Annotated in this window: 118 protein-coding genes, 3 tRNA genes and 1 pseudogene (1 of these 122 running past the window's edge); 61 read left to right on the top strand and 61 right to left on the bottom strand. The window is 33.9% G+C overall.

What is annotated here, in order from left to right; all coding sequences use genetic code 11:
* From A9G47_RS06900 to A9G47_RS06795, 19 genes and pseudogenes are all read left to right on the top strand, one after another.
* Positions 1-374: the 3' end of a glycoside hydrolase family 19 protein gene (locus tag A9G47_RS06900; RefSeq protein WP_218057445.1), read on the top strand. The gene continues 556 nt to the left of window position 1, outside the view; only the last 374 of its 930 coding nucleotides appear in the window; its start codon lies beyond the left edge, outside the window; its stop codon occupies positions 372-374.
* Between the two features lie 4 nt (positions 375-378).
* The gene (locus A9G47_RS06895; RefSeq protein ID WP_065566378.1) at positions 379-912 is read left to right on the top strand and encodes a hypothetical protein; all 534 of its coding nucleotides are present in this window, start codon (positions 379-381) and stop codon (positions 910-912) included.
* A gap of 20 nt (positions 913-932) precedes the next feature.
* On the top strand, positions 933-1124 hold the full coding sequence (locus tag A9G47_RS06890) for a hypothetical protein (RefSeq protein WP_065566379.1): 192 nt from the start codon (positions 933-935) through the stop codon (positions 1122-1124).
* 52 nt (positions 1125-1176) lie between these two features.
* Positions 1177-2258, top strand: a pseudogene (locus tag A9G47_RS13600) (IS3 family transposase).
* 261 nt (positions 2259-2519) lie between these two features.
* On the top strand, positions 2520-3581 hold the full coding sequence (locus A9G47_RS06865) for a hypothetical protein (protein WP_065642510.1): 1062 nt from the start codon (positions 2520-2522) through the stop codon (positions 3579-3581).
* Between the two features lie 547 nt (positions 3582-4128).
* Positions 4129-4731: a hypothetical protein gene (locus A9G47_RS06860; RefSeq protein WP_065580741.1), complete on the top strand. Its 603-nt coding sequence runs from the start codon at positions 4129-4131 to the stop codon at positions 4729-4731.
* 26 nt (positions 4732-4757) lie between these two features.
* Positions 4758-5729, top strand: a complete 972-nt coding sequence (locus tag A9G47_RS06855) for a hypothetical protein (protein ID WP_065642509.1) — start codon at positions 4758-4760, stop codon at positions 5727-5729.
* A 146-nt stretch (positions 5730-5875) separates the two neighbouring features.
* Positions 5876-8179, top strand: coding sequence for a peptidoglycan recognition protein family protein (locus A9G47_RS06850; RefSeq protein ID WP_065642508.1), 2304 nt, complete (start codon positions 5876-5878; stop codon positions 8177-8179).
* 9 nt (positions 8180-8188) lie between these two features.
* Positions 8189-8731: a hypothetical protein gene (locus A9G47_RS06845; protein WP_065642507.1), complete on the top strand. Its 543-nt coding sequence runs from the start codon at positions 8189-8191 to the stop codon at positions 8729-8731.
* A gap of 69 nt (positions 8732-8800) precedes the next feature.
* Entirely contained in the window at positions 8801-9397 is a 597-nt protein-coding gene (locus tag A9G47_RS06840) for a hypothetical protein (protein WP_065642506.1), read from the top strand.
* Between the two features lie 277 nt (positions 9398-9674).
* Positions 9675-10736, top strand: a complete 1062-nt coding sequence (locus tag A9G47_RS06835) for a hypothetical protein (protein WP_065642505.1) — start codon at positions 9675-9677, stop codon at positions 10734-10736.
* Positions 10737-10884: 148 nt separating this feature from the next.
* Positions 10885-11463 (top strand): hypothetical protein, encoded by a 579-nt coding sequence (locus A9G47_RS06830; protein ID WP_065642504.1) that lies wholly within the window; start codon positions 10885-10887, stop codon positions 11461-11463.
* 562 nt (positions 11464-12025) lie between these two features.
* Complete coding sequence (locus A9G47_RS06825) at positions 12026-12976, top strand: hypothetical protein (RefSeq protein WP_065642503.1); 951 nt, start codon at positions 12026-12028, stop codon at positions 12974-12976.
* A gap of 150 nt (positions 12977-13126) precedes the next feature.
* Positions 13127-14221, top strand: coding sequence for a hypothetical protein (locus tag A9G47_RS06820; RefSeq protein ID WP_065580747.1), 1095 nt, complete (start codon positions 13127-13129; stop codon positions 14219-14221).
* A gap of 24 nt (positions 14222-14245) precedes the next feature.
* The gene (locus A9G47_RS06815) at positions 14246-16498 is read left to right on the top strand and encodes a peptidoglycan-binding domain-containing protein (protein WP_065642502.1); all 2253 of its coding nucleotides are present in this window, start codon (positions 14246-14248) and stop codon (positions 16496-16498) included.
* 30 nt (positions 16499-16528) lie between these two features.
* Positions 16529-17539, top strand: a complete 1011-nt coding sequence (locus A9G47_RS06810; RefSeq protein ID WP_065567509.1) for a hypothetical protein — start codon at positions 16529-16531, stop codon at positions 17537-17539.
* 203 nt (positions 17540-17742) lie between these two features.
* Complete coding sequence (locus A9G47_RS06805; RefSeq protein ID WP_081303574.1) at positions 17743-18291, top strand: hypothetical protein; 549 nt, start codon at positions 17743-17745, stop codon at positions 18289-18291.
* Between the two features lie 54 nt (positions 18292-18345).
* The gene (locus tag A9G47_RS06800) at positions 18346-18567 is read left to right on the top strand and encodes a hypothetical protein (protein ID WP_065642501.1); all 222 of its coding nucleotides are present in this window, start codon (positions 18346-18348) and stop codon (positions 18565-18567) included.
* Positions 18568-18628: 61 nt separating this feature from the next.
* A complete protein-coding gene (locus tag A9G47_RS06795; RefSeq protein WP_065642500.1) occupies positions 18629-19426 on the top strand; it encodes a hypothetical protein in 798 nt (265 codons plus the stop codon).
* Between the two features lie 64 nt (positions 19427-19490).
* On the opposite strand, the gene A9G47_RS06790 is transcribed toward A9G47_RS06795, so the two are convergent.
* The 12 genes from A9G47_RS06790 to flgB all read right to left on the bottom strand — a co-directional run bounded on the left by A9G47_RS06790 (position 19491) and on the right by flgB (position 27899).
* Entirely contained in the window at positions 19491-19868 is a 378-nt protein-coding gene (locus A9G47_RS06790; RefSeq protein WP_065579863.1) for a hypothetical protein, read from the bottom strand.
* Positions 19869-20128: 260 nt separating this feature from the next.
* The gene (locus A9G47_RS06785) at positions 20129-20347 is read right to left on the bottom strand and encodes a hypothetical protein (protein ID WP_065642499.1); all 219 of its coding nucleotides are present in this window, start codon (positions 20345-20347) and stop codon (positions 20129-20131) included.
* Between the two features lie 95 nt (positions 20348-20442).
* Positions 20443-20598, bottom strand: coding sequence for a hypothetical protein (locus tag A9G47_RS14235; protein WP_176700670.1), 156 nt, complete (start codon positions 20596-20598; stop codon positions 20443-20445).
* 39 nt (positions 20599-20637) lie between these two features.
* A complete protein-coding gene (gene flgJ / locus A9G47_RS06780) occupies positions 20638-21687 on the bottom strand; it encodes a flagellar assembly peptidoglycan hydrolase FlgJ (RefSeq protein WP_065642498.1) in 1050 nt (349 codons plus the stop codon).
* Positions 21688-21714: 27 nt separating this feature from the next.
* The gene (locus A9G47_RS06775; protein ID WP_065568284.1) at positions 21715-22824 is read right to left on the bottom strand and encodes a flagellar basal body P-ring protein FlgI; all 1110 of its coding nucleotides are present in this window, start codon (positions 22822-22824) and stop codon (positions 21715-21717) included.
* 11 nt (positions 22825-22835) lie between these two features.
* Positions 22836-23513, bottom strand: a complete 678-nt coding sequence (locus tag A9G47_RS06770) for a flagellar basal body L-ring protein FlgH (protein WP_065568283.1) — start codon at positions 23511-23513, stop codon at positions 22836-22838.
* A 22-nt stretch (positions 23514-23535) separates the two neighbouring features.
* Positions 23536-24318, bottom strand: coding sequence for a flagellar basal-body rod protein FlgG (flgG, locus tag A9G47_RS06765; RefSeq protein ID WP_065568282.1), 783 nt, complete (start codon positions 24316-24318; stop codon positions 23536-23538).
* A 29-nt stretch (positions 24319-24347) separates the two neighbouring features.
* Positions 24348-25103, bottom strand: coding sequence for a flagellar basal body rod protein FlgF (locus A9G47_RS06760; RefSeq protein WP_065568281.1), 756 nt, complete (start codon positions 25101-25103; stop codon positions 24348-24350).
* Between the two features lie 14 nt (positions 25104-25117).
* A complete protein-coding gene (gene flgE, locus A9G47_RS06755) occupies positions 25118-26329 on the bottom strand; it encodes a flagellar hook protein FlgE (protein WP_065568280.1) in 1212 nt (403 codons plus the stop codon).
* 16 nt (positions 26330-26345) lie between these two features.
* Entirely contained in the window at positions 26346-27065 is a 720-nt protein-coding gene (locus A9G47_RS06750) for a flagellar hook assembly protein FlgD (RefSeq protein ID WP_065579859.1), read from the bottom strand.
* A gap of 13 nt (positions 27066-27078) precedes the next feature.
* Positions 27079-27483: a flagellar basal body rod protein FlgC gene (gene flgC / locus A9G47_RS06745; RefSeq protein ID WP_065579858.1), complete on the bottom strand. Its 405-nt coding sequence runs from the start codon at positions 27481-27483 to the stop codon at positions 27079-27081.
* 5 nt (positions 27484-27488) lie between these two features.
* Positions 27489-27899 carry a flagellar basal body rod protein FlgB gene (gene flgB / locus A9G47_RS06740; protein ID WP_065568277.1) on the bottom strand — a complete coding sequence of 137 codons (411 nt, stop codon included), beginning with the start codon at positions 27897-27899 and terminating at the stop codon, positions 27489-27491.
* Between the two features lie 152 nt (positions 27900-28051).
* On the opposite strand from flgB, the gene flgA reads away from it, so the two are divergent.
* From flgA to flhA, 5 genes are all read left to right on the top strand, one after another.
* Entirely contained in the window at positions 28052-28711 is a 660-nt protein-coding gene (gene flgA, locus A9G47_RS06735; protein ID WP_065642497.1) for a flagellar basal body P-ring formation chaperone FlgA, read from the top strand.
* 78 nt (positions 28712-28789) lie between these two features.
* The gene (flgM, locus tag A9G47_RS06730; RefSeq protein WP_065568275.1) at positions 28790-29083 is read left to right on the top strand and encodes a flagellar biosynthesis anti-sigma factor FlgM; all 294 of its coding nucleotides are present in this window, start codon (positions 28790-28792) and stop codon (positions 29081-29083) included.
* A gap of 30 nt (positions 29084-29113) precedes the next feature.
* The gene (locus A9G47_RS06725) at positions 29114-29548 is read left to right on the top strand and encodes a flagella synthesis protein FlgN (RefSeq protein WP_065568274.1); all 435 of its coding nucleotides are present in this window, start codon (positions 29114-29116) and stop codon (positions 29546-29548) included.
* A 141-nt stretch (positions 29549-29689) separates the two neighbouring features.
* On the top strand, positions 29690-30820 hold the full coding sequence (gene flhB, locus A9G47_RS06720) for a flagellar biosynthesis protein FlhB (RefSeq protein WP_065642496.1): 1131 nt from the start codon (positions 29690-29692) through the stop codon (positions 30818-30820).
* 17 nt (positions 30821-30837) lie between these two features.
* A complete protein-coding gene (gene flhA, locus A9G47_RS06715) occupies positions 30838-32925 on the top strand; it encodes a flagellar biosynthesis protein FlhA (protein WP_065642495.1) in 2088 nt (695 codons plus the stop codon).
* A 281-nt stretch (positions 32926-33206) separates the two neighbouring features.
* Here the strand turns inward: flhA and cas6f are convergent, their stop codons facing one another.
* The 9 genes from cas6f to carA all read right to left on the bottom strand — a co-directional run bounded on the left by cas6f (position 33207) and on the right by carA (position 46863).
* Positions 33207-33776 (bottom strand): type I-F CRISPR-associated endoribonuclease Cas6/Csy4, encoded by a 570-nt coding sequence (gene cas6f / locus A9G47_RS06710; protein WP_065642494.1) that lies wholly within the window; start codon positions 33774-33776, stop codon positions 33207-33209.
* 5 nt (positions 33777-33781) lie between these two features.
* Positions 33782-34816, bottom strand: coding sequence for a type I-F CRISPR-associated protein Csy3 (gene csy3 / locus A9G47_RS06705; protein WP_065642493.1), 1035 nt, complete (start codon positions 34814-34816; stop codon positions 33782-33784).
* 35 nt (positions 34817-34851) lie between these two features.
* The gene (gene csy2, locus A9G47_RS06700) at positions 34852-35775 is read right to left on the bottom strand and encodes a type I-F CRISPR-associated protein Csy2 (protein WP_065642492.1); all 924 of its coding nucleotides are present in this window, start codon (positions 35773-35775) and stop codon (positions 34852-34854) included.
* A complete protein-coding gene (gene csy1, locus A9G47_RS06695) occupies positions 35775-37154 on the bottom strand; it encodes a type I-F CRISPR-associated protein Csy1 (RefSeq protein ID WP_065579850.1) in 1380 nt (459 codons plus the stop codon). Before csy1 ends, csy2 begins: the two co-directional genes overlap by 1 nt.
* A gap of 68 nt (positions 37155-37222) precedes the next feature.
* The gene (locus A9G47_RS06690) at positions 37223-37543 is read right to left on the bottom strand and encodes a hypothetical protein (protein ID WP_065579849.1); all 321 of its coding nucleotides are present in this window, start codon (positions 37541-37543) and stop codon (positions 37223-37225) included.
* A gap of 385 nt (positions 37544-37928) precedes the next feature.
* On the bottom strand, positions 37929-41240 hold the full coding sequence (cas3f, locus tag A9G47_RS06685; RefSeq protein ID WP_065642491.1) for a type I-F CRISPR-associated helicase Cas3f: 3312 nt from the start codon (positions 41238-41240) through the stop codon (positions 37929-37931).
* The gene (gene cas1f, locus A9G47_RS06680) at positions 41237-42190 is read right to left on the bottom strand and encodes a type I-F CRISPR-associated endonuclease Cas1f (RefSeq protein ID WP_065642490.1); all 954 of its coding nucleotides are present in this window, start codon (positions 42188-42190) and stop codon (positions 41237-41239) included. The genes cas3f and cas1f overlap by 4 nt, the downstream gene beginning before the upstream one ends.
* Before the next feature lie 294 nt (positions 42191-42484).
* A complete protein-coding gene (gene carB, locus A9G47_RS06675; protein ID WP_065642489.1) occupies positions 42485-45700 on the bottom strand; it encodes a carbamoyl-phosphate synthase large subunit in 3216 nt (1071 codons plus the stop codon).
* A gap of 2 nt (positions 45701-45702) precedes the next feature.
* Entirely contained in the window at positions 45703-46863 is a 1161-nt protein-coding gene (gene carA, locus A9G47_RS06670) for a glutamine-hydrolyzing carbamoyl-phosphate synthase small subunit (protein ID WP_065642488.1), read from the bottom strand.
* Between the two features lie 268 nt (positions 46864-47131).
* Here carA and argF point away from each other — a divergent pair, with 268 nt between their 5' ends.
* Together argF and A9G47_RS06660 are read left to right on the top strand one after the other, a co-directional pair.
* Positions 47132-48142 carry an ornithine carbamoyltransferase gene (argF, locus tag A9G47_RS06665; RefSeq protein ID WP_065642487.1) on the top strand — a complete coding sequence of 337 codons (1011 nt, stop codon included), beginning with the start codon at positions 47132-47134 and terminating at the stop codon, positions 48140-48142.
* A 96-nt stretch (positions 48143-48238) separates the two neighbouring features.
* Complete coding sequence (locus A9G47_RS06660) at positions 48239-48736, top strand: phosphatidylglycerophosphatase A family protein (protein WP_065642486.1); 498 nt, start codon at positions 48239-48241, stop codon at positions 48734-48736.
* A gap of 493 nt (positions 48737-49229) precedes the next feature.
* On the opposite strand, the gene nadK is transcribed toward A9G47_RS06660, so the two are convergent.
* Positions 49230-50108, bottom strand: a complete 879-nt coding sequence (gene nadK / locus A9G47_RS06655) for an NAD(+) kinase (protein ID WP_065579843.1) — start codon at positions 50106-50108, stop codon at positions 49230-49232.
* A 156-nt stretch (positions 50109-50264) separates the two neighbouring features.
* Between nadK and grpE the strand changes: the two genes are divergently transcribed.
* The gene (gene grpE, locus A9G47_RS06650) at positions 50265-50849 is read left to right on the top strand and encodes a nucleotide exchange factor GrpE (protein ID WP_065642485.1); all 585 of its coding nucleotides are present in this window, start codon (positions 50265-50267) and stop codon (positions 50847-50849) included.
* A 42-nt stretch (positions 50850-50891) separates the two neighbouring features.
* Here grpE and def read toward each other — a convergent pair whose 3' ends face one another.
* Positions 50892-51404, bottom strand: coding sequence for a peptide deformylase (def, locus tag A9G47_RS06645; protein ID WP_065568264.1), 513 nt, complete (start codon positions 51402-51404; stop codon positions 50892-50894).
* 161 nt (positions 51405-51565) lie between these two features.
* Between def and dprA the strand changes: the two genes are divergently transcribed.
* Positions 51566-52669: a DNA-processing protein DprA gene (gene dprA / locus A9G47_RS06640; protein ID WP_218057443.1), complete on the top strand. Its 1104-nt coding sequence runs from the start codon at positions 51566-51568 to the stop codon at positions 52667-52669.
* A gap of 88 nt (positions 52670-52757) precedes the next feature.
* On the opposite strand, the gene rraA is transcribed toward dprA, so the two are convergent.
* The 4 genes from rraA to A9G47_RS06620 all read right to left on the bottom strand — a co-directional run bounded on the left by rraA (position 52758) and on the right by A9G47_RS06620 (position 56807).
* Positions 52758-53249: a ribonuclease E activity regulator RraA gene (gene rraA / locus A9G47_RS06635; RefSeq protein ID WP_065568263.1), complete on the bottom strand. Its 492-nt coding sequence runs from the start codon at positions 53247-53249 to the stop codon at positions 52758-52760.
* Positions 53250-53545: 296 nt separating this feature from the next.
* Positions 53546-54700, bottom strand: coding sequence for an ABC transporter permease (locus A9G47_RS06630; protein ID WP_065568262.1), 1155 nt, complete (start codon positions 54698-54700; stop codon positions 53546-53548).
* Between the two features lie 14 nt (positions 54701-54714).
* Positions 54715-55854: an ABC transporter permease gene (locus A9G47_RS06625; protein WP_065642484.1), complete on the bottom strand. Its 1140-nt coding sequence runs from the start codon at positions 55852-55854 to the stop codon at positions 54715-54717.
* Positions 55836-56807: an HlyD family secretion protein gene (locus A9G47_RS06620; RefSeq protein ID WP_065568260.1), complete on the bottom strand. Its 972-nt coding sequence runs from the start codon at positions 56805-56807 to the stop codon at positions 55836-55838. Before A9G47_RS06620 ends, A9G47_RS06625 begins: the two co-directional genes overlap by 19 nt.
* Positions 56808-57158: 351 nt before the next feature.
* Between A9G47_RS06620 and A9G47_RS06615 the strand changes: the two genes are divergently transcribed.
* Both A9G47_RS06615 and A9G47_RS06610 read left to right on the top strand, forming a co-directional pair.
* Positions 57159-58448, top strand: a complete 1290-nt coding sequence (locus tag A9G47_RS06615; protein WP_065568259.1) for an NAD(P)/FAD-dependent oxidoreductase — start codon at positions 57159-57161, stop codon at positions 58446-58448.
* A gap of 95 nt (positions 58449-58543) precedes the next feature.
* Entirely contained in the window at positions 58544-59146 is a 603-nt protein-coding gene (locus A9G47_RS06610; protein ID WP_065568258.1) for a YiiX family permuted papain-like enzyme, read from the top strand.
* Between the two features lies 1 nt (position 59147).
* On the opposite strand, the gene rnhB is transcribed toward A9G47_RS06610, so the two are convergent.
* From rnhB to fabZ, 4 genes are read right to left on the bottom strand one after another with little or no spacing between them, the layout of a single operon-like run.
* Positions 59148-59738, bottom strand: a complete 591-nt coding sequence (rnhB, locus tag A9G47_RS06605) for a ribonuclease HII (RefSeq protein ID WP_065568257.1) — start codon at positions 59736-59738, stop codon at positions 59148-59150.
* Positions 59739-60887 carry a lipid-A-disaccharide synthase gene (gene lpxB / locus A9G47_RS06600; RefSeq protein ID WP_065568256.1) on the bottom strand — a complete coding sequence of 383 codons (1149 nt, stop codon included), beginning with the start codon at positions 60885-60887 and terminating at the stop codon, positions 59739-59741. It abuts the gene before it with no gap.
* Positions 60887-61666, bottom strand: coding sequence for an acyl-ACP--UDP-N-acetylglucosamine O-acyltransferase (gene lpxA, locus A9G47_RS06595; protein WP_065642483.1), 780 nt, complete (start codon positions 61664-61666; stop codon positions 60887-60889). The genes lpxB and lpxA overlap by 1 nt, the downstream gene beginning before the upstream one ends.
* A 43-nt stretch (positions 61667-61709) precedes the next feature.
* On the bottom strand, positions 61710-62156 hold the full coding sequence (fabZ, locus tag A9G47_RS06590) for a 3-hydroxyacyl-ACP dehydratase FabZ (protein WP_065568254.1): 447 nt from the start codon (positions 62154-62156) through the stop codon (positions 61710-61712).
* 231 nt (positions 62157-62387) lie between these two features.
* On the opposite strand from fabZ, the gene fkpA reads away from it, so the two are divergent.
* Genes fkpA through tusC form a run of 3 tightly spaced genes read left to right on the top strand, consistent with a single transcriptional unit; the run spans position 62388 to position 63936 of the window.
* The gene (fkpA, locus tag A9G47_RS06585) at positions 62388-63197 is read left to right on the top strand and encodes an FKBP-type peptidyl-prolyl cis-trans isomerase (protein ID WP_065579837.1); all 810 of its coding nucleotides are present in this window, start codon (positions 62388-62390) and stop codon (positions 63195-63197) included.
* A gap of 4 nt (positions 63198-63201) precedes the next feature.
* A complete protein-coding gene (gene tusD, locus A9G47_RS06580; RefSeq protein ID WP_065568252.1) occupies positions 63202-63567 on the top strand; it encodes a sulfurtransferase complex subunit TusD in 366 nt (121 codons plus the stop codon).
* 15 nt (positions 63568-63582) lie between these two features.
* Positions 63583-63936: a sulfurtransferase complex subunit TusC gene (gene tusC, locus A9G47_RS06575; protein ID WP_065642482.1), complete on the top strand. Its 354-nt coding sequence runs from the start codon at positions 63583-63585 to the stop codon at positions 63934-63936.
* Between the two features lie 208 nt (positions 63937-64144).
* Here the strand turns inward: tusC and nagE are convergent, their stop codons facing one another.
* Complete coding sequence (gene nagE, locus A9G47_RS06570; protein WP_065642481.1) at positions 64145-65638, bottom strand: N-acetylglucosamine-specific PTS transporter subunit IIBC; 1494 nt, start codon at positions 65636-65638, stop codon at positions 64145-64147.
* 248 nt (positions 65639-65886) lie between these two features.
* On the opposite strand from nagE, the gene nagB reads away from it, so the two are divergent.
* Genes nagB through A9G47_RS06555 form a run of 3 tightly spaced genes read left to right on the top strand, consistent with a single transcriptional unit; the run spans position 65887 to position 69113 of the window.
* Entirely contained in the window at positions 65887-66693 is an 807-nt protein-coding gene (gene nagB / locus A9G47_RS06565) for a glucosamine-6-phosphate deaminase (RefSeq protein WP_065568249.1), read from the top strand.
* Between the two features lie 11 nt (positions 66694-66704).
* Positions 66705-67847, top strand: coding sequence for an N-acetylglucosamine-6-phosphate deacetylase (nagA, locus tag A9G47_RS06560; RefSeq protein ID WP_065642480.1), 1143 nt, complete (start codon positions 66705-66707; stop codon positions 67845-67847).
* Positions 67848-67883: 36 nt separating this feature from the next.
* Positions 67884-69113, top strand: a complete 1230-nt coding sequence (locus A9G47_RS06555) for an ROK family protein (RefSeq protein WP_065642479.1) — start codon at positions 67884-67886, stop codon at positions 69111-69113.
* Between the two features lie 69 nt (positions 69114-69182).
* Here the strand turns inward: A9G47_RS06555 and asd are convergent, their stop codons facing one another.
* The 3 genes from asd to A9G47_RS06540 all read right to left on the bottom strand — a co-directional run bounded on the left by asd (position 69183) and on the right by A9G47_RS06540 (position 70759).
* Positions 69183-70286, bottom strand: a complete 1104-nt coding sequence (gene asd, locus A9G47_RS06550) for an aspartate-semialdehyde dehydrogenase (RefSeq protein ID WP_065642478.1) — start codon at positions 70284-70286, stop codon at positions 69183-69185.
* 309 nt (positions 70287-70595) lie between these two features.
* Positions 70596-70672 (bottom strand) — tRNA-Pro (locus A9G47_RS06545).
* 11 nt (positions 70673-70683) lie between these two features.
* Positions 70684-70759 (bottom strand) — tRNA-His (locus A9G47_RS06540).
* A 518-nt stretch (positions 70760-71277) separates the two neighbouring features.
* On the opposite strand from A9G47_RS06540, the gene A9G47_RS06535 reads away from it, so the two are divergent.
* Complete coding sequence (locus A9G47_RS06535; protein WP_065568294.1) at positions 71278-71958, top strand: response regulator transcription factor; 681 nt, start codon at positions 71278-71280, stop codon at positions 71956-71958.
* 17 nt (positions 71959-71975) lie between these two features.
* Positions 71976-73274, top strand: a complete 1299-nt coding sequence (locus A9G47_RS06530) for an ATP-binding protein (RefSeq protein WP_065579832.1) — start codon at positions 71976-71978, stop codon at positions 73272-73274.
* A 3-nt stretch (positions 73275-73277) separates the two neighbouring features.
* Here A9G47_RS06530 and A9G47_RS06525 read toward each other — a convergent pair whose 3' ends face one another.
* A complete protein-coding gene (locus tag A9G47_RS06525) occupies positions 73278-73949 on the bottom strand; it encodes a M15 family metallopeptidase (protein ID WP_176700669.1) in 672 nt (223 codons plus the stop codon).
* A 254-nt stretch (positions 73950-74203) separates the two neighbouring features.
* On the opposite strand from A9G47_RS06525, the gene A9G47_RS06520 reads away from it, so the two are divergent.
* From A9G47_RS06520 to A9G47_RS06510, 3 genes are all read left to right on the top strand, one after another.
* Entirely contained in the window at positions 74204-75322 is a 1119-nt protein-coding gene (locus A9G47_RS06520) for a bifunctional tRNA (adenosine(37)-C2)-methyltransferase TrmG/ribosomal RNA large subunit methyltransferase RlmN (protein ID WP_442903050.1), read from the top strand.
* Positions 75323-75351: 29 nt separating this feature from the next.
* Positions 75352-75960, top strand: a complete 609-nt coding sequence (locus tag A9G47_RS06515; RefSeq protein ID WP_065568243.1) for a hypothetical protein — start codon at positions 75352-75354, stop codon at positions 75958-75960.
* A 67-nt stretch (positions 75961-76027) separates the two neighbouring features.
* Positions 76028-76603 carry a manganese efflux pump MntP gene (locus A9G47_RS06510; protein ID WP_065568242.1) on the top strand — a complete coding sequence of 192 codons (576 nt, stop codon included), beginning with the start codon at positions 76028-76030 and terminating at the stop codon, positions 76601-76603.
* Between the two features lie 171 nt (positions 76604-76774).
* Here A9G47_RS06510 and A9G47_RS06505 read toward each other — a convergent pair whose 3' ends face one another.
* The 5 genes from A9G47_RS06505 to A9G47_RS06485 form a co-directional block, all read right to left on the bottom strand.
* A complete protein-coding gene (locus tag A9G47_RS06505; RefSeq protein WP_065642477.1) occupies positions 76775-78904 on the bottom strand; it encodes an AAA family ATPase in 2130 nt (709 codons plus the stop codon).
* A 14-nt stretch (positions 78905-78918) separates the two neighbouring features.
* A complete protein-coding gene (locus A9G47_RS06500) occupies positions 78919-80550 on the bottom strand; it encodes a hypothetical protein (RefSeq protein ID WP_065642476.1) in 1632 nt (543 codons plus the stop codon).
* Between the two features lie 374 nt (positions 80551-80924).
* Positions 80925-82571, bottom strand: coding sequence for a chaperonin GroEL (groL, locus tag A9G47_RS06495; RefSeq protein WP_065568239.1), 1647 nt, complete (start codon positions 82569-82571; stop codon positions 80925-80927).
* Positions 82572-82617: 46 nt separating this feature from the next.
* A complete protein-coding gene (locus A9G47_RS06490; RefSeq protein ID WP_034915350.1) occupies positions 82618-82911 on the bottom strand; it encodes a co-chaperone GroES in 294 nt (97 codons plus the stop codon).
* Positions 82912-83058: 147 nt separating this feature from the next.
* A complete protein-coding gene (locus tag A9G47_RS06485) occupies positions 83059-83493 on the bottom strand; it encodes an FxsA family protein (RefSeq protein WP_065568238.1) in 435 nt (144 codons plus the stop codon).
* Positions 83494-83651: 158 nt separating this feature from the next.
* On the opposite strand from A9G47_RS06485, the gene A9G47_RS06480 reads away from it, so the two are divergent.
* Positions 83652-83727: transfer RNA gene (locus tag A9G47_RS06480), tRNA-Phe, on the top strand.
* A 435-nt stretch (positions 83728-84162) separates the two neighbouring features.
* Here the strand turns inward: A9G47_RS06480 and A9G47_RS06475 are convergent.
* Positions 84163-85035 carry a hypothetical protein gene (locus A9G47_RS06475; RefSeq protein ID WP_141674829.1) on the bottom strand — a complete coding sequence of 291 codons (873 nt, stop codon included), beginning with the start codon at positions 85033-85035 and terminating at the stop codon, positions 84163-84165.
* Between the two features lie 522 nt (positions 85036-85557).
* Between A9G47_RS06475 and A9G47_RS06470 the strand changes: the two genes are divergently transcribed.
* The 14 genes from A9G47_RS06470 to A9G47_RS06405 all read left to right on the top strand — a co-directional run bounded on the left by A9G47_RS06470 (position 85558) and on the right by A9G47_RS06405 (position 95914).
* Positions 85558-86157 carry an inovirus-type Gp2 protein gene (locus A9G47_RS06470; protein WP_065642474.1) on the top strand — a complete coding sequence of 200 codons (600 nt, stop codon included), beginning with the start codon at positions 85558-85560 and terminating at the stop codon, positions 86155-86157.
* A 125-nt stretch (positions 86158-86282) separates the two neighbouring features.
* On the top strand, positions 86283-86744 hold the full coding sequence (locus tag A9G47_RS06465) for a hypothetical protein (RefSeq protein WP_065642473.1): 462 nt from the start codon (positions 86283-86285) through the stop codon (positions 86742-86744).
* A 124-nt stretch (positions 86745-86868) separates the two neighbouring features.
* On the top strand, positions 86869-87252 hold the full coding sequence (locus A9G47_RS06460; RefSeq protein WP_065642472.1) for a hypothetical protein: 384 nt from the start codon (positions 86869-86871) through the stop codon (positions 87250-87252).
* Between the two features lie 251 nt (positions 87253-87503).
* Complete coding sequence (locus A9G47_RS06455) at positions 87504-88094, top strand: EcsC family protein (protein ID WP_065642471.1); 591 nt, start codon at positions 87504-87506, stop codon at positions 88092-88094.
* Complete coding sequence (radC, locus tag A9G47_RS06450; RefSeq protein ID WP_218057442.1) at positions 88030-88662, top strand: RadC family protein; 633 nt, start codon at positions 88030-88032, stop codon at positions 88660-88662. Before A9G47_RS06455 ends, radC begins: the two co-directional genes overlap by 65 nt.
* 163 nt (positions 88663-88825) lie before the next feature.
* Positions 88826-90010: a hypothetical protein gene (locus A9G47_RS06445; protein WP_065642470.1), complete on the top strand. Its 1185-nt coding sequence runs from the start codon at positions 88826-88828 to the stop codon at positions 90008-90010.
* Between the two features lie 183 nt (positions 90011-90193).
* Entirely contained in the window at positions 90194-90493 is a 300-nt protein-coding gene (locus A9G47_RS06440; protein ID WP_065642469.1) for a hypothetical protein, read from the top strand.
* Between the two features lie 57 nt (positions 90494-90550).
* Positions 90551-91177, top strand: a complete 627-nt coding sequence (locus tag A9G47_RS06435; protein ID WP_065642468.1) for a hypothetical protein — start codon at positions 90551-90553, stop codon at positions 91175-91177.
* A 51-nt stretch (positions 91178-91228) separates the two neighbouring features.
* Entirely contained in the window at positions 91229-91765 is a 537-nt protein-coding gene (locus tag A9G47_RS06430; RefSeq protein WP_065642467.1) for a hypothetical protein, read from the top strand.
* A gap of 40 nt (positions 91766-91805) precedes the next feature.
* A complete protein-coding gene (locus A9G47_RS06425; protein ID WP_065568229.1) occupies positions 91806-92132 on the top strand; it encodes a hypothetical protein in 327 nt (108 codons plus the stop codon).
* Positions 92133-92148: 16 nt separating this feature from the next.
* The gene (locus A9G47_RS06420) at positions 92149-93540 is read left to right on the top strand and encodes a hypothetical protein (RefSeq protein ID WP_141674828.1); all 1392 of its coding nucleotides are present in this window, start codon (positions 92149-92151) and stop codon (positions 93538-93540) included.
* A gap of 110 nt (positions 93541-93650) precedes the next feature.
* Positions 93651-93860 (top strand): helix-turn-helix transcriptional regulator, encoded by a 210-nt coding sequence (locus A9G47_RS06415; protein WP_065568227.1) that lies wholly within the window; start codon positions 93651-93653, stop codon positions 93858-93860.
* 84 nt (positions 93861-93944) lie between these two features.
* On the top strand, positions 93945-95192 hold the full coding sequence (locus A9G47_RS06410; RefSeq protein ID WP_065642465.1) for a tyrosine-type recombinase/integrase: 1248 nt from the start codon (positions 93945-93947) through the stop codon (positions 95190-95192).
* 65 nt (positions 95193-95257) lie between these two features.
* Entirely contained in the window at positions 95258-95914 is a 657-nt protein-coding gene (locus A9G47_RS06405; protein WP_081303571.1) for an antirestriction protein ArdA, read from the top strand.
* Positions 95915-96382: 468 nt separating this feature from the next.
* Here the strand turns inward: A9G47_RS06405 and A9G47_RS06400 are convergent, their stop codons facing one another.
* Positions 96383-97987, bottom strand: coding sequence for a DNA cytosine methyltransferase (locus tag A9G47_RS06400; RefSeq protein ID WP_065642464.1), 1605 nt, complete (start codon positions 97985-97987; stop codon positions 96383-96385).
* A 273-nt stretch (positions 97988-98260) separates the two neighbouring features.
* Between A9G47_RS06400 and A9G47_RS06395 the strand changes: the two genes are divergently transcribed.
* Positions 98261-99718 (top strand): MvaI/BcnI family restriction endonuclease, encoded by a 1458-nt coding sequence (locus A9G47_RS06395; RefSeq protein WP_065642463.1) that lies wholly within the window; start codon positions 98261-98263, stop codon positions 99716-99718.
* Positions 99719-99919: 201 nt separating this feature from the next.
* On the opposite strand, the gene A9G47_RS06390 is transcribed toward A9G47_RS06395, so the two are convergent.
* Both A9G47_RS06390 and A9G47_RS06385 read right to left on the bottom strand, forming a co-directional pair.
* Complete coding sequence (locus A9G47_RS06390; protein WP_065642462.1) at positions 99920-101830, bottom strand: ATP-binding protein; 1911 nt, start codon at positions 101828-101830, stop codon at positions 99920-99922.
* A complete protein-coding gene (locus A9G47_RS06385) occupies positions 101827-102954 on the bottom strand; it encodes an SIR2 family protein (protein WP_065642461.1) in 1128 nt (375 codons plus the stop codon). Before A9G47_RS06385 ends, A9G47_RS06390 begins: the two co-directional genes overlap by 4 nt.
* A gap of 360 nt (positions 102955-103314) precedes the next feature.
* Between A9G47_RS06385 and A9G47_RS06380 the strand changes: the two genes are divergently transcribed.
* Complete coding sequence (locus tag A9G47_RS06380; protein WP_065642460.1) at positions 103315-103590, top strand: type II toxin-antitoxin system TacA family antitoxin; 276 nt, start codon at positions 103315-103317, stop codon at positions 103588-103590.
* Entirely contained in the window at positions 103587-104057 is a 471-nt protein-coding gene (locus tag A9G47_RS06375) for a GNAT family N-acetyltransferase (RefSeq protein WP_442903241.1), read from the top strand. The genes A9G47_RS06380 and A9G47_RS06375 overlap by 4 nt, the downstream gene beginning before the upstream one ends.
* A 618-nt stretch (positions 104058-104675) precedes the next feature.
* On the opposite strand, the gene A9G47_RS14980 is transcribed toward A9G47_RS06375, so the two are convergent.
* From A9G47_RS14980 to A9G47_RS14965, 12 genes are all read right to left on the bottom strand, one after another.
* On the bottom strand, positions 104676-104852 hold the full coding sequence (locus tag A9G47_RS14980) for a hypothetical protein (protein ID WP_442903240.1): 177 nt from the start codon (positions 104850-104852) through the stop codon (positions 104676-104678).
* Positions 104853-104875: 23 nt separating this feature from the next.
* A complete protein-coding gene (locus A9G47_RS06370) occupies positions 104876-105145 on the bottom strand; it encodes a hypothetical protein (RefSeq protein ID WP_065642458.1) in 270 nt (89 codons plus the stop codon).
* Between the two features lie 380 nt (positions 105146-105525).
* Positions 105526-105672, bottom strand: coding sequence for a hypothetical protein (locus A9G47_RS06365; protein ID WP_081303570.1), 147 nt, complete (start codon positions 105670-105672; stop codon positions 105526-105528).
* A 589-nt stretch (positions 105673-106261) separates the two neighbouring features.
* The gene (locus A9G47_RS06355) at positions 106262-106891 is read right to left on the bottom strand and encodes a hypothetical protein (protein ID WP_065642457.1); all 630 of its coding nucleotides are present in this window, start codon (positions 106889-106891) and stop codon (positions 106262-106264) included.
* 226 nt (positions 106892-107117) lie between these two features.
* Positions 107118-107300 (bottom strand): hemagglutinin repeat-containing protein, encoded by a 183-nt coding sequence (locus A9G47_RS14975; protein ID WP_081303568.1) that lies wholly within the window; start codon positions 107298-107300, stop codon positions 107118-107120.
* 126 nt (positions 107301-107426) lie between these two features.
* Positions 107427-107771 carry a hypothetical protein gene (locus A9G47_RS06350; protein WP_065587963.1) on the bottom strand — a complete coding sequence of 115 codons (345 nt, stop codon included), beginning with the start codon at positions 107769-107771 and terminating at the stop codon, positions 107427-107429.
* A 3-nt stretch (positions 107772-107774) separates the two neighbouring features.
* A complete protein-coding gene (locus A9G47_RS14970; protein ID WP_442903239.1) occupies positions 107775-108041 on the bottom strand; it encodes a hypothetical protein in 267 nt (88 codons plus the stop codon).
* Positions 108042-108049: 8 nt separating this feature from the next.
* The gene (locus A9G47_RS06340) at positions 108050-108475 is read right to left on the bottom strand and encodes a hypothetical protein (protein WP_065642455.1); all 426 of its coding nucleotides are present in this window, start codon (positions 108473-108475) and stop codon (positions 108050-108052) included.
* A gap of 180 nt (positions 108476-108655) precedes the next feature.
* Positions 108656-109204 (bottom strand): VENN motif pre-toxin domain-containing protein, encoded by a 549-nt coding sequence (locus A9G47_RS06335; protein WP_065642454.1) that lies wholly within the window; start codon positions 109202-109204, stop codon positions 108656-108658.
* Positions 109197-109493 (bottom strand): hypothetical protein, encoded by a 297-nt coding sequence (locus tag A9G47_RS06330; protein WP_065587966.1) that lies wholly within the window; start codon positions 109491-109493, stop codon positions 109197-109199. The genes A9G47_RS06335 and A9G47_RS06330 overlap by 8 nt, the downstream gene beginning before the upstream one ends.
* A 63-nt stretch (positions 109494-109556) precedes the next feature.
* On the bottom strand, positions 109557-109862 hold the full coding sequence (locus A9G47_RS06325; RefSeq protein WP_176700668.1) for a contact-dependent growth inhibition system immunity protein: 306 nt from the start codon (positions 109860-109862) through the stop codon (positions 109557-109559).
* Positions 109859-110098 carry an RNase A-like domain-containing protein gene (locus tag A9G47_RS14965; protein ID WP_442903238.1) on the bottom strand — a complete coding sequence of 80 codons (240 nt, stop codon included), beginning with the start codon at positions 110096-110098 and terminating at the stop codon, positions 109859-109861. The genes A9G47_RS06325 and A9G47_RS14965 overlap by 4 nt, the downstream gene beginning before the upstream one ends.
* Positions 110099-110306: 208 nt before the next feature.
* Here A9G47_RS14965 and A9G47_RS14960 point away from each other — a divergent pair, with 208 nt between their 5' ends.
* Positions 110307-110429 carry a hypothetical protein gene (locus A9G47_RS14960; protein ID WP_081296727.1) on the top strand — a complete coding sequence of 41 codons (123 nt, stop codon included), beginning with the start codon at positions 110307-110309 and terminating at the stop codon, positions 110427-110429.
* A 60-nt stretch (positions 110430-110489) separates the two neighbouring features.
* A complete protein-coding gene (locus A9G47_RS06315) occupies positions 110490-111254 on the top strand; it encodes an IS3 family transposase (RefSeq protein WP_442903237.1) in 765 nt (254 codons plus the stop codon).
* Positions 111255-111636: 382 nt separating this feature from the next.
* Here the strand turns inward: A9G47_RS06315 and A9G47_RS06310 are convergent, their stop codons facing one another.
* From A9G47_RS06310 to A9G47_RS13590, 4 genes are all read right to left on the bottom strand, one after another.
* The gene (locus tag A9G47_RS06310; protein WP_065642452.1) at positions 111637-112020 is read right to left on the bottom strand and encodes a DUF596 domain-containing protein; all 384 of its coding nucleotides are present in this window, start codon (positions 112018-112020) and stop codon (positions 111637-111639) included.
* Between the two features lie 8 nt (positions 112021-112028).
* Positions 112029-113699 (bottom strand): VENN motif pre-toxin domain-containing protein, encoded by a 1671-nt coding sequence (locus A9G47_RS06305; protein ID WP_065642451.1) that lies wholly within the window; start codon positions 113697-113699, stop codon positions 112029-112031.
* A 489-nt stretch (positions 113700-114188) separates the two neighbouring features.
* A complete protein-coding gene (locus A9G47_RS06300; RefSeq protein WP_065642450.1) occupies positions 114189-114434 on the bottom strand; it encodes a hypothetical protein in 246 nt (81 codons plus the stop codon).
* A 3-nt stretch (positions 114435-114437) separates the two neighbouring features.
* A partial coding sequence (locus A9G47_RS13590) for a VENN motif pre-toxin domain-containing protein (protein ID WP_081303565.1) occupies positions 114438-115343 on the bottom strand: 906 nt, incomplete at its 5' end.

Below are 115343 nucleotides of genomic sequence, written 5' to 3'. Positions count from 1 at the left end.
GTGATGAATCATCAGGGGATGGTTATCGTTATAGAGGTAGAGGAATGATTCAATTAACAGGTAAAGATGCCTATAATAATTTTACAAATGTTCATAACAAAAATAATCCCGATGATATTCAAGATTTTGTTGCTAATCCTGATTTATTAATAAGTTCAACACAATATGGAATTGAATCAGCCTTTGTATTTTGGTTTACTAAAACAGGTAGGCCCAATCGCGATATAAATCATTTTGTTAAATTAAAAGACCTTGCTAAATCAGGAACAGTGCAAGAAGTAACTCAGCTCGTTAATGGTGGTCAAAATGGATATAATGATAGGAAACAAAGATTTAATCGGCTTGCTAGATTACTTGGTTTAGATGAGGAGTAAAAAGATGTTAAAAAAAATAGGTGTGTTATGGCTTGTTTTTGGGTTAATTTTTTCATCTTTAGCCTTTAGTGAAGAAGGTGCTACTATTATACATGGGCCGTTTAATATATCTTGGTATAAAAATGGAGAATTATTTTTTACTAGAAAAGATAATGGTTCTGTTGATTTTGTTTTGAAATATCTAGATGATTTTAAATTAGAAAAATTTCAAATAATAGACAACTATGAAATAGAAGGCGGAGAGCCACAAGTCGAGTCAGTATTTTTTGATAAGGTGCTAAAAGATAAAACTGTTTTTGTTATTATTTCATGGGAAATAAATAGTCGTGGAGTTGGTACATATGGAAAATTGTATCAAGTATATGCATATAACAAATCAAATAATAAAGAGAATAAATTTGTCAAAAATATGACTCTTTATCATGATAGAGAGTTAACTGGAATGGAAGGTATGTCTGATTCAACTATATCTTCTTTCAAATATAAAACCGCAACAGAAGTAAAAAAATATATTAATAAAACTTACAATAAAAAATAGTAATAAGGAATCAGATTTTTATGAAAAAAATAACACTATTAATAGCCATGGTGACAACCAGTGTTATTTGTTATGCTCAAGAGCCTTGTTTAAATAAAACATCTGTAGACGAGGCTTGGTTTCGTATTAATTCTAAATCTTATCAGTTTACAAATTACCTTTGTGATGATGAAAGTGCTGAAAAAGGGACCTGTAACTACCCCCTAAAATAGTACAGCAAAAAAGTAGAAAATTCTCTATGATAAAAGAAAAGGGGATTTAATGATGAAAAAAATGACTGAACATCAAATCGTAGCTATTTTAAAAGAAACTGAAGCGGGTATTCCCGTTAAAGAGCTGTGCCGTAAATATTGCATGGGTAATTCAACTTTTTATAAATGGCGGGAAAAATATGGCGGTATGGAAATTTCAGACATCAAACGTCTAAAAGAACTCGAAGCGGAAAACCGCAAGCTTAAGCAGATGTTTGCCGAACTGAGCTTAAAATCCCAGCTTCAGGAAGAAATCATAAAAAAGCTTTAGTGCCAACTGAGGCACGTAAAACGTGGGCACAGCAACTACAACAAAATCATTCAGTTACTATTGCTATGAGCTGTGCCATTGTTGGCTTAAGCCGTTGTGCTTACTATTATCAAGCTAAGTTACAGGATGATTCGGTGATTGTTTCGGTGTTGAATGCTATCACAGACCGGCATTTACGCTGAGGCTTTCCTAAATGTTTTAATCGTATCAGAAAGCTCGGCTATCAATGGAATCATAAACGGATATATCGGGTGTATTGTGAATTAAAGCTTAATCTCAGGGTAAAGCGTAAAAAACGCATTCCTCCACGATGCCCGGAAAGGTTATTAGTCCCCAATAAACAAGGTGAATGTTGGTCAATGGATTTTATGAGTGACAGTAGTCGTAATCAACGTCGCTTTAGGACATTCAATGTCATCGATGACTTTAATCGTGAGGCGTTAGGTATTGATATTGCAGTAAGCTTACCAGCAGGAAGGATTACCCGTTACTTAGATAAACTGGCCGAATATCATGGGTATCCATTAAAAATACGGGTCGATAATGGGCCAGAATTTACAGGAAAAACCTTTATAAACTGGGCTAAATCACATGATATAACCATTGATTATATCCAGCCCGGTAGCCCTTATCAAAATGGCTATATTGAACGATTTAATCGTACCTATCGTACTGAAGTACTCGATTTATATCTTTTTAACAACTTAGCGCAAGCAAGGAGAATAACTGAAGAATGGTTAACGGTTTATAACACCGAAAGACCGCATGAGGCATTAAATAACATGACACCGATTGAGTATAAAACACTAAAACAAGCAGCATGATTTTCTACGTGAGTTGTGTACTAAGTTTGGGGTATTTACAATCAGATTGGAAAAAAGATAAAGCATTTGTTAATGCTTTAGCTAAATTTCATTTTCGAACTTTTCGAATAGGAGAAGAAATTTATAACTTATTTAGTGGAATATCAGGAGTAGTAGATGGTGATAAGTTACATAATAGTCATTTGATACAGAAAAATTTGATTTTAATGCTATTAAAGTAATTGAATAATTAGAAATTTTAAATTAGCAGGATAACATGAAATGAAAAAAAATTGTTTAACTTTGATTTTATTTTTTATGTTTTCTATAGGAAATGTACATTCAAATGAATCTCCGGATATTTGGGATTTTTATAAAGTTTCAAAAAATTCTGTTTCAGGGGGAGGATCTGATTCTGAAAGAGAAAGTTTAATAGAAAGATATTCGAAAATTAAACTCATATTAATTGATGGACAAGTTATAGTTGATACAATTTGTTTTATTCCATATGAGACAACAACAAAGATGACTTCCCCTTTATCTTATTGGAAAACTCCAGAAAAAGTAAAGGAGTATAAAAAAATTTTTTCAGCGGAAAAAATCCCTTTAAGATATCAATTTGAAGCAATAAAACTTCCTAATAATGACAAAGATGATTTATGCTTGGAAGAAGGTTTGACTGATTTAATAAGGATCGACAATTATTTTGTTTTTTTGACCAAGTCAGATTACTTGATAACATTTTCGAAGCATATAGAAAAAAATAACGGATCACCTGTAACCTATAGAGGATTTAATTATAAGATACCGAATCGTGAATTTAGTTGGTTTGGTCATCCAATGTTGACTAATAAAAAAATTGTAGATGATATGAATAAGAAGTGTGATTTCCCTGATGATGGATCTTATTATAATTCATACTTTTATAATGAGTGTGATTTGAACGAATTAGGTTTTTATTTTAGTGAAATTAGTGAAACTTTATTTGACAAAAAGAAAGTGATATATCAAAAAGGAGAATATCAATACAATTTAACTAAAAAACAGCACGAAGAGTTTGATTTCGAAATATATTTAAATATTGAAAAAGGTAATAAATTAATTGATAGATTATCCATTTATAAACAGAGAATTTTAGAATCGGCAGCTTTTGAACAGGATTACTATATTGATAAAAATTTTAAGAATATTTGGTTACTAAATTATGTTGGTAGTGACTCAACGCATGATATTGAAAAATGGAGGCATTATAAAATAGATAATAGTGGGCATTTTAAGCTATTGGAATCGATTTCGTGTAAAAAACGTGATAGACAAGGAATCGTAAAATGTCATAATAATTAAGAATAGCATTGGTCAGGATTTAGTAGCGTAGAAGAAAAAGCCTCGATAGGTGAATTATCTAAAAGGTTATGAACAAAAATATAAATACATCTATCTATAAAAATAAGAAATTTGAAATAATAGAATCAGAATATTGCATTGATATAGAAACAAACAAGCTTATGACTGAACAACATAAGGTAAGTTATTATTTTATTGATGATAAAGGTAATATTAACTTTGAATAATGAATGTGACTAAATATAAATTAGAATAATAAGGTGCTTTCTTCATCACTTTTACTAGCCTATATTGATGCTCAATATTTTACATAACTCTGTGTGGACATACCAATCGCTAATTGCTAGTTTCAAAGTTTCTCATATAGGTATTTTTTTATTTGTGTAAGCTAAAAGCAGAATACATAAAAATTTCGTATTTCATGTGTTTAAGGCGGCCTCAAATAATGACTAATTTGACTATTATATTGTAAAAAATTATAAACTATCTAAATTTGAAAAAGTATTAGCTATATATCAAAAGAAGAAAAAATCAAGGAAATTAAATAATGAAATTTTTAAATAGTTTTATAATTATCTTCCTATTAATGTTCTCCAATATAAATGCTGTATTTTCTGTAAATGAAAAAAATGATTTACATTATTATCAGAAAATAAAATTGCCTTATTCTTCTAAGGAATTAGAAAAATACTATTATTGGAGTGATTTCGGTATAAAGCTATCCCCTAATATGCCTTTTCCATTAAGATTCTCTAATAAAGAATTTTCATTTAAGCCTAAACTATTTGAATATTTAGCTAAAAGTGCATTCTATTTTCCACATATTTATTTTTATTATGAAGGTATTTTATATAAGGGAATTATTTATATGGCTATTGGCGAGAATGATGCTAATGTTTTTACTTTTCAGTTGAATAGTTTTGATGCTCAAAATAATCTAATTGATGCCATAGTGCTTTATAAAATACAAAATGGCGAAATATCTTACTGGAATGATTTTGTTATAAAAACAAATGGAAAGATCTTGATAAAACAACATCAACAACAAAACCTTTTTGAATTCGATGAAGATCCTAAAAAAAATGATATTCAGACTAAGGAAATTAAATACCAAATGAGCCGTTCTGGTTTTTTCAATAAAATTAAATAATATCATTAATTATAAAGGGTTAAGTGATGAAGTTTTCATTATATTTTTCGTTGATTTTACTGGCATTTAGTTCATATGTGTACAGCAAGCAATTTGATGTTGCTGATGGTTACAAAGGTGTGCCCATTATTGAATCTATAGGTATGGGACAATTGGAAAAAGATTGTCAAAAAATACATGATTTTTGGCAACTTACTAATAATGAAAGAGAAAAAAATAGGGAAAGTTGCCCAATAAACCAAATTGCTCCTTATTTTAATAATTTATATGAGGTTGTTAATAAGAATATTGATATATACGATAACGGTGAGCTGAAGCTAATTATTAATAAAAAAGAGTTTAATAGAACAATTAATGATAATAGTTATCCAGTTAATGCACTGAATTTATCACTTACTTATCAAGGGAATATTAAAGATACAATTACATTAGCAAATATTTATTATGACGTCATCAGTTATTATTGGTTAAGTAATCAATATTATTATATTAATCCTAATGGAAATATTTATATCTTATTAGTAAAAGACTTTGGTAGCTATATTCAGCCAGTATTTTGGAAACATTATCAAATTGATAAAGAAAATTTGCAATTTAAGCTTAAAGAATTTTTATTTGATGATGGTTATAAATATCGTATTATTTATCCAGATCAATTTGAAGTGCCCGATAAATCTGAACCATCAAATTTTGAAACGGATAAACTTAGAACTTGTTATCAAGATGAATATAATACGACTTGCAATATAGAATCTTACAACTATTATCATGACCTTTTAGTTAAAAAATTAGCATTACTTCAAGCAAAAGAAAACGAGCCCAAAGATTCTATTGAGGTAATAGATAAGCAAATTAATAAAGCTTGTTTAATGATACCGCCACCAGTTTACCATAATGAAGCGACCACCTTTACCCATAAAATTACCCGTTGTTTAACAGAACAAATAAAACAACAAATAGAAAAAATAGATAACAAGCTAAACCAGATAGAAAATTAACTGGAGAAATGAAGTTTATTTTAAAACTTATGCACTTTGTTTTGGGGCTTGCCTTGTACTGTAAATATTCCAAATTTAGTAAACAATTCAATTAGAAAACAAAAGGGCTAAGAATAAAGGATGAAAGTAAAAAAAATATTATTTCCATGCTACCAGAAGGTACTCAAATTAAAATATCAGGTACCAAAGCGCCAAAAAATTATGTTGAATTAGTTGAAGTGATTCGAGATGGAAGCCCCACTATTCCTTTGCCAGCTGGGAAAAAATACGTTTATTTTGATTGTCTTGAAAATGTAGTTAGAGGTAAAAAATATAATGAAGTTGTGGTATTAGACGAGCCTTTTCCAATTGAAGCCGGTGATTTAGTTGGACATATTGGTCATAATCAAGATAAGGCGATTGATAAAAAAAAAGATAAAGAGGGGAATTATATTGATATAGAAACCCTACCGCTTGCACAAGGTATGAAAGGGAGCGAATTTCAACCAAATTTACATGTTGAATGTTTTACCTGTGAAGACTTACCCAAGTACATTGCGCAAACGCAAGCAGAGGCGAGTAAAATAGCTGATGAAGCAAAAACATTATTAGCTATATCCAAAGGCGCCAAAATACTGACGCGCCCAAGTCTAGCCGACACCACCGTTGGTACACCACTTAAAGGCAGCAAAATAAAGGTGCTTAGTAAAGAAACCAACATAAACTGGCTACAAATAGAAATTAAAACCTCTGCAACTGACACAAAAACATTATGGATTGAAAATACTAAGGAGAGAGCCAAAAAAGCAAACGCGAATAATGAAATCGAATTAGCCTCAGACACCGAGGCATGGAGTAAACACCCCTTACAAGCTAGCCAATTAACGAGCAGCAATTATAATATTGGCACACCACTCCTACTTGATATGAGTGATAATAACGTAAAAACACACCAGCATCGAGCGGTGGATGAGCAAGATACCTTATGGATATACATAGAAAAAGCCCTTGACGATAAAAATATCACTATCTCTCCCGGTTGGCTATCAACCGAAAGCGAAGGCGTGAAGAAAGTGAGTTGCTGGGATTGGTTTGATTTTAAACAAATTAAAGAAAATGCCAGTCTGAAAGACATTTATCTGAGTGCTAAAAAAACCTTAAGCAGAAATAAGGATAATGCATCACTTGAACAATACACGCCAACAATAAAAGAAACATTAACAATATTAGACAAGCAATACAATTCTAGCGATCAGAAATATGCGAAGATAGATATTAATAGCTTTAACGGGATAATTAATAAACCAATATTAGCCTCATCACTGGGTCGCCTGTTAATCCATTATGAGAGTGAATGGTATGGCAAACTGGATTCGGAGGGCAAATTGCCAAAATGGGAAGCGTTAAATAGTGAAATGACAGAAAATGTCAGCAATGTATTGGATTATTTAACGGAAGGCGACGAAGCAAAACTGGATGCTTATATCAACACGTTAGAAACTAGTAAACAACAGTTAGAAAAAAAAGGGTTTGAAGAGCTAAAAAGAAAAATTGACCGATTTCCAAAAGACTACAAAAGCAATCCAAAGCAGAAATTGAACGCAGAACAAATCGAAATTTATAAAAAGGTACAAAAGTTAGAAGACAAAGTCATGGCTTGGGACAAAACCAAAGAGAAAATCAAGAAAATGTTATGGTGGGATGATGTTGCTAAAGGCTTAGCTAAGTTGAATCAACCCCAAGACACGCCTCCAGAAAATGGCGAGACAACCAATACCACAACCACCCCAACAGACTCAGCTCCACCAGCCACGCTGAATGCTGATGGGAAGGCGTGGTTTATTCATCCGGTAGCAATGATGGATTATTTTAAAGTTGAAAAAAATAAAGGCGTTTGTCCTATAACACCTGACTATAGAAGTCATTTTGTTTTACATTGTACTGATGGAAATATGTCAGAAGAGACTATCAAGGCAATAAATAATGTTAACAATCCAGATAAAAAAATAAGGAGTAAAGCTCATAAATATATTATGAGAAATGGGGATGTAATTGAAATATGGCCTTTTACCGAAAAAAATGTATGGGCTACAAAAGCTGAATCTAGAAATAATTTAAAAGGAAGAATGTTCCATGTCGAAATCAATTATAAAAGTCCAGATGTACCTACAGATTACCAATATCAAGCTCTTGCTGATTTATATATTGAAGCTTCCGATATTGAAGGATGTTGGCCAATTATCGTACCTCATATAGAAGTTGATAGAGGCATTCCAAATGGTCATGGTGATCCTACAGATTTTGATTATAATAAATTTTATTCTATCTTAAGAAGTAGAAATGTACCGATAGATGATATTCCTCATTTCGAACATGAACGGTACTGGGGATATAGCAAATCAAAAATTCCATTTGCAAATGATAAATATTCATGGCCTCCAATTTTATCTGGAAATCCGCATAAAAAATAAGGTTATTATATGAAAAAATTAATTTTATTATTTTTGCTATTACCTAACTTGTTATTAGCTCAAGAGGTATATACTAATTCATCCTATCAAGAATTTTTATCTTTAGGAAGCATGGAAAATGGTAAGCAGAATTTCTTAAATCTTAAAAATGGAATGATAGATTGGATAAATTTATCAGAGTTACAGAAAATGGAACAAACAGATATGTTATCGCCACATAATTTTTGGGATAAAGTTAACAAAAACTCTATAGGTTTTTATGCTAATGGTTATGAACCATTTTGGAATGCTAAAATAAGTAAGAATAAATTGCAATTCATATCTCTAAAAGAAAAAAATATAAATATTGCCATAGATATAAAAAATTCTTCTTTAACAAGAAATTTTTTGGTTATTTTTCATTCTAAAGATGGTGTATATGGCTTAATTCGCAGTCTTCCCAAAGGAACTTTTTGTGAAGCAAATCTTGATGAGATAACTTCAATATATGAAATTTTTATTGATTATAAAGGTGAAATATTTGAAGGTTGTGCATATTTAGATAAATTATAAATTGTTTTTAATAGTAAAAAACCACGGCAGTTTTGATTTTAACTTAATTATAAATGTACAGGATTAAAAATGATTAGATTTAAATTTTTCCCTATATGCATTTTATTGATTTCGTTATTTTCTTTCGCAGAAGATAAAAATAAAGATCCCAATAATATTCTTTATGAATTTAAGGGATATTCAAAAAAAACATCGTCCTATCATTCTTTAAAAGACTTTTTTGCTGATAATAATCAAGTTTATGATAAAAAAAACCCACTAAACGCACTTTTTGACCCTAATACGCCTTTATTAAGTATGGTTGAGCATAGAAAACCTTACACAGGTAAAGCTATATTATTTAAAAAGCTTCCACTTGATAGCAATCTAAATGTGTTTCTTTTTGCTTATTGGGATCATAATGATCAAGATTCATATTATAACCTTCCAACCCTTGAGTTACAGATTTTTGATAAGAGTAATCAACTGATTAGCAAAATGATTGTTGTGGATGGTGCACAAGCAGAATGCTCAATCAATAAAAAAACACGTATTTATAAAAATAAGAAATTTGAAATAATAGAATCAGAATATTGCATTGGTATAGAAACAAACAAGCTTATGACTGAACAACATAAGGTAAGTTATTATTTTATTGATGATAAAGGTAATATTAACTTTGAATAATGAATGTGACTAAATATAAATTAGAATAATAAGGTGCTTTCTTCATTACTTTTACTAGCCTATATTGATGCTCAAGATTTTACATAACTCTGTGTCAATTTAATTGACACAGAGAGCACTTTATCAAAACGATTAGTAAAAAATATCATTAACTTTGACAATGCTAAATGTCAATTTTGGATTGGCATAATAGTCATTTGCATACAGAAAAATTTGATTTTAATGCAATTAAAGCAATTGAATAATTCGAAATTTTAAATTAGCAGGATAATGTGAAATGAAAAAAAATTGTTTAACTTTGATTTTATTTTTTATGTTTTCTATAGGATATGTACATTCAAATGAATCTCCGGATATTTGGGATTTTTATAAAGTTTCAAAAAATTCTGTTTCTGGAGGAGGATCCGATTCTGAAAGAGAAAGTTTAATAGAAAGATATTCGAAAATTAAACTCATATTAATTGATGGAGAAGTTATAGTCGATACAATTTGTTTTATTGCGTATGAGACGACAACAGATATTGCTTCCCCTTTATCTTATTGGAAAACCACAGAAAAAGTAGAGGAGTATAAAAAAATTTTTTCAGAGGAAAAAATCCCTTTAGGATATCAATTTGAAGCAATAAAATTTCCTAATAATGACAAAGATGATTTATGCTTAAAAGAAGGTTTGACTGATTTAATAAGGATCGACAATTATTTTGTTTTTTTGACCAAGTCAGGTTACTTGATAACATTTTCGAAGCGTATAGAAAAAAATAACGGATCACCTGTAACCTATAGAGGATTTAATTATAAGATACCAAATCGTGAATTTAGTTGGTTTGGTCATCCAATGTTGACTAATAAAAAAATTGTAGATGATATGAATAAGAAGTGTGATTTCCCTGATGATGGATCTTATTATAATTCATACTTTTATAATGAGTGTGATTTGCACGAATTAGCTTCTTATTTTAGTAAAGTTAGTGAAACTTTATTTGACAAAAAGAAAGTGATATATCAAAAAGGAGAATATCAATACAATTTAACTAAAAAACCGCACAAAGAGTTTGGTTTCGAAATGTATTTAAATATTGAAAAAGATAATAAATTAATTGATAGATTATCCATTTATAGCTGGAGAATTTTAGACTCGGCTGCTTTTATACAGTATTACTATATTGATGAAGATTTTAAGAATATTTGGTTACTAAATTATGTTGGTAGTGAAGAAACGCATGATATTGAAAAATGGAGGCATTATAAAATAGATAACAGTGGGCATTTCAAGCTATTGGAATCGATTTCGTGTGAAAATCGTGATAAACAAGGAATCGTAAAATGTCACAATGATTAAGAATAAAATAGGTCAGGATTTAGAAGTTTACACGCCTGATATGAAAGTGCCACACCAGAGACAAAAAGAACTCTGCATGATTCTCATTTACATTCAGGTTTTGATGACAGCTCTATAAAGGAAATAAAATAACATAACATAACATAACATGAAAAAACTAGTTACTATTGAAATTCTACTATTGATTACAATATTTGTTACATACAATATTAAAACTGTATATGCAGTAGGGGGAATAGACAAAAATTCTTTATCATATAATAATTTTTACGGGGAAAAATTGGTATCAAACAAAGAATTTATATTATCTATAAATAAAACTTGTAAAGAAGATGCCTCGGGGCCATGTACAATTTCAAAAATAAAAAAAAATTATTATCTCCAGTTTAGTAGTCTAAATAACCATGAAATAGCAATTTCTAAACTAAAAAATAATATTGAATTAAAATTGAAAAAAGGAAAAACTAACAATCCATATTCTATGGAGATAGAGTTAATATCTTATAAAAATAATGAAAGAGTAGATTCTATAGTATGTTATGAATATATGAACGATCCCAATAACAGTTTAGCTACAGAAAAATTATACTATTTGAATGATTATAATTTATGGACACTATTTTTCACTTATGATTTAGAATCAACAACAGCTGACAATTGGAGTAAATATAAAATTAATCCTCAATCTGGCAAATTTGAATTAGTAGATAAAGTACTACAACACTAATTCCCTCTAGATAGTGGATAGGCTACATTAATTATTACCCGTTTTATAAGGACATTGTTATGATAAACAAAAAAAGAAAAAACCAACAATGATAAATCATATTTCGAAAAGAGAAATTCGATATTTTTATTTAAGTTCGACAGTTTTAAAAAAAGAAGAGTTAAATCTGGAGAATTAGTTGCATATACTGGTGATATGGGTAACGCTAAAGGGCTTTGTAGCCCTCATTTACATTTTGAAATTGCAATGAATAAACAGGTAACCGCTCTAAAGAATATGATACGCAAACCAATAGATTAGGCTACAAAATTAATCCAGTGGTCCTCGCAAAACAAATGGGCAAATAGCAACCTTTTTAGCACTGAGCCAATAGGTTTAAAAAAGGATAATTCAATAATAGATAGAAATCATACATATAGTTGGATTCATATGGATGTTAGATCATTTGAAAAACAATATTTATTAGATGAATATTTTTGTACTGATGCCACAACTTTAAATAAAGAAAAACTAATTACAGTTATTAATAAATAGCTTAAATAGCCTACTATAGAGGTTAATAATGTTAAAAATAATAAATAGATTTGCCATTGTGTGTTTATGTTGCCTTATCACATTGATAGCAAATGCTGAATTAGAAAATAATGTAAAGGAATTGATAAAAGAAGACACGACAGAATGGCAGTTAGTCAATATTAATTATTTCCCTAATTCCTTATCTGATTCTGAAAGTGTTTATCAATTATCCGAATTATTTAATGGATTATTGATTACAAGCAACCAGTATCAATTAATATTTAATGAGAAATACTCTATTGGTATAAAACCAATAAATGATAATTTAATACCAAACTTTAGGAGTTTATTACAAAAAGAATTAAAACGTTTAAATTTAACTGACCATCAACAAGAAAATCAATATTTCATTTCTGAAACATTGTCCGAGCAATATAATTTAAATCAATCATTAGTGTTTAATTCTGATTACCTTTTCTTATTTATTAATAATGAAATTATTTTAACGTTTAAAAATAAACGAAAAATGCGCCAAGAGCTGGCGAATATTTATAATAATTTAAATACTGCGGTTCTTCCATTAGTTGATCGCTATTGGCCTCCTGAAGAAAATGATAGTTTTTTACCGATACCTGATGAATTTAATTTTTTTTTAAAAGGCATAGTTCAGGATGATTATCTTCATGCAATAAAATTGAAAAAATATAAAAAAATAAATTTAATACTATTATTTTCATATTCCATTTCTGGTGCACCTCAATTATCGTTAATTAGCCTTTCTGAGGATTTTGATTTCATTGATCGTATGGAACTGGGTGAAAATGTTGAATTAGAGGATGGTGGTATTTGGAACAAGTATCTTATTGATGAAAATTTTCGTATAACTATTAAAAAAATTGAATCCCCGTATGATGGATATAAAAAAACAACAATTTTCTTAAATCAAACAAACTATATTATTAATGAAAATGGAATTTTTGTTAAATTAAAAAGATAAGCTATTTAGGCTTAGCTATTTAATAAAATACAAAAGCTTATTGAGTGTAATTTAATCAATAACTAATTGGTTATAATAAATAAAATACATATTAATTAATAACCACAAAAGCAATTTTTCTAAAGAAAATAAAAAAATGGGGATATCAAAATGGCAAGATTAAAAAAATATGACAGGTTAAAGAAATTTATTTTCTTTATTTTTATTTTTTATAATTATTCTTATTGTTATGCCAACAAAAATTCTTTTAAACAAATAAGTGAACACTTTCCATCCCTTAAACTACCGCATAATTCTCGGATTACAGGAAACTTTATTAAAGACAATAATTATAAACATTTTTATTATAATTTTTTTAATGAAAATGAATATTATCCCCATAATATTTCTCCAAGTTTTGTTAATTATTTACAATTATCTAATAATAATTTATATGCTCAACATCACGATTATATAACTAACATTTCAGGTATAAAACTTCCAACCATTCATCACAATATCAATCCAATTTTAATTGAAGGACTACAAGGAAATGGAGAAATGATAACTTATCTTTACCTATTTTCTGATAATTTTGATGTGCTTGATAAGATTATTTTGAAAAATCCTAATGGATTAACAAGAAAAAACTCTGAAATAGACGATCTTGCCCAAGGGTTTATTTATTATAGTATTGATAAAAATTACCAAATTGAACGTCAACAACGCTTTACTGATGAAACAATTGAAATACAACATTATAAAATAACTAAAGATGGGCAGTTTAAAGAAATGCCTGTAATATCTAATTGCTATAAAGAATTTGCTACTAAAGATAATAATATACATTCTAAAAAAAGTCTTTTACTAACCAGTAAACAAGGAAATAATTATTTACGTTTTGCTCATGGGTTAGATTACGATCAGTTTGAAAGTATAATATTAACTTTAAATTCTAATGAGAAAAAACTTTGTATTAATTATCAACAAGCTTTTTCTGTCACCTTTGGCAAGGCTAATTCAAAACGATTTTTTGATAATAATGAATTATATCAACAGCATGTAGAAAATTTTAAAAGTTATGATATTGATATTAGTAATGAATTAGAATACATTACCATCCATGGCTTTGAAAAAACACCATTATCAAAGTTTTTATTAAATGGTAATCAGGCAATTTATATGAAAAATATATTATTTTTTGTTAGTGAAAATCATTTTACTGCTTACAGACAACCAACAGATGAACAATTAACTTATCATTAATGACAAAAGTACTAGCTAGTCATCATGAAACTCATCTTAACGGACAAGCTTCCGGAAAGTGAAAAGACAATCATTTTAGTTGAAAAAGAGGCCCAATTAATCCAGCCTCCGGCAGATAGCTATTTAAACAGTGGCATAGGGATTCATTTTATAGATAGCAGTAACTATTACTATGTTAAAATCAAACCGGAATATACTTTTAGTATACCATTGATATATTTTGACGCTTCACGACAGTCTTCATTCAATACGCCGTTAGGCGGTGGGATTAATGGGATTAACGGTAAAACGCAAAACACCATACCGCAAAAACAATGGTACCGTTTAGCGCAAACAGATAAAGCGCGGTTGATTGATATTAACCGCTTTCTTTATCCTGAACTAACCTTAAATGACATCCCCACTGAAGTTGAGCTAGTGAGTAGTGGCGCGCCACAGATAACGCTACCGGGTGTCTACTCTGAGCCGACCGATGATAATAAAGGTTGCTTTACAATTCGTTTTATTGTTGAGGATAAGCATTACTGGATAGACGCTAATGAAGTCTCCCACCTAGGCCGGCAATCTGGGCAATTAAGTCAAAAACTCGCTTATTGGAAAAAATTTCCATTATCGTTAGATAATTTACCCAAAGCAACCGAAAGCAACACTGTCTACTTTCCACGCACAATATTACTTGACACATCGGGGGATGAGAGTTTAATGGCGGTCGATGATGCTAACCCTGATTCGGTATGGCGTTATATTCAGGCATTGAATCGACAAGGGGTACTGATACAAGGTTGGGTAAACATTACAGCAGGCGCACAAGCGCATATCAAATTGGTTTCTCCATGGTACTGGCCGGAATTTAAAACAGTAGAAGAGAAGGCGACGGTAGGTGAATTATCCAATAAGATTAGTAAGAATAAAGCGGCGAAATTGGATTTAGAAGATTACACGCCAGCGATGCAGGAATTACATCAAATCTTAACGGGAACTTTGCGTTATTCCAATCAGCGAAAAAAAACACACTTACCTTCTTTTACGGATAACTATTTAAAGGAAGGTCTACGCCGAAGTTGGGCCGCAGAGCGGATAGGGCATTTACTGGTCAAATATGAAAGTGAATGGTATGCCGATGAAGCATTAAGTAAATGGAATGAGATAGATGAGCTGTTTGAAGAAGAAAAGCAACAAAAAAAAGAGTCTATTGAAGCGATATTAGATAAAATCGGCATAATCGAGCCCTATCATCGAGACTTTGCCATGAAAAAAGTGGACGAAGCCCTTGAGCATGTCAAATCAAACTGGCAACTTGAAAAAGAGCAACGCATTAAACCGTCACTGTGGTGGAAAGAAGTGGCACAGGCACAAGCTCAAAACCCAACCGCAAACACTGATGCCAATACCCCTAAACTGTCCAATCTATCCGCAGACGGCAAGGCGTGGTTTATTCATCCGGTGGCGATGATAGATTATTTCCCTAAAAGCGAGATTCTTTTTCAGAAAGGGGATAAGCATGAGATTATTCGGGAAATTAATATCCGCCTTGCAGGTTTTGGTGGCAATGTACCAACCGATGAATTTACTGAAAGAACAGAAAAGATGATAAAACAGTTTCAACGTGATTATATGCAAGTTGAGGAAACTGGCGTTGTGGATATACAAGTTATACAAGCAATTGATAGATTTCAAGAAGAATATACGATTAATAATACGATTTGGTTACAACTGAAATGTAGGTGTTCTCCTAAACAATGTAGTGGATTTGGTAATGGTTCAGGAAAAAATACCTCACCAGAACAATTTAATAAATATGAATATCCAGGGTTACATAGATCATTATTATTTGGATTTTGTGCGCTAAACTTTTATTTAAGTAGACAAAATGTTTATAAGTTTAGAGAAATTTCATCGGGATATAGATGTTCTTTGCATAAGGAAGGAGGAACTACTTCTAATCACAGAGGAAAAGCTTTAGATATTCAGTTTAATAAAGGTAATTGGGAAATCAGACATCGATTTTACATTAATATTGAACCCTTAATGTATATTCGTGATAACTTCTTTGCAACTTACCTTAATGCGCAAAACAAATGGGCAAATAGCAACCTTTTTAGCACTGAGCCAATAGGTTTAAAAAAGGATAATTCAATAATAGATAGAAATCATACATATAGTTGGATTCATATGGATGTTAGATCATTTGAAAAACAATATTTATTAGATGAATATTTTTGTACTGATGCCGCAACTTTAAATAAAGAAAAACTAATTACCCTTATTAATAAATAAGAAAAATAGAATAAATTAGAGGAGGAAATAATGCTAACAATACTAAATCGTTTTTTCGTTTTATTTTTTTGTTGTTTTATCACGTTAGCAGTAAGTGCGAATGAAACAAAAAATGATCCCAATTCATTAACAAAGCAGGATATTACAGAGTGGCAATTAGTTGATATTACTTATCTACCCGATATCCCACTTGATGATTTAACGTTATATACACGACTTAACGAAATAAAAAATATATCGGTAAAAAGTTCAGACAGTAAATTAATATTAGATGAAAATCATATAATTAATGTACATCAAGTTACCGACAATTTATCACCGCGTTCCCACGAATTGTTACAAAAAGTATTGGAACATTTAAAGTTAACGGGTAATCAACAAGAAAATCAATATTTTGATTTTGTAACATTACCTAAGCAATATAATTTAAATCCCTCATTAGTGCTTATTTCCGATTACCTTTTTTTATTTACGAATGATGATATGGTTTTGGCGTTTAAATTAAAGCAAAAAATGCGTCAAACGCTAGCAACTATTTATGAAAAATTAAATATTATAGATGTTCCATTGAATAATTATTATTGGGGTGATGAAGTTAATAGTAACAATGATATTTTTTTACCAATAACGGATACAGTTGATCCTTTTGTTGCTGGAAAGTTTAACGATGATTGTTTTGATGAATTTAATTATTTTTTTAAAGGAATGATTGATGATGGTTGTTTTAGGGCATTGAAACTAAAATCTTATAAAAAAATAAAATTATTATTGCTGTCCTCCGTTGCTATTAATTCAGCACGACAGTTATCATTAATTAGCCTTTCGGATGATTTTAATCTGATTGATAGACTAGAAATAGGTGAATTTTATGAGTTGGAGGATGGAGGTATTTTGAGTAAATATTTTATCGATAAAAATTATCGCATAACAATCAAACATTTTAACTCGCCATATGATTACAAGAAAAGACCAACCACTTTAGTCAGTAAAATTCACTATGTCATTAATAAACAAGGAAAATTTGTTAAGGTAAAAAGATAGTTTTTAATTGCAAAATAGGCAAAATTAATTCAAGTACGTAAAAAAACATTTTCACCTATAAGGTTAGGGGGAATGTTTCTAATCCTGAGAATAATGAGGATTTCTTTACAATTCGTTTATGCTTCAAAATAAGCCGTACTGGGTAGAAAGCCATTGGCTTCATTATTGCAAAAAATAACTAATAAATAATTTTAGGATATATTATGATAAATAACTATATAATTTATTTAGTGTTCGGTGTAATTCCTTTTTTTGCTTATGCACAAGAACACCCTATTCAACATCATGTAAACACAATTATCCAACAAAATAATAAAAATGCCTGTTTTGAAAAAAGTACAGATACTTTACCATTAAATAAAGCACATAAAAATACACAATATAATTTAACTAATAATGAAAATTGCAAGATTAAAGATTTGGCATCATGGAATTGCGAAATAGATTTTCGTTATATACCTCTACCATCAAAAAATGACATTAATATGATTTTGGTACCACAGGATTGTGGTGATTTTCCTTACAGACTTTATTTATTGACAATAAAAGATCATCAAATACGATCAGATTTATACGTTGAAGGTGAATGGTACGAACCAGGAAATAATGAAAATCTAATTGAAAAAACACATTTTACTATTTCAAAGGATTTTATCATTACCGTTACAACAGAATATGATAATAATTTAACAATTAAGCATTATTATTTAAATCAAGATGGATATCTTAAAGAAAAAACCAACAATAATTAAATTACTTTTTATTTTTATCATTCCTGAATTTAATTACATCATCAGTTACAGCTGATGAAAAAAGTAGAAACCATTATCGGTAGCGTGATACGCGAAAAGGGAAAAAACACAAAAGTTGTGGATTTATTGCTCAAAGGCAGTAAATTTCGTTTAGGTAAACAAGAAAATTACACGCTAGCGATGCGGGCATTACACCAAATATTAACGGGCACACTGATTTATTCAACCCAACGAAAAAAGGCCTACCGCCACCTACTTTTACAGAAAGGGATTTAAAGAAGGCTTACTCAGAAGCTGGGCAGCGGACACATAGGGCATTTACTGGAGGAGTGGAAAAATGAAAAAATTCTTATTTGGATGTATTTTACTGTTTTTAGTTCCATATTTTACTTATGCATCAAATAATAATCATTATTATTTGTTAATAAAAGATAAAATAAATGTAGAAAATAAAGAAAAGAAATGGCTAGCCAGTATTTTAAATAATTTTATTGTTGGTAATGAACAAAAAATTAAAGTGTTAGGTTGTAATTTTAAGAGAGTCAAAGGGGATAAAGAAACTATCTATAATCAGTTGACTAAACTTAATATCTTTGAGGATTATAATGAAGATTTAAAAAAATATGATCTATCTTTGAATAAGTTTAATGGATTATATTTTATTGAGCCTTCTAATCTATCAGAAAGGTGCATGGGCTTTAATTATGAGATTATCATACTACTTAATAATAATGAATTAATGATTCCTTATAATAAACATTTAGTTTTTTATAAGCAATTAGCTATTACAGATGAAAACAAAATAAATAATTTTAAACGTAATGAAAATTGTCTTGAAACAAAATATTTTGAGATGGAGTCAACTAAAGTTTGTTTCTATAAAAATATGACAATATTAGATGTATATGAAGCAATGAGTATTAATCCTACTTATGAGTTTAGGAAAAAAATCAAACAGGGAGAAGATTTTTCGGATATTTACGAAGATGATTATATGAGAGTTGAAGTTGAATATAAATGGAAAGGGAAAAATAAGCTAGAGATTGTACAATATTTTGATGGTGGAGAGACTTATTACACATTTGTTAATCAAGAAAAGAGAACAAAATTAATAACCAAATTTTCGCCAGATTAAGAAATGATACAAAATGGTAGCTTGTATATTAATTCTATCGTGGTGATTTATAATAAACAGGCTACTATTTATCTAAAATATCAACAGAAAATCTATCAATATTGCACTTAATAAAGTCGCCACTTAGATAAGAAAAATCATAAAATAGATCATCTTGAAAAACTAAATTTGATAATATTAATTTATTTTCAAATAAGTATCCGTTGATATGATGAGTAAACGTGTCTTGTTGTTGTTTAATGATAAAGCATTTATCTTTAGATAATTCTGGTTTTATTTTATTAATAAAACACAAGCCAAGCTCTAATAAGTAAATATTACCCGTGTTAAGCGCCCAAGGAGAAGAGTTAATAAAACAACAGAGTTGATACTGTCCAAAAGCGAAAGTAGCCTGCTCCTCAATATAGGGATCAAAGGCAATTAACTTTGCATAATATTTCATTATTCCTCTCCTAATTGTTATACACGAACTAAGATAACTACGTTTACCAATGAGACTAGAACATAAAGCCATTTATCCTACTAATTTTAGCATCTCTTGTGAATATTATCATTTTGGCTGTGCTGCCTAACATTCAATATCATCGATGACTTCATCGTGAGATGTTAAACATTGGTATTGCTCTTAATTTACCAGAGGGAAGAGATTTAAAAATCCACCTTAAAAACTTTAATAAAATCAATAGGTTTTCTGAACCATTTTTATTGTTTTACTTTAGACTTAATCAACAATTGCTTGTGTTTAAAATCAATGCTTATACTATTTTTACTAATAAAATCAAAACATAGCAATTTATCAGGCTTAAATTCAGTGGAAAAGAAATCTAATATAACAACTTCAATATTATCATGAACAACATTATTTACTTTAGAGGTAGCACTATTGAAAATCATTTTATAATTTTTGATAACATCAGACATATCTATAACCAAACCCTTATCATTAAAAATGACCTTAGCATCTGCTTGTTATCTAATTTAGCAACAACGTTTCCCCTTCAATGTTTACTGGTACTTTAACGCATCAAAAAGGGGAAAGATATTATTACGGCAATCCTTTCTGTCGCAATATCACCACCTAAACGGCATCCCATATCAAACCGCTGTTTAACTATATCTGCCCAGCTATCAACAGTTTGAATTTCAACTTGAATGAATGGGTAACGTGGCAAAAAACTGCGGTGCCCAGTATTGGGCGCTTAATCCTATTATCAATTAAATGCAACTTGCTTAAAGCCGGATATGGCCGTTGGCTGGCTATTTTTTGCAATTTTTTCAATACGACTAATGATTTGGATAAGTTTGTCGCTATAGTTAGGATCAGTTGCATAATGTGCTGCTTGCAATTCTTTAGCTGCCGTTCTGGCATCAGGAGCTTTAACTACTGCGCGGTAGCGAGGGTTTTTGGTTAATAAATTAAGGTAATCGGTGATTGCATGTTGTTTGCTATTATAGACTCTAAATTCATCTTGAATTTTTATCATATGGTTATCAATGAATTCTTGCGTTGTTAAACGCGTTGAACGCCCTTGCCATGATGGAGTTGCCTTTATACCAAAATAATTATAGCTTGATTGGTTATGTTCTGTCTTGATTTGTTTTTGCCCCCAGCCTGTTTCTAATGCAGCTTGTGCAATAATGATTTCATAAGGAATTCCCGATTGTTTAGCTGCCTGCTTGGCTGGCTCAAGCCATTCTTTGACAAATTGGGTAACATGATTTTCATTTGTATTATCACGTGTTGTTTTTGATACTTTTTCGTTATGCTGACTTTCAAGCATGTTGTTAGCACTACGATATAACATTTGCCCTAATGCTTGAGGCGATATGTTAGATGGAGCCTGACTAAATAAAGATTGGGCTAATTGAAGATGTTGTGCTGTATTGTTTGTATTAGATTGTAATTGATTATTAGATTGTAAGTTAGTATTAGAGTGCAAATTAGCATTAATTGATGATCTATTAGTTAACTGCTTAGTAAGCATATCAGCTAAACCCAACCCTTTACCGGCAGCTTGTTGCGCAATTTGCTGATCAAACATTGCAGTAAATAGTTGTGAAGCAGATTGACTAAATAAACCGCTTTCAGGCACCGCTTTGCGCATACTTTGCATCATCATATTAATAAATAAGGACTCAAATTGCTGAGCAACTTGCTTGATACCTTGAGCAGAACCATTAGCAACATTGCGTTTTAGTTGGTTTAGCCCTGAAAAGTCATAAGCAAAGCGATTAAAAGGTTGTCCAATTTTATTATTCATAATGTCATTTCTTTTATAAATCGTTTTTTAAATAGTTTCCAATGAAGCATGCAAACAGCCCGCCGTCTTTAAGGCTTCAAGTATCGACATTAACTCAGTAGGATTAGCGCCTAATAAATTTAGCGAATTAATCACTCGGTTTAAATCAGTGCCCGATGCGATGTTATGTAATGCGCCACCTTCTTGCTCAACACTGACTTGATTATCAGGCGTAACCACTGTTGCACCACCCGCTAATGGCGTATTGGGTTGGCTGACTTTTAATTTACTATTTACAACAACAGATAAATTGCCATGTGCTACGGCACAATTATCCAATTTAACCTTTTGATTCATAACTACAACACCTGTTCTTGTGTTGATGACCACTTTTGCTGAAATAGGGGTTGTGCCAATTTCAAGATCTTGTATTCGAGAAAGTAACTGCACTCGAGTTGTATTTTCTTTTGGCATCTGTAGTGCTATTGTTGTACCATCTAGTGCAACCGCCGTGTTTTTTTGTAACTTGTTAATGACATCAGCAATTTTTAAGGCACGGGTAAAATCAAATTGATTAAGGTGCAAGTGGATAACATTTCGTTCATCTAAACGGGTTGCTAGTTCTCGTTCAATGGTTGCCCCATTAGGTATGGTTGCACCGGCCGTTTGATTAACACTGACACTACTTCCTTTACTACTTGCGCCCATTCCTCCCACAAAAAGATTGCCTTGTGCAATAGCATAGACTTGATTATCAGCCCCCTTTAATGGCGTCATGATCAATGTGCCACCACGTAAGCTTTTTGCATTACCAAGCGAAGATACCACCACATCGATTTGTTGCCCAACGCGTGAATAAGAAGGCAATTTTGCAGTAACCATAACTGCAGCAACATTTTTTAATTGCATATTGCTGCCTGTTGGCACAGTAATCCCTAATTGGGATAGCATATTAGTGATACTTTGGATAGTAAAAGGTGTTTGTGATGTTTGATCGCCTGTGCCATCAAGCCCAACAACAATCCCATAACCAACTAAGGCGTTTTCTCTTACCCCTTCAATGGTGACCAAATCACGTATACGCTCAGCATGACCATTCGGTATAACCAATATCATCATCAAGGTAAAGCAGAAAAAAGGACGCAATTTTTTTATCATAATGAGACTCATTAAAATGGTGAAAGATTTAAGAATAATCGCTGTAACCAGCCCATTGTTTGCGCTTCATCAATGTAACCATTACCCACATATTCAATGCGTGCATCAGCAACTTGCGTTGAAATTACCGTATTATTGCCGCTGATGGTTCTTGGATTAACAACACCAGAAAAGCGTATGAATTCAGTGCCTTGATTAATTGCAATCTGTTTTTCACCAATCACTTTCAAGTTACCATTGATCATGACATCTTGAACGGTGACCGTGATTGTGCCACTAAAAGTATTTTTAGCATTAGCGCCACCAGATCCCTTAAAGTCATTGTCACCAGACATTTCGGTATTGGCTTTACCACGACCCACTAGCCCATCAAGAAATGTCGGTATGGTTTTTACCCCTAAATTCACTGAGCCATTTCGTCCAGCATTAACAGATGAGCTTTTGCTAGCGCTCACGTTTTCTTGTAAAACAATAGTTAACACATCGCCAATATTGCGCGGGCGACGATCTTCAAATATCGGCTGATAACCAAAGCTACTGGGCTGGCTAGCTTGATAAATTGAACCATTATTGTTCACAGTTTCTGGCATTTGTGGAACAATGCTCGTTTTACCCTCAACTAAGGCTTGTTTAGGTAATTGAGCACAGCTAAACAAAAAAAATGCAATTAAAATATAAAAATATCTCATTACGCTTATTATATTGTTAAATTTATAACTGATTTAAACGTTGCAACATTTGGTCTGATGTTGAAATCGCTTTACTGTTAATTTCGTAAGCGCGTTGAACTTGGATCATATTCACCAATTCTTCAGCAACATTGACATTAGATGTTTCGGTATAACCTTGATATAACAGACCTGCGCCGTTTAATCCTGGCGTATTTTCAGTGGGTGCACCTGAACTTTCCGTTTCTAAATAAAGGTTTTCGCCCATGCTTTCAAGCCCAGCATCATTAATAAACGTATGTAATGTTAATTGACCAACTTGCACTTGTGTTGACTGATTAGCTAACGTCACATTAACCACACCATCACGTGCAACCGTCATTTTGATTGCATTGGATGGAATACTAATAGTTGGCTGAATTTCATATCCCGCAGCGGTTACCAATTGACCATTTTGGTTGACTTGAAATGCGCCGTTGCGTGTATAAGCTTGCGTTCCATCAGGTAATAGCACCTGAAAAAAACCTTGTCCGTTAATTGCAATATCACTGCTGTTATCCGTTGCTTCTAAATTACCTTGGCTATGAACCCGCTCTGTTGCAACAGGACGAACACCTGTACCTATTTGCAAACCTGATGGTAGTGTTGTTTGTTCTGAAGACTGCGCACCGGGTTGACGAACAGTTTGGTATAATAAATCTTCAAATACAGCACGTTGCCGTTTAAAACCACTGGTACTCACATTAGCAAGATTATTGGAAATAATATCCATATTCATTTGTTGTGCGGTTAAGCCTGTTTTGGCAATCCACAATGATTTAATCATAGTTTTTCCTACTTAAATTATTAATAAAGCTAAGTTAGCGATAAAATTTGGTTCGCTTTTTGTGCATTTTCATCCGCAGTAGTGATTTCTTTCATCTGCATTTCAAATTGGCGAGCGTGGCTAATTAAATCAACCATCGCAGTAACAGGATTAACATTACTTCCTTCTAATACACCAGACATCAGCTTAGCTTGTGGGTTATCTGGCATCACCATACCGTTTTCATTACGCGCCTGTTCGGTTAATTGAAAAAAGCCATTATCACCACGCACTATTTGATGAGGTTCAATATGGACTTTTTTTATTTTACCGACTTGAGCTATGGTCGTTGGTTTATCCCCAGCCCCTAATGCTGAAAGTGTGCCATCACTGCTAATACTCACTTGCGATTTTTGTGGCACAGTCAATACACCACTATCACCAAGTAATGGATAGCCTTGTATGTTAAGGGTGCCATTTTCGTCAATTTCAATGGCACCATTGCGGGTGTACGCTTCGCTACCATCGGCTAATTGCACTGCCAACCAGTTATCTTCTGCCAAAGCAACATCGAGATTTCTACCTGTATAGTTAAATGCCCCCATTGTCGAGTCAAACGTTGGGGTTGTTGCAACCACCATGGTTCGGGTGGGCGTATCATTGCCGACAATAGGAACAGCTTTCATCGCTGTCAACTGTGCACGAAATCCTGTCGTAGAAACATTAGCTAGATTATTGGTAGTAATTGACTGCCGATTTAATGTCTGGCTTGCTGCCGACATGGCTGTATAAATAACACGATCCATAAATAGCCTTTATACTAACGCAAATTCACTAGCGTATTGAGAATTTGATCTTGCGTTTTAATTGTTTGCGAATTAGATTGGTAATTTCGCTGAGCTACAATCATATTCACTAATTCCTGACTCATATCAACATTTGACGATTCAAGCGCGCCACTAGCTAATGATCCAAAAGTGCCTGAATTTGCCACGCCTAATACTTCACCACCAGAATTAATAGTTGATCGCCAGTTATTGTTTCCTGCTGATTCAAGCCCGTTAACATTGGCAAAATCAGCCATCGCAATTTGACCTAATAACATTGTCTGTTGGTTAGAATACACACCATAAATAGAGCCATCATCATTAATGCTATAACCGACTAAATCACCCGGCGCATAACCATCAACCACAGGCGTTTTAATACTACCGAGTTCTTTACCCATATTTTGCTGAGAACTATTCGCTAATGATAAAGTAAAGGTGTTGTCAGCCGAGCCGTTTAATCCATTAATATTAATGGTCATTTCAGGATCGCTAATTAATTTGCCTGAAGAATCAAACTCCATTTGGCCTACTTTTTGTAAAGTGGCTTTAGGATCACTACTATCAAGACAGTGAACATCCCATTGATTATCCGCAGTTTTAACATAAAAGAGCTGAACATTACGTTGATTACCCAGTGAATCATAAGTCGTAATGGTTGTAGAATAATTGAAAGTATCGGCATCAAGTGCATTGATTGGTTGCTTGGCTGGAACTTTACTATTAGAGTTTAAGTTGGTTTGTAAAGTCGCCTTTGTGGTCGCGGTGGCGTTTAACATTTCTTGTGAAATTTTTAATGGACCAGGTGCTGCACCTTGTTGCACTGTGGGTGGTGTTCCTGTTGCAAGATATCCCGTTAACTGAAGACCATCAGCAGAAACAATATTTCGCTCAGCATCTAACTGAAATTGTCCATTACGAGTATAGAAAACTTGACCACTACTATCCACTAAACGAAAAAAACCATTACCCGAGATAGCAACATCTAAACTGTTGTTGGTTGTTGTCGCTGTTCCATCATTAAAATTTTGCATTACTGCAGCGACTTTTACCCCCATGCCAACTTTTGAGCCAGCATAGATATCAGCAAATGAAATACTAGCGCTTTTAAAGCCTACCGTTGCAGAGTTAGCGATATTATTACCAATGACATCTAATTGTTTTGATGCGGCATTCATGCCACTTACCGCTTGAGAAAATCCCATTTGAAGTTTATCTCCTTTAAAGAATTTGACGTACTTCGTCAATACTAATTGAACCGAGTATTCCTAGATCCAGTAATACTTTATTATTAACTTTGCTATTAATAACACCGTATACCACTGAATAGGATAATGAAGTAGATGACACTTTTTGCCCGTCACAACTTGCGTTAACTGAAAAAGTATAACTACCATCTGGCGCTACCGTTCCATCTGAAAGCATACCATCCCAAGTAAAAGAACTTACACCTGCGGGAATTGCGCCTAAATCAACTTCTCGCACCACATTACCCTTGTCATCTTGAATCGTAATAACAACTGAGTCTGCATCACGAACTAACTCAAAACCAAAAGGTGTTGTAATGGTTTCTTTTCCTGCCTCTGAAGCTTCTTGCTCAGACGTTGCAACTAAAATTTTATTGCCAGGCACCATTACACCTTTACCAATCATGTTGCTAGCGTTAACCGATAAGCTATCATCGATCTGACCTGAAACCATCCCTAATGTTGTGTTAAGCCGTTCTATACCGGCTAAAGTATTAATCTGAGCAAGTTGTGATGTTAACTGGCTATTATCCATTGGATTGGTCGGATCTTGGTTTTTCATTTGTGCAATTAATAACGTTAAAAAATTATCTTGCAATTCTTTACTTGAATTACCATCAGATGTACTTTTTTGCGTCGTTTGTGGGCTTTTTACCCCTGGTGACTGTGAAACGAGTACATTAGATACGCCCATCGGTTACTCCTTATTATTGCCCTAATGTAAGGGTTTTTAGCATTAAACTTTTTGCCGTATTAATCACTTCTATATTGGCCTGATAACTACGTGAAGCCGAAATGGTATTGACCATTTCGGCAACAACATCAACATTCGGTTTTTGAATATAACCTTTTGCATCGGCCAAGGGGTGATGTGGTTCATACACTAGATTCATCGGTGAGGGATCTTCAATGACTTGCGACACTTTCACACCTGCAATTGGGTTGGTCTGACCTTTATCATCTACTTGAAAAATCACTTGTTTAGCTCGATAAGCTTCACCAGACGTGCTTGTAATACTGTCAGCATTGGCTAAATTACTGGCACTGACATTCATTCGTTGGGTTTGCGCCATTAATGCCGACCCTGAAATAGCAAAAATAGAAAAACTCATTACACTTATCCTTGTTGTAATACCGACATAACATTTTTAAATTGTTCACCTAAAAATGTCAGGTTACTTTGATAGTGAATGCTATTGTCAATAAATGCCGTCCGTTCTTGATCCATTTCTACCGTATTACCATCTGCTGCCGATTGATACGGTATGCGATAAAGTACATTTTGATTCACCACCATTGGTGTTTTTACCGCAATGTGATGATTTGAGGTAATGCTAAGCCCTACATGATTAACATGATTTTGATTATTAAGCGCTTTGCTTAATTCTGCGTTAAAATCAATATCTCGAGCCTGATAGTTAGGTGTATCGCTATTGGCAATATTTGCAGCTAAAATATTTTGTCGCATTTCACGTATATTCAATGCTTGTTGGTGAAAATTAACCCAGTTATCCAATTTATCAAACATAAAATCATCTCACTTTTTTTGATAATGAGGATTTTAAGCGAATAAAAAAAAAGTCATCGCGCAAATAACGGTAAAAATTGCCCTTATTTCAAGATTCACTTCACGCAATCATAAAGTACAATCAACTTATCACTAATTGAATGTCGATCAATATGATTAAGATTGCAAAACTAATACTAACTGTTGTTATGCTATTTAACTGGAATAGTGTTTTAGCTAATTGTCTTGATAAACAAATTAACAATTTAATATCTCAGCAGTTTAACCATAAAGTAGAAGATATTTTAATTACTTACCTTACCCCTAAACCGCAATTGAGTTGCGATACCCCAATACTTTCATTATTGAATAAAAAAAAACCATGGGGAAACATGACCATTTATGCTCAATGTGATAATAAGAAAAAATTTATGCGGATTAATGTGGCTGTCATAAGTAATTATGTTGTGGCTAAGCAAGCAATAAGTGCAGGAACTGTAATTAACGAAGATCATATACATATACAATCAGGCAGGCTAGATAAGCTACCTGCTACGATTATTTTAAATAAAGCCGATATTCTTAATCATATTGCATTAAGAAATATTGATCACAATGAACCAATAAAAACAACCATGCTTCAAAAAAATTGGCTCGTAAAAGCTGGGCAACAAGTTAAAGTGATAATAAATGGCGATGGGTATGAAATAGCCACTAAGGGGAAAGCGCTAAGCAATGCAGTATTAAATGATAAAGTTAAAGTTAAACTTAATTCTGACAATATTGTTGAAGGTACGTTAACTTATCAAGGAGTAATCATTTTCAATAAATAATATTAATGATTTTTTTATTATTGCCGATAATAACATTAAGCCAGTCACTTAAATCGTAAATTTGATTAAAGGTATTTTATGAGTATAGATGCAACAAAATCCATCACAACCATATCAGGTATAGTTAGCCGTGATATAGTTAATGAGCAACAGAAAAATCACACTGCATCTGTACCTCCCAAAATGAGTGCGAAGGCAAGTACCACCGTGAGTATAACTCAAGACGCAATGCACCTTTTACACGCAACTGACAAAGACGTTGATGAAGAAAAAATCGAAAGAATAAAACAAGCAATTACTAACGGTACATTGGCTATTGATACGCATAAAATTGCCGATAAATTGATAAACCAATTACTAGAAGATATTTGAAAATAAGTCAGATTTACAAGGGATACCAAAATGTTAGCACTCGATGACATCCTAAATAAAATAACAGAAATGTTACAAACACTTTCAACAATTCTACAAACAGAGCAGCAACTATTAATTGAAAATAGTTCAACCAATCAGTTAAATGATATTATCAATAAAAAAAATGAGTTACTTATTCAATTAAAGTTACTTGATGAAAAACGGATAAAATTAAATAAACAATTTGATATTCAACCGCCTTATATAGAAAACTCAGCAATCGCAACACATTGGCAATTAATTACTGATAAAACAAAATTGTTAGCCAATATAAATCGCGATAATGGATTAATTATCCAAAATCGTATGAATATAACCCAACAAACGATTAATTATCTTAAAGGCCTAAATAGCCCTGCTATTTATACTAATAATGGTTATCAACAAACCGATGTTATCTTATCTAAGCGAGCCAAAGTTTGAGTAAATTGATCTTTGTCGATGGTAAACGAGATAAATAACCCCAAAAATGCCCTCTTATTAAGCCAATAACTTGTTAGCGATTAGTTCATACTGTTAGCATGGTAAACGTTAATTAAACTATGAAGTTTCATTTAATTCATCATGGCTGACGATAATGATCTAGATAAAAGCGAACATCCCACCGATAGCAAAATAAAAAAGGCTAGGGAAAAGGGACAGATCCCTCGATCTCGTGAATTAACTTCGTTATTAATCTTGTTAATCGGTACGACCTTGTTTTGGTTGATGGGTTCATATTTAGTTAACCAGTTAATCGCAATCATAAAAACAGCAATGAAGTTTTCGTACAAAGTCAAAGACGAGAAGTTAATCATCTCCAACTTAGTCAACTCATTCACCCATGGTTTTTTGTCAATTGCACCAATTTTTTTGGGGCTAGTAATTATTGCTCTCTTTGCACCGCTTTGTGTGGGGGGATTGCTTTTTAGCCTACAATCAATTAAACCAAATTTTAAAAAGCTCAATCCAATATCTGGGTTGAGTAGGTTATTTAGTACTAAAATTTTTTCTGAGTTACTAAAAAGTATACTTAAAGTTATTTTAATTGCTATCGCTTCAACATTGTTTTTAATGCACCATTTTCCTGACATGCTTTCATTACCCAATATGCATTTAAATAATGCATTAGCAAAAGCAATACAGCTAGTGATCTTTTGTGGAATTGTAAGCGTTATATCTTTAACACCAATGGTTGGTTTTGACATCTTTTATCAAATATGGAGCAATTTAAAAAAACTGAAAATGTCAAAACAAGAAATTAAAGATGAGTTTAAAGAGCAAGAGGGAAATCCGCAAATTAAAGGACGTATTCGCCAAATGCAACAAGCAATTGCTAGGCGCCGCATGATGAAAGATGTGCCCAAAGCCAATGTCATTGTTACCAACCCAACCCATTACGCCGTCGCTCTGCAATATGATGAAAAAACAATGATTGCACCTAAATTATTAGCAAAAGGAACAGATAACATTGCCTTACGCATTAAAGAGATCGCCAGCGAGCATAATATCCCACAATTACAAGCCCCTCCTCTTGCGCGGGCTTTATATCGCCATGGCGAAATAGGGCAAACGATTCCAACTGAATTATACACTGCTGTCGCACAAATATTAGCTTGGGTATATCAATTAAAACATTGGCATAAATATGGCGGTGATAAACCACCTGTGCCGAATAATTTACCTGTACCTGAATCATTATCCGAAAATAAATAAAGGTAATTACTAATCTTATGATTAAATCTAAACTACTGACTTTATTATCAATAAATACATTAAAGAATGGACATTATCAGATCTTAGCTGGCCCAATGCTAATCTTATTGATTCTTTCAATGATGGTATTACCACTCCCAGCATTTATTTTGGATCTATTTTTTACGTTTAATATTGCGTTATCAATTATTATATTAATTGTGGCATTATTTACTAAACGCGTGCTTGATTTTGCCGCATTTCCAACTGTTTTATTGTTTGCAACCTTATTAAGGCTCTCGTTAAACGTTGCATCGACACGAGTGGTATTACTAAAAGGGCATACTGGTAGCGCTGCAGCTGGGCGCGTTATTGAAGCCTTTGGGCACTTTTTGGTTGGTGGTAATTTTGCTATTGGTATCGTCGTATTTATCATTTTAGTTATCATTAACTTTATGGTCATCACCAAAGGGGCAGGTAGAATAGCTGAAGTTGGTGCACGCTTCGCTTTAGATGGTATGCCAGGTAAACAAATGGCTATTGATGCCGATCTTAACGCCGGTTTAATAGGAGAAGACGAGGCCAAAGCACGCCGAGCTGAAGTAAGTCAAGAGGCAGATTTTTATGGCTCAATGGATGGTGCCAGTAAATTTGTCCGTGGCGATGCTATCGCTGGGTTATTGATAATGGCAATTACCATTATTGGAGGATTACTCGTTGGAGTTATCCAACATGATATGACACTATCTGATGCGAGTAAGACCTATGTATTACTCACTATTGGTGATGGGTTAGTTGCGCAAATTCCTTCATTAATCATTTCAACAGCAGCTGGTGTAATTGTTACGCGTGTATCATCACAAGACAATATCAGCGAACAAATGCTCAGCCAGCTATTTAACAATCCACAAGTATTAATTTTAACCGCGGTTGTCATCGGTTTACTTGGGCTAATTCCTGGTATGCCCAATTTAGTATTTTTACTCTTTACCGCTATTTTATCATCACTTTCTTGGTGGCTAACTAAACAGAGAAAAACAAAACAAACAACGCAACCCAAACAAGTTAATGCACAAGCAACTACACCAACCAATATCGAAGCGACGTGGTCCGATGTTAATATTGAAGATATATTAGCAATGGAAGTAGGATATGGGCTTATCCCTATGGTAGATCAAACCCAAAACGGTGAATTGCTCAGTCGGATCCGCAGTTTACGCAAAAAATTTGCGCAAACACTGGGATTTTTACCGCCCCAAGTTCATATAAGAGACAATCTTTCATTAGCACCTTATCAATATAAGATATTTATCAAAGGTGGCGAAATCGGCAAAGGTGAAATTGTTAATAATAAATGGTTAGCTATTAATCCGGGTAATGTCACCGAAACTATCGAAGGTATTCCAACAACTGAACCCGCCTTTGGATTACCTGCAATATGGATTGATGAAAGCAATAAGGAAAATGCACAAATATTAGGTTACACTGTTGTGGATACAAGTACCATGATTGCCACTCATTTTAATCATTTATTACAACAATTTGCCAGCGATCTATTAGGGCGCTTAGAAACCCAAGAGTTGCTCGAAAGAATCAAACAAGATATTCCAAAACTAGTGGAAGATTTTATCCCTGGGGTTATTACACTAACCACTTTTCATAAAATATTACAAAACTTGATCGCCGAAAAAGTATCAATTCGTGACATGCGTACCATTATTGAAACAATCTGTGAACATGCGCCTACCCAAAATGATGCTTATCAATTACTTAGTATGGTTAGAATAGCTTTAGGCAGAGTTATCACCCAACAATGGTTTCCGGGCTCAGATCCAATCAGTGTAATAGGATTAAATATCAATTTAGAACGCTTATTATTACAAGCTCTACAAAATACAAGCAATTTTGAGCCAGGACTAGCTGAGCATATCATAGAGCAAGTTAAGCAAGCCATTAATCAACAAGAAGCAATCGGCGCTCCACCAGTATTATTAGTGAACCATACACTAAGACCGATGTTATCACAATTTTTACGTCAGAATTTTCCTCAATTAGCCGTATTGTCAAATTTAGAAATCGCCGATAATCGAGAGATAAAAATGAGTACACAAATTGGTGCAGAATAGTTACTTGATGATACTAATAATAAAGTGTTTCAGTTAATAAAAACTAGAAACACTTTTTTCTAAACTGCCTATGCGGCAGTAAACTATCCAAATAAAAAATTTCTCTACGTTTCCCATTTCTAAACTGCCTATGCGGCAGTAAACTAGAGTTTTTTTGCAAAATTGCCTTATTGTAAAAGAGCTTTCGATATTTTCCTCTATTTTTACCCTTTTTTTGAGCTCATATTAATATCAATAATAATCAATTAGTTAAAATTATCCTCAAAAAAAGGGTTGCCAATTTAAAAATCGGGAACGGTAGCAGTTTGGCTTAATCCATAGCTATTAAATGTACCTGATACAGGTTTTAAGCATTTTTCTTGTTTTAACCACAAAATAAACTTTTGCCCTGTACTTTTACTAGCAAGGTGAATATGGGGATATTGCAAATTAACGCTTCCCCATTTTTCTATCATTTTTTGTTTAACCTCTGCCGACCATTTACCTTGTGCTGTTAATCGTTTTTCAGCACGCCTCAATGCGCTTTGTCCTTTTGGATGAATACGAATTAAACGTAAATAACCTTTTATCGTAACGGGAATAGCTTCAATAGACATCAGTAAAGCATAATCACTAATTGATGATTTTTGCTGTATATCTGCTTTAAGGTTTTGTAGCTCCTGCTCGGTACCAAATAGGCGAATTACTCCGCCTAATGTTCGGTGCACATTATAGCAAGGAAAGCTTATTGCAATATTTCCTTGATGATTGACCAAAATTTGGTGGAGGGACTGCATCACTTGATTCATCACATCCACCTCGGTGATTTCAATTTGCGAAATAGCTTTCAGTTCTAAATAGTGTGAGTGCATCTTATTTACTCCTTACCGCTGGCACCAAATACACCACCACGAATTAATACCGCAATCACATAATGTTGCTGCTCAAGCGTTGGTTTTTCACCCTTTAATACCCAATTATCAAACAAAGTATAAAAATCTAATTTCTGTTTTGGTTGACGGAAAGCATGCCCCATTGAAGTGACCGAGCCATACGGTTCTATTGCGATTGGGAATGGTGCATTATCGTCATACCAAGTATCGATAGTTCGAATGGCATTACTGACTTTTTGGGAATGCATGGCCGCTTGTTTGTTTTTTTCGTAGAGTACTTTGCTTTTTGTTTTACCTGTATCTAAAATTAATTCTTGTGATGGGTAAACTTCTTGCCCTAAGCCCATTTTTAGTTTAGCTTCAACATTAAAAATCACAAATTCTTTACCTGATAAGCCTGCTTCAATCAGCGCAGTGAGAGCATTTACTGCTTTATCATCATAATCAAATGAGTTAAGTTGATATTGTTTAACATCACTCACTTCGGCGATTGTTTTTTCATCCTTACTACCTTTATTATCTTTATCAACTTTACGAGTAATTAACAAGCTAATTTGCTCCGCTGCCATACGGTTACGCCATAACCAACGACCATTTAAGATATTAATGGCATAACGCTTAGCCAACGCAGTCAACCCTTGTGTTTGGATATAATCTTGGGTTGTTTTTTCTAACGCTTCTTGATATTCAATTTCATTACATACCGACGGTTTACCTAAAAAAGGTAATACTTTACAGCTCCATTTAATCACTAAAGTCTCTTTATCGGCATCTAATGCTGCAACATCAACTGTCTGTAAATTTGGTTTTTGTATTTCAGCATCTAATTTGGTTGGATCGTTGGCTACTGCATTTTTAAGGCGATTTGAAATAGTGCCTCGCACTGATTTTTCAGTGACCACAACAGAGGATAATTTATTGCTATCTTTAGGATCCTGCTGTGCAAAAATCGCATCTGAAATATCAAAACTACGTTCAAAAGCAAGTACGCTGGCGGTGGTGATTTTATCTTTACTCATAATGTATTCCTTATTCTATAATTTTCTAAATTTACTTAATTGGTTTCTTGATTGATAATATAAATTTCTGCATCATTTGATTGTAATTGACTACATTGATAACGCCAAAAAGCTTGTGATAAATTCTCTTGCAAACGCAAAGGAAAGACCCATTTACCCAGCCCATATATACACTCCACAAATTGCGTGGCATGTTCATTACTGCGTGCATGTTCAACCTTACCTGCAGCAAACAGCGGCGAAATTGCTTGATAGCCCAAATGTAAAGGAACAAGCCAACCACGATCTTGCTTAACCGACGTTGTTTGCCAATGCCCATCTTCTTGCGGATTATGGTGTAGCATTGCCGTTTCAATTAATGCATCCAGTGCGGTAGCATTAGGATCTTGTTGCTGCAATTCAGCAGTAATATCTTGTAAATCTTGTGGTGCTTCAACTAAAACAAATGCCGGTAATAATAAATTAGCTAAATCAATATCTGGTTCATCAGAAGAAATTAATTTGACATCGCCAATAAATACCACATGACCACCCGCTATACGTTGTTGGTAAAGCTTCTGTTCCATTTGTTGGATAAATGCTTGTTTTTGCTCGACGTCATATAATGTCTCCGGATCTTCAATTTTTACCTCGACAAGTAATGAAACATCTAAATGAGCGCGCCCTTCTTCAATAATGGAACGAGTACTGCCATTTTTAGAGAGTGGATTGCGCGTTAATCGAAACGTATAATCCGCATAGTTGCTTGGTCGATAAACTTGTACATCACATTCATGACATGCAATTAACACACCATCTAAATAGATTGGATTTTCTGATTCAATTTTTCGACTTAAAGCATGAATCGCCCCTAAAAATCCTGAAATAGCAGGGAATCCATAGGTTAATGGGCTAGAGATTGCATTAGCATTATGAATTTGGACATGATCAAAGAATAAATAATAAGTTAATGATGCCATTAAAATATCCCCTCTCTTTTGCGTTGGCTCGCTTTTACTGCCGCATTAAATTCACTTCGCCATTCACTATATTCAACATCATCAAATTGTTTTTCAATATTTTTGAATTTATTTTTTAAAATCGTTTGAATCCAAGAGGCAAATTGTTTTTCTAGCTCTTGTTGCCAATCACCTTGTTCGTATCTTAGTTTAAAATCTGTTTCACCATCCAATAGTGCTCGTTTTGGATCAAGCCAAAGTTGTTGCGAAAATTTAAGCGAAGATTCCCGACTCCAACCGGCATCTTTGGTTTTTTGGATATGTGCCGCAAACTTAAGAACTAATGTTAAAATGATAAAAAATGCCTCTTTTCTCTTATTTCTTACTAAGAAATTATTTTTTTTGTCTTGAACTGTCTCAAATAATAATTTAAAACCATATCGGCAATAATATTGAAGAGCTTGATCAAAAATAGTTTCCTTAAAGTTTGAAATTGAAGGAAAAGCAGTTTTAGCCAATTTTGGCGGCATTGAGGGTAATAAAAAGTTGCGCCCGCCCTGATTACTAGTTAACTGGCTTACGCCTTGAGGATTACTTCCTCCCAATTTAACAACGGCTAAATCATGAAAAGAAAAATAAGGTTGATGTACAACATCCTTTTTCTTACGCAATTCTCGTGCATATTTATTTTCTTCTGAAAATCGTGATTGTACTTTTTGATAAACCAAATGACACAATGAGCTCGGATGCAAAGGAATTAATAATCGATAATTATTTTCTTGATCAGATAAATAAGTCTCTTCACTATTCGTCCAATATAATTGCTTATTCAATTCCGAGGTTTTAGGTTTGCTAAAATCATTAAAGATTGCTTTTTTAAAATTAGCTAAATAAAGCGATGCTTTTTGTCGATCATCTGAAAGAGCGGGTAAAATAGCTGGATGCTCATCTACTATCAATTGTAAAAATGTTATATCATCTTTAATAGATTGATTTAATAAAGAAAAAATATCAAGGGCAGCCGCATTCCCTGAGCAATCTATCGGAATAATTGTAGGTGTTGCTGAAGAAATATATTGCTGTCCTGTTGGTTGTGATCGAGTTGAATGATTAATATTATCACCCAAGCTAGAAGAATGAATTCCTTTTGATATAAAATGACATAAAGAAATCCAAAATATTCTCCTTGTTGCTGCATCTTCCATCCACGTTTCAAAATCAAATCGCTTGGCTAACTCATCTAATTTTTGCTGAGCTTCATTAACTGCAACTAAATCACCCGCCTCTTTTGCTTTTTCTAGCTTAGCAGTTTCACTTTTATAATTACTATTATTGGCAAGCCGTTGTTGTAGAAAGTCTAAAATTACCTTTCTTATATCTTGCCAAGAAATATTGTTCATTGACCCTCCTTATATTTTTTCGAAATTAAAAAGGCTTATATCATTAAATATAAGCCTTTAATTTAATGCTATGCTGCTTTAAATTTTAAGTATAAATTCAATATATTTAAAGCATTACTGTTATACACCCATTCTTTATTGGAATTAAGATATCTATAATTATCTTGTTCAAGCTTTAATTTCTTAATCAAATATTTAATTTCTTTAATTGTCGAAATATTTAGAATTTTCATTAGATCTCGAATTGAATAATATTTAGACTGCACTGATAAAACAATCAATTCATCATTAGCAGCGGGTGAATCAATAACAAATTTTTGTACTTGATTTAGTAATTCTTTATCAAAAGAAATTTGACGAGGTATAACAAAATATTTATTATTAGACATAGTATTTCTCCTTCATTTATGCCTAGGTTGAAATATGCTCTTATCAAATGACGTAAACATCGGATAAGAGCTTCTTAATATTTGTGAGTAAACCACGAAACAAATATATACGAAAGAAGCAAATAGATCAATAATAAATTAAAAATAAAATTTAATGGGAATGTTATTTTAATAAATTAAGCGTTATTGACAAATAAAAACCGCCTATGCGGCGGTGGAACTATTAAATTAAAACAAAAATTTAATGTTTCTAAACTGCTTACACAGCAGTGCCATCAAGTATAAAAGAATTACCTCGCTTTTACTAGCAACCATTATTCACCTGCTGATATTTTCTCAAAAAAGTTTCAGGTAACTATGTGTTTCAGTATAAAACAATATTCTTTTATCCTTTCTTTTTATAAAAACCAAAATAAGGATGAAAATGCCAATTGCTATTCCGATATAAGCTGACACTACAAAACTCATTGGCTAATCGGTATAAGTTTTTATTGGGGAAATGTTCCGCTATTTTTGTTATGGCTTGTTCTACACTATTTTCTAACCATGGTTTCACTTGCGGATTTTCAAATAACCAGTGTTTGTATTTGATTTGGTTATTTTGAGTACTTGGGCAGCGCTCATCTGGTGTTTGCCATGCGATATCTGCATAGCTAAATTGATAATCGCCATCATCATCAAGTTGGCAGATATATTCATCTTGTGTTTTATCACTTCCTCTAAATGGTGAAATTGCCTGTAAATGTACACAATGGTGATGAGCTAAGTCTGGTTGCCAATAGCTGGTAACATAATTACTTTTACGGGCATGAATCGCAAACAGATTTGCCATGACCTTATGTTCTAATTCGGCGAGCGTTAGCCCATCTTCAGGGCAAGACTTAATACGTGGAACCGCATCTATATTAACTAACTGATAAGCTGGAATGAGTTCATTTGTTTTATGGGTTTTCAGCAAGAATAATGACTCTTCTTCAAATCCAGGCTTAGTAAAACAGGCCTTATCCGTACGATAATTAGCTTTAATTGCCGTTAAATTCGATCCTAATATCGCCACATTGGCTTTTTGTGCCATTTTTTGTGGTCGGTGACGCCATACTCGCCCCACTAGCTGGATAATAGAGCGCATGGATGATGGTTCAACAATTGCCCAATCATAATCGTGATCGCGTCCGACTTCGGTCACTGGCGTACCGATAACAATAAAAATATGGTTTTGTTTATCGCTATCTTTGATGGCATTGATAATTTCAGGCTGATGAAATAATGCCTGTTCATCACTGCGATTTAAAATTCTATCAAGTTTTTCTTCTAACTGGCTACGCAATAATAGCAGTTGCCGAGCATGATAAACCACGATATGAAAAGCAGTATCAGTAGGTAACTTGGTTTGGGCATAAATTTGTTCTGTAAGTGAAATAACATCTTCGGTATGGGCAAAACGCATTAAACCAATACTTACCTTTTTTTGTGATTTTTTATCTATTTGATGATGATCTTGGTGAAATTGATAAGCTTGATCTAATAATTGTTTAGCCAGCACACCATAATTGATTTTTTGGTTTTCTGTTTTATTTTCTTGGTAATTTAGTAGATCCAAAATATGCCCTTGACGACGGATTGCGCTCTGTTCTAATTGATGAATGCGCATTGCTACAAATTGCTGATGATGATCGCTAAACGTTTTAGTATCAGCAATTGGTGATATCGACTGTTCATATTCATCAAACCAACCACATATAATGGTATTATTGGCATATTGGTTATTTTGATTCCAAATTTTTCGCCCTGCTTGGTAAGCATCAAATAATCCGGCAATTAAATCTGGTGTTAAGGTTGCTGATGAGAGTAGCACTTTGCTACCAAATAACCCAGCTAAATGCACCAAGCGAGCCAGTGCAGGTAAGTCATGTTGATCAAAATCATCTGGCTCATCTAAAATCAAATCTGAGGTTAACAATCTTAACGTGGGTGCAATATATTTACCACCACGCCCACATTCACTCGCTTGAATAATATGGTCAATAGTGCATGTCACAATGGGCGCATAAAGTAATTGCCGTGCTTTACTGTCTTCGATAATAGTCCCTAACTCACAATCCGCAATACCACTTTCTGCTACATCAAGATATTCATCAAGTAACGATTCGATAGATTCACTACCTTGGTTTTCTGAATCGTTTTGTTCAATGTCTTCATTACTCAGCTCAAACAAGGTTTTTGTGGCACGCCCACCCACTAAAATTGCTAGATGTTCATCACTTAAGTGTAATCTTTCTCTTAATGCTTTACCGGTTTGCAACGTTAAAACACGTAATCCCAATGCAATGGTAAAGCGCACGCCCCGTTTAGGATTTGAAAGCGCATACATAATCCGCCCATTGGCTAAAGTTTTACCGCAGCCAGTCGATGCCATATTCACACCAAAAAAGCCACATTCATCAGATAGTTGTTGATAACTTTTGACTAAATCAAACGCGTGATTTTGCCATTGGAATCGTTTTATAGTTGTTCGTTTGGTAAAAGGTTTATGTTGATTGATGGCAGGTAATTCGGTGATTATTTTAGGTAATAAACGAGCAAAACGAGCCGCTAAATCAGCGACCCCAATTAAATGATCATCTAAACACTGTTTAGGCTTTTTTTGGTAATTTGTGTTGGCAATCAATATGGATTTATTTACGTCAGCTTCTTTATTTGCTAAAGACAAACTAGAATAGTTATGATCAGCCACCATTAAACCTAAGCGCGAAATATGCAATAAAAACGGGTCAATAGTAGATAAGTGCATTAAAGGAATATGGTTTAGAGCTTTGGTTGCATAACGGCTTAATTTTTTAAGCCAAGGTTGGCTTAAGGTGATATCACTTTTTAGTTGCCAAAAATCGTTGGGGGATGAGTGTTGGCTATAGCTGTTTTTAACCCATTTATCAACAGCTGTTAGTATTCTATAGAAAGTTGTTGTTTTTAAACCTGAAAGATATAATTCTTGCTTTTGCTTCTTTCCTTTATCGCCATCTAATGAGACCGATAAAAACGGCATTCGATGATGCGACACAATGAGCCACGCGATCCACTGTGCCAATAAAGGCAATTGGGTAAGATCATTTTTTTCGACTTGGGTGAGCTGTTTGTACCAATGAGGATGCTGTTGTCGATATTCAGTAAAATTTGCTAATCGATTAAATAAGGCTTCGTTGGTGGTGCAGTCTTGAATCATTAATAAAAATAATTGCAACGAAATCCATTCATGTCGGTAAGGATCAGCAGCTACAGCCGTTTCTGCTCGTAATTTAGATTGAAAACCAATCGTTGCTTTACCTAAATCATGAAGTAGTGCCGCTATGGTTGTAATTAATTGAATAGTGGTTGCATATTGCCAATAATTTTCGCTATCACTACGTAAAATATTACGCCGCGTACGGTTGGTTGGGACGCGCCCTTCTTGATTAAATTGACTGCGATCGCCCACAATCCACAAAAGATCAGTTAAATTTTTACCATGTGTCCAATAGCAGGCAACCGCGGTATTTTTTCGTGCGGTTTTGCGTAACAATTTATAGAGTGTTTGTAGACCGGCTTCGGTCATTGGGCTTTGCCATGTGCGTTCTCCACAACGTTCAGCAAACTGATCGATAATTCGCCGTGTTTCGGTTAAGGCGTTCTTTTTGCATTGGCTAACAAGTAAAATGTTCATATTTGATCGGCTATCTGTTTTAAGGTATCAATAATTTTATCGAGTGCTTCTAATTGGGCAAATTGCGCAATGCACGCCATACGAAATTCTTTTTCACTATCCCCTTGTTTAGCTGATAAAAAGGCTTGGGGTAATACAATGCCATCTTTGATAATATCAGCCGCATCAAAAACTAAACCACCACGCCGAGTTTTTCCGTGTAAAATAGCCAGCCCGTGGGGTAACCCCAATACCCAACAAGCCGTTGCACCAAGGCCATAGGCTAAGTAGTTACCATGATCTAAAAATTGATTAGCCGGGTCATGACTTTTACCATGCGTACCATGCTCACGCTTAAATTTATCATCTTGTAGTGTTAATTGATTTGCCATGCCATAAAGGCGTTTGCTAATTCGCCCTTCAGCGGCTAAAAGTGCTTGGCTATTATCCACATCAGTAAATTGTTGTGTTGCATCCACAAGGATTTGCTCTAATTTCGTTTTGTCGATATCCCAATCAAATTTTGGCCAACATTCGCTAATAATCTTAAGCCGTGTTTGTTGTAATAGCTTAGCTGCTTGTAACCGACGCTTGTCATCAAACCAAAATTGACACCAGCTTTGTAGATACTCTGTAGGGCGATATTCACTTTGTGGCGAAAAAAATTGACAGGCAAACTCAGATTCAGTTGATGAAAAAAGTGGGGTTCCGCCTCCTCCACAAAAACCTATCATGACGCCTGCACGTGAAAGCTCTCGCACGGCTGCTTGCGTTAATGACGTTCCGGTGCCTAATAAAATACAGGTAGTATTAGCTATTGGGATATTCCAATATAAAGACTGTTGCCCTTGCTCCGTCACATACTCAACACGCCCACCATTAACCAAAACACGGCAATGCTCTAAATAATAAATATTGGCACGCTTGGAATGCATGATCGTTTTTAGATCAGAGGAATGAATCATATCCATATATGATAACTTGTTAAATTAATTAAAATATAATAAATAAATTAACACGATATTGCAGAAAAAACGAGCTTTTTCTTGTGGTTGCAAGCAGTGAGTTCATTATTTTTACTTTAGCAAAGCAATCTTGATAATAAGCTTTTTCAACGTTGTTATAATTTTGCAAATCATATTCATGATGTAGCTGAGGCAGATATTTGGACGATGTCAGCAGAAAATTCACCGGCAAGCTAATTTAAGTTAATCGATTATATCAGTTAATAGATTATAAAAGACGAGCATTGCTCGTCTTTTAGGCTATGGATAAAGCGCCTGTAGTGGTGTTACGTTATGCGTAGGATCGTAATCTAACGCTGCTGTTGTGGCATAAGCTGCATTCATTGTCGTATCGTAATGCACCTTATATTGAATGGCACTTCGGCGCAATATTTTGGATGCCTCAATAGCTGCTCGTCCTGATGTGGTGTTAAGGATATAACTATATTCCCCATTTTTTATATGATCGTGGATATTTGGACGCCCTTCGTTTTCTTTTTTAACAATTTGGCATGGTATATCAGCTTGTTGTAGCACTTTTGCCGTTCCGATGGTGGCATCAATAGAAAATCCATGAGCAATTAATCGTTTAGCGACGACTAACAGCCTTGTTTTATCTTGGTCACGCACAGATAGTAGCGCTTTCCCTGATTTTTTCATATTTGATAAACTACCAAGTTGTGCTTTGGCAAAGGCTTCAGCAAAGGTTTTACCGATGCCCATAACTTCACCTGTTGAGCGCATTTCAGGTCCTAAGATAGGATCAACGCCACTAAATTTATTAAACGGTAAGACCACTTCTTTTACTGAGTAATAAGAAGGAATGACTTCTTTAGTTACATTTTGTTGTGCCAAGGTTATGCCTACCATGACTCGTGCGGCGATTTTAGCGAGTGGTAAGCCAGTTGCTTTTGAGACAAAAGGGACAGTGCGAGCTGCTCGCGGGTTGATTTCGATTAAATAAATCTGGTTATCTTTAACAGCAAACTGTCCATTCATTAAGCCTTTCACATCAAGCTCAAGTGCTAACTGTTTGGCCTGTTGCCTGAGTTGGTCTAAAATTTCTGAGGTTAGTGTGTGTGTAGGTAATGAACAAGCTGAATCGCCAGAGTGGATCCCTGCTTGTTCAATATGTTCCATAATACCACCAATGACAATTTGTTCACCATCAGCAATCACATCAATATCCACTTCAATGGCATCATCTAAAAAGTGATCAAGTAAGACAGGGGCATTATTCGATTCACTTACCGCTGTTTTAAAATAACGCCGTAAATCTTGCTCATTATAGACAATTTCCATTGCCCGACCACCTAATACATAAGATGGCCTAACCACTAATGGGTAACCGACTTTTTCCGCTTTGGTGATAGCTTCATCAATATCGGTCACCGTTGCATTAGCTGGTTGTTTTAATTTCAATTTATCGACGACTTCTTGGAAACGCTGGCGATCTTCTGCTTTATCTATAGCATCGGGTGAGGTACCAATAATGGGTAATCCAGCGACTTTAAGTGCATGAGCCAATTTTAGCGGCGTTTGTCCACCGTATTGCACAATAACGCCATTTGGTTTTTCAATATGCGCAATTTCAAGCACATCTTCGAGAGTAACTGGTTCAAAATAGAGGCGGTCAGAAGTATCATAATCAGTTGACACAGTTTCAGGGTTGCAGTTGACCATAATGGTTTCATAACCATCTTCACGTAGTGCCAATGCCGCATGTACACAGCAATAATCAAACTCAATACCTTGACCAATCCGATTAGGACCACCGCCTAATATCATGATTTTTTTACGACGAAATTGAGGCTTAGCTTCGCATTCCTGTTCATAGGTTGAGTACAGATAGGCCGTGTCGGTTGCAAATTCAGCAGCACAAGTATCAACACGTTTATAAACAGGATGGATATGGTATTGATGCCGTAAATGACGAACGGCTTGTTCGGTAGAGTTGATCAGTTTTGCAATACGTAAATCAGAAAAACCTTTGCGTTTAAGTTGCCATAATTGTTCTTCATCTAACTTGTTAATTGTTTGTTGTTTTAATCGATTTTCTATTTGTACTAATTCTTCAATTTGGACTAAGAACCAGCGATCAATATGCGTTAATAAAAAGATTTCATCAAGCGTTAAACCAGCTCGAAAAGCATCGGCAATATACCAAATACGATCGGCACCCGCTTCTTGAAGTTCATAACGAATTTTGGCAATATTTTTTTCATCAGTGTAATCATCAATTTTAGGATCAAATCCCGAAACACCAACTTCAAGCCCTCGCAATGCTTTTTGTATTGATTCTTGAAAAGTGCGACCAATTGCCATCACTTCCCCAACCGATTTCATTTGGGTAGTCAAGCGATCATTACACCCAGCAAATTTTTCAAAATTAAAGCGTGGTATTTTCGTCACGACATAATCAATGGACGGTTCAAACGAGGCGGGGGTTTTACCACTAGTAATATCATTAGAAAGCTCATCGAGTGTATAACCGACTGCCAACTTAGCGGCAATTTTAGCTATTGGAAAGCCTGTCGCTTTAGAAGCTAATGCAGATGAACGTGATACCCGAGGATTCATCTCAATAACAATTAATCGTCCAGTTTTAGGGTCAACCGAAAATTGTACATTCGATCCACCCGTTTCAACGCCAATTTCACGTAATACAGCAATCGATGCATTACGCATGATTTGATACTCTTTATCCGTCAACGTTTGAGCTGGCGCAACCGTAATGGAATCCCCAGTGTGGATCCCCATGGCATCGAAATTTTCAATTGAGCACACAATAATACAATTGTCATTCTTGTCTCGTACAACTTCCATTTCGTACTCTTTCCAACCGATTAATGATTCATCAATGAGCAGTTCATTAGTGGGAGAAAGATCGAGCCCTCGTGTACAGATTTCATCAAATTCTTCTGTGTTATACGCAATACCACCACCGGTTCCGCCCATGGTAAATGACGGGCGAATAATGCAAGGAAAGCCAACTTGTTCAAGAACGGCGTAAGCTTCTTTAAGTGAATGAGCAATTCCTGAACGCGCCGTATCAAGCCCAATCTTTTTCATCGCCTGATCAAAACGTTTTCGATCTTCGGCTTTATCAATGGCATCAGCAGTGGCACCAATCATTTCAACATTAAACTCTGTTAATACCCCTTGCTTTTCCAACTCTAATGCGCAATTTAAAGCGGTCTGCCCACCCATAGTGGGTAAAATAGCATCAGGCCTTTCTTGCTCAATAATTTTGCGGACACAGGTCCAATGAATTGGCTCAATGTAGGTGGCATCAGCCATTTCAGGATCGGTCATAATCGTTGCTGGGTTGGAGTTAACTAAAATAACGCGATAGCCTTCTTCACGCAGCGCTTTACAGGCTTGTGCACCCGAATAATCAAATTCACATGCTTGGCCGATAACAATTGGACCAGCGCCAATAATTAATATGCTTTTGATATCTGTTCGCTTAGCCATGCTTATTGCTCCTGCTTATAAATTTTGATTAATTCAATAAAATGGTCAAAAAGTGGTGCCGCATCATGCGGTCCCGGACTGGCTTCAGGGTGCCCCTGAAAACTAAATGCGGGTTTTTGATTATGATGAATACCTTGTAATGATCCATCAAATAGCGATTTATGTGTAACGCGTAAATGAGCTGGCAATGTCCCCTCATCTACCGCAAATCCATGATTTTGTGCGGTAATCATTACTCGATTATTTTCTAGATCTTTAACAGGATGGTTACCACCATGATGGCCAAATTTCATTTTGACCGTTTTTGCACCGCAAGCTAATGCTAATAGTTGATGCCCCAAACAGATGCCAAAGATCGGAATATCGGTTGTTAAGAACTGTTTTATTGCATCAATGGCATAGGTACAAGGTGCAGGATCACCTGGACCATTTGATAAAAACAGACCATCTGGATGTAACGCTAACACATCCCTTGCAAGTGTTTTAGCGGGTACAACCGTTAACTTGCATCCACGTTCAACTAACATCCTCAATATATTTTGTTTAACACCAAAATCATAAGCCACAACATGATATGGCAGCTCACTTTCAGGTTTTGGTGTAGGATGCTCCTGTTGCCTTGTCCAAATACCGCAAGTCCATACGTAGCTTTCCTTGCAAGTGACTTCTTTAGCCAAATCTAAACCACTTAATCCGTTATAATCTAATGCCTGTTGTTTGGTTTTTTCGGCTTTATCGAATAAAGCCTGTTTATCATTTGCGGTAATAATCACACCATGTTGCGCCCCTTTTTCGCGTAATATACGTGTTAAACGACGAGTATCAATATCAGCAATGGCAATGACATTATGTTGTTTTAAATAACTAGAAAGATCTAATTCACTGCGGTAATTGCTGGCTAATAATGGCAAATCACGAATAATCAACCCTTTTGCATAAACATGATTTGCTTCGGCATCAGCACTATTGGTGCCAACATTACCAATATGTGGGTACGTTAACGTAACGATTTGTTCACTGTAAGAAGGATCGGTCAGGATTTCTTGATAGCCAGTCATTGACGTATTAAACACCACCTCACCAACAGTTTGTCCGTTAGCACCAATAGATTTACCAATAAATTGCGAACCGTCTTGCAACATAAGGAGGGCATAAGTTTGCATGATTAAGCTACCTTTGATTAAACAACCAATAAATGTGAATAAAAATTCAATTTAATTGTTTTTTGATAATACAATATTTAATCATATTATTACACTTTTTTAAACAAAAAAAGCAATATTATAAAAAATAACCAAATGACAAAATCTAAAATTTTAGACAATTCAACGCGTAAAAATAATATCAAATAAATCTAGAAGGTTTAACTTGAAATTGCATAATTATTCAAATAAAATCTTAACGAAATTTACCGCTTTTTAGGAGCTCAATATGCACGGTTTTTATCAACGCCATTTTTTACGTTTACTCGACTTTACTCCAGCAGAAATTAATCAATTGATTGAACTGGCTATCGAACTAAAAAAAGCCAAAAAACAAGGTAACGAAAAAAAACATTTAGTTGGTAAAAATATCGTCCTTATTTTCGAAAAAGATTCAACTCGTACCCGCTGCGCTTTTGAAGTGGGTGCGTTTGATCAAGGCGCTCAAGTCACCTATTTAGGACCAAGTGGCAGCCAAATTGGCCATAAAGAATCGATTGCAGATACAGCGCGTGTGCTTGGAAGAATGTATGATGGTATTGAGTATCGAGGTTATGGGCAAGATATCGTTGAAACCTTAGCTCAATATGCAGGCGTGCCAGTATGGAATGGTTTAACAACCGAAGCACATCCAACGCAAATATTAGCCGATTTTATGACAATGCAAGAGCATATCGGCGATCGCCCATTAAACAGTATTAAATTTGCTTATTTAGGCGATGCACAAAATAACATGGGGAATTCATTAATGGAAGGCGCGGCATTAATGGGAATGGAAATTCGATTAGTTGCCCCAAAAGCTTGCCAACCTGAAGCTGACCTTGTGCAAAAGTGCCAAGATATCGCTAAAACGACAGGAGCAAAAATTATCTTAACTGAAGAGGTTGCCCAAGGCGTTAAAGATGTTGACTTTTTATACACGGACGTATGGGTGTCAATGGGCGAACCTAAAAATGTTTGGGATGAGCGAATTAAATTATTAACGCCATATCAAGTAAATCAAAACGTGATTAAACTCACTGGTAATCCAAATGTTAAATTTATGCACTGCCTGCCTGCTTTTCATGATATCAATACCACAATTGGTAAACAAATGGCTGCGCAATATGGTTTAAACAATGGATTAGAAGTGACTGATGAAGTTTTTGAATCTAAACATAGCATCGTGTTTGATGAAGCGGAAAACCGCCTACATACGATCAAAGCGGTAATGGTTGCAACATTAACCAAAGATGAATAATATTGTCATAATCAATACAAGAATGCTTAGTTAAAATAAGCAGCTAGTTTTTTGCCGGCTTAACGTCGGCATAATTTTACCTAAAAAAATGAAATTATGACAAAACAAGAACGAAATAAAGATTTTAAGAAACACCTAAAACTCACCAACCCAATCCATTTTTTAGCGGTAGGGTTAGGTAGTGGTTTATCGTCAATAATGCCAGGTACGATGGGGTCACTGATGGCTATTCCACTTTGGCTATTGTTTTATGGTTTACAACCCGTTTTGTATTGGATATTTATTTTAGTGACTTTTATTTTTGGCTGTTTTATTTGTCAAAAAACATCAGATGATACCCATACTCACGATTCAGGTCACATTGTTTGGGATGAATTTGTCGGAATGTGGATCACGCTATTTTTTATTCCTCAGCTGACTATTTTATGGGTTACTATCGCTTTTTTAGCATTTAGAGTTTTTGACATGGTAAAGCCTTGGCCTATTCGCTGGTTTGATAAACGGGTGCCAGGTGGATTTGGCATTATGGTAGATGATGTAATTGCCGCTATCTTTTCCTCATTTACTGTTTATGCGATGACATTTATTCTTTAAGAGATGAAGCGTGATCCTCACCAAACTATAAGACAAAACTGCCACTATCAATGCGCTAAATTGACGACGAAATAAGGTATGTTTGCTGGCAGATCGCTTTTCGACCGAGTAAATCATTACACCGAAGTATACCCCACCTTCACGAGGGGGGGGGGAATATCCGTGATGTCGGTCATCCAAACTAGGTTGAGTTCAACAGGATTAAACGGCCTATTTAATGTATTGGGCCGTACATCATGCGATAGACTTGTGGTAAAAAAGATGAATATTATTGCTGATAATCAACAAAATAAAAACTTCAATAAAATCAATGACTTTTCTGAATGATTTTTATCATGCTTAATTTATATTCTTTCTGATACATCATAGCCCTAGTTTCTAATATCGTACACTAAGCTTGGGCAATTAGATGGGGTTTATGTCGCCAATAAGGCAAGGATCAATGATCTGATATTGACATGCCTATTTCTCTGAAATTTTTTGACAACACTAGCTAAAACATCTTTTGTGACCATCCTAATTTGCTTGAAAGATTATTAAAATAATCATACTCCTTAGAATGAATTAAATTAAACTCATACGAAGAACGGCGAATAATCACATCTTGTGTGGGTTTGACAGGCAAAATAATTTGGCTATCACAAGCAATATTAAGATCCAGTGCTGTCGTTGGGAATTTTAAGCGGATAGCATTATCACTTTTGATCACTAATGGTCTGACCGCTAATGAATGTGGAAACATTGGTGTAATAATTAATGCATCTAAATGAGGAGCTAAAATAGGACCGCCCGCTGATAGTGAATAAGCAGTGGAGCCGGTCGGTGTGGCAATAATCAACCCATCTGCTCGCTGTGAAAACGCATTGCGTTCATTAATGTAGACATCATAGTCAATCATATGCGCAACGGTATTAGGAGTAACAACAATTTCGTTGACAGCAAAACTTGAGTTAATCAAGTTACCATTATCATAAATAGACACTTCTAACAAAAAGCGGGGATCATCCTCATATTTACCAGCAATAACAGGGCTTAATTGTTCAATCACTTGTTCATGAGAAATATCAGTTAAAAAACCGAGGTTACCGCGATTGACGCCAATCACTTTGATTTTATAGTGCGATAGGCGCCTAGCTGAATGCAACATATTTCCATCTCCCCCGACAACAATAGCGAGATCGGCTTGCTCACCAATTGTTTCCAACGAAGCGTAGTGGCTAACAGAAAATTGAATGTGATTCGCTAAGCGATCTTCAACCAGCACGCGAATACCAAGTTTAACAAGCCAATCATAAAGCACTTGATGAGTTTCTATTGCTTCTAATTTACGCGGAAGCCCAATTAAGCCAATACATTTAAATGGTGTATCCATAAAATATCCTTGTTATTTTTTACATAACCATCTGTATTTTTTGATAATAATTCAAAAAATCACATATCAATATGATGATAAGCTTGTAATCATAAAAATTGCCCCCATAATAACCGTTATTCACTAAGTTTTCGACTACATTATTTGGAGTACCCTATGACAGAGCAAGATAAAAATATGTCAGAAAATGAAACTAACATTGACACACCAGTAGAAGCAACAGCCGAGCAAGAAGCGCCGGCGCAACCAAATCTTGAAGAACAATTAAGTGCAAAAGATGCCCGTATTGCAGAGCTTGAACAAGCATTGCAATTAGCGAAAAAAAATGAAAGTGAAGCCATGATTCGTGCGCGAGCTGAAATTGATAATGTTCGTAAACGAGTCGAGCAAGATGTTGATAAAGCGCGTAAGTTTGCACTCGAAAAATTTTCTAACGAATTATTACCCGTTATTGATAATTTAGAACGCGCTTTAGAATCTACAGATAAAACCAATCCAGAACATAAAGCGACAGTTGAAGGATTAGAACTGACATTAAAATCATTCTTAGACACTGTCAAAAAATTTGGTATTGAAGTGATTAATACCGAAGATTCTCAATTAAACCCTGATATGCATCAAGCAATTAGCATGGTTGAATCACCTGAACATCAGTCAGGACAAATTGTTAATACCATTCAGAAAGGCTATACCTTAAATGGCCGTTTAATTCGCCCTGCCATGGTTATTGTCGCTAAATAGCTAAGCGTAATGAGTTTAACCGCCAAGTACTGGCGGTTAATTTTATTTACTGCGTTGCTCTTCTCGGGCAAGTTTTTTCATTTTTTGTTCGATTCGTTGGCGTTTTAATGGTGAAAGATAATCGACAAAAAGCTTACCTTTTAAGTGATCCATTTCGTGTTGAATACAAATAGCCAATAGATCATCAGCGTCAATTTCGTAAGGATTGCCATTACGATCAAGTGCTTTAATTTTAATCTTTTCAGCTCTTGGCACAAAACCACGGCAATCAGGTACCGATAGACAGCCTTCCTCAATACCTGTCTCACCTTCTTGGCTAATGACTTCTGGGTTGATAATCACATAAACGTGGCTTTTGTCTTCTGATACATCAATTACGATAATTTGTTCATGCACATCGACTTGGGTAGAAGCCAGGCCAATACCATTTTCGGCGTACATGGTTTCAATCATGTTGTCAATAATGGTTTGTAACTCTGGTGTAAATTTGGTAACAGGCTTAGCAACTTTGCGAAGTCGCTCATCAGGAAAACGTAATACTGGTAAAATAGCCATAAATTATTCGATCTACTCCTCAAATTTCGGGTTTATTCCATCTATTATTCATTGTAAACATTTATCATACTGATGAATAGCCCTTGTTGGCTATTGATAAAATATATCTTATCAATTCAAGATATGACGCCTGTTTAAGCTGTATATAAAAAAGGGTTATGATGAGTAAATATGAATTTTTATTACGAATTTCAATGCTTAGATATGGAAAACGAGCCATTTTTGAAAAAATTATGCAACTTTTTGCTAACGGTTTACCTAGTAGCATAAAAGATGTCTCTCTTCTATTAAATAAACTAGGATTATCAGACATTCAATTAGCGCTTTTTTATGAAACATCATACCTACATTTTGAGCCAATACTTGAATGGTTAGATTCACCTTTTCCACCAAAATATCTTATTGCCTATTGCGATAATGATTATCCCTTACTACTTAAGCAAATTGATTCTCCGCCTTTATTATTATTTGTTTTAGGTAATCGGCAGTTATTAGATTCTCCTCAATTGGCAATGGTGGGCAGTCGCGAATTTAGTGAATACGGAGCACAATGGGGGCGATATTTTGCTGGTGAACTAGCTATGAATGGTTTAACTATAACTAGTGGTCTGGCATTAGGGTTAGATGCAATTTGCCATCGTGGTGCGCTTGAAGTATCTGGCCCGACTATTGCAGTTCTAGGCAGTGGATTAGCCAAGATTGCCCCAAGATCAAATTTAAGCTTAGCCAATGATATTTTGTCACAAGGTGGCGCCATTGTTTCTGAATTTCTACCATTTGAAAAAGCCAGATCAGTCTATTTCCCTCGTCGAAACCGAATTATTAGCGGATTAAGTTTAGGTACTTTTGTGATTGAAGCATCAGAAAAAAGTGGTTCACTAATTACAGCACGCTATGCACTTGAACAAAATCGCGATGTCTTTGCCTTACCTAGCGATATTGATAATGAAAACTGTAGTGGAACTCATTATTTAATTAAACAAGGCGCTTATTTGGTTTCTAAGCCTACTGATATTTTAGAGCATTATTATAACTATTTATCAGTAGTAAATAACTCGCTTAATTCAATTAAAGAAGCACCAAGCCATTCTATTTTGTACCCGGAAATTTTTGCTGTGATTCACCACCAACCTATTCCTATTGATATTATTGCTCAGCAAGTCAATTTACCGATTTCCGAAGTGACAACGAAATTATTAGATATGGAATTAGAGGGACTGATTAAAACAGTAACTGGCGGTTATATTCGTAATCGAATAATTTAGCATTAACAAAATCCTTGTTAAAAATTTTAGAAAAGTGCGCATTTAAATATAAAACCCGCCGATAGGCTTCGGCGGTATAGGTTATTTTTTATTTATCTTCAATTTCGAGCGCAATTTCAGATAAAATAATACCAGTGTTATCAGCATAGATAAAATCACCAGAAAAGAAAGTTACGCCACCAAAGTTAACTCGAATATCGATTTCACCGATGCCTTGATCTTCAGCGCCAACTGGAATTGCTGCCAGCGCTTGAATACCAATGTCAGCTTCAGCTAGGTGATCAACTTGACGAACAGCGCCATAAACAATAATCCCTTCCCACTGATTTTGCACGGCAATATCGATTAGCTCTGCATCAATTAATGCACGACGAACAGAACCACCACCATCAATAACAAGTATTTTACCTGAACCGTCCGATTGTAAAATTTCGTATAGTAGCCCGTTATCTTCAAAACATTTAACTGTTACAGCTTGACCTGAAAATGATGTCACACCGCCAAAATTACTAAATATTGGTTCAACAACGTTAACATCTTCTGGGTAATAATCGCAAAGAACTGAAGTATCAAACTCCATTATCAAGTCTCCTTTTGCTGTGGTATATAAGTTTATTTAGTATAACGCGAATACAAGTAAAACGATATTAAATTTAAATAAACAAATGCTAATTCAAGATAATTCTCAAACAATAAAATAAATTAACCAATAAAACAAGCCGAACTGCTTGTACTAAGCTTGTACCACTCTTATACTAATCAAAAGTTATTAACGATCAATTTAAATCATCATAGCAATATTTAATATCAATCAGTAAAGCCAATAACAATAAGCTACTCGATTTATATTTTATATTATTGATAATCTATTGATTATTATATTTTTCTATATTTAGACGTTGAGTTTTTAAAAAATTTTCTTACTCGACCTTCTCGCAATGCTGCAATAAAAAAGCCTAGTGAACCGTATATAATCCCAAGCAACAAAATCATAAATACATTAAATAAATTATCTTTTAAGCTTAATCCCATTTGATTGACACCTGCTATCATATTAGTTGCCCAAGTTGATGGTAACATTTTAGAAACTATTTGTACCCCAAAAGGCATGGCATCAAGTGGCCAAATTGTACCCGATAAATAAAATACGGGTGTTGTCAAAAATGCGAGTGTCAAATAGATCATTTCGGTTTTACGTAAACATTCAGTCAGCAATTTACTGAGCCCTAAAACACCAAGCAATAATGGAAATGTCATGATTAAAATTTCTGGAATATTGGCGAGTTGTCGATAGCCAAGTGCCCAAGGCCATAAACCAAACAGAACAATGGATAAAAATAACCAGATCGGTATAAGACCACATAAACTACCAAATATGACTATTTTCGGTGGTTTACCTTTCGGTAGTGAGTTTAAAGTAATGTTAGTACGCGTTGAAGCAATTAAAAATGAGTGTTGCAATAACATCACTAATAAGCCAGGAAAAGTAATGGCAGCAAAGCTAACCCCCGCATTATAAAGTGGTTCAGTTTGACCATTAATTGGCGATAAAATAATCTTAATCTGCTTATCTGAAAAACCACTATTACGCATTATTCTAGTATTATATTCAGTTAATATCTGTTGATAGATTCCTTTTATATCAACTTGTATTAAGCCATTAGCTAAACGGCTTGAGGCATCGCCGTATGCAGGAATTGTGACCTCTTCGCCCTTTAATAATCGTTTTTCAAAATCTCTTGGAATAGTAAATACCGCAAACAGTTTATGATTATTAATATCATCATAAGCTTGTAGAGAGCTTTCATATATGATGGTCTCGATTTTAGAGCTAGTATTTAAAGAGCGAATTAAACCTCGACTTGTTGGTGTATGATCTTGATCGACGATGGCTACTGGCAAGCTGGTTATAGTTCCATTACTATAAACTAAACTCATCAATGAGACAGATAAGATTAACAATAACCACCTTGGTCTCACTAACATAAGCAAAAATATTTTTACAAATGAAGACCAAAATATTTTAAGCATCTTGGTATTTCCTCTTACTGTGAATGTAGTCGTCTTACTAGACGTTTTCTTACTAACACCGTAATAATTATTGGATAGATCATTAAAATACCACAGACTTTTAGCACTGAAAGATAGCTAGAGTGACGTAAAAACAGATCAAACAGTTTATTAAGTGCATAAGTTAATGGCTCTAAAGATGAAATGAATCTGGCAATCCATGGCATTGATAGTTCTGGCACAACAATGCCCGAATAAGTTAGCGCCAACCCAACTAAAAGGCCGATATAGGAATAAGCATCAATTGGCGTTTTTGTAAAAGTGTACAGCAAAATACCGATACTTTGCGCAGCAATAACATAGAAAAACACCACTATCATCATTGCAAAGGGGGATCCTGATACACGCGCATCAGAAAATAAAACCAGCATAGCAATTTCAAAAATAAGTAACATCGTAAACCAAATGGTATAAGGGGCTAATTTACCTAAAACAAAAGGGTAGTTTGGACGCGTTCGTTTAGGTAATTGCGCTAATATATGAATCGTTGTTGTAACAACAAATAACTGTAGTAAATGTACCACAGCCGAGAATTGCTGAAAGTACATAGAATTACCGCTAGCATTAAACAGTCCATCATAATTAAAATTCACTTTTGCAAGCTTGGGGACTGCTATCCCAATGCTGGTTGCCATTGTGGTACGGTATTGAGTATTTAATGCGGCAATAAGGCCAGAATAGTCCATAATAGAATACAAGCCCGCACTATAGTATAACGCATTGTAATATAGCATTGGAGTGGGCTGACGGCCAGCTAATACATCTGCTTCAAAATTAGGGGGAATATAAAAAATGGCGTAAATTTTTGCTTTTCGCAAATCGCGCTCGGCCTCTGAAAGCTGGCTATCATAGTTAACAAGGCTTGCATGTGCACCCGAATTAAGATTGCGCACAATTTCACGTGATAAAACACTTTTATCATGATCTATATAGCCAACAGGTAGATCAAATAGCACACCGCGGTGGAATATGCTACTGATTAATACAAAAATAATTAGTGGCAAAATCCACATTAGCCAATGGAAAGTAAATCGTTTAAAAATGGTGGGTATTTCAGCATTAAACGCTTGTTTAAAGCGATGCCAAAAATCCCCAATTAATTGTCTATTTTCCATAATGTGCTCATACCTGCACGTAAATTAGTAATAGGCTTTGTTGGATAAAGCCTAACTTCAAAGGTTTTTAAATCAAAATCACCAGTAGCTCGCGTTGCCCGTTTTGTTGCATAATCACCCATGGGCGCAATATAACGAACTTCAGCCTCAATTTTTTTATTGCCGAGTGCGGGCACTTCAAGCTTAACATGATCACCTTTATGAATATTGGGCATAATGTTTTCGCGAATATTAAATATAAAGTAAGCCTGTGGTAGCTGAATGACAGTTAACAGTGGGCTATTGGCATTAAATAACTCACCAACTTCAGCAGGTATCGAACCAACTTCACCTGCGACAGGTGCTTTTACTTGTAAATCATCATATTGAATTTGTAATTGTTTAAGTTGCTCTTGCGCCTCTTTTAATTTTGCATCGTAAATTTCACGTTGCTCAATGCGATCCCCATTTTGCGCTTGATCTAAATTAGCTTGTGCCGACAGAACTTGTTGAAAGGCTTCATCACGTATTTTTAATGCATTATCTAAGATTGATTGAGAAACATAACCCTTACTAAAAATAGCTTTATTGCGATCATACTCTTTAGTGGCATTAGCATAAGCAACTTTAGCTTGTTGAAGTAATGCTTGATAGTAGCGAATACTTTCTTCACGTGTGCCGTGCTTAGAAAGTGTAACTTGAGCTTGAGCTTGATCACATGCTGCTTGTGCGGCTTTAACTTGTGCTAATAACTCTGGGCTATCGAGCGTTATTAATATATCGTTTGGTTTTACATCATCGCCTCGATTAACATGGATAGCCTGCACCCGTCCTTTAGCTTTTGACGAAATACTAACATTAGGCGCATCAACCTCACCTTGTAAGATAAGCTGACTATTGTGTGAGCGAATTAAAATTGTCATTGAGATTAAAATAACAATTAACACAATCGTAATAAAAATTTTTTTATTCATAAATTTTGTATAGAGTGATAATGATTAGATAAGACCTAAACAATTAGGACGATGGTATGCATTACAGATTTTACATACTTAAATTGTAACGATTACTATATTATAGGTTATACCAAAAATGCTTTATTTCAACAACTAAAGCAGAATTTTTATTTTAAAAAATAAGAATATATTAACATTATGAATAGTCAATATGGCTATATTCTATTTAACTTTTAAATAAATTTTGATAATTATAAAACATCACTTTAATAGGTTTTATTTATAATTGATATTAGTTAAAAGAAATAGATAAAAACCTACTTATTTAGTATGATATTTTCAATTAATATACGATAAGGTTCGAAATTTATGAAAAAAATAATAATTATTGGTGGTGGAGCCGGTGGTTTAGAGCTAGCTACAGACCTTGGCGATAAACTAGGTAAAGACAACCAAGCCGAAATTAGACTAATTGATAAAAACAGCTATCACTTGTGGAAACCTTTATTACATGAATTTGCCACAGGTGTTTTGAACGAACAAGCTGATAAAATTGATTATGCTACACAAGGGCAACAACACAGCTTCCAATTTACACAAGGTACATTTAAAGATCTTAACCGTGAAGAAAAACAAGTTATTATTGAAGATTTAAACAACGAATCTATCTCTGTACCCTATGATATTTTAGTTGTAGCAATAGGAAGTACCTCAAACGATTTTGGCACACCTGGTGTTAAAGAGCATTGTATCTTTTTAGATGACCAAAATGCTGCAATTCGTTTACGTGAAACACTGATTGCCAAATTTGCTGGTTTTTGTTCAATTATTGATGAAAAACAAGAAAAAACTGAAGATAAAATTCGTATTGCTATTGTTGGTGGCGGTGCAACAGGTGTTGAATTAGCCTCTGAATTACCACACATGGTTGAAACATTCGGCGCTTGTGGTCACAATAAAATGTGTTCAGATTTACTAGATGTATCCGTTATTGAAGCAACTGATCGTATTTTACCTGCCCTACCTGAAAAAACAGCATTAAGTATCACTGAAACTTTACAAAACCGTGGCATTCGCGTATTAACAAAAACCATGATCACTAAAGCGGAAAGTGATGGCTTTTATCCAAAAGAAGGCGATACCATTCACGCAGATATTATGATCTGGACTGCTGGGGTAAAAGCACCTGATTATTTAAAAGATATTGCCGGATTAGAATCAAGTCGTTCTAATCAGCTTGTAGTAAAACCAACATTACAAACAACACGTGATGATAATATTTTTGTTATTGGTGATTGTGCTTACGCAATGCAAGACAGCGGACGAGCCGCTCCCGCTACCGCACAAGCCGCACATCAAATGGCAAAAATTTGTTATGAAAACATTGTTAACATGTTAAATAATAAATCCATGAAATCATTCAGTTATACAGATAATGGAACAATTATTTCTTTGCATGATACCGCTCAAGGTGTGGTTAAAATTGCTGGAAAAGGAGAAATGAGCGTTAAAGGCTTTTTTGCTTTAACGATCCATCGCCTATTGTACCGCATGCATCAAGCAAGCTTATTGGGTATATTCAAAACAATTCGATTCGCTAAAACCAGTAAAGAAACGTATAAAAATAAATTTGCTTCTATCTTTACTCATCAAGACTAGTTTCCCATTTAAATAGCTACTTACAAAACACTATTTTATAAGTGGCTATTTTATTTTATAATTTATAGCATTATTTACAGCTAAAGGTAAATTTAATGCGTTTTGTTATATTGTTTATGCTGTCTTTAGCTAGCTTTATTAGTATTGCTAGTTATAAACCTCAAGATGGGGATATTATTTTTCAATCCTCACAATCAAGACAAAGCCTGGCAGTTGAACAAGCTACAAACTCTCCATACAGTCATATGGGAATTATTTTTATTAAAAATAATGGTAAGCCATATGTTTTTGAAGCTGCTAATAAAGTCGTTTATACACCACTAAATAGTTGGATTGCACGTGGTAAAAATAAAAACTACATCATAAAACGTTTAAAAAATCACAATCTATCCCATAGCGAAATTGCTAAATTAAAGCAAGTCGCAAGTAGTTTTGAAGGCAAACCTTATGATATCTGGTTTGGTTGGGACAATAATTATATCTATTGTTCTGAGTTAATCTGGAAAATTTATGATAAGGCTTTGAAATTGAAAATTGGCCAATTACAAACTATCAAAGATTTTAATCTTTCATCACCTGTCGTGAAGAAAAAATTAAAAGAGCGTTATGGAAACAAAATTCCTTATCAAGAAACGGTTATTTCACCAGTTTCTATTTTTAATTCCCCCTTACTGACAACAGTTGACAAACAATGGTAAATTAAAATACGGCTAAACGCTTAACTGGTGCAAAACTTTTACGATATAAATGATTAATACCATGTTCTTTTATTGCAGCTAAATGCGCTTTAGTTGGATAACCTTTATGCTTAGCAAGACCATATTGTGGATACAACTTATCAAGCTCAACCATTTCACGATCACGAGTAACTTTAGCTAAGATGGAAGCTGCACTGATTTCGGCCACCAACAAATCCCCTTTAATTACCGCTTGAGTTTGAATACCAAAATCTGGACAACGATTGCCATCAACTAACACAAAATTGGGCTTTATGGGTAATGCCGATACCGCACGTTGCATAGCAAGCATGGTAGCATGTAGTATATTCAATTTATCTATTTCGTCTACAGATGCCCTTGCAATGCTCCAAGCTAAAGCATCTTGCTTAATTATATCAAATAATTGCTCACGCTTTTTTTCAGTTAGCTTTTTAGAGTCAGTTAAGCCTATAATGGGCTTGTTAGGATCTAAGATAACCGCAGCGGTAACCACATCACCACAAAGCGGACCTCGACCAACTTCATCAACGCCAGCAATCAGTGTTGCATTTGGGTAAGTAAAATCTAACAACTATGTGGATCCTCTAATTACATCAATTACCGCTTGTGCTGCTTGTTCATCGGCATTACAACGAATTTGATTATGTAAAGATAAAAAGGTTTCCTTCAATATACTATTGTCGCTTTCTAAAAAAGAAATAATATGATTAGTAATATTTTCAGGTGTGCAATCTTGCTGTAATAGCTCTGGCACAATTGCTTTACCCGCTAAAATATTAGGTAAAGAAACATAAGGTGTTTTAATTAATTTTTTAGCGAGCCAAAATGTGAAAGGCTTCATTTTATAGCCAACAACCATCGGACATTTAGCTAACATACATTCTAGTGCTACTGTGCCTGAAGCTAAAATTGCGGCATTACTGGCAATCATTGCTTCACGGGCATGTCCATCTAATAATTGTACATCAAGTGTTGGTGCTATTTCGGCTTTAATTTGTTCAAACTCTTGTCGTCTTTTCGCATTGACTAGTGGCACAACAATATGTAGATCAGGATAGCGCTTACGCAAGAGTATTGCCGCTTTTAAAAAAGGTGCTGATAATAATGCAACTTCAGCATGACGACTACCAGGTAATAAAGCTATACAACGACTATTAAGCGGAATACCTAATTGTTGGCGCATAGCGTGTTGATTTGGGTTAAGTGCAATGTCATCCGCCATTTTGTGACCGATAAAACGGCAAGGTACATCAAATTTATCATAAAACGCTTTTTCAAATGGCAAAAAAGCTAAAATAAGATTGGTATTGCGTTTAATTTTGAAAACACGTTTTTGTTTCCAAGCCCAAACCGAAGGGCTAACGTAATGAATGGTTTTTATACCTGCTTGCTTTAATTTGCCTTCTAAAGAAAGGTTAAAATCAGGCGCGTCAATACCAATAAATATATCAGGTTTAAGCTGAATTAAGCGTTGAGTGATATCTCGACGGATTGATAAAATACGACGTAAACGCCCCAATACTTCAACAATGCCCATAACTGACAATTCATCCATTTCATACCAAGCTTGGCAACCTTCGGCTTGCATTTGAGGGCCAGCAATACCAACAAATTCAATATTGGGGTGATGTTTTTTCAGCGCACGAATCAATCCTGCGCCAAGAATATCACCAGAGGTTTCTCCAGCAACTAGAGCAACAGTTAACGGTTTATTGACCATTAACGGATGATGCCTCGCGTTGAACGGGTAAAGAAGTCAATAAAAAGTTGGGCTTCAGGCTGTTGTTTTGCAACAGCTTCAATTTGAACTTTGGCTTCTTCTAACGTTAGACCATTTCGATAAAGGGTTTTATAGCAGTTGCGAATCGCTTGTAAAGCTTCTTTGCTAAACCCTCTACGTTTTAGGCCTTCGTAATTTACACCATGAGGTGTTGCATGATTACCTTGAGCAATAACATAAGGTGGAACGTCTTGCGCAACGCCTGAACAGCCACCAACCATCACATGCGATCCAATAACACAAAATTGGTGCACTGCGGTCATACCGCCAATAATCACATGATCATCTAACTGAACATGCCCACCGAGCGTTGCATTGTTGGCTAAGATACAGTGGTCGCCAATATGACAATCGTGTGCAACATGAGCATTGATCATAAATAAATTATCACTACCGATGCGAGTCAAATTGCCACCTTGAATGGTAGCACGGTGAATGGTTACGCTTTCGCGGATCATATTGCGATCCCCAATTTCAGTGCGTGTTGGCTCACCGCGGTATTTAAGATCTTGGTTTACTTCACCAATTGAAGCAAATTGATAAATTTGGTTATCTTTACCAATTTTGGTGTGACCATTGATGACAACGTGTGATTTTAAATAGGTTCCGTCACCAATTTCAACATTTTCACCAATAAAACAAAAAGGTCCAATTTTGACGTTATCGCCAATTTTAGCGCCTTTCTCAATGACTGAACTTGGATGTATTTCAGTTGCCATAGTATTTCCTTAAAACAATTTGGAATATTTTAAATACCAAATGTTATTTACGAGCGCACATCATTTCGGCTTCGCAAACTAACTTGCCATCAACAGTTGCAACACCATGGAATAGCGCAATACCACGACGCTCTTTAATATACTCAACATCAAGTACAAGCTGATCACCAGGTACAACAGGGCGTTTAAAACGCGCTTTGTCAATTGAAGCGAAATAATAAAGTTGCCCAGGAGACAGCTCTTCAATGCTTTTAAATGCCAAAATACCCGTTGCTTGTGCCATGGCTTCTAAAATTAATACACCAGGGAAAATTGGTTTGTTTGGGAAGTGTCCTTGAAAGAATGGCTCATTCACCGTCACATTTTTTATCGCTTTTAATGTTTTACCTTTTTCATAACTAATCACGCGATCAACCATTAAAAATGGGTAACGATGGGGTAATAAACTGATGATCTCTTCAATATCAAGGGCATTAAGTTCGGTAGTCAAAATAGCTATCCTTATACATTATTTACTCTAAATTCTATACATTATAACTGAGGATACCGCTTTCACTCAAGGATGATTTAAATTGCGAAATATTGTCTGCTCTAATTTGTTATCAACATATTAATACAAATTTATAAAATAAATGATCCACAAGCACTATATTATCCTATACCAAATCATATATAATAATTAAAATAATCAACTAAAAAGTTTATAACTTGGAGAAGTATAATGAAATCATTGATTAAAATGACCTTAGTAAGTGGCGCCATTGTTTTAGCATTATCAGGATGTGATGATAAAAAAACAGCTGAATCGAATACTGAAACAACGGAAAGCAAAGTCACTCTTTCAACTGATGCACAAAAAGAAGCTTATGCTTTAGGTTCATCATTCGCAACCTATATGAAATCAAATTTGGAACAAAATGAAATTAAGCCTGATCAAGAATATTTAATCAGTGGTTTCAATGAAACATTCCGTGATGCATCTCAGCTTTCAAAAGAGCAAGTTAAAGATGTTTTAGATGCTTTTGGTAAACGTATTCAAGAAGAAAGTAAAGCACGTTTTGAAAAAGAAAAAGCAGATAATACTGCTGCTGGCAATAAATTTCGTGAAGAATTTGCTAAACAAGATGGCGTTAAAAAAACCAAATCTGGATTGCTTTATCAAATCATTAAAGAGGGTTCAGAGAGCCATCCAACAGCTGAAGATACCGTTATTGTTCATTATACAGGGACATTAACTGATGGGCGTAAATTTGATAGCTCTTATGATCGAGGTGAAACAGCAACATTCCCACTTAACGGCGTAATTAAAGGTTGGACAGAAGGCATTCAATTAATTGGCGTTGGCGGTAAAATTAAACTAGTGGTTCCACCTGAATTAGCTTATGGAGATCAGAGTTTCCCTGGTCAAAATGATAAAGCCTCTATTCAACCTGCTTCAACCTTGGTTTTTGAAGTTGAATTATTGGGTATTGATAATGGTAATACCAAAGACCAAAATTCACAAGAAACTAACTCACAGAAAGCAAAATAATTTTGTGAATTCATTAAATTATACACTTGTTGTTTTGGGTCCTGCTTATGGGACCCAATCTGCTTATTGCGCTTACCAATTTGCGCATACATTGCTGACAAAAACTTCTCATTCAATTAAAAATATCTTTTTTTATGCTGATGGCATATATAATGCTAATCATTATACCGATCCAGCTAATGATGAGTTTAATTTAGTTGTAGCATGGCAACAGTTAGCAAAGAAATATTCATTAACATTAGCTGTGTGTGTCGCAGCAGCGCAAAGACGTGGTGTTACTGAGGGTAATATTGCTGAACATTTTGAATTAACAGGGCTTGGTGAACTGAGTGAATCAATTGCTATGTCAGATCGTACTGTTCAATTTTGATTTAAGGTTGTTAGAATGAAAAAAGTGGCAATTATTATTAGCTCACCACCGCATGGAAATGCTAAAGGTCGAGAAGCGCTCGATGTAGCTTTAGCTGTATCAGCCATCAATCATGTTTCGTTTTTTTTCATAAATGATGGGGTATTGCATTTATTGCCTAATCAACAACCTAATCAAATTTTAATGCGTGATTATATTGCTACACTTAATATGCTTGAACTTTATGATATCGAAGATGTTTATGTATGCGAATCTTCATTAGAAGCACGAAATTTAGCAAATGCCACATTAAATATTCCTAATAAAGTGCTTGATGCGCTATCTATAAGTCAACTACTTTCTATTCAAGATGTCATCTTACGGTTTTGATTTTATAGTGAAAAGTATATATTTCCTGAAACTTCTTTACAAATATAATATTCAACAATAAAACTAATCTGATTTTTATTAGCTATATTTTTATACGATATAAATTCATATAGTATAAATAATCCACCCTATCTTTCAGCAAAGCTGATTAATAAGATGGATTACCATATTAAGTCGATTTAATCGAATAAGTTTTATTTTAACTTAATTAGACTAGCTTTTTCATCCCGTCGGCAATTTTTTCAGCTTGCGTTCCAACGACAATTTGTACGCCCGTTTTACCTAATTTAATAACTGCCATTGCTCCTAGTGCTTTGGCTGCTGGTTCATCAATTAGATCAGAATCATTTACACCTAAACGCAAACGTGTAATACAAGAATCAATATTAGTTAGGTTTTCTTTACCACCTACAATTGCTAAATATTGCTCGGCAAGTTTAGAAATATCGCCAACAGCTTGCTTTTGCTGAACATTTTCGGTTGATGAAACAGTAGTATCATCGTCTTCACGACCCGGTGTTTTAAGGTTAAATTTAACAATAACAAAGCGGAATACCACATAATAAACAACAAAGAACACTAATCCTTGAAGAATTAACATATACCAGTGAACAGCAAGCGGATTACGACTTGAAAGTAGCATATCCACTAAACCAGCACTAAAACCAAATCCTGCAATCCATTGCATTGCAGCAGCAATATAAAGTGAGATACCAGCCAAAACAGCGTGTACAAAATAAAGCATAGGTGCAACAAACATAAAGGCAAATTCTAACGGCTCGGTAACGCCTGTAAAAAATGCAGCAAATGAAGCAGCTAACATGATTGATGCCGTTTTATCTTTATTACCTTTTTTAGCTGTATGATACATAGCTAACGCTGCACCAGGCAAGCCGAACATCATAACAGGGAAAAATCCTGCCTGATAACGGCCAGTAATACCTACTGTTGCTAACCCACTTTCAATAGATTTTTGTCCACCTAGGAAGTTTGGAATATCATTAATTCCAGCCACATCAAACCAAAATACTGAGTTTAAAGCATGGTGTAAACCAACCGGAATAAGTAAGCGGTTGAAGAACCCATAAATACCTGCACCAACAGCGCCTAATTCTTTAATATATTTACCAAAAGCGACCAGTGCATCATAGATAGTCGGCCAAACAAAAAATAAAATAGCTGAAATTAATAGCATAACAACTGAAACAATAATAGGTACAAGCCTTTTACCACTGAAGAAAGATAATGCTCTATGTAATTCAACTTGGCTAAAACGATTATAAAGTTCCGCAGCAATAATACCGACAAGTATACCAATAAATTGGTTATTTATTTTTTTATATGCCGCTGGAACTTGAGCATCCCACCCATCTAAACTGGTGTCAATGCCATTAAATAAGGCAATAGAATTTGGAGAAAGTAAGGTTGTAACAACTAAAAAACCAACCAAACCAGACAAGGCAGCCGCACCATCTTTATCTTTAGACATACCGTAAGCAACACCAATAGCAAAAAGTATTGGCATATTTTCAATAATTGCACCACCAGATTTAATTAAAAAAGCGGCGAAAATATTGTTTTGCCCCCAACCATTGGGATCAATCCAATAGCCAATCCCGAGGAGTATTGCCGCAGCCGGCAGAACTGCAACAGGCACCATCAGTGAGCGCCCGATACGTTGCATATAAGCTAAAATTCCCATAAGTGTTACCTCATATTTGTTGAAATGGTACTTAAAGAAGTATGTGTAATTATATATTTTTAAGTAAAAACAGCTTGGTTATTATATTTCATCTTATATTATTTTACTTCGCAAATTAATTATTGCTTTTTTGTGACTAAAATCACTATATTTTTTGATTTATTGTCTTAATATAGTAAAATATATTCAACATTTTTTACTTAAAAAAAAAAGAGTTTATTTAATTATATCAAAAGAGGTGATATCTCATGAGACTTATTCCTTTAGAAAATGCACAAGAAGTCGGCGCTTGGGTTGCAGAGCGTATTGTTAATAAAATTAACCAATTTAAACCAACCGCTGAGCGCCCTTTTTTGCTAGGTTTACCAACAGGAAGTTCACCATTAGTTATGTATCAACAACTCATCAAACAGTATAAAGCCGGAAATGTTAGCTTTAAACATGTTGTTACATTTAATATGGATGAATACGTAGGGCTTCCAGAAGATCACCCGCAAAGTTATCATACTTTTATGTATGAAAATTTTTTCAACCATATTGATATTGACAAAAATAACATCCATATACTAAACGGTAATGCACCTGATATTGATGAAGAATGCCGTCAATACGAAGCGAAAATTAAAGCTTATGGCAAAATTAATATTTTTGTCGGTGGCGTTGGCCAAGATGGACACATTGCCTTTAATGAACCAGGATCTTCACTTTGTTCTCGTACGCGTATTAAAACATTAACTGAAGACACACGCATTGCTAACTCTCGCTTTTTTGATAATGATGTCAATCAAGTGCCAAAACATGCATTAACTATTGGTGTTGCAACTTTAATGGATGCACAAGAAGTGATTTTGTTAGTTTGCGGTCATAACAAAAGCTTAGCGCTGCAAGCAGGTGTTGAAGGTAGTGTTAACCATCTTTGGACCGTAACTGCACTACAAATGCACCCTGCATCAATTATTGTTTGTGATGAACCAAGTACTGATGATCTTAAAGTGAAAACCTTAAAATATTTTAAACAGATGGAAACTGATAATCTTAAAGTAACCATTTTATAAAGGATAAACTTATGTACGCATTAACAAATTGCCGTATTTATACAGGTTATGAAATCCTTGAAAATCACGCTGTTATTATCGACGGTGATAAGATTGCAAAAATCTGTAAACAAAACGAATTGCCGGTGGGCATCACCATTGAAAATTTACAAGGCGCAATAGTTGCGCCTGGGTTTATTGATATTCAAGTCAATGGTTGTGGTGGTGTACAATTTAATGAAACGCTTGATGCACTAAGTGTTGAAACCTTAGAAGCAATGCAGGCAACAAATCTTATCTCTGGTTGTACTAGTTATTTACCCACTTTAATCACATCGACTGATGAATTCATGATAAAAGCGGTTAAAGTGATGCGTGAATATCTAACGACGCATAAAAACCAAGCACTTGGCTTGCACCTTGAAGGGCCTTATATTAGCCCTGAAAAGAAAGGTATTCATGATGAAAATATCATTCGACAACCATCGCAAGAAATGATTGATTTTTTATGTGAAAATGCTGATGTCATTAAAATTATTACTTTAGCGCCAGAAAAAGTAGAAAGCCACTTCATCAAACAATTGGTTAATGCAGGTATTCATGTATCTGTTGGCCATTCTAATGGCCATTATGATGATTGCCGTCGAGGGTTTAACGATGGTATTCGTTTGGGAACGCATCTATTTAATGCCATGCCTTATATTTCTGGGCGTGAACCTGGTGTTGTTGGCGCTATTTATGATGAACCTGAAGTTTATGTTGGTGTTATTGCTGATGGTCAACATGTAAGTTGGGCAAATATTCGCAATAGCCACAAAATTAAACAAGATCATTTAATTTTAATTACCGATGCAATGTTACTTGCTGGATCAAACTTAGAATCTGGTGTATTTGCAGGTAAAACCATTTATTATAAAGATGGTCGATGTGTTGATGAAAATGGGACGTTAGGCGGCTCTTCCTTAACCATGATAGAAGCTGTAAAAAATGCAGTCGAATATGTGGGTATCGCCTTAGATGAAGCATTAAGAATGGCGACACTTTACCCAGCAAAAGCAATTGGTGTTGATAAACAACTTGGCTCAATTAGTGAAAATAAAATTGCGAACTTGGTTATTTTTGATCGTGACTTTTCAAACGTGAAAACGATTGTTAATGGAGAGATGAACAGCTAGAATGCTAGATAGTTAACGAAAATATTGAGATAAAATATGACCTTTAATTATCTAAATCTAGTTGGTAATGCTGAATTAATCAAACAATTAAATTATGCCATGATTTACCGTTTGATTGTTCAGCAAGCGCCTGTATCTCGAATTCAACTAGCGGAAATTAGCCAATTAGCACCAGCAAGTATAACTAAAATTACTCGTCAACTTCTTAAAAGCAATCTAATAAAAGAAGTTGATGCACAACAATCAACAGGCGGGCGACCAGCCGTTTCAATACAAGCAAAATTTGATTATTATCAAACAATTGCTGTTCAATTAAGTCGTTCTCGTGTTACCATTGAACTTTATGATCTTGGTGCTAAAAATCTAGTTACCGAAATTTACCCACTAACTACATTTACCCAGCAATTGGCTGAAGAGTATTTAATCGCGTTAATTGAACAATTTATAGAACAGAATAGTAAAAAGATAAAACACCTTGTGGCAATATCTGTTGTACTACCTGGTTTGGTCGACTCTGTACGCGGAATTATTCGTTATACACCGCATATTCCAGTTAAAGCATGGCCTTTAGCCGAAGCATTACATCATAAGTTTAATATTTCGATTTTTATTGGTAATGATATTCAAAGTTTAGCTTTAGCGGAAAGTTATTTTGGCTCAACCCAAGATGTAGATGACTCAATTTTGATTCGTGTACACCGTGGTGTTGGATCAGGCATCATTATTAATCAACAACTGTTAACTAATCATAATCAAACGGTGGGTGAAGTTGGTCATATCCAAGTGGATGCATTAGGTGAGCGCTGTCATTGTGGTAACTTTGGTTGTTTAGAAAATCGAGTTATTAATAAAGCAATTGAGCATCGAGCCAAACAAATGATTGAGCAAGGTTACCCAACTAAATTAAGTTTGGGTAATTGTAATATTGCCAATATCTGTAAATATGCTAACCAAGGAGATGAATTGGCTATTAAGTTAGTCAAAGATGCCGGTGAAAATCTTGGTAGAGCAGTTGCTATGATGGTAAATATTTTTAATCCACAAAGTATTGTATTAGCAGGTGAATTGACAAAATCGCCCGAAATACTATTGCATGCGGTAAATAGTGCATTAAATGCACAAAGTTTAGAAGAATTAAGAAAAAATCTTACTATTCATTGTTCATCGCTCAATGACCGTTCAGCAATTGGCGCGTTTGCATTAGTGCAACAAGCTTTATTTAATGGTTCATTATTAATGACATTGCTAGAAGATAAAGAATCATAGCCTATAGTTATAAAAATATAGTTATAAAAATAAAGCCCAACAAATCGGGCTTTACTTTTTATATCTAGTTTAAGCTAAAATGCGTAACATTCTACGCAATGGTTCAGCTGCCCCCCATAATAATTGGTCACCGACAGTAAAAGCTGATAAATAATCTTTGCCCATCTTAAGTTTACGTAAGCGGCCTACAGGCGTTGTTAAAGTGCCTGTTACTGCGGCAGGAGTAAGCTCTCGCATCGAAATTTCACGTTCATTTGGAACAACTTTAACCCAATCATTATGGGAAGCAAGTAGTTTTTCAACTTCTGGCACGCTAATATCTTTTTTCAATTTAATCGTAAACGATTGACTATGACAACGTAATGCGCCAATACGGACACAAAGTCCATCAACTGGAATAATCTCGTCAGTCCCTAAAATTTTATTGGTTTCAGCTTGGCCTTTCCATTCTTCTTTACTTTGCCCATTATCAAGTGCTTTATCAATCCAAGGGATCAGACTACCTGCTAATGGCACACCAAAATTATCAGTTGGTAAACTACCGTCACGCATTTTTTGCGTCACTTTTCGCTCAATATCTAAAATAGAAGAATTAGGATCCTGTAGTTCTTTAGCAACCTCCGCATTTAACATCCCCATTTGGGTAAGCAACTCACGCATATGACGCGCACCGCCACCAGAAGCCGCTTGATAGGTTGAAACCGATACCCAATCAACTAAGTTTTCAGCAAATAATCCACCCAGTGACATCAACATTAAACTTACCGTACAGTTACCGCCAACAAAGGTTTTAATTCCTCTATCTAAAGCAGTATGGATGTTAGCTTTATTAATAGGATCAAGCACGATAATCGCATCATCTTCCATTCTAAGTGTTGATGCTGCATCAATCCAATAACCTTGCCAACCTGTTGCACGCAATTTTTTATAAATTTCAGAAGTATAATCACCACCTTGGCAGGTAACAATAATATCTAATGCTTTCAACGCATCAATATTATCTGCACTTTGTAATATCCCTGTCTTACCGCCAAAAGTAGGCGCAGCTTGACCCACTTGAGATGTAGAAAAGAAAACAGGATTGATATAATCAAAATCGTGCTCTTCAACCATACGTTGCATAAGAACGGAACCAACCATTCCGCGCCAACCGACAAAACCGACATTTTTCATATTTTATTTCCAATAATTAGCGTTTATATAAAGAGATATTTATTATTAAAACAAAATATCATCATAAAACAAGCCAGATAAGAATTATTATTGTAAATAAGGAGATGATAACATGACGTTATATATTAATACGATTTTTAATCAAAATAACAAAAATTGAGAGAGGAAATGGTTTCAAAGGGTTGCAAAAAATTCAATTAAAATATCAGACAAGGCCTGAAAATAGCTAACTGGTAAATGAAATTAATGTGCGGATCGTTAAATAAGGCCAAATAGCTAAATGCTAACAAATAGAATTTTATTTAAAAATGGTCGGCGAGAGAGGATTCGAACCTCCGACCCACTGGTCCCAAACCAGTTGCGCTACCAAGCTGCGCTACTCGCCGTTATAAGTTAATGGGGTGGCTAATGGGATTCGAACCCACGACAACTGGAATCACAATCCAGGGCTCTACCAACTGAGCTATAGCCACCATAGAAGCAGGACGAAATATTACGCATAAAAAACAATATTGTCCAGCATATTTTTAAAAAAATACGCCAACTGGTTATATAAAAAGCGTTAAAAGTATAAAATTTAATTACTTTCAATGCAAACTTACTGCTTACTAATAGCTAGCGTTCTTTTTAACTATACTAAATAGCTACACTAAATTTTTCTTGCCTAATTACTTGTTGTTTCAATTTTTATCTCCATATTTTATTCATAAAGTATAGGTCTTTAAAAATATTACTTTACTGTATCTTTACTTAGAATTAATTAGTGCGCTGGCATAACCAATACTCAATGCCACTTATTAACTTGATTTGAAAATATATGCTGTAACATAGAGCTACTTTAAAAACTATTTATATTATTAATAATAGTAAATTACATTATCATTCCTCGTTCAAAAATATGTAATATTTTAGTAAAGGAGCCTGACTTTTTTTTTATTATTGCAATAATGTAAAAACCTAAAATTAGATAACAATGGCGATTGCGATTATGATAAATATTTTATTAATTGATGATGATATTGAACTATCACAAATGCTTAGTGAATATTTGACTAATGAAGGTTTCAATATCAAGAGTGTTTATTTGGGTAAAGATGGTATTGATGAAGCATTGTCAGGAAAATACCGTGCTGCAATTTTAGATGTGATGTTACCTGACATTAATGGTATTGATGTCCTTAAAAGCATACGGCAACAGCGTAATATGCCAGTTATTATGTTAACGGCCAAAGGCGATAATATTGATCGCGTTTTAGGATTAGAATTAGGCGCTGATGATTATATCCCAAAACCTTGTTATCCGCGTGAGTTGTTAGCCCGATTACGTGCTGTTTTACGTCGTTTTGATGAACGTTCAGTAGAAACAGTTGATGATAAAAAATACCATTTTAATGGCTTAACCTTAGATCTTCCCCAACGTTTATGCACGTGGAATGGAAAAGCTATTGATTTAACATCAACCGAGTTTAATTTATTAGTTTTATTAGTAAAACATAGCGAGCGGGTAGTAACTAAAGAGGAGTTATCAGAGATCGGTCTTGGTCGAGCACGAGAACTTTATGATCGTAGTGTTGATGTTCATATTAGTAACATTCGACAAAAACTACATCAGATAGCACAAAATGATGTGACAATTGAAACAATTAGGGCTGTCGGTTATCGTATCCGCTAACAACCAATAGGCTTGCTATGAATCGTCGATTATTTTGGAAAATACTCATTATATTTTGGGTTATCTTCTACCTCACTTTCCAATTAACTTGGATTGCATTTTCTGTTTATGTAGAAAATAAAAATCAAAAATTTCTTAATCATATGCCGACAAAAGTGGATATGATAGCCCAGCTATTACATGTAGCAGGCGAAGATGAGACGCTTAATTTTATAGCCCATTTACCTGAACGAGAAAGGGCTTTATTATCAATAAAATTAGTTTCTCCAATCAATGAGCAAGTCAATATTTTGACCGACGAATTAGAAACACCAACCTATGTCTATCAACGCATGGCTGTCGCGCCTGATGGCACGCTTTATTCTATTTCATTTAAAGAAGATAAGGATAAAGATGATAAAAAGACATTATTCAATATGCCAATGCCAATTGTGTTAATGGGAATATGTGTTGGGCTAGCTTTTAGCTTGTTTTTGGCATGGAATCTAACTAGACCCATGCGGTTATTAAGACAAGGTTTTTTTCGCGTATCTCAGGGTGATCTTTCTGTTCGATTATTCCAAAAATTAAAACCTAGGCGTGATGAGCTTAGCGAATTAGGTAAAGATTTTGATATGATGGTTGAGCAACTTAATATTCTTATCTCAGATCGTCAAGCTCTTCTTCATGATGTTTCACATGAGCTAAGAACACCACTTGCTCGTTTGCAACTAGCGATTGGGCTTGCTCAACAAAACAAACAAAATATTGATACCGCATTAGCTAGAATCGAATTAGAGTCAGAACGATTAGATCAGCTAATCGGTGAGATTCTAAACTATTCTCGTGCTGAAATGAATAATCGTACCGATGAATATTTTGATTTAAAAGACTTAATAAGTGTAGTAATTAATGATGCTAACTATGAGGCTAATCATCAGCTCATTGATGTACATTTCAACTTATCGCCCGTTGCTCATTCTATTGTTAAAGGTAACTCAGAGCAAATTCGCCGAGCTATAGAAAACATTATTCGTAATGCGATTCGCTTTTCTAAAGCTGGACAAGCTGTCGAAGTTTCATTAAAAGAAGCAGGCAAGTATTTACAAATTGAAGTTAAAGATCGTGGGCCTGGTGTAGAAGCTAATAAACTATCGAGTATTTTTGAACCGTTTGTCCGTATCCAGTCTCCTCAATTAGGCAAAGGTTACGGGTTAGGTCTTGCGATTGCAAGAAAGACCGTTATTATGCATAACGGCACTATTCAAGCAACCAATCGTGATGGTGGTGGATTAGTTGTAACAATCGAATTACCTTATTGGAGAAGCAGTAATTAACGATTAATAACAGTCGCTATTAATGGTGAGCACGTACTGTTTAACTAGACTTTCTAGCTTAATTTTATCGTGACCTATAAAATCTAAAGTTTTTATAATAGCGTCTGGATCACTTTCTAGTATCGCTTTGTACTGCGCAATATATTGGCTGGCGATGGGCTTGTAGGACCAATGCCATTCTTCGGGTTGATATCCGCCTTTTCGCCCCTCATTAAATGCTTGGCAAAATCCATATTTGGGTAGGTTTTCTTGCAACCATTTGTAAAGAATGATGCCCTTTTTATCATTTTTAAAATATGCAGATGAAACGCTGGTAATATCAATATCTGTACCCCAGTGGTGCCTTGATGTGCCTGGCATTGATGAGTATTTTAAAATCTCTCGGGCAATTTTCTCAGGGTCATTGAGCTTATGAGATAAAGCATCCCATTTTCGTTGCCAAATCCCGTTTTGGTAAGCGTAATTACGTGTTGCACTTACCACAATAAAAGGAATATTGGGGTGATCTTTTTTGAAGTCTTTAAACGCTTTTATTAGCTGATCAGCAACTTCTTTTTGTAGATACATTCCTTTTTTATTAACTGGTAATTGAGTTAAATCCAATGCAATAAAATCACTATCTTTTTTTTCATCAAACTGCCCTGTTAGTTTATTTAATGGAATTGTTTGCGCCATAGTAATACTCGAACATAAAATTAACGTTAATGATGAGATTAAAATAAGAAGTGTTTTTAAATTTATTAATTTACTTTTCATTTTAAATATTACATATATTCTTTATAGTAAGATGAGATGAAAAACAGTATAATCTTTTTCCTAAAAATTGAAATAGCCATAATGTGTAAAAACGAGGCCTTATGTCAACACTATGTACGTCAAATATGTCTGTAAATTTATCAGATACTTCAAACTCAATAAATCTAACCACAATGAACCCAAGTAAAGAAAAAGTAAACTTACTCAATTTTACACGCCAACAATTAAGAGCGTTTTTTATTTCACTAGGTGAAAAACCATTTAGAGCCGATCAAGTGATGAAATGGATCTACCATTTTGGGGTAGATGATTTTGACCAAATGACCGATATCAATAAAAAGCTAAGAGAACAACTAAAAACGTTAGCTGAAATTAAAGCGCCAATGATTGCAATGGAGCAACGTTCATCTGATGGCACAATTAAATGGGCGCTTGATGTGGGCAATAACCAAATGATTGAGTCGGTTTATATTCCAGAACGCGATCGTGCAACATTATGTGTTTCATCACAAGTTGGTTGTGCATTAGAATGTAAATTCTGTTCTACCGCACAACAAGGATTTAACCGAAACTTAACCGTTTCTGAAATTATTGGCCAAGTATGGCGCGCATCAAATGCTATTGGTGTAACAGGCAAACTGGCGGATAGACCGATTACCAACGTCGTTATGATGGGGATGGGAGAGCCACTACTTAATTTATCTAATGTAGTGCCCGCGATGGAAATTATGCTAGATGATTTTGGCTATGGTTTGTCAAAAAGGCGTGTAACACTATCCACCTCAGGGGTTGTTCCTGCTTTAGATAAGCTCGCTGGTATGATTGATGTGGCACTGGCGATATCACTTCATGCGCCTAACGATACTATTCGCAGTGAAATCATGCCAATTAATGAAAAATACAATATGACTATGTTGCGTGATTCAATTTTACGTTACCTTTCTTGTTCAAATGCGAATCATGGAAAAGTTACTATCGAATATGTATTACTTAATCAAGTTAATGACGGTGTTGAACACGCACACGAACTTGCTAAATTCCTAAAAAATGTACCAAGTAAAATTAACTTAATTCCTTGGAATCCGTTTCCTGGTGCGCCTTATTCTCGTTGCTCTAATTCGCGTATCGATCGATTTATGAAAACATTGATGGGATATGGTTTTACTGTAATTGTTCGAAAAACGCGCGGTGACGATATTGATGCCGCATGTGGCCAATTAGCTGGTGAAGTTGTTGATCGTACCAAAAGAACGCTGTATAAAAAACAAAGCTTGGTGCAACAAACATTATAAAGGAAAAAAACAGCAAAAAGGGGAAGTTGATGAAAAGAAGCTTGATATTAAACTGTTTTGCTCTGATCATTTTATCTGGTTGTCAAATCAAAAACAGCGATGAATTTGATCCAGAAAAAGCCGCTTTAGCAAGAATGCGCCTTGGGTTAGGCTATCTTGCCAACGCAAATGGATCTGAAGCTAATGTCAAAGCAGCACATTATAACCTCAAATTAGCGGCACAATACTCACCAAATAACCCACAAATTATGCTAGCAATGGCAATGTTTGATCAACATGTTGGTGAATACGAGGAAGCCGAGATGATCTATAAGCGCATTATTTTTATGCAACCTGGTAATGGATTATATCATGTGCATTATGGCTCTTTTTTATGTGGGCGAGATCGTTACCAAGAAGCACAGCAACAATTTAAGCAAAGTCTTGATTTAGATCGCCACCGTTGGAAAGCTGATACCTATGAACAATATGGATATTGTGCTATCCAAAATAATGATAAAAAAACAGCTGAGTTAATGTTTAAGCAACTTTTTCAATACGACGCAAATCGGCGTGATAATGTGAAAAAAATAGCTGAGATTTATCAGAAAAAGGGCGATATGAAAGTTGCCAATTATTTGTTTTCAGTCACAAAATAGTAAGCTATAAAATATTATTATTTAAACCGTAATAACATCATCATTATAATTTTTTAAAGAAGATATCATGAGTTTTTGGGCTATTTTATTATTAGCACTGGCTATGTCGACCGATGCCTTTGCTGTCGCTGTATGCCGCGGGGTTTCGCTTAAATCAACCCCATTTTTAGGTGCACTCAAAGTCGGTATTTTATTTGGTGTTGTTGAAGCTATTACGCCAATCCTCGGCTGGTTAGTTGGCTATATTGCACTGAAATATATCGAACAATGGGATCACTGGGTTGTTTTTACTGTCATGTTATTTTTAGGTATGAACATGATTTACAACAGCTTTAAAAAAACTGGTGAAGATTGCCTAGAGGATAGAGAAACATCATCAAAAAAATCCTTTCTAATGCTAATTTTTACAGCTATTTCAACCAGTATAGATGCATTTGCTGTTGGTATTGGATTAGCGTTAGCAAGCGTGAATATTTATTGGGCTGCAACAATGATTGGCATAGCAACCTGTTTAATGGTAACGATTGGATTATTATTAGGTAATAAATTAGGCTGTTTAATTGGTAAACGAGCAGAATTTTTAGGTGGTTTAGCGCTTATTATGATTGGCACAATTACGCTTTATCAACATCTATCTAATTAGACTTTCACTTGTTTTCATCTAGTAACATCGCTTAGCTTTTCAAACAGGACTATCATAATAGCATTTATCACGTTAAAGTATCTAATAGATAAGATTGAAACCAATTTAGTTAACTAAACTGTTACCTGTTATAGGTAACAGTTTATGGAAAATACTTCTATTTAAATCTTTTTAAATTTTACAAAATGTCATATCAAAGCTACAAGCCTGTTGATTATAGACCGCTTTAAAGGCACCTTTGTCATGAGGATTTTGCAAAATATGATTGACGATAACTGGTCTAATATTTGCTTTAATATAACCAGGTAATCCTCTCGCACCACGAATTAAATCGTAGTGATCATGACAAAATGAGCTTATGCAAGAATCAGATATTTCTACAGAAAAACCTCGAGGTTGATATGCTTGATTCAATTTGTCAATTTCACGGCGAATAATTCGCTCGATAACGACCATTGGCAAGCGTTTGAAATGGAGAATATTTTCTCGTCCGTTAAAACGATTAAGTAGTTCTGAACGATAAGTGTTATTCAGGTCATTTGTTGCCAATTCACACGCAGCTTCATCAGAAAGGTTTGGATCTAAATAATAAGGTTGCCCGATATTTGAAGTCATAATAATCATAATATCAGAAAAATCGACTGTTCGACCGACATTATCAGTTAATCGTCCATCCGATAAAATCTGTAAAAAGATATTAAATACATCAGGATGTGCTTTTTCAATCTCATCAAATAGATAGATTCCAACTGGTTTTGCTCTAACAGAGTTTGTCAAAATGCCTCCAGCTTCAAATCCTTCATATCCTGGTGGCGCACCAATCAATTTAGCAACAGCATGTTTTTCCATGTATTCAGACATATCAAAACGTACCAATGATTTTTCATCACCATAGACATATTGCGCTAAGGCTTTAGCCATCTCAGTTTTACCTACACCGGATGGACCTAAAAATAGGTAAGACATGGCTGGACCTGATTCTTCTAGCGCATCGACTTTAGCGACTTTTACCGAATTAGCGACATGTTTAACAATATTATCTTGACCAAAAATTCTCGATAATAAATTTGCCTCTAAATTAATCAAGTTTTCAACTTCATTTTCATCTAGTTTGTTTGTAGGTATTCCTGAAACTTTGCTAAATTCAGTGATAACTTCTTGACGGTTAAGCCGTAAATCTTTGTTAGCTAGCATAACCAATTTTTGGTGTTGTTCGTTATTTTGTACTATTTCTGCATCAATCTGTCGAATCTTTTCCTTTAATTTGGTAACAGCCGGTGAGTCAAATCCACCAGCGGTTAGCTGTGCAAAGGTTTTTATTGTTGTTGATTCCGAATTTTTATTATTATCCTCTTCTTCTTGCAATTGGTTCATCTCATCTTGCAATTTAAAGCGTAATGTTTCGGCCTCACGTTGATATTGGTAAGTTTTATTGATTTCTGACTTTAATTCTTGCCAATCTTGTTGCCATTGTTCAAGTTGTTGTTGCAAATCTTGCTTTTCTGTTTCATTGGTGCTTTTGGCTATCTTATTCATTAGCTCAATTATTTTAGGATGCTGTTTATGCGTAAGTTGGCGATAACTTGCAAGCGCACGATCAAGTAGAGCAATCGCTCGTTGCGGTTGTGCTCCACCTAAACCTAAACTATCTCGATACTTACTGGTTAAATGTATCGCTTCTTCAACAGCATCTTCATCAACTTCAATTTTATGGTATGCAGATAGCTCTTTAGCAACACTAGAAACAATCGATCTTAAATCATCCCCAATCGGCTCTTTAACATCATAAAGAGTGTAAAGCTCTGGCATGTTTGTACTGGCTTTTAATACATTACTCAATTTATCATCGCGGACTTCTAAAATAACTTGGAAATTATTTGCTTTGTCTGCGTTATTTAATGCATTGATAAAATGAGCATTGCCAGTATTATGTGCTGCTTCTAAAAAATTAGCCGTATCAGTAATAATCAATACTGATTCTGGAGTTTGCATTAGCTTTTTTAAAATACTTTGAAACTCATTGTTTATCTTAGCGCTATCACCACTAGAAAAAAGCGCATCACAATTTAACCAAAACAGTTTTTTTACAATCAAATCAAACGGTGTATCTGGGCTGTTTTTAGCTGCTTGCAAACCAAGGGTAAGCATTGAAACACCAACACCAGCAGGACCTGTTAGCAAAAGTGAATTTGATGATTTTCGTATAAGAATAGATGATATTCTTTCTAAATCATGTTCCCGACCCACTAAAGTAAAATTAGGGTATTGCGCTAAATATTCACGCCCTCTAACTAAATACATTGTGCATTCCTTTATTATAGTTTAAAGGGAGAGGTAGTTTGCGAGCTCTCTTTTTTATTCTCAGATTTTTCTGATAAAACATCACCTGTCACAGCAATAAATTCTCGCGTATCATTTTGAACATCTTTAGACATTCTTTCAATTTCTTCTAAATTTGCTCGCATTGTTTCTAATGCTGAACGTGTAATTTCAGTAGCTTCTTTTTGAGTATCACCAAATTCTGCTAAGTTCTGTAACATCGCTTCTAAATCATTATTAATTTCATCACGACCTGTTGCAATTCGGATGGCTTCATTTTTAGCTATCTCATTTGTTACTCGTGTCATTTCAGCTAAAGTATTACCTGCCATAGATTGTGCCTCATTAATTGCTGCTGAGTTAACAGCAGTAACCACAACACTAAGTTGTGAAGCAACCGATGCAATTCCTCGTGAATGCATTGCTCTGGCACTTTCAACTTGTTTTTTGGTTGCAGCTTGCATATTGCGAATTTTAATGGCTTCCGTTGTTAATTCACCATAGGTTTGCATGGTATCAACTGTTGCTGTTGATACAGTATCGATATGTTCATCTAAATTGCGTCTAGCTTCATCAAGCTTCATTGATTCTAATAGGTTGTCACCAACATCTTTATGCTCAAGCTCTTCTCTACGTTCGCGGTGAACTTTCTCAACTTTTTTAGTCGCTTCGTTCATAATGGCATAAATTTGTATCATATTGCCATTATTATCGCTAAGCCCTTCTATTTGTTTAACCATTTTTTCAAGGTGATTACGAATTGCACCAAAACGTTCTTTGCCTTGATTAACAAATTTTAATGCCGATTCAACCATATCAGCTTGGCGTAATGTATGCTGTTCTGAAGTTAGGTTCAGTAACTCCTTTAGTTTTTCAACATCGATTGAATCCTTGCGTTGTTCGTGACGTTGTGCAATTTCTATCTGAATATCACTTAATTCTTTTTGTTTATTTTGTATTTGCTGTTGTAACTGTACAATAGTTTCCTCATTAGCAGTGATTTTAGCTTGTGATGCAACTTTAATTTTTCCTAAACCAAAAAATTTCCTATCATTTTGTAACAAAACGATTTCTTTTTGCAAATTAGTTATTTTCTCTTCAATACTAGTAATTTCGCTTTGCACGCTTGCTTGTTGCGCTATCTTTTCTTCATCCCATTGTTGATCCGCTTTTATTTGCGCTAAAGCATTTCGAGTCTCACCATTTTGGCGTAAGTTATACAGTGCGTCTGTAAGTTCAGTAAGTGGTTTAATTTTTTCAATAAAGTCATTAAGGTCATTATTAAAGTCAGAATATACCCGCTGTAACTCAGCGAATACTTCGGTATCAGTCATTTCGATGCGCTGTTTAGACATCTCTTCTGAAATGGATTGTAGATATTCTTTAAATGTATCAAATTCTTGAATTTTGGCTCTATCAGCTTCTTTATTATCAGTAAATTCTAAAATATGAGTGACTTCTTCTACTTTCTGTTCAAGTGAAAGATTATCTGAAAAAATAACTTTAAAAAAAGTATTTTGTTGAATATTTGAAAGCGGATTTTCTACTTTAGCGCTTTTTTGTCGTTGCCTAACTGAAGAATCATTTTGTTCGATGCTAGTTACTTTTCTCTTAGAAGATACACTCATTGTTTTTTTCCTTATTATTTAGCTATTTTAAATCCTATTTCAAATGAAAAGGAGAAAGTTTGGAATAATTAATTTACTCCTATAGAAAAGACAAATGCCATCTTTTCATCATGTTATTATCTATTTAACAGTTTATTTTGACAAGTAAAACTGCTATTGATAATAAAAAAGGAAAATAGGAAACACATATAATTTAAGCCATTTACCGACATATGAAAGTATTATCAAGCCTCATATTTAACTTTAATCAATTTAACGGCGTATTTTTAATTTGTTTTATTTGGTACAAATAAGGAAAGAAATTAATAAGAAAAAACCACTCGCATGAACGAGTGGTTTATATTGATAAGTTTAAGGAGTAGCAACAGATGAGATTACATCATTCCGCCCATACCACCCATGCCGCCCATACCACCAGCAGCACCTAAATCAGCTTTATCATCTTTAGGTAAATCAGTAACCATACATTCAGTAGTAATCATGAGACCAGCAACAGACGCTGCGTATTGTAATGCACTACGAGTTACTTTAGTTGGATCTAAGATGCCCATTGCAATCATATCACCATACTCTTCAGTTGAAGCATTGTAACCATAGTTACCTTTGCCACCTTTAACCGCATTAACCACAACTGATGCTTCTTCACCACAGTTAGTCACGATTTGACGTAATGGCGCTTCCATTGCACGAAGAGCGACTTTTATACCTACGTTTTGATCTTCGTTAGCACCTTTAAGTTCTAAAATCGCTGATGCAGCACGAACAAGAGCAACACCACCACCAGCAACAACACCTTCTTCAACTGCTGCACGAGTAGCGTGTAACGCATCTTCTACACGCGCTTTCTTCTCTTTCATTTCAACTTCAGTTGCTGCACCAACTTTAATTACGGCAACGCCGCCAGCTAATTTAGCAACGCGTTCTTGAAGTTTTTCTTTATCATAATCAGAAGTTGATTCTTCGATTTGTTTACGAATTTGTTCAACACGCGCTTTAATTAAAGACTCTTCACCAACGCCATCAATAATGGTTGTATTGTCTTTATTGATAACAACGCGTTTAGCTTGACCTAAATCTTCAAGTGTTGTTTTTTCAAGCTCTAAACCAATTTCTTCTGAAATTACAGTACCAGCAGTTAAGATTGCAATATCTTGTAACATAGCTTTACGACGATCACCAAAACCAGGTGCTTTAACAGCTGCAACTTTAACAATACCGCGCATAGTATTTACAACTAAAGTCGCTAATGCTTCGCCTTCAACATCTTCCGCAATAATTAATAATGATTTACCTGCTTTAGCGACCGCTTCAAGCACTGGCAATAATTCACGAATATTAGAGATTTTTTTATCAGCTAATAAAATATATGGGCTATCTAATTCAACTGTTGCTGTTTCAGGTTTGTTAATGAAGTATGGTGATAAGTAACCACGATCAAATTGCATACCTTCAACAACATCAAGCTCATCTTGTAAACCTGTACCATCTTCAACAGTAATAACACCTTCTTTGCCTACTTTTTCCATTGCTTGAGCAATTAAAGTACCAACGGTTTCATCAGAGTTAGCTGAAATGGTACCAACTTGTGCAATTGCTCTAGAGTCAGCACAAGGAGAAGATAATTTTTTAAGTTCTTCAACAGCTGCAACAACGGCTTTATCAATACCGCGTTTTAAATCCATTGGATTCATACCTGCAGCAACAGCTTTTAAACCTTCATTAACAATTGCTTGAGCAAGTACAGTAGCAGTGGTTGTACCGTCACCCGCTGCATCGTTTGCTTTTGAAGCCACTTCTTTAACCATTTGTGCACCCATATTTTCGAATTTATCTTCTAATTCGATTTCACGAGCAACAGAAACCCCATCTTTAGTAATAGTTGGTGCGCCAAATGATTTATCTAATACTACATTACGCCCTTTTGGACCTAAAGTTACTTTAACTGCATCGGCTAATACATTAACACCTTGAAGCATTTTGATGCGAGCATCGTTACCAAATTTTACATCTTTAGCTGCCATCTTCGTATTTCTCCTAAATTCTGTCTATAGTTTAATTATTTGCCAGTTATGCTTGAACAATGGCTAAAATATCGCTTTCTGATAAGATAAGCACTTCTTCGTTATCGATTTTTTCTGTTTTAACGCCATATCCTTCGTTAAAAATTACGATATCACCCACTTTCACATCTAATGGCTGTACTTGACCATTTTCTAAAATGCGACCATTACCAACAGCTAAAACCTCACCTCGTGTTGATTTACCAGCAGCTGAACCTGTTAACACGATACCACCCGCTGATTTTGATTCTACTTCTTTGCGTTTAATGATCACGCGATCATGCAATGGACGGATTTTCATTAGTTATCTCCTAGCACTAATTTTAATTAAAACAATTATTATCAATAAATCATGCAATTATGATTTTCAAATGTAGTGCAAACTATATGGGGACAATTTTAAATTCTTCAAGGGAAGAAAACTAAAAAAAGTCTAATTGATTATTTATCAATCATCTTTACGTTTGAATTCACCTTCAATAATATCACTGTCTTGATAATGTGTTTGCGATGATGAAAATTGAAATCTCATCGGTATTTTTCGAACTATAAATTCTACAATATAATCTTGAACACGGGGAATTAATAAAATTGCGCCAACAATATCAGTTAAGAAACCAGGAATAAGTAAGAAAAAACCAGAAAAAAGCAAAGATACACTTTTTATAATTTCAGCTTTAGCACTTTGATGATTAGCGATTTTTTGTTGCATAATACTTAGATTTTTCAAACCTTGTGTTTTAACTAATGAAAAACCAAGAATTGACGTTGCAATAATACAGATTAATGCAAGTAAAACACCAATTGAATTTGCAACAGCTATAAAAACACTGATTTCAAAATAAACATAAATAAAAAAGAGAATAAAACCAACAAATCGCATATAACAATCCTATAAGCACAAAGGAATAATATTAGAAATTAGCTATTAATATGAAGATGATTAGCTAATTTTCAACCAAGCAATAAATATTTTTTAAAAAATTTTACAAAAGGGATTGACTGACACTTACAAATCGTGTTTAATGTGCATCCATTGTTGCCCGGATAGCTCAGTCGGTAGAGCAGGGGATTGAAAATCCCCGTGTCCGTGGTTCGATTCCGCGTCCGGGCACCAATCACCAAATTCTAAGACCTGCTTCTAGCAGGTTTTTTTATGTCTAAAGCCTTTTCAGATAAGGCTTGCAATGAGTTTTTCTTGTCAACCGAGTTCAACTGAAATCACCCCAAATCAAGTGTAATTTCGGATACAAACCCGGATACATTTGGTTCGATAATGGCGTGTATCCATAAAATGGCCACAAAGCCTTTATTTTCAATGCTTAAGAGAAATCACTTGCATTTAATTTATTTTGAACTAATTTGTAACAATTATTTATTAACATTTCTAACAAAAGCTGTTTTCACAAGGCTTCCTCTAAGTTTTACTACTCAACCAAACTCAATTGAAGTTACTCTAAATCAAGCACAATTTTGGATACAAATCCGGATACATTTGGTTCGATAATGGTATGTATCCATAAAATGGCTTTAAAGCCTTTGTTTGTAATGCTTAAGAGAAATTGCTTTTATCTAATTTATGCTGAACTGATTTATAATGCTCACTAATTAATACTTCCAATAAACGTTGTTGACTATATTGGTAATGGTCTAATAATTGGTCTAATTGTTCTTTTATTTTTATATCAAGTTGAACGTTGATTGATTTAACACCTTCCTTCTCTCTAAATTTTTTTTGACTTAAGGCTTTTTTATAATCAATACAAAATACTTTGTGTGTATCTTCGTTACATGCATAGAAATAATCATGGATAATAAAAATAGCATGATATTTTTCCGCAATACTTGTTGGCACTATGTAATTCATATATAGATCATATTGCCAAGGCGATTTATTTTTCAGTTTTGTTAAAATATAGTTCCATGTCCAATTAATTTGTTGTTCATCATCAATTGAAAACTTAAAAGGAACTTTGATTTTTTCAATAATTGACCATGCTGATTTTATATTATTAATCGCTATAAAACGTATGTCATCATTGTTTAATGATGCAATATATTCTTTAACGATTTTCGCTCGCATGTCAGAACTAGATGGGATAAGTTTTAATGGTGTATTGATTAAATCTGTGGCGAGTGGAGGCATTGCCGGAGGGCAAGGGTTTATTCTTATAATATCATCATCTATTTTTACTTGATTTAGCATAATAGATAGCCATGAATAATAGCATAATCTATCATTTTCTAACCAACTAAAGTCATCAATATCTTGCTTACATGAAGCAATCATTTCATTAATAAAATTGTTTAATCCTTTTTCATCATAACGCAAAGAAAAAATATATTGATTTAAAAAATCGCAGTATTCTGATGGTGTTCTAATTTTATATCCAGGACGTATGATTGGTCTCCCTAACTTTCGCATGTAATTATCAATATAGTGGTTATATTTTTTACATATATTTAAATTTGATTCTGATATGTATTTTATATTTTGGGGTGGGACAGAATAGTTCATAAATTACTCTTAAATTTTATTTTGATTAATAATTAAACTATCACTAAGTAATATTTATGTAAATAAATAATCTAAAACAAAAAGAGAATCTGTGTTATTAACATAAAATTTTTATGGAAATATAATAATATTATTATCAATAAATGTAGGGGAAAATATAGTTATAATGATGATCATTAACGCTCATCTCGTGCTTTTAGAGTAATTTTTATTATATGTTTAATCTTAATTGAGCTTTTAAAGTGAAATTTGTTACCTTACTGTTGTTTGAGATAGTGAATTAAGGTTAATTAATATTATTCTATAAAAGAAAATTATTAGATAAATAACACCAATAACCTTCTATCTGAGTAAAACATCAGTTACTAAAACAGTAAAAAAATAATCTTGCTCCTTATCAAATAACTCTAATTTGATAAGGGCAACTACATGCAAAATAAAAACTTTACTATTAATAAACAGCTCAATCAGAAACTAATTACACACCTAAATAAGCTACAAGATAGATACTCAAAAATTTTACCGATTCGAATCGACATTCATTATGCTAAGGATGATGAGTTCAATACTGATATTGAAACAACCAAAAAAGAAATAATGTACTTTCTCTATCAAGCTATGCAACTTGAACTTGATATTGTAGGGTATGCTGTTGTTATGGAATTTAATCAGAATGAACATATCCATTTTCATTCTGTTTTTTATGTAAATGGTCAAAAAAGGCAAAAATACTATCCTATTTACGTTGCTCTGGAACGTGCATGGTATGAACTGACTAAAGGTTATTTATATGATTGTCAGCGGAATAATTATCATATTAATGGGCTAAGGGTGATAAATCATCACGATGATGAAGCATTTCGTTCTGTTTGTTATATGCTTAGTTATTTAGCTAAAACAGAACAGAAATCATTTTTTAAAGAGTGTTATAGTGATTGTCTATTTTTAAGTAAAGTCCCGCCTCCAAGTCATCGAGGAAAACCTAGAACACTTGGTCTGAATAAATTTTTAATTTCTTCCCGTATTTAATAATCCCAAAAAACTATTTCCTTCATTTTGGAAAATCACTATGAATCTTTAAAAGTATGTTTATACAAAGAAGTCAACAAAACAGACTAATTGCTATAGATCCAATTCATATAAAGGAATAAAAAATGGACAACTACTATGACCTAATACTAAATAAGCTAAGAGCTCATCATAGATCGTTACTTACAAATTATGGGAAGTTATATCCAGTCAGAATGGATTTTGCCTATCATGACGATGCCTATCAAAGGCAATATGGAATAGATGCGTATATGGATATGTTGAACTTGTCTGATTTAACATTACTTTCCAATCATATTCTTAGCATTGTTTGGGTAATGGCTTTTGATGAGCAATATGGCTTTTACTTTCCTGCCATGTTGTACTTTAGTCCTGAACAATATGCAAATTATAACGTTATTATGAAGTTAGTTACTGATTGTTGGAAAAATCAAACTGATGGAAATGGTATTAATGTTGAACAAGAACTAGCTAAGAACGCTTTATCTGAATTAGCACAACTCTCGTGGGAAAAACATAATCCTCTTCGTACCTTGTATATTAACAATGTACATACTTTCGGCTAAATAGCTTGATCGTTTATAACGATCAATAAGATCCTAACTGATCGTTATAAACGATATGACAGTGTGCAATATATTTCTAATAATAATGACGCATTTTTGATCAAAAATAACTTAAGGAGATGAAATGGATAAATTCTATTGTAGAGAAAGTAATAGAATATTCATGAAATATATATTATTTATATTAATTAGTACATTCAGTGTATTTAGTGGCTTTTGTGAAGCAAGTATGCCTCCGGCCTGTAATAGTGAAGAAACAGAAAAAGTCTTACGGTTTTTGACACGTAAATATATTGACCCATTTTTGGTAGGAAGAAATCGTCACTTTTCAGGCACTCAAACACTTAGCGCAAACAAAGAAACAGAAGAATACCAATGTCGCACTCGTTATATGTACTCGATCGATATGTCTTCTAAAAGCCATGTTATAATTTACACTATTTATTGGAGTGACCCAGCAAAAAAACAATTTTCAGTGGAACTAAATAGTATCAGTAACAACAACTAATCTTATCCATGAAGCAAACCCATTTATCCTGTTTGCTTCATTTTTCTCAATGTGCTTCAACGCTCTGATTATAAATAATTTTAAATAGATATCATTAATGGAGCATTTTAATGTGTTCGTTTAATTAATATTTTTATAAGGAGTGCACCATGTTAGATCATCAAATATCGAAAATCACCTTAGTTTATTCATTAGAACCTTATTTCAATCATGTTCATTCTTTATTTAATTCATTAAATAAGGAAGTATAAATGTCAGATAAATTATCTTTATTACTTGATAGGCTCTATCAAATTTGTTTAACAGGCGGATATGGTTTAGCTTCTGCTTACACGTTAGCCGAACAACATAAAGAACGTTTTCCTTTCTATTCTGATAGCCTTGATAACCTAATTAAACAGGAAGCTAATAAAGCTGGGACAACAGGGTTTATTACTGGATTAGGTGGAATGACAAGTTTACCGATTACTTTACCTGCAAATGCTTTGAGTGTATTGTTTATTCAAATGAGACTCGTTATAACCATTGCTATTTTGCAAGGCCAAGATGTGAAGGACAAACGAATTAAGATGTTAATTTACTTATCATTATGTGTGATGGCAAGTAAATTAAAATTACAGCAATTTTGCTTAGCTACATTGCTCAAACAACCCAATGAAGTGGTTTGGAAAATAAATCTATCTATCACTAAACAACTTATTACTATTTTAAGTGCAAAGTATAGCGTGAAGTTAATTAAGATGCTCCCAATATTCGGCGGTGTAGTGGGAGCGGTTATTGATCGCACAGTTACCTATCGCATTGGCCAATTTGCTAAAAATCAATTTAATCAATTCAATTAGTCGAATAACACTAATAATCATTTATCTAAAAATTCATCTAGTTATGAATTTATCTGATTTATTCCCGTTTTTACATAAAGACATGGTGCTTTGGCCAAGCTTAACAGGAGAAAAAATGAAAACCAACTATTCAACAAAGCGCATTGTGACAACAGCGTTAAAATTGCTTGAAAAGCAAATGAAAATAGAAAAAAATCAGTTCACCAAAACAAAACAGGTTATTGATTATCTTAGACTAAAATTAGCACAAAAAGAACGAGAACACTTTGTTGCTATGTATCTAAATAATCAACATCAACTACTTAAAGTAGAAACACTTTTTATGGGCACAATTAACTCTGTGGAAATCCATCCCAGAGAAATAATTAAACAAGCACTTAAACATAACGCAGCAGCTATTATTTTTGCCCATAATCATCCATCAGGTGAAGCACAGCCCAGTAATGCAGATCGCAATATCAATCAAAAATTAACAGAAATACTAAATATCGTTGATATCCGAGTATTAGATCATATTGTAATTGGTCGACAATCGCATTTTTCCTTTGCAGAACAAAGCTGGCTCTAATTTTAAAAAGTCTTCAATGTATATGTATTGATCGTTTTTAACGATCAATAAGATCTTATTGATCCGTTTAAACGATATGACTTTGCTGTAATGATCAGTGAAAATTAAAAACCAAATATTCTTAAATAGAATCTAATAATTAACAATGGAGCGTATTTTTATTATGAAAAATACCTTGTTGGAGTTTTTAACTAAAAATAATTTTTATGGTGGTGAAAAAATTTATTTAGCGCCAACAATACCGAATAAAAAATTATCAAATGCACTATCTTGTTATGGTCAAGGATTAAGACCTGAAGAAATTTATATATTAATTGACAATACTTTATTTGGTGGGGCTAAAGATGGGGTATTAATTACAAATAATCAAATGATTTTTAAGGAACCTTTTGATTCTCCTATTAGAATAAATTTTTCTGATATAAAAAAAATTTACTCTGAAAAGTCAAATATATTTATTAATGGTTCTAAGTTAAGTTCTTTATCAATGCCTGATGCGCCCGATATTTACCGTTTGTGTTTGCTATTACAATTATTTATTGAACAGCAAGATAATAAACAAGAAGAGCCACTAGACACATCACAATTAATAACTTTTTCCGATCAAAATAATCAATGTATAAATAACAAAAGTAATACTGATTCTATGATTGAAGCTGATTGTAAGATTGAACAAACGACTAAATATTCATTGAATCAAACGGATAAAACTGTAACACTCAAATATATTCCATCCGATGAAATGTACAACTTATTATGCAAGATAAAATTAGCTGGTTCAATTTCTACAATCTTTTTTCTAGATAAAAAAGAAAACCCTCATACTTATATTTGTTATGAATTTGTAGGTATTGTTATTTCATTTGTAAAAAAATTCAGAAGCAAGATTATAGAAAAAAAGCAAATTAAAGAATTAGAAAATGATATTGCTACCATCGAAATGCAAGCTTTTGCTTGTTCTTTAATTATCTTTAATATTCTATATCGAGGAGTTAATGAAAGGCTATGTCAACAAATAGCTAATGAAAGTATAAGATCGTTGTCTGGTTCAAATAACAACCGATACTTACAACACTTTTTATCTATTATCCAAACATATGACGATGCTGATGGAGAGGAGGAAATTGTTTTCAATTTTATTGTCCGTTTAACTGTTACTAATTTACTAGAAAAATCACTTTCTGATTTATCACAAATTAAAGAATATTACACCGATATTGAAATCGAGAAGAGCATAAAAACTTTAATCTCAGATTTTGATCCAGAATTTACCAGTTTACTTAATCAGTTGGCTAACCAAATTTCAGATTTGGTTAGCCAAATATTTAATAGATTTAACTACCATTAATTTTTACAATCAGGAATAAAAAATGTTTAAAAAAATTATTTTCGCTTATCTTGTTATTGCTTTCTTAGTTGCGACCTACAACTACTTCACCCTTCCTTCAAATGGTAATACTCCTTATATGCTTGGTTTCGCATCTTCAAAAGGGATTTTGTGGTTATTCAAATTATTTTAAAGGTATATAACATGAAAAAAATAATTTTAATAACCATCTTATCTTGTTTGCTATTGCAAGGATGTTCTGACCCAAAATCAGAGGCTATCAAAAATATGAAGGATGGTTGTATTCTTGCAACAGATTATTCAAATCGTTCAATTAAGTATTGTGAATGTATTGCTGAAAATTCAGTTTCTCAATTAAACGAAAAAGAAATTAAACTATTTAATAAAGCAACAGATAAATTTACACAACAAGATCTTATACTCATTCAAGAAATTTTTTCAAAAATAACAACAAAAAATTTAGAATCAAAATGCCAATACTAATGTTCAGAAATATTATTTAGCTAATTAGAATCTATATTAAATGAAAGGAATAACAAAATGTCTAAAGTAACCTCAAATTTACTCATAGCGATAGCGCTATTATTTTCGCAAATTTCATTTGCAAATAACAATCCTTACCAAGATAGTGAAATAGGTACAAATGAATATCAATTAAGTCAAATGAAACCAATGGCTAGTTATGATTATGTTCCCGTCTATCCCGAACGTCTAAAATCCTTTAATGAATTGCTTAAAAAAGAAATACAACATAAAAAGATTACTCTAGATCAAATTCAATGTATTGATGTTGATGAAGGTAAATTATGTAACCATCCAAAAGCGGTTGCAAGATTAGAGTTCGATCTTAGCTATATTCTTCTTGATGGTAAAACTGAAAAAGATGTTCGATTATGGGATATGGATAATACTGATTACAAAAATGCATTTATTGATATGATTCAAGATAAGCTCGATAGCTGGTTAAACACACATGGACTTCCAATTCGTTCAAGTCGTGATCATGTATTTGCTTTAACTTTAGAAGCTAGAAAATGGTATAAAGATGCTCCATTCTATGTTATTGGCCTACAACCAACAAAAGTCGAATATATCACTTATAAATATACTGAGCCAGGTTTATCTAGAATAGATGACGAAAACCAATATGAAAAAAGCCCTTTTTAATCTTGGCTATTTAAATTTGATAAAAACAGAATAATGGAGCAAAACAAAACGATGAAACACTTAATTGTATTATTTTTATCTATTTTATTTTCAATTAGTATAGCAAATGCAGAAAACAATGATGATATTAAACAAGAAAGATTAAATCGACATTTAGCAGTTATCAAAAATGGAGTTCATACAATAAATATCCCTATTAAACTTAAAGGAATGCGTGACTATTACAATCAAAATGATATTGCTATGGTTTTATTTGAATTACGTTATGGATTTTTAGATAAAGAACAAGAAAATAAGTTTTGGAAAGAAAACAGTGGAACTGCAAATTGGGAATCGAAAGTAGCTAATGGCTTAACAGGTTTAATCACAGGAACATTCGAAATGGAGGGGGAGGCTGATATATTCGTTGACTATAGTCAAACACGTGAAATGGTTTACAACTATACTAAAGAGGCTAAAAGATATTTTAAAGATAATAACATCCCTGCTTATGTAATTGGTTTTCAACCTATTTTAATATCTTTCGAAAAGTTTACTATTACCGATCCTAATATGTACCCAGATGAAAAAATGATAAGTGAAAATTAATTATGGAGTTAACTAATTTTTACATAAGGATTAAATGACCATGAAAAAACTTATTATAACTACATTTCTGTTATTTTGTAGTAATGCATTCGCTTTGCCTAATTTGATTGTAGAAAAGGATGAGTACTATAACGAACGATTAGATGACTATGTACAACAAGCTTTTATCACTTCTAAAGAAAATAATATAAAAATTAATAAGGTAGTAATCAATCGTGATAATTGCAAAATTATTTCCTCTACTGAAAACTACCTTGTTGAACTTAAATTTGGAGAAAAAGTTAAAGTAACACCTAAATTTGGTTGTGACATACTTGAAGTAACAGTCGATACAAATAAGGGAACAGAAACATATGCTTTTGATTAAAAAGGGCAATTTTTACATGAAAAAATATTTTATTATAATTGTAGTTTTATTCTTAACAGCTTGTGGTGATTCGGAGGAGGTCAAAAGAGTAAAAGCTTTAATTTACCCTCAATTAGATCAAACAATCACTGTTGGTAATGCATTAGAAAATCGTGAGATATGTAAGTCAGTGAACTGGAAATTTTTAAAAGATGAAAAGAAACGAGATATTGTTGAGTATAATTGTAATCTAGATACAAAAAATGCTGAAAAATTCTTACACGCTCAATTAGATGATGAATTAAATATTCTTAAATCCAAATTTGTAGAAACAGATATTAAAGTCTCTCCAGAAGAATATAAAAAATTCCGAATAGATGAAGTCAAAGCATCAAAAAATAAACGATACAAATACACCATTTATGAAAATTATGTTGATATAAATGCGACAGAATTTATTTATGCTAACGCAAGATTAGAGGTGTATAACTTATTAGGACAAGCATTGGATGATATAAGTAAATCAAAAGCATTCATCCGTTATCAACAAAACCGAAATTATTTTATAACTAACAAAGAAAGTATTGAAAAAATTATTTTAGAAGATCATTCTATTTCTTTAGTTAATGATCTTATTGATTATATTTATTATTCTAAATATTCATCGTTAGTCGGGGATATTTATTGGATGGTTGATAGGGATAATTCCTCACCAAGCTCATCTTTTAGATGGGAAAATATTTCAAATAAAGCTATTCATAATAAAATAGAAGAAATGCTTAGTGATATTAAGGATATTCATAACCAACTGAAACAGCATAAAATTTATTTTAGTCGGTCTTATCTTTTTGAGAATCAAGGTGGTTTTATAAATCCTATCTATAATAAAAAAATTCGTTATAGCGATGAGTTACTTAAAATTGACGATGATAACGGAATGATTAATCTTGCTCATAGTAGTGCTTGTAATCGAACATTACAATATTTTTTAGAGGGAGAAACACCAAAGACAGTTAGCGTTTATGATCATAAGATAGAAACAAAAATTCCAGCAAATAATTACCGAGAACTGCTTGAGTCATTAAAAACAAAAGAAAAAAATATTATTTCAAAGTTTGTATCTGATGTTTTGGTTCCTCATAACAACAAAAATAAAGCTAATATTGAGATTTTAGAAAAATTGCAAAGCAATATTAAAATCAAAAACTATGATCAAAAAATACGTTGGTCATTAGTAGGGGAACAAAAACCAGTATTGGCCAACTGTGAATTAATTGTTGAAACCAATTCATTTCCACCAGTAATTTCTGACTCTAAATTGGCTAATAACTGTTTTAGTGCTACTTATTCAGATCAATATGTAGACTCAGTATATAATGATCCGCTTTATCAGCTTTTATATGATATTAATTCTAATCTAAAAAACTAAAGATCTAATCAATATAGATATTAGGAATAGATTATTAAATAGTAAAAAAATATTGTTGCTACCTATCTATTGAATGTAATTAACCCACTTCACTCAATAGAGGTACAACAATGTCAACATTCTTATCCCCTTTGGATGCACAAACACATCCAGATTACCTAATTGATATGAAATATATCACCACACTCACTGGCATGACAGATAAATGGTTTTATGCTTTGATAAAGCAAAATAAATTTCCACCTCCTATCAAATTAGGAAGATCCTCTCGTTGGCGTCTAAAAGAGATTGAAGCATGGATAAACACCAAAGCTAATTAGCCGTTAACTTTCTATTAACCAAGGCCGCATAGTCAAATATGCGGCTTTTTTTATGTCTAAATTTTTATAATTGAGGAATTCGTTATGTCCTTAACCGATTTAAAAATTAAATCCGCCAAGCCACACAATAAGCAATATAAGCTTTCTGATAGTGATGGTTTGTTCTTACTCGTTCACGCCAATGGTTCTAAATATTGGCGTTTTCGCTATTACTTCAATACTAAAGAAAAATTAATGTCTCTAGGTCAATATCCTAATGTTTTATTAAGCGAAGCTAGAAGGCTACGGGATGAAGCTAAATCATTGCTAGCTAAAAATATTGACCCACAGGTAGAAAAGAAAGCAAAACAGTCTGAAGAAGTAATACAAGTTACTTTTGAACAAGTTGCACGTAAATGGTGTACCAATAATAAAACTTGGTCTGAGCCACATAGAGCAAAAGTACTACGAACATTAGAACTATATTTATTTCCTAAAATTGGCGCTTATTCTATTTCGGCACTAACTACTCGCCAGTTAATTGTTCCAATTAAAGCGGTTGAAGAAAATGGTCGGTTTGAAGTTGCTAGCCGATTACAACAACGTACTTCAGCAATAATGCGTTATGCCGTACAAAATGGTTATATCTCTTATAACCCAGCTCAAGATTTAAAAGGCGTGGTAAGTAAAGTAAAAGTGAATCATCGCCCTGCACTTGAACTTGAACAAATACCTGAACTTTTAGAGCGCATTGATAATTTTAAAGGACGAGAGTTAACCAAATTGGCAATTAAACTTTCTCTACTTATATTTATTCGTTCTAGTGAGTTGCGATTTGCTCGTTGGTCAGAAATTGATTTCGATAAAAAGATTTGGACTATTCCAGCAGAAAGGGAGGAAATTGATGGTGTCCCTCATTCTCACCGAGGCTCCAAAATGAAAACACCTCATTTAGTTCCACTAAGTGATCAAGCAATAGGAGTTTTAAAACAAATATATGAAATTAGTGGAATGTATGAACTGGTATTTATTGGTGATCATTCTGCAAGAAAACCAATGAGCGAAAATACGGTTAATAAAGCACTTCGAACAATGGGTTATGACACCAAGACAGAACTTTGTGGACATGGTTTTAGAACTATGGCTTGTAGTGCATTAGTTGAATCTAATCTATGGTCACGAGATGCAGTTGAACGCCAGATGAGTCATCAAGAACGTAATGGCGTTAGAGCCGCTTATATCCATAAAGCACAACACATTATCGAACGAACTAAAATGGTTCAATGGTGGGCTGATTACTTAGATTCAATCCGCACTGAGTTTATTATGCCTTATGAGTTCAAAACAAATTAAAAAATACCCTACTATTTAATTCATTTCTCAATATCAATTAATATCAAAAAATTAAGGAATTGTTTATGCAAACATTACCTAGTGTATCATCATGCCTAAAATCCACTACGGTGGGTTCTGGTATGATCTCAGTATTTATCACCCATTTAGGAAAATATAAAGAAGGACAATTGATTGGTGAATGGCTAGAGCTACCAACAACACCAGAAAAAGTAAAACAATGCTTTAAACAAATTGGCATTGATAGTGTTAATTACAAAGAGTTCTTTTTAAGTGGTTACAAATCGTCTGTATATGGCATAACAAATTATATCTCTGAACATAGCAATCTTGATGAACTAAATTATTTAGCCTATAAACTTGACGAATTAAGCCATGATGAAATAGAAATCTATGAAGCAGCCATTGACATTGGCATAAATATTAATTCAATTACAGACTTAATTAATCTAACAGATAACTTAGATTGTTTTCAATGTCTATATAACATCAGCAATGAATATGATTTAGGTTTCTACTGGATTGCTGAAAGTGGTTGTTATAGTTTAAAAGAACTCGGTAACTTAGCAAATTACTTTGATTACGAACGATATGGCCATGATATTGCACTTGAACAAAGTGGCACATTTTATTCTGGTAATTATACCTATTATACAGGTGAAAGTTTTAGTTTTGATTACGATGGGAAAAGTGTTCCAGAAGAGTATTGTATTTCTATTTAAAAATCATTAAATAATTAGTTATTCCCCTTATAAAGCTTTAAATAAGCTTTATAAGGGGAATTCATTAGTAATTTAAATTTTTAATCGAAACTGTTTATAATTATGTATCAACTTAATTCACAAAGAGATCACTTTATTTTTTTGGTGCTAAAGGTGTGGAAATACTATTTCTTTAATAATTAATTGGAATAGGTACATAAAAAAATCTGCTTTATGATTAATAACTTGATTAATTATCCAAAAATCACTTATGTCATTTAATACAAAACTTGCAAATTAAGGACAATAATAAAAAGTATTTTCTTCATTTATAAATAAGTTAACTAAATAGCTATATAATTCAATAAATTTTACTAACATCAAGAAAGTTAATAAAAACTAATGCTATGTTTTGTAAAAAATATTGAGGAGTATATATACCGTTTCATTTTTATACTACGTATTAACCTATTGAATTATAGTTTTATCTCATTTTTCAAGTAGCTTTAGTAGCTCAGTAACTGATTTTCCTAGCGCTAATCCAAATAATGGAGGGACAGCATTACCCACTTGGGTGTATTGAGGCACTTCAAACTTTCGCATTTTACCGCCAGTAGTTACTTTAGAGCGAAATACAAAATTATCTGGAAATGATTGTATCCTTGCCATTTCCCTAACGGTTAGTACTCGTAATTCTTTCTCATCATAATGACAGGCATCATCAGGAATAGACAAGGCAGCTGGTGATGGAGAATTAGGATCTAAGGCTTTTTGGGTTTGTTTTTGTGTCGGATGTTGTTTCAAATATTCTTCAAAATCAACTTTATTAATGAATGCCTTCATTTGATTATTATCTTGCAAATATTCAAATTTTTTTAGTTTATCCCAAACATCTTCAGGTAAATTATTTTCCTTACCTTTTAAAATATTAAAGACTGAATTAGTAATATATCGATTATCACATTGTTGTAGTATTTGATAAATACGAAATCGACATTTAACAAGTTGACTATTATTACGTAGTTCATGGTTACTAATTTTTTTTCTTGCTTTTAATATACTTGCAAATTCAGAGTTTAAGTTTTTAATAAATGATGAAGGTTTTGCCGGATTATGAATCTTAAGATCATCGAGTGCTGATTTTACATTAACCTCATCATGATTAACTAAATGTTTTAAAAATGAGGATTGAAACAATTTATGATGTTCAGGAATTGATACATCAAAATATGGGAGAGATCCAAAGGATACTTTTTCAACATTTTCTTGAACTGAAGCATAAAAATTGAGAGAAGGAGAAAATAATGTTTCTTCAGCACTCTCTTTTTTAAAAAAAGGTTTCAATTTTTGAACAATGTCATGGCGAATCGCTAGCATGATAAAGCGAGGGCGGTTTTGTGGTACACCAGCAAATCTCGCATTAACGTGTAGACAAAGCGGAATATATTTTTTAGTAGCAAATACTTTAGCAACCTCAAACCAAGCATGATATAGAGAACCATCTTTATCTTTAAATGCACGTAAAATACCAGTTACATTTTCCAGTAAAACAATTTTGGGCTGGATTTTTTCAACAAAGTTGGCAAATTCCCAAGGTAGGGTATTTTTGTCACTGTCTTTCTGGCGTAAACCAGCCATACTAAAGCTCTGGCATGGTGGGCCGCCTGAAATTAAATCAACCTCAGTATCATTGAATGCAGATTTTAATGCGAATAAAAGCGCTTTATCTTGTGCAATTAAATTATTTAATTCAATAATATCACCAATGATAAGTGAGTTTTCTAATTGCTTCTTGTCACTTGGAATATCATTGAAACCTTCATGAAGAGAAGGATAGCTAAAGGGGTTCTCTCTTAGACGTTTAGTTAAGCTATCAAATTGACTTGAAAGCCAAAAGGCTTTTTTAGGCTTTTTATTTTTTTTTGCTAGTTGTTGAAAATTTTCATTAAAGAAGTTATAAGCAAATGTTTCAGCAGCCATTGGTGATAATTCATTGGCTAGAGTTAGTTCAAACCCTGCCTTTTCTAGACCTAAAGATAAACCTCCACAACCTGCAAATAATTCAATATGGTTAAACTTTTTAGAACATTTCAATTGATATACCTAAGATAAGAAAAATATTAAGAATAAATTCTAAACTAGAAAATAGAAAAAGTCCAGGGTTTAACAATATAGAATTTGACTTTTGCAAGCTCTCTCGATATTCTTAGAAACAAGGCTTAGAGAGAAGCCGTCAGCCCACGCTCGTAAAGACTAATTTGTCCTCTCTGTAATAAAAATTGTTTCGTTTGCACTTTTAACTTATTTGTGGGCAGTAAGTTTAGTGCATGTATTTCTTTGAAACTTTTTATTACAGAGGGGAAAAACATGCCTAAAGAACATCCTTATATTGCCCGTTTAAAGAAACAAGCCAAAGTACTTAAAAAACAAAAAAATATCATTAGTGCAAAAGCATTAGATGAAATAGCAAAACAAGAAGGCCACTCCAATTGGACCGCTTTACGTAGAGATTTCGATAAACACCAAAAGATAAAAACTCCAACAGCTAAAGTTTCAACAACATTTGTTGAAAGTGGTGATATTGAGATCGATGAAGATGATCGGAAGCTATTAGCTGAAGAACGTAAAGATGAATTGCCATCAGATATTAAATTTAATGTATTAGAAAATAAAAAAATATTGGCTTACTATTCTATTGACTATTCTATTTTTGAACCGACAAAAACAGGACTGAAAAAATCAATTCTTGATGCAACACAACCCGTGAGAACTCATTTTGAACTGTCCAAGTTTCATAACTATACTAAACAACATCAAGGAATTGAATTTAAGAAAATCTCTAAAGCATTCTTTTTATTTTCATCAACGATTCGTGAAACAAAAATGAGCCTATATCGACCAGTGACAAAGAAGGGGGATCCAAGAATGTGGTTTACGGCTTTAAGTACTTTCGCTGATGCTGGAGATCAAATCGCTATAATTATTTTTAATCAGGTTCCTTACTTGCTAAATCTAAGTGAAGTTAATCTGAATAACGAATTAAAAGTGCCTCAAAGTAAATTTAGTGAATTTATTTATGAATATACAAAACAGACAAATGCAGTGGCAGATGAGCTATTAGCTAAGTTAAAAGAACTAGCTAAAAAACCAATAAAAGCGATTGGATATGGTGATACCACGGTAGGAATGTCAATTGAATGTGCGCTTGGAATTCCACCTAACTCTAGCAAACAACCTGATTATAAAGGTATTGAATTAAAATCTGGTCGAGATAATAAAAATAGAACTCGTACTACGCTTTTTGCACAAGTAGCTGATTGGTCAAATAGCCATTGTAAAAGTAGCGCTGAAATTTTAGATAAATATGGCTACCAAAGGGAAGATGATTTTAAGCTATACTGTACATTAAGCACTCAGCAAAGAAATAGTCAAGGTTTAAAATTTGAAATAAAGGAAGATATGCTTTATGAGTGGCATGTAACAGAAAAGAATGGTAAAGAAATCAAAGAGCCTGTTGCTGTATGGAATGGCACTATGTTACGTTCACGATTACATGAAAAGCATTCAGAAACTTTCTGGATTGAAGTAGAGAGTACTTTTATTAATGGCGAAGAATATTTTAACCTTAAATTAGTGACTCATACAAAATCACCATTATTAAATCAGCTAATGCCTTTAATTGAAAATGGTGTAGTTACAATGGATCATCTGATTAAAAGAAATGCTAAAAACAATCGCGTTTCAGAAAAAGGTCCATTATTTAAAATTGATAAACGGAATTTGGAATTACTATTTCCTAAGCCTGTTAAGTACCAATTAAATTAACTTTTAAAGAGTCATTTACAGTTATATTAATATAGACTTTATTTTTCTACTCTCTCGCCCGAAATTATTTTTCGGTAACAGTGCAGAGGGGGAGGGGGTGAGCCGGTTTATTACAGAATTTGGTGACAGAATTATCATCACTTATAACAGGAAAATATACAAAATATGGGGTATGTCTCCTTGTGTAAGGGGGGCATATATTTAAATATTATGTTGCCACAGATTAATTAAATTAATTGTATCGCTATTTGGCGCTTTGTCTTTAGGTAATCTATCAACTTGTAAAACTACTGGCATATGAAACGCTACTCCGGATACCACACAGGCTCCTGCTGGCAGTTTAGGTATTTGACTACGATCATTACTGTCAAGAGTGCTAATAGCATTTTTCAGTAAATTAAGATCATTTTCATTAACTAAACGATGCAAAAAATAATTATGTAATTGTGAAATAATTGTAGGTGATATGTCCGCAGGCCTTTGGCTTGCTATTGTTATAAAAAAACCAAATTTTCTACCTTCTTTAATAATTTCCTCAAATAATTCTAACCGATAATCCTTCCATGAGTTTGCTTCTCTTGTTGACTGTTCGGATAGAATATTATGAGCTTCATCAATAATTAAATGAAAAGATTTTGATTGTCCATCTGGCAAGCTATCAACAATAGCCTTATGATGATTAAAATGTGTTTTAGCCAATAGCATAGCAATTGTTTTCTTCATTCCTGCATTGCAATTTCTTAATGAAAGAATTTGTATGGGCTTTTGACTTGCCACATCAAGACTATCAACTATTTCAATTACTTTTTTCAAATCTTTTTGTACCGCACTGATTTTACTAATAAGAGGGCTTATATGTTCATATTGAATAAAATTATTAGTTGTAGAATTAATTAGTTGTAATTGTGCTCTTACCATAACTTCAAGAAAAGGATTATTCTGTGAGTCAACCTCTGCTTGCAGGTTAAAATTATCAATATCAACGGCCTGAATATTTGTTGTAGTACAATAGTTACTAAGCTTATTTTTTATATCATTAACTGAATTAAGATAGCCACCAGCCTTAGAATTAAAAATGTAGTTTGAGGTTGTAGCATTCCAACTGATACCAATTGCTGTTAATAAATTTGATAAGTTATTTGTTGCTTCAGTATCTATTTCTTTTAATAAAGAATGAAGTATAGTTAATGTTTCTTTATGTTGGTTTACACCAAATATATTATCAAAAGTTTTCTTAAAATAAGATGTTAAAGGGATTTGATCATTATAAGAGATACTTCTATTTCTACTATTGACTAAATGCTTTAAAAAAGGCATTTGCGTTTTTTCAGAAGCAGAGTACAAGACAGATAATAATTCAGCATCCCAAAATTCAGTTGCAGAAATTTGCAATTTTTGTTGCCCATTTCTTTCATAAGTACTTAAATTAAGGTAATTAGCATATGCCTCATACTTATTATAAATATTCTCATACTCACCATTAAAATCTATTAATACAAAAGAAGATTTATTTTTAAATTGCTGAACTTTCTTTTCAAAAAGAGACATATATAATTTAGCTAATGTATTAGATTTTCCACTCCCTGTATTACCAAAAATACCTATATGTGAAGCAAATACACTATTAATAGGAATATTAATAACATTACCTTCTGATAATGTTTTACCTAATTCAATAGAGTCTTCATTACTTCCCTGAACACCATTTACATTAGTGTTCTTATTTCTCTCAGTATAATCATAAAGTTGATCTAGTCGTCTGGTATTAACTAAATAAAGATCATCCCCTATCATTGGTAAGTACTTAATACCTTGATTGAATAAATTATTTTCAAAATAACCAAGAATATTAATTTCTATATATCTATCATAGCTTTTGTGTATAGGAGTACCTTCTGGCAAAATTTTCGGTTCTATGACTTCTTCACCTTCTATCTTCCCAATAAGATCAATATAGCCTTTACGTATAAGTATAAACTCATTAATACTTATTCCTCTGTATATTTCGCCACTAAAAAAGTAACTCATTTTATTAAGGTGTGGCTTTATAAATGCTTTTACTTTTGTGCCTCTAACAGCAGATACATGGCCAACACAAAATTGTTCTATCATAATTTATTTTCTTCATTTGAATTAAAAAGGTAAGATATGAACTTAGTAAAATCGATTTTCTCTTCATCTGAAGAGGGCTTTATAATTTTTATATTTTCAAAATTAATTAAATCCTCTGGAACTTTAGTTTCTGTGGATAAGCAAAAAATATAGACAATTAATTGTTTGTTAGACAAAGATCTCTTAACAATTTCTCTAATATGTTCATCTGCAAATGAAAAACCAAAACAAATGAGTAATGTTTGTGGTTTTTCTAATTCATAGCTTAATAACCTAAGGCACTGATAGTAATGCTGCTGAAAAACAGTTTCTTCAAATTTTTTCTTAGTAGGATTAACAATCGCAATCTTATTATATTCATTTATAAACTTATCTAAAAAAACTATTTGTTCTTTTGAAAATTGAAAAGTTTCTTTACTAAAATCAGGAAATAGCTCAATAGACCATTTATTTTTTAATTCTTCAATAACGTTTGAATTGTTAACATCACTTAATAGACTATCTATTTCTTGAATATAATGATGTGGATATTCTACAAAAATACTACTGTTTTCTTTCTTCCATGAAATAGAACCATGAACTTTAATTAAATTAAGCATTGGTATTTCATAACGATAATTATCTAAAGTACCTTGGTGAGCTACAGATAGATGAAAATTGCTTATACTAAGGAATCGTTTGATTAAACCTGTACTTCCATCATTTAGAATAAAATTATGAGTTTTATTTAATTGGTCAGCACATCTTTCAAAAAAAATATCGTAGTTAGTTGTAAAAATATTAGCTCTATGAATATCTTTTTGCTGTTTCCTTTCTAAAAACTGTATTAATTTTACTATAAAACTCAAATAAGATTCGAAAGTGCTACTTATCTTATTAATTTCTTCTATATTGTCTGGTGGTGGCTGTAAACAAAATGCTTTTTGAATAATATTAATATAATAATTAAAGAGTATAAATTTGCATACAGTTTCTTTATTTTTATTTTGCTCAAGTAATGTTTCATAAGACGTTTCATCAACCAACTTTAAGGTTGGTATATAATCAGCTGATGCACCTGAACCTATTAGAAAATTTATATTTTTATCAAAACTTTCTTTTGTTGAAAAAATATCACTAGTCATATTAATTAGTTCTCACTGCGCAATAATATATTAATGATATTATCTAATTATTTATTTCTAGTACAGCAACCTTAACCAGAAAATAAACAAATATTTCATTTATGATATAAATAAAATCATAAGAGAATACATTAAGTTTAAAAAATTCAGTTCAGGATTCCAAGAATAGATCTTTGATTATCCTTTATCTAATATATATTTTTCATTAACTGATACTGCTAATTATTGTAAATACCCCAGATCATTTTTATAGTTTATATTACTTATTTCTTCTATATTTAAATACCATTTCATCCGTATAGCGATTTGATATACAATATACCGTAGTACCTTCACACAAAATAAAAAACGGCAATTAAAATGAGAACTGAAACCAAAGAATCGCCTATTAATATTAGAGCTAAAGCATCCCAAAAAGAATTGATTGATATTGCAGCGCATTTACTATCTAAATCACGCACTGATTTTATTTTAGAAGCGGCCTGCTCAAAAGCTGAAGATGTTTTGCTTGATCAGCGCCTTTTTTTAATCGACGATGAACAGATAAATGCCTTCAATCGTGCAATAGAAGCCTCTTTTGATAGCAATGAAAAAATTCAAGCTTTATTGTCCCGGAAGTCACCATGGGAAAAATAGAAGCGCCGCACTTATTGAATGAAGATCATGATTTTACGTCATTTGATTGTGAAGAGTTGTCTTTGAATGAATGGTTGAAGAAAAAATCCTTAAAAAATCAAAAAAATGGTGCTTCACGTACATTTGTAATTTGTGACAATAACAAAGTAATCGGCTTTTATTGTTTATCAACAGGCAGTATCCAGCATCGACAACTAACATTGAGTAGGTTTAAGCGCAATATGCCCGATCCTATTCCTGTTATTATTCTAGGTCGTTTAGCTATTGATAAAAATTACAAAGCAAAAGGATTAGGTGCAGCATTATTAAAAGATGCTATATTACGCTCGAAAGAAGTCTCTAAACAAGTTGGTTCTAGAGCACTATTGGTACATAGCTTAACAGATGAAGCCAATGCGTTTTATATTAAATTTGGATTTGTTGATTCTGGAATTCAGGAAAGAACAATGCTAATCTCTTTATGGTAATAAAATTAGGCTTAATTGTACATTTTTAAAGCAGATCAATTTAAGGATACAAATACGGGTACATTTTTCATCTAAATTTCTCAAATCCAGTAACCACAAGGCTTCAACCCACATCTTCGATTCCGCGTCCGGGCACCAATCACCAAATTCTAAGACCTGCTTCTAGCAGGTTTTTTTATATCTAAAGCCTTTTCAGATAAGGCTTGCAATGAGTTTTTCTTGTCAACCGAGTTCAACTGAAATCACCCCAAATCAAGTACAATTTCGGATACAAACCCGGATACATTTGGTTCGATAATGACGTGTATCCATAAAATGGCCTTGAGGCCTTTGTTTGCAAGGCTTAAGAGAAATCACTTGCATTTAATTTATTTTGAACTAATTTGTAACAATTATTTATTAACATTTCTAACAAAAGCTGTTTGCACAAGGCTTCCTCTAAGTTTTACTACTCAACCAAACTCAATTGAAGTTACTCTAAATCAAGTGCAATTTCGGATACAAACCCTATTTTTGCCAAATAAAACAAATTAAAAATACGCCGTTAAATTGATTAAAGTTAAATATGAAGCTTAGATAATACTTTCATATATCAGTAAATGGTTTAAATTATATGTGTTACTCATTTTCTTTTTTTATTATCAATAGCAGTTGGAATGGCAAAACATTTTCAAATAAAAAATTAAAGGGATAAGTGTTTTTTAAATTCAATAGGAGCAAGTAGCCTAACGAAGAATGCCATCGTTTATTATTATACCAATAAGCATAAGACGGAGAAGCGTGTTGTAACTCAATTATGTAATTGAAACGTTGGTCTTTTACAAACCCCGTTTTAATTGTTTTAATGTCACTTCGGCTACTGTATTGTCATCAGGATTCCCTTTCTTGCTTAATAAATGCGTGATATTTAATGTCTTAAAACAATCCTCTAATAACCGATTATCAAACGCTGCCGTTTTATGTTTAAAAATATGATAACCGACAATATACCTATCGGATAAATTCATTAAAATATATAAATAATAACAACGTTGGTTAACTCTAATATAAGTTAAATCCGCAACAACAATTTGTTTTTTATCACCCACGTCAAATTACCGTTGTCAATGATTCTCTATGCTGTTTCATTCATTTCTGTATTGTGAGGTTTATGATGTTTAACGGTGTGATAACCAAATATTTTTACAAATCAAAACGAATTCGCCTTGTATTATAAGAATGATAACTTCGGTTAAATAGCATCACTATTTTATCTGCATAAAGTCCTACTGGCTTTTGTTTATTTAATTTACACTGATAATAAGCATAATATGTTGATAATCCTAAATATTGGCATAGTTTTGTCGTGCTATAACGATGTCGGTTTGCATTTAGGATAGTGGTTTTCGCTCATTATCAGTGCTGCTTACTTTAAAATATCGTTTTCCATACGGCGCTGTTTAAGCCCTTTGCGCAAAGCTATCAACTCTTATTCTTGCGGACTGCGATTATCTTTTGTTTTAAATGAACCACTTTGGCTGGCTTGCGTTATCCAATGGCCCAATGCTGATGAGTCAAAATCATATTCTGCAACGATTTCACTACATGATTTACTGTGTTGATAAAGACTAACCATTTGATGTTTAAAATCATCATTGATATTCGCCTTTTTCGTTTAATCTTATTCAAGTTACATCCTTTTTTAATTGTGATAAGTTTACCTCCCTTAAAAAGTTGGATGATTTAGTGTAGCCGATCCATCCCATTGTTATTTGCCTTTGTGGGCACGAAAGCTTTTTTATGATTTCATCCTGAGGCTATGATTTTAACCTTAGCTCAGTAACCATCTGTTTAATCTTACGGTTTTCAGCCTCAAGCTCCTTTAAACGTTTGATGTCTAAAGCTTCCATACCACCGTATCGCACCATTGATAAGAAGCTGAATTATCCATGCCCCATTTACGGCACAGTTCTTTAACGGGAATATCAGCCTCTGCTTATTTTAAAATAGATACCATTTGATGTTCAGTCATTTTTTCAGCATTAAATCCCCTTTTACTTTCATCATAAAGAAATTTCCACTTTTTTGCTGTATTATTTACAGGTTAGCACCACAAGCTAATCCTGCGTTGCCTTATAGTTCGGCTAGCTATAGCGTGCGCCCACTAAGCCACCCGTGATATCACCCGTTTAGTAAAAAAATCCCAGCATTTAAGCTGGGATATGTTATTTACCAAAAATCTTAACGCCATAACACCGGCATTTTGCATACCAAAATACAACTCCTATAGGAAACCCAAAATATGCTGCTTTACAAGCCAGATATATATCATCAATGCCATATTTAAAATCTATACCATACATAATAAACAGAATTACTGACCCAACCAATTCCATTATAATGGCAATAAAAAAAAACATGAGCGGAATTACAATTTCACAAAATAACAATGCTAAATATTTTCTATTTTTTTTCATTTTTTTCTCCTTAAATTGTTTTTGAATCCAATTTCCTGTCATTGTGCCGAATATAGAATCCGATATATTACCGCCAATAGCAGGAAAAGGGCTTTCAGTATAATGCCCAGTTATTCCCAAAAAGCCTTTATTTGCCTCATGAATATATTTATTTGCAGCTGGGTTAAAAATTGGTTGAAACCACTTTTCTACAAGTTTTCCTGTTCCATAACCTATAGCTGATGAACTTGCGCTTATTGCTCCTCCTATAAAAGGGTTTTCACCATTTAACTCGCTTGATAATACACCACCTGCTGCATTCCAACCTATTGTTCCCCAAAGTCCAGAGCCAAGACCTCCAGTAATAGTGCCCGTTGCTGTTGAGATGCCCGCATTCACCCAGCTAATACTACCATCTTCGTTAAAATAGTATTGACCACCAATGCTAACTGCACCACTTACCCCACCACCAACTATTGCAGCATAATGTTAACCGCCATTTCAACGCCTTGACGTGTGTCACTACCCATCGCTGACATCCCTTCGTTCATCGCATTGTTGTAGGTCTTTTCATAGATTTTCTGTTCCTGCTCGCCGGTTAAAACGAGGCCTTGCTCTTCCGCTTTTAGTTGTTACCCACATCTATGTTGACCGTGTTGCCTTTTAATTGGCCGCCTATGATGTTAGTGTCGTTGCCGGTTTTGATGGTGAGCTTGTTTTTGGCATCAACCACGCTTTCTGTCCAAGCACTACCGTCCGCATTTTCTCGCTCTCGGCTAAAGTTGGCATTGCCTTTAAATAGGAAGATAGTTACAACTTCGTTTTGTAAAAATAATTCAGGAGTCTATACCGTTTTATTTACTTGAGATTTGGTGACAGAATTAACTGTCACCCTTAACAATCAAATGTACCACATATATAGGAGGAATATATTTTAAGGTCGATATAACGGAGAACGTTGCATCGCAGGTTTAATTTCATTAAACCAAGCTTTATAAACAAGTTCTTTGGGATAGTGATTATAAAAATCATCTATCTTTTCCAAATCAAACTCTATAGCTTTTACGAACTGTTTATAGCATTGCATATATTGTTCTGGGGTTAACTCGGAAAAATTTAAATCACTATCATAGAGATCATAACTAAAATAAACCTTTTCTGCTATGTTATTTCCCAGTTGCATTATATAGGGACGAACATATTCGCCAATAACAGACATAAACGTTGAGTTATATCCAACGCATCCAACCTCTTTTCCAAAATAAAATATACCCGCCATATATTACCTCATAATATGAATTTTAGATCGTTGATGTTCTGGTAACGTCTTAATGTAATTTCCAAGACGTGTTTGATTATCAGACGTCAGTTTCCTAAAATCTAACGGGACTATATCTGCTTTATCTAAATGTTCATGTAATTTTTCAATATTTCTATCCCAATTATTATTAAAAAACTTATTTATAGCATTGATTTCTCTTTCTGTTCCATTAGATGTCGTAAACATAAAATCAACAGTTTTACCTTTATTTGGATCGCTTGTAAAAATGAAGTCAGCTAAACTATCCTTATTTTTAATACGTTCAATTTTTCTAATTCAATTGCTGCAGCACCTTCTGCTAACTTTACTTTTCCTGCATGTGGATTTACTGTTAATTTGCTTTTACGATCAATCTGACGTTTTATTATTTCTAGTTCCTTTTCTGATAACTTCTGCCCTGTAGCTCTCGCTTTCCAGGCTAAACCGCTCAAACCTTTTGCAGTAACGCCAGCTGTTGAAAGTGAAAATAACAATTCAGCATCTGATGCTGGCACACCTAATATCTTAGAAAGGCCTGCGGCTGTTTGCGTATGATAAGTTTCGCCATTATAAATTACCATTAATCCCGTTACGCCATTATCAGCCATTGACCATGTTAGGTATGCACTTGGTAGACATCCCACCACTGAGCTACAAGCTGGTGATAATGCGACTGCTGCCATTCCATCTACGGCAGCAACCCCAGCCTGAAGGACACCTCCTGCTCAAGTACTTATACTGTATTCACTATCATAATATGTTATTGTATCTGAAATCTTATTTCCTGTTGTGTATTCAAATAACTCTTCAATTTTTTATAAGATTCTTTGCTTCCTCCTGTAAGATAAGTTGGTAATTCAATTTCAGTTGTTTGACCTTTTTAATTGTTCTCTATAGGATTCTAACTCAGAACTATTACCCAGCTCTTCTAATGCTAAATACACTGCTTTATCTGGGTCATCATCGGCTAATCCAGCTGAGCAATGAATTAATGCACAAGCTGCTGCACGATATAATAAATTTTCCTGTTCGTTTCCTTTAACAAGCTCATCAATACGTTTCTTCTCTGTTGGGGTAAGTAATCGATTATTCTCAACCGCATTTTTCCCCGCAGCAATCCCCGTATTCACATCTTGGATATCTCCACCAGATGCTGCGATGGCAAGGCCTGTAGCTAGTTGGGATAGTGCGCTGATTTTTTGTCGCTCTTCTTGCGATAACTCTGTTATTGCTTTATCCGGATATAAAATGCCCGCTATGACTTCAGCACTACGTTCACTCGCTGCTGCCCCTAAACCTCCCGCTAAGGCTGAGTTGCCTTGTAGTTCAGCAACAGCTACACCCAATATGGTGTGGGCAATTAAGCGGGCGGCTTCATTATCGCCCGCCTGTATTTTGATTTGTTTAGCCAACCATGGGGCGGGCGCCCGCTAAACCGCCGGCGATGTCACCTGTCATCATGCCTGTAACAATGGCAATGGCTGAATCAACCCCTTTATTAAAGTCACTGCCCATTTTGTTTTCATTGCCATTGTTATTCTGTTTATCCATGGCATCTTTTAGGTCTTTAATCTGGGCGCCTAAGTCTTTTAAGTTGGTGACAATTTCTTGTCGGGTTTGTTCTTTTTCTTTATCAAATTTCGCTTGCTCTCGGGGTTGGTTGGCTTTGTAAATATCACTCGCCGTGCCAGTAACCGCCACAGTTAACCTTGATTTTTGCGCTCATACTCTTCTTGATACGTCGTTTTCGCGTCTAAATTGGTATCATGAATTTTTTAATTTTAAAAGCATATTTAACAACCAATTTCGACAAGATGACCATTCATTTGGATAAAAATAATTACAATCAATGTCATCTAATATAATCTTTTGTAGTTCTTTCTCGCTATAAGAAGATTCTAACAATGATCGAATTTCTTTAATAATCTCATTTTGTTCATTAATTGTTTCTGTTTTCCTGTAAGCATCTAAAGCTTTATCAGCACTTCCAAAGATCTCTTCAAAATCTTGATTTAAATAACATCTCAAATAATAAGATAATGCAGGATATTTTTCTGTTGCTATTATCATGGTGTAGGATACCCCGTAACAATTCTATAACCATTAGGCATTGAAGAATCTCTAGCTATAATTATTCTAGCATTTGACACTTTACTTACATTTGTTTGTCCTTTCGAGACACTAATTCCTATTGGTGATGATGATTTATATTCAATTTCTAAATAACCTTTTTGGTTTCCAGCTAGATAAGCATCTATTTTAGATTGATTTGCTTCAATCGCTTTACTTGTAACTGATTCTGCTATTGTAACTATCCCCTAAAATAGTACAGCAAAAAAGTAGAAAATTCTCTATGATAAAAGTAAAGAGGATTTAATGATGAAAAAAATGACTGAACATCAAATCGTCGCTATTTTAAAAGAAGCTGAAGCGGGTATTCCTGTTAAAGAGCTGTGCCGTAAATAGGACATGGGTAATTCAACTTTCTATAAATGGAGGGAAAAATAGGGCGGTATGGAAACGTCGGATATTAAACGCTTAAAGGAGCTGGAGGCTGAAAACCGCAAGCTTAAGCAGATGTTTGCCGAACTGAGCTTAAAATCTCAGCTTCAGGAAGAAATCATAAAAAAGCTTTAGTGCCCACAAAGGCACGTAAAACGTGGGCACAGCAACTACAACAAAAATCATTCGGTTACTATTGCTATGAGTTGTGCCATTGTTGGTTTAAGCCGTTGTGCTTACTATTATCAACCTAAGTTTCAGGATGATTCCGTGATTATTTCGGTGTTGAATACTGTCACAGACCGGCATTTACGCTGGGGCTTTCCTAAATGTTTTCATCGTATCAGAAAGCTTGGCTATCAATGGAATCATAAACGGGTATATCGGGTGTATTGTGAATTAAAGCTTAATCTCAGGGTAAAGCGTAAAAAACGCATTCCTCCACGATGCCCAGAAAGGTTATTAGTCCCCAATAAACAAGGTGAATATTGGTCAATGGATTTTATGAGTGACAGTAGTCGTAATCAACGTCGCTTTAGAACATTCAATGTCATCGATGACTTTAATCGTGAGGCGTTAGGTATTGATATTGCAGTAAGCTTACCAGTAGGAAGGATTACCCGTTACTTAGATAAACTGGCCGAATATCATGGGTATCCATTAAAAATACGGGTCGATAATGGGCCAGAATTTACAGGAAAAACCTTTACCAACTGGGCTAAATCACATGATATAACCATTGATTATATCCAGCCCGGTAGCCCTTATCAAAATGGCTATATTGAACGATTTAATCGTACCTATCGCACTGAAGTACTCGATTTATCTCTTTTTAACAACTTAGCGCAAGCAAGAAGAATAACCGAAGAATGGCTAACCCTTTATAACACCGAAAGACCGTATGAGGCATTAAATAACATGACACCGATTGAGTATAAAACACTAAAACAAGCAGCATGATTTTCTACGTGAGTTGTGTACTAAGTTTGGGGTATTTACACCTTTTAGGTCGATGATGTTGTAAAAGAGTTCATGTTATTCTTAGCTATCATTCTTAAAATAAAAAATCAAATAAAATCAATATCTTTTCTGACCAATTTTTGTGAGTAAAACGGTAGATTGGCGTGTTATTTTGTATTTTGAATAGGCAAAAACAAGTGCACTATGTGTAAAAATCAATTTAAAACTATTATTCTTCAGTTATTATTAGAGGACTTGGTGACAGTGTTAACTGCCACCAAATAAATAAAAGTTTTATAAGGTATATCAGGTTAACAAATTAACTATCACCCTTAACTATTTAATGCCCAAAATTTACAAGAAGCTTAAACAACTCAGCAAACTAAGTCCACTCTAACGAACCATCTTCATTAACCCACACCGCTTCTGCTGGACAAGACTCATCAAAAAACCAATAATCATCCATCAGTTTTTGTTTATCAAACATGCCGTCTTCTGTTTTTGGAAAAGCATCATAAAACAGTTTGACTTGTTCATCGATTGAGCCTCCTAATAACTGACCATTTTTTGCTAATTTAAGTCGACCTTCTTTTAATAATCTTTTCACAAAATAAAAAAAGAGTTCTTTTCTCTCTTGAAATGGAAATTTTTCTTCATTAGATTTTAGAGAAGGGAACATATCAGGGGCAATACAATTCCATAATCCACTAAAAGCTCTTAGTTCTGACCAATCAATAATATTTTTATAATCATTTTCATTTATCATATTTTTTCCTACCTAAATTTAATTTCTGCTCCAGTTCTCAACCCTCTATATAAATTTGTTAAAGTTGGGCTATTTCTTATATCAATAGTCCAACGAGCACCTGTATTAGAGCTCGATACATTTCTTAATGTAATATTTGTACCATCTTGTAATCGTGCTGTATAAATACCATCTCTAACTTTGGTTAATGGCTGTCCAGCTAGTTCCTCCGCATAATTATATATTTGTTTATCGGTCAAATTTTGGCTTTCGTAAATTCGAGTGGAGTAACGATTTCCATTAGCACCTTGCCGAATAGTTTGCCCATCAATTTTTAAATCTGTGGTAGGGTTATTTTTATCGTAGATATCTTTTAATTCGTCAAATCGCTCTTGTTGTTTTTGTTTTTGTTTTTGTTTTTGTTTTTGATATTTTTGGCTATTTTCATTTTGTCGCTTATCATTATCTCCGTCATCATCAGGCGGTAATCCTGGGGCTCCTCCAGCGACAACACTTCCAGAGCCAGCAATATTATTACTGTCTGAAGAGCCATCAACGCCGTTGTTTTGTGAAGTACTTGAATTACTTTCTTGCCCATGAATTAGCGGTATTCTGTCTGCAAAATCAGCGATAAGAAAATCATTTTTATTTTTATTTAGAAAATCTATTTGTTCTTCAGTCAAACTAGCTATAGCAAATGAATCACCACTTCTAATCGCATTAATAGCATTAGTTTTATCATTCTCACTAAGGCTATTAACCACAGATATACCTAATAATGCAGCTAAACCTGTTCCAGCAACATAGTTTGCGCAAACCGAAATTCTTACGCAAATCATCCCTCCAGCTCTAACTACAACTGCTGCGAAGTTATTCTCAACTGCATTCTTACTCGCAGCAATCCCCGTATTCACATCTTGGATATCTCCACCAGATGCTGCGATGGCAAGACCTGTAGCTAGTTGGGATAGTGCACTGATTTTTTGTCGCTCTTCTTGCGATAACTCTGTTACTGCTTTATCCGGATATAAAATGCCCGTTATGACTTCAGCACTACGTTCACTCGCTGCTGCCCCTAAACCTCCCGCTAAGGCTGAGTTGCCTTGTAGCTCAGCAACTACTGCGCCTAGTATAGCATGGCTAATTGTGTTGGCGACGGTGTTTCCTTCTGTCTGTTGTTTGATTATGGTGGCTATCTTCGGTGCTAATGCCCCCGCAACAGCCCCTGTCATGTCGCCCGTGATTAGCCCATTAATAATGTTAACCGCCATTTCAACGCCTTGACGGGTGTCACTGCCCATCGCTGACATCCCTTCGTTCATCGCATTGTTGTAAGCCTTTTCATAGATTTTCTGTTCCTGCTCGTCGGTTAAAACGAGGCCTTGCTCTTTTGCTTTTTTTTGCTCTTCTTTTAGCTTTTTGTTCGCTGCAGATTCTGCGCTTATGCGGTCGATATGATTGAGCATGGTTAAGGTTTCACCGCCAATCTCACTCACTAAGTGTGTTTGGTCTATGATGTCTTGCTCTTTTTCTTTGTTAAAGATGTGTTTCAGTTCGTTACTCGCCTGCTCGGTATCACGACTTAAGCCATCGATATTCTGTTTTTGTTCATCCTTATTACGAATTATAATCGTGCCTTCCGATACCGCAGATTGCGTCGTCGAGTTTGCCTTCTCTGACTTATTACGACTAGTTGGCATCGATGGCATGCCACTGGAGCTAATGCCAGCACTGCTGCTACTGACTTTGTAGTCCGCTTTGTTTTCGATATCACTAAAGCTTATTGTGCCCGTATCAAGGCGGTTTTTGCTCGGGTCTTCGGCTTCCGAGGAGATGACCGCCCCTTTTAGGTCGGTGTTGTTGTAAAAGGGTCCGTGTTATTCTTTGCTATCATTCTTAAAATAAAAAATCAAATAAAATCAATATCTTTTCTGACCAATTTTTGTGAGTAAAACGGTGGTTATTTTGTATTTTGAATAGGGAAAAACAAGTGCACTACGTGTAAAAATCAATTTAAAACTATTATTCTTCAGTTATTATTAGAGGACTTGGTGACAGTGTTAACTGCCACCAAATAAAAGCTTTATAAGCTATGTCAGGTTAAGTTTGAGCTACTACATTCAATTTCTTGTTTTAATGAATCCATAACTTACCTCTTAAAAGAATTGGAACCACTACGTATAAACTGATTATTTATATCTATCTGGAATAAAATCTTTATGCTCTATACTTTTTATAAGTACTAATAAATCATCTCTTCTCCACGATAATTCTTCTTTATCCATGCATGCTGTATATTGGTTTATTTGTTTATCAGAACAATATTCCAACATAAAATTAATGCAATCTAGATATATAGTAATTTCACTTTCGGAAAGCCTTAGATCAAATAAAGTCACTGCATTAGCAACATATTCTTGTTTTAATAAATCCATAATTTACCTCTTAAAATATTTGGAAAATTTATCCCTGAATTCCTGCAATTTTTCACTATTTGGCCGTGCCCAACGGCCTCTTTTAATTCGGTCTATTGTATTTTTTCTATCGTTAACAAGAGAAGTCACTATTTCACCATCTGGTTCAATAATATGAGCTCTACCATTAGGACCTAAGACAACCCATCGACCATCATCCTGAACAAGAATATCAGATGGCCTTGAGTTTTCAATATCGTTAATCACTTGACCTACTGGGCGTCCTTGTTTATTTCTAATTTCCGCATGCTCTCCTCGAGTTATTTCTGCGTTTATAGCATAATCTCGCCAATCTTTATCAGGGATCTGATTTCCACCAGTATCATGGCGAATATCAATATCATCTAAACCACCATCATGCCCAGTGTGATTTGGGCCTAATTTATCTGGATCTATAGGCGTGTACCCTGGGAAAGGAGGAGTCGGCTCGGGAATTGGATATCCTTCTAATTTGGGTTGATCATTAGGATCTATGGCTATTGTGTTTTTATAATCATTATAATAACGCTCATAAGTTTTTCGTACTGCGTCTTCAAGGAATTCATCTCCCATTGGATCGACTAATGCTAGATCAATTAGTCGCCGTTGTTCCAAAGTTAGGCTTTCTAAAAACGCTTGTGATTCTGCTGCTGTAAGACCTTTAGCCATCAATAGATCTACGGCATTAACACTAACTTGAGCGCCAATTTCACTTGGGCGTACTAGATACCACGTAGCTTTAGCTAAATTATTATTCTCAACCGCATTTTTCCCCGCAGCAATCCCCGTATTCACATCTTGGATATCTCCACCAGATGCTGCGATGGCAAGACCTGTAGCTAGTTGGGATAGTGCGCTGATTTTTTGTCGCTCTTCTTGCGATAACTCTGT

It is taken from the genome of Gilliamella sp. WF3-4 (assembly GCF_001690275.1).
Classification (GTDB): Bacteria; Pseudomonadota; Gammaproteobacteria; order Enterobacterales; family Orbaceae; genus Gilliamella; species Gilliamella apicola_C.
Note: the sequence above shows the minus strand (reverse complement) of the source record. Positions and strands in the feature narration are given on the sequence as shown.

What these genes read in the sequence shown, in the direction of transcription:
- A9G47_RS06515 (WP_065568243.1), top strand. Translation starts at nt 75,352, where the DNA reads ATGAAAAGAAGCTTGATATTAAACTGTTTTGCTCTGATCATTTTATCT.
- A9G47_RS06460 (WP_065642472.1), top strand. Translation starts at nt 86,869, where the DNA reads ATGGATAAATTCTATTGTAGAGAAAGTAATAGAATATTCATGAAATAT.
- A9G47_RS06310 (WP_065642452.1), bottom strand. Translation starts at nt 112,020, where the DNA reads ATGATAAATGAAAATGATTATAAAAATATTATTGATTGGTCAGAACTA.
- A9G47_RS06850 (WP_065642508.1), top strand. Translation starts at nt 5,876, where the DNA reads ATGCTACCAGAAGGTACTCAAATTAAAATATCAGGTACCAAAGCGCCA.
- A9G47_RS06395 (WP_065642463.1), top strand. Translation starts at nt 98,261, where the DNA reads ATGCCTAAAGAACATCCTTATATTGCCCGTTTAAAGAAACAAGCCAAA.
- A9G47_RS06815 (WP_065642502.1), top strand. Translation starts at nt 14,246, where the DNA reads ATGAAACTCATCTTAACGGACAAGCTTCCGGAAAGTGAAAAGACAATC.
- flgA (WP_065642497.1), top strand. Translation starts at nt 28,052, where the DNA reads ATGATTAAGATTGCAAAACTAATACTAACTGTTGTTATGCTATTTAAC.
- nagA (WP_065642480.1), top strand. Translation starts at nt 66,705, where the DNA reads ATGTACGCATTAACAAATTGCCGTATTTATACAGGTTATGAAATCCTT.
- A9G47_RS06625 (WP_065642484.1), bottom strand. Translation starts at nt 55,854, where the DNA reads ATGGAAAATAGACAATTAATTGGGGATTTTTGGCATCGCTTTAAACAA.
- A9G47_RS06830 (WP_065642504.1), top strand. Translation starts at nt 10,885, where the DNA reads ATGAAAAAACTAGTTACTATTGAAATTCTACTATTGATTACAATATTT.
- A9G47_RS06775 (WP_065568284.1), bottom strand. Translation starts at nt 22,824, where the DNA reads ATGATAAAAAAATTGCGTCCTTTTTTCTGCTTTACCTTGATGATGATA.
- A9G47_RS06795 (WP_065642500.1), top strand. Translation starts at nt 18,629, where the DNA reads ATGAAAAAATTCTTATTTGGATGTATTTTACTGTTTTTAGTTCCATAT.
- rraA (WP_065568263.1), bottom strand. Translation starts at nt 53,249, where the DNA reads ATGGAGTTTGATACTTCAGTTCTTTGCGATTATTACCCAGAAGATGTT.
- flhB (WP_065642496.1), top strand. Translation starts at nt 29,690, where the DNA reads ATGGCTGACGATAATGATCTAGATAAAAGCGAACATCCCACCGATAGC.
- A9G47_RS06325 (WP_176700668.1), bottom strand. Translation starts at nt 109,862, where the DNA reads ATGATAATAGCAACAGAAAAATATCCTGCATTATCTTATTATTTGAGA.
- A9G47_RS06630 (WP_065568262.1), bottom strand. Translation starts at nt 54,700, where the DNA reads ATGCTTAAAATATTTTGGTCTTCATTTGTAAAAATATTTTTGCTTATG.
- A9G47_RS06520 (WP_442903050.1), top strand. Translation starts at nt 74,204, where the DNA reads ATGAACCCAAGTAAAGAAAAAGTAAACTTACTCAATTTTACACGCCAA.
- A9G47_RS06455 (WP_065642471.1), top strand. Translation starts at nt 87,504, where the DNA reads ATGTCAGATAAATTATCTTTATTACTTGATAGGCTCTATCAAATTTGT.
- A9G47_RS06690 (WP_065579849.1), bottom strand. Translation starts at nt 37,543, where the DNA reads ATGTCTAATAATAAATATTTTGTTATACCTCGTCAAATTTCTTTTGAT.
- carB (WP_065642489.1), bottom strand. Translation starts at nt 45,700, where the DNA reads ATGGCTAAGCGAACAGATATCAAAAGCATATTAATTATTGGCGCTGGT.
- A9G47_RS06855 (WP_065642509.1), top strand. Translation starts at nt 4,758, where the DNA reads ATGAAGTTTTCATTATATTTTTCGTTGATTTTACTGGCATTTAGTTCA.
- A9G47_RS06390 (WP_065642462.1), bottom strand. Translation starts at nt 101,830, where the DNA reads ATGATAGAACAATTTTGTGTTGGCCATGTATCTGCTGTTAGAGGCACA.
- flgE (WP_065568280.1), bottom strand. Translation starts at nt 26,329, where the DNA reads ATGGGATTTTCTCAAGCGGTAAGTGGCATGAATGCCGCATCAAAACAA.
- A9G47_RS06430 (WP_065642467.1), top strand. Translation starts at nt 91,229, where the DNA reads ATGAAACACTTAATTGTATTATTTTTATCTATTTTATTTTCAATTAGT.
- A9G47_RS06340 (WP_065642455.1), bottom strand. Translation starts at nt 108,475, where the DNA reads ATGGCAGCAGTCGCATTATCACCAGCTTGTAGCTCAGTGGTGGGATGT.
- A9G47_RS06365 (WP_081303570.1), bottom strand. Translation starts at nt 105,672, where the DNA reads ATGGTTAGTCTTTATCAACACAGTAAATCATGTAGTGAAATCGTTGCA.
- flgG (WP_065568282.1), bottom strand. Translation starts at nt 24,318, where the DNA reads ATGATTAAATCATTGTGGATTGCCAAAACAGGCTTAACCGCACAACAA.
- A9G47_RS06425 (WP_065568229.1), top strand. Translation starts at nt 91,806, where the DNA reads ATGAAAAAACTTATTATAACTACATTTCTGTTATTTTGTAGTAATGCA.
- nadK (WP_065579843.1), bottom strand. Translation starts at nt 50,108, where the DNA reads ATGGATACACCATTTAAATGTATTGGCTTAATTGGGCTTCCGCGTAAA.
- A9G47_RS06305 (WP_065642451.1), bottom strand. Translation starts at nt 113,699, where the DNA reads ATGCCAACTAGTCGTAATAAGTCAGAGAAGGCAAACTCGACGACGCAA.
- A9G47_RS06485 (WP_065568238.1), bottom strand. Translation starts at nt 83,493, where the DNA reads ATGCGATTTGTTGGTTTTATTCTCTTTTTTATTTATGTTTATTTTGAA.
- asd (WP_065642478.1), bottom strand. Translation starts at nt 70,286, where the DNA reads ATGAAAAATGTCGGTTTTGTCGGTTGGCGCGGAATGGTTGGTTCCGTT.
- fkpA (WP_065579837.1), top strand. Translation starts at nt 62,388, where the DNA reads ATGAAATCATTGATTAAAATGACCTTAGTAAGTGGCGCCATTGTTTTA.
- groL (WP_065568239.1), bottom strand. Translation starts at nt 82,571, where the DNA reads ATGGCAGCTAAAGATGTAAAATTTGGTAACGATGCTCGCATCAAAATG.
- A9G47_RS06660 (WP_065642486.1), top strand. Translation starts at nt 48,239, where the DNA reads ATGACAAAACAAGAACGAAATAAAGATTTTAAGAAACACCTAAAACTC.
- A9G47_RS06760 (WP_065568281.1), bottom strand. Translation starts at nt 25,103, where the DNA reads ATGGATCGTGTTATTTATACAGCCATGTCGGCAGCAAGCCAGACATTA.
- A9G47_RS06890 (WP_065566379.1), top strand. Translation starts at nt 933, where the DNA reads ATGAAAAAAATAACACTATTAATAGCCATGGTGACAACCAGTGTTATT.
- A9G47_RS06405 (WP_081303571.1), top strand. Translation starts at nt 95,258, where the DNA reads ATGCAAACATTACCTAGTGTATCATCATGCCTAAAATCCACTACGGTG.
- grpE (WP_065642485.1), top strand. Translation starts at nt 50,265, where the DNA reads ATGACAGAGCAAGATAAAAATATGTCAGAAAATGAAACTAACATTGAC.
- flgB (WP_065568277.1), bottom strand. Translation starts at nt 27,899, where the DNA reads ATGTTTGATAAATTGGATAACTGGGTTAATTTTCACCAACAAGCATTG.
- lpxA (WP_065642483.1), bottom strand. Translation starts at nt 61,666, where the DNA reads ATGGCAACTGAAATACATCCAAGTTCAGTCATTGAGAAAGGCGCTAAA.
- A9G47_RS06750 (WP_065579859.1), bottom strand. Translation starts at nt 27,065, where the DNA reads ATGGGCGTATCTAATGTACTCGTTTCACAGTCACCAGGGGTAAAAAGC.
- A9G47_RS06785 (WP_065642499.1), bottom strand. Translation starts at nt 20,347, where the DNA reads ATGTCTGATGTTATCAAAAATTATAAAATGATTTTCAATAGTGCTACC.
- A9G47_RS06490 (WP_034915350.1), bottom strand. Translation starts at nt 82,911, where the DNA reads ATGAAAATCCGTCCATTGCATGATCGCGTGATCATTAAACGCAAAGAA.
- A9G47_RS06350 (WP_065587963.1), bottom strand. Translation starts at nt 107,771, where the DNA reads ATGGCGGGTATATTTTATTTTGGAAAAGAGGTTGGATGCGTTGGATAT.
- nagB (WP_065568249.1), top strand. Translation starts at nt 65,887, where the DNA reads ATGAGACTTATTCCTTTAGAAAATGCACAAGAAGTCGGCGCTTGGGTT.
- A9G47_RS06610 (WP_065568258.1), top strand. Translation starts at nt 58,544, where the DNA reads ATGCGTTTTGTTATATTGTTTATGCTGTCTTTAGCTAGCTTTATTAGT.
- A9G47_RS06770 (WP_065568283.1), bottom strand. Translation starts at nt 23,513, where the DNA reads ATGAGATATTTTTATATTTTAATTGCATTTTTTTTGTTTAGCTGTGCT.
- nagE (WP_065642481.1), bottom strand. Translation starts at nt 65,638, where the DNA reads ATGGGAATTTTAGCTTATATGCAACGTATCGGGCGCTCACTGATGGTG.
- def (WP_065568264.1), bottom strand. Translation starts at nt 51,404, where the DNA reads ATGGCTATTTTACCAGTATTACGTTTTCCTGATGAGCGACTTCGCAAA.
- A9G47_RS06505 (WP_065642477.1), bottom strand. Translation starts at nt 78,904, where the DNA reads ATGTATTTAGTTAGAGGGCGTGAATATTTAGCGCAATACCCTAATTTT.
- A9G47_RS06510 (WP_065568242.1), top strand. Translation starts at nt 76,028, where the DNA reads ATGAGTTTTTGGGCTATTTTATTATTAGCACTGGCTATGTCGACCGAT.
- A9G47_RS06470 (WP_065642474.1), top strand. Translation starts at nt 85,558, where the DNA reads ATGCAAAATAAAAACTTTACTATTAATAAACAGCTCAATCAGAAACTA.
- A9G47_RS06810 (WP_065567509.1), top strand. Translation starts at nt 16,529, where the DNA reads ATGCTAACAATACTAAATCGTTTTTTCGTTTTATTTTTTTGTTGTTTT.
- A9G47_RS06615 (WP_065568259.1), top strand. Translation starts at nt 57,159, where the DNA reads ATGAAAAAAATAATAATTATTGGTGGTGGAGCCGGTGGTTTAGAGCTA.
- A9G47_RS06445 (WP_065642470.1), top strand. Translation starts at nt 88,826, where the DNA reads ATGAAAAATACCTTGTTGGAGTTTTTAACTAAAAATAATTTTTATGGT.
- cas3f (WP_065642491.1), bottom strand. Translation starts at nt 41,240, where the DNA reads ATGAACATTTTACTTGTTAGCCAATGCAAAAAGAACGCCTTAACCGAA.
- A9G47_RS06420 (WP_141674828.1), top strand. Translation starts at nt 92,149, where the DNA reads ATGAAAAAATATTTTATTATAATTGTAGTTTTATTCTTAACAGCTTGT.
- A9G47_RS14960 (WP_081296727.1), top strand. Translation starts at nt 110,307, where the DNA reads ATGGAAACGTCGGATATTAAACGCTTAAAGGAGCTGGAGGCTGAAAAC.
- A9G47_RS06835 (WP_065642505.1), top strand. Translation starts at nt 9,675, where the DNA reads ATGAAAAAAAATTGTTTAACTTTGATTTTATTTTTTATGTTTTCTATA.
- A9G47_RS06865 (WP_065642510.1), top strand. Translation starts at nt 2,520, where the DNA reads ATGAAAAAAAATTGTTTAACTTTGATTTTATTTTTTATGTTTTCTATA.
- A9G47_RS06530 (WP_065579832.1), top strand. Translation starts at nt 71,976, where the DNA reads ATGAATCGTCGATTATTTTGGAAAATACTCATTATATTTTGGGTTATC.
- cas6f (WP_065642494.1), bottom strand. Translation starts at nt 33,776, where the DNA reads ATGCACTCACACTATTTAGAACTGAAAGCTATTTCGCAAATTGAAATC.
- carA (WP_065642488.1), bottom strand. Translation starts at nt 46,863, where the DNA reads ATGCAAACTTATGCCCTCCTTATGTTGCAAGACGGTTCGCAATTTATT.
- A9G47_RS06500 (WP_065642476.1), bottom strand. Translation starts at nt 80,550, where the DNA reads ATGAGTGTATCTTCTAAGAGAAAAGTAACTAGCATCGAACAAAATGAT.
- A9G47_RS06725 (WP_065568274.1), top strand. Translation starts at nt 29,114, where the DNA reads ATGTTAGCACTCGATGACATCCTAAATAAAATAACAGAAATGTTACAA.
- A9G47_RS06800 (WP_065642501.1), top strand. Translation starts at nt 18,346, where the DNA reads ATGAAAAAAGTAGAAACCATTATCGGTAGCGTGATACGCGAAAAGGGA.
- flgJ (WP_065642498.1), bottom strand. Translation starts at nt 21,687, where the DNA reads ATGAATAATAAAATTGGACAACCTTTTAATCGCTTTGCTTATGACTTT.
- A9G47_RS06895 (WP_065566378.1), top strand. Translation starts at nt 379, where the DNA reads ATGTTAAAAAAAATAGGTGTGTTATGGCTTGTTTTTGGGTTAATTTTT.
- A9G47_RS06465 (WP_065642473.1), top strand. Translation starts at nt 86,283, where the DNA reads ATGGACAACTACTATGACCTAATACTAAATAAGCTAAGAGCTCATCAT.
- cas1f (WP_065642490.1), bottom strand. Translation starts at nt 42,190, where the DNA reads ATGGATATGATTCATTCCTCTGATCTAAAAACGATCATGCATTCCAAG.
- flhA (WP_065642495.1), top strand. Translation starts at nt 30,838, where the DNA reads ATGATTAAATCTAAACTACTGACTTTATTATCAATAAATACATTAAAG.
- A9G47_RS06440 (WP_065642469.1), top strand. Translation starts at nt 90,194, where the DNA reads ATGAAAAAAATAATTTTAATAACCATCTTATCTTGTTTGCTATTGCAA.
- A9G47_RS06620 (WP_065568260.1), bottom strand. Translation starts at nt 56,807, where the DNA reads ATGAATAAAAAAATTTTTATTACGATTGTGTTAATTGTTATTTTAATC.
- A9G47_RS06820 (WP_065580747.1), top strand. Translation starts at nt 13,127, where the DNA reads ATGGCAAGATTAAAAAAATATGACAGGTTAAAGAAATTTATTTTCTTT.
- A9G47_RS06410 (WP_065642465.1), top strand. Translation starts at nt 93,945, where the DNA reads ATGTCCTTAACCGATTTAAAAATTAAATCCGCCAAGCCACACAATAAG.
- flgM (WP_065568275.1), top strand. Translation starts at nt 28,790, where the DNA reads ATGAGTATAGATGCAACAAAATCCATCACAACCATATCAGGTATAGTT.
- A9G47_RS06840 (WP_065642506.1), top strand. Translation starts at nt 8,801, where the DNA reads ATGATTAGATTTAAATTTTTCCCTATATGCATTTTATTGATTTCGTTA.
- dprA (WP_218057443.1), top strand. Translation starts at nt 51,566, where the DNA reads ATGAGTAAATATGAATTTTTATTACGAATTTCAATGCTTAGATATGGA.
- A9G47_RS06805 (WP_081303574.1), top strand. Translation starts at nt 17,743, where the DNA reads ATGATAAATAACTATATAATTTATTTAGTGTTCGGTGTAATTCCTTTT.
- A9G47_RS06860 (WP_065580741.1), top strand. Translation starts at nt 4,129, where the DNA reads ATGAAATTTTTAAATAGTTTTATAATTATCTTCCTATTAATGTTCTCC.
- A9G47_RS06845 (WP_065642507.1), top strand. Translation starts at nt 8,189, where the DNA reads ATGAAAAAATTAATTTTATTATTTTTGCTATTACCTAACTTGTTATTA.
- A9G47_RS06475 (WP_141674829.1), bottom strand. Translation starts at nt 85,035, where the DNA reads ATGCGAAAGTTAGGGAGACCAATCATACGTCCTGGATATAAAATTAGA.
- A9G47_RS06300 (WP_065642450.1), bottom strand. Translation starts at nt 114,434, where the DNA reads ATGGATTTATTAAAACAAGAATATGTTGCTAATGCAGTGACTTTATTT.
- csy1 (WP_065579850.1), bottom strand. Translation starts at nt 37,154, where the DNA reads ATGAACAATATTTCTTGGCAAGATATAAGAAAGGTAATTTTAGACTTT.
- A9G47_RS06790 (WP_065579863.1), bottom strand. Translation starts at nt 19,868, where the DNA reads ATGAAATATTATGCAAAGTTAATTGCCTTTGATCCCTATATTGAGGAG.
- A9G47_RS06435 (WP_065642468.1), top strand. Translation starts at nt 90,551, where the DNA reads ATGTCTAAAGTAACCTCAAATTTACTCATAGCGATAGCGCTATTATTT.
- flgC (WP_065579858.1), bottom strand. Translation starts at nt 27,483, where the DNA reads ATGAGTTTTTCTATTTTTGCTATTTCAGGGTCGGCATTAATGGCGCAA.
- A9G47_RS06415 (WP_065568227.1), top strand. Translation starts at nt 93,651, where the DNA reads ATGTCAACATTCTTATCCCCTTTGGATGCACAAACACATCCAGATTAC.
- A9G47_RS06385 (WP_065642461.1), bottom strand. Translation starts at nt 102,954, where the DNA reads ATGACTAGTGATATTTTTTCAACAAAAGAAAGTTTTGATAAAAATATA.
- argF (WP_065642487.1), top strand. Translation starts at nt 47,132, where the DNA reads ATGCACGGTTTTTATCAACGCCATTTTTTACGTTTACTCGACTTTACT.
- A9G47_RS06525 (WP_176700669.1), bottom strand. Translation starts at nt 73,949, where the DNA reads ATGGCGCAAACAATTCCATTAAATAAACTAACAGGGCAGTTTGATGAA.
- csy3 (WP_065642493.1), bottom strand. Translation starts at nt 34,816, where the DNA reads ATGAGTAAAGATAAAATCACCACCGCCAGCGTACTTGCTTTTGAACGT.
- lpxB (WP_065568256.1), bottom strand. Translation starts at nt 60,887, where the DNA reads ATGGTCAATAAACCGTTAACTGTTGCTCTAGTTGCTGGAGAAACCTCT.
- tusC (WP_065642482.1), top strand. Translation starts at nt 63,583, where the DNA reads ATGAAAAAAGTGGCAATTATTATTAGCTCACCACCGCATGGAAATGCT.
- A9G47_RS06825 (WP_065642503.1), top strand. Translation starts at nt 12,026, where the DNA reads ATGTTAAAAATAATAAATAGATTTGCCATTGTGTGTTTATGTTGCCTT.
- A9G47_RS06555 (WP_065642479.1), top strand. Translation starts at nt 67,884, where the DNA reads ATGACCTTTAATTATCTAAATCTAGTTGGTAATGCTGAATTAATCAAA.
- csy2 (WP_065642492.1), bottom strand. Translation starts at nt 35,775, where the DNA reads ATGGCATCATTAACTTATTATTTATTCTTTGATCATGTCCAAATTCAT.
- A9G47_RS06380 (WP_065642460.1), top strand. Translation starts at nt 103,315, where the DNA reads ATGAGAACTGAAACCAAAGAATCGCCTATTAATATTAGAGCTAAAGCA.